Source organism: Yaniella halotolerans DSM 15476 (assembly GCF_000420805.1).
GTDB classification, from domain to species: domain Bacteria; phylum Actinomycetota; class Actinomycetes; order Actinomycetales; family Micrococcaceae; genus Yaniella; species Yaniella halotolerans.
This window is the reverse complement of sequence record NZ_ATVQ01000003.1, coordinates 226802-342144: the sequence shown is the minus strand read 5'-3', so window position 1 is coordinate 342144 and position 115343 is coordinate 226802. Positions and strand designations below refer to the sequence as shown.

At 55.1% G+C, this 115343-nt stretch carries 106 protein-coding genes, 1 tRNA gene and 1 other RNA gene (1 of these 108 cut by a window edge); 27 read left to right on the top strand and 81 right to left on the bottom strand.

The genetic code is table 11. The features are described from left to right. Positions 1–664, bottom strand: partial view of a hypothetical protein gene (locus tag G583_RS15790; protein WP_022871318.1) — the 5' portion only. 53 nt of this gene lie to the left of the window's left edge; the window shows 664 of its 717 coding nt (coding positions 1–664); it begins with the start codon at positions 662–664; its stop codon lies beyond the left edge, outside the window. Positions 665–995: 331 nt separating this feature from the next. On the opposite strand from G583_RS15790, the gene G583_RS0111430 reads away from it, so the two are divergent. After that, positions 996–2498, top strand: coding sequence for a catalase (locus G583_RS0111430; RefSeq protein WP_022871317.1), 1503 nt, complete (start codon positions 996–998; stop codon positions 2496–2498). On the opposite strand, the gene G583_RS0111425 is transcribed toward G583_RS0111430, so the two are convergent. Genes G583_RS0111425 through clpS form a run of 8 tightly spaced genes read right to left on the bottom strand, consistent with a single transcriptional unit; the run spans position 2495 to position 8389 of the window. Continuing rightward, the gene (locus tag G583_RS0111425) at positions 2495–3199 is read right to left on the bottom strand and encodes a hypothetical protein (RefSeq protein ID WP_156832106.1); all 705 of its coding nucleotides are present in this window, start codon (positions 3197–3199) and stop codon (positions 2495–2497) included. The two genes, G583_RS0111430 and G583_RS0111425, sit on opposite strands and share 4 nt — an antisense overlap. Before the next feature lie 45 nt (positions 3200–3244). Next, positions 3245–4285, bottom strand: a complete 1041-nt coding sequence (locus G583_RS0111420) for an exonuclease domain-containing protein (protein ID WP_022871315.1) — start codon at positions 4283–4285, stop codon at positions 3245–3247. Then, positions 4282–4896 carry an RdgB/HAM1 family non-canonical purine NTP pyrophosphatase gene (rdgB, locus tag G583_RS0111415; RefSeq protein WP_022871314.1) on the bottom strand — a complete coding sequence of 205 codons (615 nt, stop codon included), beginning with the start codon at positions 4894–4896 and terminating at the stop codon, positions 4282–4284. The genes G583_RS0111420 and rdgB overlap by 4 nt, the downstream gene beginning before the upstream one ends. Further along, positions 4896–5642, bottom strand: a complete 747-nt coding sequence (gene rph, locus G583_RS0111410) for a ribonuclease PH (RefSeq protein ID WP_022871313.1) — start codon at positions 5640–5642, stop codon at positions 4896–4898. Before rph ends, rdgB begins: the two co-directional genes overlap by 1 nt. 11 nt (positions 5643–5653) lie before the next feature. Then, the gene (locus G583_RS0111405; RefSeq protein WP_022871312.1) at positions 5654–6463 is read right to left on the bottom strand and encodes an MBL fold metallo-hydrolase; all 810 of its coding nucleotides are present in this window, start codon (positions 6461–6463) and stop codon (positions 5654–5656) included. Positions 6464–6506: 43 nt separating this feature from the next. Then, a complete protein-coding gene (gene murI / locus G583_RS0111400; protein ID WP_022871311.1) occupies positions 6507–7400 on the bottom strand; it encodes a glutamate racemase in 894 nt (297 codons plus the stop codon). Beyond that, positions 7400–8074 (bottom strand): DUF2017 family protein, encoded by a 675-nt coding sequence (locus G583_RS0111395; protein WP_022871310.1) that lies wholly within the window; start codon positions 8072–8074, stop codon positions 7400–7402. The genes murI and G583_RS0111395 overlap by 1 nt, the downstream gene beginning before the upstream one ends. An 18-nt stretch (positions 8075–8092) precedes the next feature. Beyond that, complete coding sequence (gene clpS / locus G583_RS0111390) at positions 8093–8389, bottom strand: ATP-dependent Clp protease adapter ClpS (protein WP_022871309.1); 297 nt, start codon at positions 8387–8389, stop codon at positions 8093–8095. A gap of 73 nt (positions 8390–8462) precedes the next feature. On the opposite strand from clpS, the gene G583_RS0111385 reads away from it, so the two are divergent. The 3 genes from G583_RS0111385 (at position 8463) to G583_RS0111375 (ending at position 13171) form a co-directional block, all read left to right on the top strand. Continuing rightward, a complete protein-coding gene (locus G583_RS0111385; protein ID WP_040895757.1) occupies positions 8463–9812 on the top strand; it encodes a nicotinate phosphoribosyltransferase in 1350 nt (449 codons plus the stop codon). 55 nt (positions 9813–9867) lie between these two features. Beyond that, on the top strand, positions 9868–10533 hold the full coding sequence (locus G583_RS0111380; protein WP_022871307.1) for an isochorismatase family protein: 666 nt from the start codon (positions 9868–9870) through the stop codon (positions 10531–10533). Positions 10534–11035: 502 nt separating this feature from the next. After that, the gene (locus G583_RS0111375; protein ID WP_022871306.1) at positions 11036–13171 is read left to right on the top strand and encodes an HNH endonuclease signature motif containing protein; all 2136 of its coding nucleotides are present in this window, start codon (positions 11036–11038) and stop codon (positions 13169–13171) included. A gap of 406 nt (positions 13172–13577) precedes the next feature. Here G583_RS0111375 and G583_RS0111370 read toward each other — a convergent pair whose 3' ends face one another. The 6 genes from G583_RS0111370 to G583_RS16450 all read right to left on the bottom strand — a co-directional run bounded on the left by G583_RS0111370 (position 13578) and on the right by G583_RS16450 (position 21279). After that, positions 13578–15350 carry a DEAD/DEAH box helicase gene (locus tag G583_RS0111370; protein WP_022871305.1) on the bottom strand — a complete coding sequence of 591 codons (1773 nt, stop codon included), beginning with the start codon at positions 15348–15350 and terminating at the stop codon, positions 13578–13580. Between the two features lie 93 nt (positions 15351–15443). Further along, positions 15444–15794 (bottom strand): DUF3039 domain-containing protein, encoded by a 351-nt coding sequence (locus G583_RS0111365; RefSeq protein WP_022871304.1) that lies wholly within the window; start codon positions 15792–15794, stop codon positions 15444–15446. Between the two features lie 54 nt (positions 15795–15848). Then, entirely contained in the window at positions 15849–17447 is a 1599-nt protein-coding gene (locus tag G583_RS0111360) for a hypothetical protein (protein ID WP_022871303.1), read from the bottom strand. Further along, complete coding sequence (locus tag G583_RS0111355; RefSeq protein ID WP_022871302.1) at positions 17432–18211, bottom strand: ABC transporter ATP-binding protein; 780 nt, start codon at positions 18209–18211, stop codon at positions 17432–17434. Before G583_RS0111355 ends, G583_RS0111360 begins: the two co-directional genes overlap by 16 nt. Before the next feature lie 92 nt (positions 18212–18303). Next, on the bottom strand, positions 18304–19218 hold the full coding sequence (locus G583_RS0111350) for a tetratricopeptide repeat protein (RefSeq protein WP_022871301.1): 915 nt from the start codon (positions 19216–19218) through the stop codon (positions 18304–18306). A 42-nt stretch (positions 19219–19260) separates the two neighbouring features. Further along, positions 19261–21279, bottom strand: a complete 2019-nt coding sequence (locus tag G583_RS16450) for a hypothetical protein (RefSeq protein ID WP_022871300.1) — start codon at positions 21277–21279, stop codon at positions 19261–19263. Between the two features lie 146 nt (positions 21280–21425). On the opposite strand from G583_RS16450, the gene G583_RS15780 reads away from it, so the two are divergent. Continuing rightward, complete coding sequence (locus G583_RS15780; RefSeq protein WP_022871299.1) at positions 21426–22664, top strand: AI-2E family transporter; 1239 nt, start codon at positions 21426–21428, stop codon at positions 22662–22664. On the opposite strand, the gene G583_RS0111335 is transcribed toward G583_RS15780, so the two are convergent. Then, the gene (locus G583_RS0111335; RefSeq protein ID WP_245540622.1) at positions 22661–22933 is read right to left on the bottom strand and encodes a hypothetical protein; all 273 of its coding nucleotides are present in this window, start codon (positions 22931–22933) and stop codon (positions 22661–22663) included. The two genes, G583_RS15780 and G583_RS0111335, sit on opposite strands and share 4 nt — an antisense overlap. A gap of 137 nt (positions 22934–23070) precedes the next feature. Between G583_RS0111335 and nucS the strand changes: the two genes are divergently transcribed. Both nucS and G583_RS15775 read left to right on the top strand, forming a co-directional pair. Further along, positions 23071–23766, top strand: a complete 696-nt coding sequence (nucS, locus tag G583_RS0111330) for an endonuclease NucS (RefSeq protein WP_022871297.1) — start codon at positions 23071–23073, stop codon at positions 23764–23766. Continuing rightward, positions 23744–24700, top strand: a complete 957-nt coding sequence (locus tag G583_RS15775) for an N-acetylglucosamine-6-phosphate deacetylase (RefSeq protein WP_022871296.1) — start codon at positions 23744–23746, stop codon at positions 24698–24700. Before nucS ends, G583_RS15775 begins: the two co-directional genes overlap by 23 nt. A gap of 72 nt (positions 24701–24772) precedes the next feature. Here the strand turns inward: G583_RS15775 and G583_RS0111320 are convergent, their stop codons facing one another. The 19 genes from G583_RS0111320 to argS all read right to left on the bottom strand — a co-directional run bounded on the left by G583_RS0111320 (position 24773) and on the right by argS (position 44840). Next, positions 24773–25225 (bottom strand): DUF2550 family protein, encoded by a 453-nt coding sequence (locus G583_RS0111320; RefSeq protein WP_022871295.1) that lies wholly within the window; start codon positions 25223–25225, stop codon positions 24773–24775. Beyond that, positions 25226–25495, bottom strand: coding sequence for a F0F1 ATP synthase subunit epsilon (locus G583_RS0111315; protein WP_022871294.1), 270 nt, complete (start codon positions 25493–25495; stop codon positions 25226–25228). Between the two features lie 3 nt (positions 25496–25498). Continuing rightward, the gene (atpD, locus tag G583_RS0111310; protein WP_022871293.1) at positions 25499–26953 is read right to left on the bottom strand and encodes a F0F1 ATP synthase subunit beta; all 1455 of its coding nucleotides are present in this window, start codon (positions 26951–26953) and stop codon (positions 25499–25501) included. Positions 26954–27019: 66 nt separating this feature from the next. Further along, on the bottom strand, positions 27020–27913 hold the full coding sequence (locus G583_RS0111305; RefSeq protein WP_022871292.1) for a F0F1 ATP synthase subunit gamma: 894 nt from the start codon (positions 27911–27913) through the stop codon (positions 27020–27022). A 64-nt stretch (positions 27914–27977) separates the two neighbouring features. Then, the gene (gene atpA, locus G583_RS0111300; protein WP_022871291.1) at positions 27978–29612 is read right to left on the bottom strand and encodes a F0F1 ATP synthase subunit alpha; all 1635 of its coding nucleotides are present in this window, start codon (positions 29610–29612) and stop codon (positions 27978–27980) included. A gap of 71 nt (positions 29613–29683) precedes the next feature. Next, positions 29684–30496, bottom strand: a complete 813-nt coding sequence (locus G583_RS0111295) for a F0F1 ATP synthase subunit delta (protein ID WP_022871290.1) — start codon at positions 30494–30496, stop codon at positions 29684–29686. Beyond that, positions 30496–31071, bottom strand: coding sequence for a F0F1 ATP synthase subunit B (locus G583_RS0111290; protein ID WP_022871289.1), 576 nt, complete (start codon positions 31069–31071; stop codon positions 30496–30498). Before G583_RS0111290 ends, G583_RS0111295 begins: the two co-directional genes overlap by 1 nt. 69 nt (positions 31072–31140) lie before the next feature. Beyond that, complete coding sequence (gene atpE / locus G583_RS0111285; protein ID WP_022871288.1) at positions 31141–31356, bottom strand: ATP synthase F0 subunit C; 216 nt, start codon at positions 31354–31356, stop codon at positions 31141–31143. Positions 31357–31526: 170 nt separating this feature from the next. Beyond that, positions 31527–32243: a F0F1 ATP synthase subunit A gene (gene atpB / locus G583_RS0111280; protein WP_169558793.1), complete on the bottom strand. Its 717-nt coding sequence runs from the start codon at positions 32241–32243 to the stop codon at positions 31527–31529. A gap of 423 nt (positions 32244–32666) precedes the next feature. Then, complete coding sequence (locus G583_RS0111275; RefSeq protein WP_022871286.1) at positions 32667–33074, bottom strand: hypothetical protein; 408 nt, start codon at positions 33072–33074, stop codon at positions 32667–32669. Beyond that, positions 33067–34239: an MraY family glycosyltransferase gene (locus G583_RS15770; RefSeq protein WP_022871285.1), complete on the bottom strand. Its 1173-nt coding sequence runs from the start codon at positions 34237–34239 to the stop codon at positions 33067–33069. Before G583_RS15770 ends, G583_RS0111275 begins: the two co-directional genes overlap by 8 nt. Further along, complete coding sequence (locus tag G583_RS0111265; RefSeq protein WP_029629522.1) at positions 34236–34952, bottom strand: L-threonylcarbamoyladenylate synthase; 717 nt, start codon at positions 34950–34952, stop codon at positions 34236–34238. The genes G583_RS15770 and G583_RS0111265 overlap by 4 nt, the downstream gene beginning before the upstream one ends. 11 nt (positions 34953–34963) lie before the next feature. After that, positions 34964–35884 carry a peptide chain release factor N(5)-glutamine methyltransferase gene (gene prmC / locus G583_RS0111260; RefSeq protein ID WP_022871283.1) on the bottom strand — a complete coding sequence of 307 codons (921 nt, stop codon included), beginning with the start codon at positions 35882–35884 and terminating at the stop codon, positions 34964–34966. After that, positions 35881–36969, bottom strand: a complete 1089-nt coding sequence (gene prfA / locus G583_RS0111255; RefSeq protein WP_022871282.1) for a peptide chain release factor 1 — start codon at positions 36967–36969, stop codon at positions 35881–35883. The genes prmC and prfA overlap by 4 nt, the downstream gene beginning before the upstream one ends. Positions 36970–37059: 90 nt before the next feature. After that, positions 37060–39117: a transcription termination factor Rho gene (rho, locus tag G583_RS0111245; protein ID WP_029629521.1), complete on the bottom strand. Its 2058-nt coding sequence runs from the start codon at positions 39115–39117 to the stop codon at positions 37060–37062. 270 nt (positions 39118–39387) lie between these two features. Next, entirely contained in the window at positions 39388–40362 is a 975-nt protein-coding gene (gene thrB / locus G583_RS0111240; RefSeq protein ID WP_022871279.1) for a homoserine kinase, read from the bottom strand. A 2-nt stretch (positions 40363–40364) separates the two neighbouring features. After that, a complete protein-coding gene (locus G583_RS0111235; RefSeq protein ID WP_022871278.1) occupies positions 40365–41681 on the bottom strand; it encodes a homoserine dehydrogenase in 1317 nt (438 codons plus the stop codon). A 76-nt stretch (positions 41682–41757) separates the two neighbouring features. Continuing rightward, a complete protein-coding gene (gene lysA / locus G583_RS0111230; protein WP_022871277.1) occupies positions 41758–43170 on the bottom strand; it encodes a diaminopimelate decarboxylase in 1413 nt (470 codons plus the stop codon). Continuing rightward, positions 43170–44840 (bottom strand): arginine--tRNA ligase, encoded by a 1671-nt coding sequence (argS, locus tag G583_RS0111225; RefSeq protein ID WP_022871276.1) that lies wholly within the window; start codon positions 44838–44840, stop codon positions 43170–43172. Before argS ends, lysA begins: the two co-directional genes overlap by 1 nt. Positions 44841–44996: 156 nt before the next feature. Between argS and G583_RS0111220 the strand changes: the two genes are divergently transcribed. Then, positions 44997–45072, top strand: a tRNA-Arg gene (locus G583_RS0111220). 227 nt (positions 45073–45299) lie between these two features. Beyond that, positions 45300–45716, top strand: coding sequence for a helix-turn-helix domain-containing protein (locus tag G583_RS0111215; RefSeq protein ID WP_022871275.1), 417 nt, complete (start codon positions 45300–45302; stop codon positions 45714–45716). Between the two features lie 76 nt (positions 45717–45792). On the opposite strand, the gene G583_RS0111210 is transcribed toward G583_RS0111215, so the two are convergent. The 7 genes from G583_RS0111210 to G583_RS0111180 all read right to left on the bottom strand — a co-directional run bounded on the left by G583_RS0111210 (position 45793) and on the right by G583_RS0111180 (position 53911). Further along, the gene (locus G583_RS0111210) at positions 45793–47004 is read right to left on the bottom strand and encodes a phenylacetate--CoA ligase family protein (RefSeq protein WP_022871274.1); all 1212 of its coding nucleotides are present in this window, start codon (positions 47002–47004) and stop codon (positions 45793–45795) included. 15 nt (positions 47005–47019) lie between these two features. Next, a complete protein-coding gene (locus G583_RS0111205; RefSeq protein WP_022871273.1) occupies positions 47020–47862 on the bottom strand; it encodes an ABC transporter ATP-binding protein in 843 nt (280 codons plus the stop codon). Beyond that, positions 47859–49046 carry an ABC transporter substrate-binding protein gene (locus G583_RS0111200; protein ID WP_022871272.1) on the bottom strand — a complete coding sequence of 396 codons (1188 nt, stop codon included), beginning with the start codon at positions 49044–49046 and terminating at the stop codon, positions 47859–47861. Before G583_RS0111200 ends, G583_RS0111205 begins: the two co-directional genes overlap by 4 nt. A 59-nt stretch (positions 49047–49105) precedes the next feature. After that, positions 49106–50065, bottom strand: a complete 960-nt coding sequence (locus G583_RS0111195; protein ID WP_245540621.1) for a branched-chain amino acid ABC transporter permease — start codon at positions 50063–50065, stop codon at positions 49106–49108. A gap of 107 nt (positions 50066–50172) precedes the next feature. Continuing rightward, on the bottom strand, positions 50173–51045 hold the full coding sequence (locus G583_RS0111190) for a branched-chain amino acid ABC transporter permease (RefSeq protein ID WP_022871270.1): 873 nt from the start codon (positions 51043–51045) through the stop codon (positions 50173–50175). Then, positions 51042–53081, bottom strand: a complete 2040-nt coding sequence (locus G583_RS15765) for an AMP-binding protein (protein WP_084677371.1) — start codon at positions 53079–53081, stop codon at positions 51042–51044. Before G583_RS15765 ends, G583_RS0111190 begins: the two co-directional genes overlap by 4 nt. A 2-nt stretch (positions 53082–53083) precedes the next feature. After that, the gene (locus G583_RS0111180) at positions 53084–53911 is read right to left on the bottom strand and encodes an ABC transporter ATP-binding protein (protein ID WP_029629514.1); all 828 of its coding nucleotides are present in this window, start codon (positions 53909–53911) and stop codon (positions 53084–53086) included. Between the two features lie 180 nt (positions 53912–54091). On the opposite strand from G583_RS0111180, the gene G583_RS16445 reads away from it, so the two are divergent. The 4 genes from G583_RS16445 (at position 54092) to hrpA (ending at position 62490) form a co-directional block, all read left to right on the top strand. Next, on the top strand, positions 54092–54841 hold the full coding sequence (locus G583_RS16445) for an IclR family transcriptional regulator (RefSeq protein WP_022871267.1): 750 nt from the start codon (positions 54092–54094) through the stop codon (positions 54839–54841). Then, on the top strand, positions 54834–56735 hold the full coding sequence (locus tag G583_RS0111170; RefSeq protein ID WP_022871266.1) for an AMP-binding protein: 1902 nt from the start codon (positions 54834–54836) through the stop codon (positions 56733–56735). Before G583_RS16445 ends, G583_RS0111170 begins: the two co-directional genes overlap by 8 nt. A 163-nt stretch (positions 56736–56898) precedes the next feature. Next, positions 56899–58284: an NAD-dependent succinate-semialdehyde dehydrogenase gene (locus tag G583_RS0111165; RefSeq protein WP_022871265.1), complete on the top strand. Its 1386-nt coding sequence runs from the start codon at positions 56899–56901 to the stop codon at positions 58282–58284. 126 nt (positions 58285–58410) lie between these two features. Then, a complete protein-coding gene (hrpA, locus tag G583_RS0111160; RefSeq protein ID WP_022871264.1) occupies positions 58411–62490 on the top strand; it encodes an ATP-dependent RNA helicase HrpA in 4080 nt (1359 codons plus the stop codon). Here the strand turns inward: hrpA and G583_RS0111155 are convergent. Together G583_RS0111155 and G583_RS0111150 are read right to left on the bottom strand one after the other, a co-directional pair. Then, complete coding sequence (locus tag G583_RS0111155) at positions 62487–62915, bottom strand: HIT family protein (protein WP_022871263.1); 429 nt, start codon at positions 62913–62915, stop codon at positions 62487–62489. The two genes, hrpA and G583_RS0111155, sit on opposite strands and share 4 nt — an antisense overlap. A gap of 80 nt (positions 62916–62995) precedes the next feature. Next, positions 62996–63982, bottom strand: a complete 987-nt coding sequence (locus G583_RS0111150; protein ID WP_022871262.1) for a sulfurtransferase — start codon at positions 63980–63982, stop codon at positions 62996–62998. A 216-nt stretch (positions 63983–64198) separates the two neighbouring features. Between G583_RS0111150 and G583_RS0111145 the strand changes: the two genes are divergently transcribed. Continuing rightward, entirely contained in the window at positions 64199–64609 is a 411-nt protein-coding gene (locus tag G583_RS0111145) for a Fur family transcriptional regulator (RefSeq protein ID WP_022871261.1), read from the top strand. On the opposite strand, the gene G583_RS15755 is transcribed toward G583_RS0111145, so the two are convergent. The 6 genes from G583_RS15755 to guaB1 all read right to left on the bottom strand — a co-directional run bounded on the left by G583_RS15755 (position 64603) and on the right by guaB1 (position 71481). Then, positions 64603–65445, bottom strand: coding sequence for a metal ABC transporter ATP-binding protein (locus tag G583_RS15755; protein WP_022871260.1), 843 nt, complete (start codon positions 65443–65445; stop codon positions 64603–64605). The genes G583_RS0111145 and G583_RS15755 overlap by 7 nt on opposite strands. After that, positions 65442–66314: a metal ABC transporter permease gene (locus tag G583_RS0111135; RefSeq protein ID WP_022871259.1), complete on the bottom strand. Its 873-nt coding sequence runs from the start codon at positions 66312–66314 to the stop codon at positions 65442–65444. Before G583_RS0111135 ends, G583_RS15755 begins: the two co-directional genes overlap by 4 nt. 36 nt (positions 66315–66350) lie before the next feature. Further along, a complete protein-coding gene (locus tag G583_RS0111130; RefSeq protein WP_022871258.1) occupies positions 66351–67316 on the bottom strand; it encodes a metal ABC transporter substrate-binding protein in 966 nt (321 codons plus the stop codon). A gap of 115 nt (positions 67317–67431) precedes the next feature. After that, complete coding sequence (locus G583_RS0111125; RefSeq protein WP_022871257.1) at positions 67432–68526, bottom strand: hemolysin family protein; 1095 nt, start codon at positions 68524–68526, stop codon at positions 67432–67434. Continuing rightward, positions 68523–69863, bottom strand: coding sequence for a hemolysin family protein (locus G583_RS0111120; protein ID WP_029629510.1), 1341 nt, complete (start codon positions 69861–69863; stop codon positions 68523–68525). The genes G583_RS0111125 and G583_RS0111120 overlap by 4 nt, the downstream gene beginning before the upstream one ends. 160 nt (positions 69864–70023) lie before the next feature. After that, positions 70024–71481 carry a GMP reductase gene (gene guaB1 / locus G583_RS0111115; RefSeq protein WP_022871255.1) on the bottom strand — a complete coding sequence of 486 codons (1458 nt, stop codon included), beginning with the start codon at positions 71479–71481 and terminating at the stop codon, positions 70024–70026. A 329-nt stretch (positions 71482–71810) separates the two neighbouring features. Between guaB1 and G583_RS0111110 the strand changes: the two genes are divergently transcribed. The 4 genes from G583_RS0111110 to G583_RS17120 all read left to right on the top strand — a co-directional run bounded on the left by G583_RS0111110 (position 71811) and on the right by G583_RS17120 (position 77112). After that, positions 71811–75578, top strand: a complete 3768-nt coding sequence (locus G583_RS0111110) for a multifunctional oxoglutarate decarboxylase/oxoglutarate dehydrogenase thiamine pyrophosphate-binding subunit/dihydrolipoyllysine-residue succinyltransferase subunit (RefSeq protein WP_022871254.1) — start codon at positions 71811–71813, stop codon at positions 75576–75578. A 111-nt stretch (positions 75579–75689) separates the two neighbouring features. Continuing rightward, entirely contained in the window at positions 75690–76322 is a 633-nt protein-coding gene (locus G583_RS0111105; protein WP_022871253.1) for a GDSL-type esterase/lipase family protein, read from the top strand. Positions 76323–76385: 63 nt separating this feature from the next. Further along, on the top strand, positions 76386–76958 hold the full coding sequence (locus tag G583_RS15750) for a DUF421 domain-containing protein (RefSeq protein ID WP_022871252.1): 573 nt from the start codon (positions 76386–76388) through the stop codon (positions 76956–76958). A 76-nt stretch (positions 76959–77034) separates the two neighbouring features. Continuing rightward, complete coding sequence (locus G583_RS17120) at positions 77035–77112, top strand: 50S ribosomal protein bL37 (RefSeq protein ID WP_407635169.1); 78 nt, start codon at positions 77035–77037, stop codon at positions 77110–77112. 79 nt (positions 77113–77191) lie between these two features. On the opposite strand, the gene rsrA is transcribed toward G583_RS17120, so the two are convergent. Both rsrA and G583_RS15745 read right to left on the bottom strand, forming a co-directional pair. Further along, positions 77192–77479, bottom strand: a complete 288-nt coding sequence (rsrA, locus tag G583_RS0111095; protein WP_022871251.1) for a mycothiol system anti-sigma-R factor — start codon at positions 77477–77479, stop codon at positions 77192–77194. Continuing rightward, on the bottom strand, positions 77469–78155 hold the full coding sequence (locus tag G583_RS15745) for a sigma-70 family RNA polymerase sigma factor (RefSeq protein ID WP_022871250.1): 687 nt from the start codon (positions 78153–78155) through the stop codon (positions 77469–77471). Before G583_RS15745 ends, rsrA begins: the two co-directional genes overlap by 11 nt. Positions 78156–78379: 224 nt before the next feature. Between G583_RS15745 and aroA the strand changes: the two genes are divergently transcribed. The 5 genes from aroA to G583_RS0111060 are packed head-to-tail and all read left to right on the top strand — an operon-like array spanning position 78380 to position 82492. After that, the gene (gene aroA, locus G583_RS0111085; protein WP_022871249.1) at positions 78380–79765 is read left to right on the top strand and encodes a 3-phosphoshikimate 1-carboxyvinyltransferase; all 1386 of its coding nucleotides are present in this window, start codon (positions 78380–78382) and stop codon (positions 79763–79765) included. Beyond that, complete coding sequence (rsgA, locus tag G583_RS0111080; RefSeq protein WP_022871248.1) at positions 79762–80862, top strand: ribosome small subunit-dependent GTPase A; 1101 nt, start codon at positions 79762–79764, stop codon at positions 80860–80862. The genes aroA and rsgA overlap by 4 nt, the downstream gene beginning before the upstream one ends. Before the next feature lie 25 nt (positions 80863–80887). Further along, the gene (gene hisN, locus G583_RS0111075) at positions 80888–81712 is read left to right on the top strand and encodes a histidinol-phosphatase (protein WP_022871247.1); all 825 of its coding nucleotides are present in this window, start codon (positions 80888–80890) and stop codon (positions 81710–81712) included. Beyond that, a complete protein-coding gene (locus G583_RS15740; protein WP_022871246.1) occupies positions 81693–82151 on the top strand; it encodes a FluC/FEX family fluoride channel in 459 nt (152 codons plus the stop codon). The genes hisN and G583_RS15740 overlap by 20 nt, the downstream gene beginning before the upstream one ends. Continuing rightward, on the top strand, positions 82148–82492 hold the full coding sequence (locus tag G583_RS0111060; protein WP_022871245.1) for a fluoride efflux transporter FluC: 345 nt from the start codon (positions 82148–82150) through the stop codon (positions 82490–82492). The genes G583_RS15740 and G583_RS0111060 overlap by 4 nt, the downstream gene beginning before the upstream one ends. 68 nt (positions 82493–82560) lie before the next feature. Here G583_RS0111060 and ssrA read toward each other — a convergent pair. The 19 genes from ssrA to G583_RS0110970 all read right to left on the bottom strand — a co-directional run bounded on the left by ssrA (position 82561) and on the right by G583_RS0110970 (position 98046). Then, positions 82561–82928, bottom strand: a transfer-messenger RNA (tmRNA) gene (ssrA, locus tag G583_RS16645). 113 nt (positions 82929–83041) lie between these two features. After that, complete coding sequence (gene smpB, locus G583_RS0111055) at positions 83042–83551, bottom strand: SsrA-binding protein SmpB (RefSeq protein ID WP_022871244.1); 510 nt, start codon at positions 83549–83551, stop codon at positions 83042–83044. Between the two features lie 106 nt (positions 83552–83657). Then, a complete protein-coding gene (locus G583_RS15735) occupies positions 83658–85223 on the bottom strand; it encodes a M23 family metallopeptidase (RefSeq protein ID WP_022871243.1) in 1566 nt (521 codons plus the stop codon). 42 nt (positions 85224–85265) lie between these two features. Continuing rightward, a complete protein-coding gene (gene ftsX, locus G583_RS0111045) occupies positions 85266–86180 on the bottom strand; it encodes a permease-like cell division protein FtsX (RefSeq protein ID WP_022871242.1) in 915 nt (304 codons plus the stop codon). Beyond that, positions 86180–86914, bottom strand: a complete 735-nt coding sequence (gene ftsE / locus G583_RS15730) for a cell division ATP-binding protein FtsE (protein WP_022871241.1) — start codon at positions 86912–86914, stop codon at positions 86180–86182. Before ftsE ends, ftsX begins: the two co-directional genes overlap by 1 nt. A gap of 146 nt (positions 86915–87060) precedes the next feature. Beyond that, positions 87061–88251 carry an acetyl-CoA C-acetyltransferase gene (locus G583_RS0111035; RefSeq protein WP_022871240.1) on the bottom strand — a complete coding sequence of 397 codons (1191 nt, stop codon included), beginning with the start codon at positions 88249–88251 and terminating at the stop codon, positions 87061–87063. A gap of 77 nt (positions 88252–88328) precedes the next feature. Next, a complete protein-coding gene (locus tag G583_RS0111030; protein WP_029629505.1) occupies positions 88329–88772 on the bottom strand; it encodes an SRPBCC family protein in 444 nt (147 codons plus the stop codon). A 47-nt stretch (positions 88773–88819) separates the two neighbouring features. Further along, complete coding sequence (prfB, locus tag G583_RS0111025; RefSeq protein ID WP_022871238.1) at positions 88820–89929, bottom strand: peptide chain release factor 2; 1110 nt, start codon at positions 89927–89929, stop codon at positions 88820–88822. Between the two features lie 48 nt (positions 89930–89977). Further along, positions 89978–91666 (bottom strand): ABC-ATPase domain-containing protein, encoded by a 1689-nt coding sequence (locus tag G583_RS0111020; RefSeq protein ID WP_022871237.1) that lies wholly within the window; start codon positions 91664–91666, stop codon positions 89978–89980. Between the two features lie 26 nt (positions 91667–91692). Beyond that, entirely contained in the window at positions 91693–92070 is a 378-nt protein-coding gene (locus G583_RS0111015; RefSeq protein WP_022871236.1) for a DUF2267 domain-containing protein, read from the bottom strand. Positions 92071–92139: 69 nt separating this feature from the next. Next, positions 92140–92367: a DUF2795 domain-containing protein gene (locus G583_RS0111010; protein ID WP_022871235.1), complete on the bottom strand. Its 228-nt coding sequence runs from the start codon at positions 92365–92367 to the stop codon at positions 92140–92142. Positions 92368–92377: 10 nt separating this feature from the next. Then, positions 92378–93418: a baeRF2 domain-containing protein gene (locus G583_RS0111005; protein WP_022871234.1), complete on the bottom strand. Its 1041-nt coding sequence runs from the start codon at positions 93416–93418 to the stop codon at positions 92378–92380. Positions 93419–93620: 202 nt separating this feature from the next. Beyond that, entirely contained in the window at positions 93621–94061 is a 441-nt protein-coding gene (locus tag G583_RS0111000) for a Tad domain-containing protein (RefSeq protein ID WP_022871233.1), read from the bottom strand. Then, entirely contained in the window at positions 94058–94483 is a 426-nt protein-coding gene (locus tag G583_RS15725; RefSeq protein WP_022871232.1) for a hypothetical protein, read from the bottom strand. Before G583_RS15725 ends, G583_RS0111000 begins: the two co-directional genes overlap by 4 nt. Further along, a complete protein-coding gene (locus G583_RS0110990; protein WP_022871231.1) occupies positions 94467–94841 on the bottom strand; it encodes a TadE/TadG family type IV pilus assembly protein in 375 nt (124 codons plus the stop codon). The genes G583_RS15725 and G583_RS0110990 overlap by 17 nt, the downstream gene beginning before the upstream one ends. Then, positions 94842–95030 carry a hypothetical protein gene (locus G583_RS0110985; protein ID WP_022871230.1) on the bottom strand — a complete coding sequence of 63 codons (189 nt, stop codon included), beginning with the start codon at positions 95028–95030 and terminating at the stop codon, positions 94842–94844. It lies immediately after the preceding gene. A gap of 15 nt (positions 95031–95045) precedes the next feature. Then, complete coding sequence (locus G583_RS0110980; RefSeq protein ID WP_022871229.1) at positions 95046–95978, bottom strand: type II secretion system F family protein; 933 nt, start codon at positions 95976–95978, stop codon at positions 95046–95048. After that, on the bottom strand, positions 95975–96823 hold the full coding sequence (locus G583_RS0110975) for a type II secretion system F family protein (RefSeq protein WP_022871228.1): 849 nt from the start codon (positions 96821–96823) through the stop codon (positions 95975–95977). Before G583_RS0110975 ends, G583_RS0110980 begins: the two co-directional genes overlap by 4 nt. Further along, positions 96820–98046, bottom strand: a complete 1227-nt coding sequence (locus tag G583_RS0110970) for a CpaF family protein (RefSeq protein ID WP_022871227.1) — start codon at positions 98044–98046, stop codon at positions 96820–96822. Before G583_RS0110970 ends, G583_RS0110975 begins: the two co-directional genes overlap by 4 nt. A 205-nt stretch (positions 98047–98251) precedes the next feature. Here G583_RS0110970 and G583_RS0110965 point away from each other — a divergent pair, with 205 nt between their 5' ends. Continuing rightward, positions 98252–101254: an FtsK/SpoIIIE domain-containing protein gene (locus G583_RS0110965; RefSeq protein WP_022871226.1), complete on the top strand. Its 3003-nt coding sequence runs from the start codon at positions 98252–98254 to the stop codon at positions 101252–101254. Here G583_RS0110965 and G583_RS0110960 read toward each other — a convergent pair. The 4 genes from G583_RS0110960 to infC all read right to left on the bottom strand — a co-directional run bounded on the left by G583_RS0110960 (position 101215) and on the right by infC (position 103629). Further along, positions 101215–102087 carry a TrmH family RNA methyltransferase gene (locus tag G583_RS0110960; RefSeq protein ID WP_022871225.1) on the bottom strand — a complete coding sequence of 291 codons (873 nt, stop codon included), beginning with the start codon at positions 102085–102087 and terminating at the stop codon, positions 101215–101217. The two genes, G583_RS0110965 and G583_RS0110960, sit on opposite strands and share 40 nt — an antisense overlap. 22 nt (positions 102088–102109) lie before the next feature. Beyond that, a complete protein-coding gene (gene rplT / locus G583_RS0110955; protein WP_022871224.1) occupies positions 102110–102493 on the bottom strand; it encodes a 50S ribosomal protein L20 in 384 nt (127 codons plus the stop codon). Between the two features lie 72 nt (positions 102494–102565). Beyond that, positions 102566–102760, bottom strand: a complete 195-nt coding sequence (gene rpmI / locus G583_RS0110950; protein ID WP_029629501.1) for a 50S ribosomal protein L35 — start codon at positions 102758–102760, stop codon at positions 102566–102568. Positions 102761–102882: 122 nt separating this feature from the next. Beyond that, on the bottom strand, positions 102883–103629 hold the full coding sequence (infC, locus tag G583_RS15720) for a translation initiation factor IF-3 (protein WP_245540625.1): 747 nt from the start codon (positions 103627–103629) through the stop codon (positions 102883–102885). Positions 103630–103949: 320 nt separating this feature from the next. On the opposite strand from infC, the gene G583_RS0110940 reads away from it, so the two are divergent. After that, positions 103950–104336, top strand: a complete 387-nt coding sequence (locus G583_RS0110940) for a DUF1844 domain-containing protein (protein ID WP_022871223.1) — start codon at positions 103950–103952, stop codon at positions 104334–104336. On the opposite strand, the gene G583_RS0110935 is transcribed toward G583_RS0110940, so the two are convergent. Next, complete coding sequence (locus G583_RS0110935; RefSeq protein WP_022871222.1) at positions 104333–104743, bottom strand: hypothetical protein; 411 nt, start codon at positions 104741–104743, stop codon at positions 104333–104335. The genes G583_RS0110940 and G583_RS0110935 overlap by 4 nt on opposite strands. A 340-nt stretch (positions 104744–105083) precedes the next feature. On the opposite strand from G583_RS0110935, the gene G583_RS0110930 reads away from it, so the two are divergent. Continuing rightward, positions 105084–105332, top strand: a complete 249-nt coding sequence (locus tag G583_RS0110930) for a WhiB family transcriptional regulator (RefSeq protein WP_022871221.1) — start codon at positions 105084–105086, stop codon at positions 105330–105332. Between the two features lie 55 nt (positions 105333–105387). Here G583_RS0110930 and G583_RS15715 read toward each other — a convergent pair whose 3' ends face one another. The 4 genes from G583_RS15715 to G583_RS0110910 all read right to left on the bottom strand — a co-directional run bounded on the left by G583_RS15715 (position 105388) and on the right by G583_RS0110910 (position 114125). Beyond that, positions 105388–106866 carry a sensor histidine kinase gene (locus G583_RS15715; protein ID WP_022871220.1) on the bottom strand — a complete coding sequence of 493 codons (1479 nt, stop codon included), beginning with the start codon at positions 106864–106866 and terminating at the stop codon, positions 105388–105390. A 48-nt stretch (positions 106867–106914) separates the two neighbouring features. Beyond that, positions 106915–111774, bottom strand: a complete 4860-nt coding sequence (locus G583_RS0110920; protein WP_022871219.1) for an NAD-glutamate dehydrogenase — start codon at positions 111772–111774, stop codon at positions 106915–106917. Between the two features lie 122 nt (positions 111775–111896). Beyond that, positions 111897–113483: an AAA family ATPase gene (locus tag G583_RS15710; protein ID WP_022871218.1), complete on the bottom strand. Its 1587-nt coding sequence runs from the start codon at positions 113481–113483 to the stop codon at positions 111897–111899. A 6-nt stretch (positions 113484–113489) separates the two neighbouring features. Continuing rightward, on the bottom strand, positions 113490–114125 hold the full coding sequence (locus tag G583_RS0110910) for a hypothetical protein (protein WP_022871217.1): 636 nt from the start codon (positions 114123–114125) through the stop codon (positions 113490–113492). Positions 114126–114333: 208 nt separating this feature from the next. On the opposite strand from G583_RS0110910, the gene G583_RS0110905 reads away from it, so the two are divergent. Beyond that, entirely contained in the window at positions 114334–114561 is a 228-nt protein-coding gene (locus G583_RS0110905) for a helix-turn-helix domain-containing protein (protein ID WP_022871216.1), read from the top strand. A gap of 18 nt (positions 114562–114579) precedes the next feature. Here the strand turns inward: G583_RS0110905 and G583_RS0110900 are convergent, their stop codons facing one another. Next, on the bottom strand, positions 114580–115149 hold the full coding sequence (locus G583_RS0110900) for a hypothetical protein (RefSeq protein WP_022871215.1): 570 nt from the start codon (positions 115147–115149) through the stop codon (positions 114580–114582). Positions 115150–115343 lie beyond the last annotated feature (194 nt).

The window sequence follows — 115343 nt, the reverse complement described above, 5'->3', positions numbered from 1 at the left end:
GACGCAGAATTTCATTGTCTGGGTCTGACACCTCATAGTCGTGCCATTGTCCACCAAAACTGCGGGCGCTCCAGACGTGATCGTCAAAGATGACGTACTGGATGTCTAATTGCTCGGCGTGGGCCACCAACCAGTGCGCCAAATGCCAACCCTCGCGCCGGTGTTCTTCAGAGACCGGGCGAAAAAAGATATCAATAGCCCGACCGTCGTAGTGCGTCGAACCGTCTTGATGTCCATGATCGACGCCACCTGGTGCAAACCCACCCACGCCGAGGTCACCAAAAACCTCGGTCAGCTGCTCATGAACTTCCTGAGCCCGAGGCGTCAGCCCGGTATCGGTTGGTTCTTGTTGGATAAGATCGTCGGCAGCAGACACCCGACAGCTCAGACTCGGGCCGGCATCATCCTGGGGCCCGTCGGCTAACCGCTGCATCACAGTGTCGTCAATCTCGGAGGTATTCGGTGGGTCCTCGCCCCGGGCCGACAATGCCACAGCCGTCGTGGCCAGTTTGGCCTCATCAAGCGTCAGGCCAACTTCCCCGTCAGCAGTCTCGACGGTGCACTGCGGGCTCCAAGGAGTTCTGCCGCCCCATTCAAGCAGGTCGTTGAAAATGCGCGGCCCAAACACCACCACCGCTGCCACCAAGCCGATCAGACACAGCACCGTTGCGACGGGGGCGAGACAACTTCTCCGCTGTGATTTTCTATCGATAGTTCTAGGCTAGCGGATCTGATCCCGCGTTACTGGGCGTTGTCCGGTTCAACGCGATGGTTTCACCGAAGGCCTCCAGCTTGGCCTCATCAACATCGATCCTTGCGTACTCCTAGGGTGGGGTGCGTTCCGCGGGCGCAGAAATCCACCATTCGGCTCGCAGAGATAGATCTGCCTCAGGGTCTTGTTCTGACTCGCCAACACCAGGAGACTGGACACACGATCGAGTATTTCACGGTTCCTTTTGTCCACTCTACAAAGACGCAAGTTGAGGAGTAGCACAATGGTACAGAGCAAGACCCCGCACAACACTGGATCAACAACGCAGGCCGGAATCCCAGCTGTTAGCGACCGCAACTCGCTGACCGTTGGACCAGATGGTCCGATCGTTCTACACGATCACCACCTGGTCGAAACGCTGCAGCACTTCAACCGCATGAACGTCCCCGAGCGTCGCCCACACGCCAAAGGTTCGGGCGCATTCGGTACCTTCACGGTCACCGAAGACGTTTCCAAATACACCAAGGCGGCCGTTTTTCAGCCGGGCGCCGAAACTGAAATGCTGGCGCGTTTCTCGACGGTCGCCGGCGAACTAGGTTCGCCAGATACCTGGCGCGATCTCCGTGGTTTCGCACTGAAGTTCTACACCTCCGAAGGAAACTTCGATTTGGTTGGTAACCACACCCCGATTTTCTTCGTGCGCGATTCCATGAAGTTCCCACACTTCATTCGCTCCCAAAAGCGGCTGCCAGAAAACGGGTTACGTGACAACACCATGCAGTGGGACTTTTGGACTCAAAACCCTGAATCGGCTCATCAGGTTGCCTATTTGATGGGTCAGCGTGGGCTCCCCAAGACTTGGCGCAACATGAACGGCTACGGTTCCCATACCTACATGTGGGTCAACGAGGCCGGTGAAAAATTCTGGGTCAAATACCACTTCCTCACTAACCAGGGTATGGAGTTCCTTTCCAATGAGGAAGCCGAGCGTTTGGCCGGCGTGGATGCGGACTACCATCGTCGTGATCTCTATGAAGCAATCGAACGCGGCGACAATCCGTCGTGGGATCTGTGGGTCCAGGTCATGCCATACGAAGATGCCAAAACTTACCGCATCAATCCATTCGACCTGACGAAAATCTGGCCCAAGGCTGACTATCCACGTATCAAGGTTGGCACCATGGAGCTCAACCGCAACCCCGCCAACTTCTTCGCAGAGATTGAACAGGCTGCCTTCTCGCCCGGTAACATGGTCCCGGGTGTTGGCATGTCACCAGACAAGATGCTGCTTGGCCGTAACTTCGCCTACGCGGACGCACAGCGCTACCGCATCGGCACCAACTTCCAGCAGCTACCGGTCAACCGCCCGATCAACGAAGTTCACACCTACAACTTCGAAGGCAACATGTGGTTCGAACACACCGACCACCGTCGACCATACGTACCAAACTCGTTTGGTGACTCCTGGTCCGACGAAGAAGGCACCGTGGATGTGTCTTGGGAGAACGACGGCGAACTGGTACGTCAGGCCTATACGCTGCGACAAGGCGACGGCGACTTCAACCAAGCTGGAGTCCTCGTCCGGAAGGTCATGGATGACGCGCAGCGCGACGAACTCGTTGAAACCGTGGCAGGTTCGCTAGAAACTGTGATGGAACCGGTCTTATCAAATGCGTTTCAATACTGGAAGAACATCGACGCGGACATCGGTCAACGAATTGAGCAAGCCGTCCGTTCTGTAACCGCCCAAACGGATCAACAGCCAGGGGGCGATCCCCAGTACTAATGGCGACTGGGCACATGGAGGTTCGGCAGTTGCGTGGGATTATCCGCAGCGTGACCTGATAGGGTGCGCGGCGGCGCCATCGCAGTGGCGTTTGCGAGTTCAATACATCCTGCCGCACCTGCTGCCCGTGCAATATCCGCCGTTGCGGCTTCGGCAGCAGCGCGCGTGCCGATGAGCCATGGCGATCCAATTCGGCCAGGTTGATCAGGGCCGAGCCCGTGTCTGAGCCGTGCTCGAGCTTCTGCTGGCGTTGGACCAGCCATGGACACGCCGCGTCGTGACCACCACGCCGTTCGGATACTCGACGTGAACGGTGCTATTCCAGTTTGTTTGTGGTAGCGACGCAGACCACCGCTGATGGGCACAACACTGCCAACAATCAGCTGTTCATAAGCTATCGCATAGGGTCGTAAAAACGGAGCAAAGCTCCCCAAGAGGATGCCGCGCTGGCATACGACCAGTCGTTCCCCGGCCATCATGATGTAGATAACCAGCCAGAGCAGGAAGAATAAAGCCGTTGGAGCAACTGCCAACAGGAGTGTTTCCCCGGGTGCGAGCCATGTCAGCGCGCTCATGAGAATCCAAGCTCCGATGAAGGCCAGAACCGTTCGAGGTCCAGGTCGATCATGGTGGATAGCTACTATCTCACCAAGATTCGCGCTAGCAGCTGCACGACGATATTTTGCTGGTGTTTCTATCACGAAGTCAGAGACTAGCACAGCAGTCTCAAAACTTCACCGAGGTGCTTACATAGCGGTCGCGTGAGGCCAATTTTCGTTGAGCATGCCTAAAAATTCAGGCTCCGTCACCAAGACGATGTTTTGTCCCTGTTCACGGCGTCGAACGACTTCTTGCATTTTTCGCTGCTGCAAACGTGGATGCTGTTCAAAGTTGGCGAGCTCTTCCGGACGAATTCCGTCACCAACAATCACCATGGTGGTGGTGCCACCGATACGCGACTGTGTTTGCGCACCGTAGGCGGCCGCCTTGTTCTTTGCATCTTGACGGGAAAGTCCGAGCAATCCGGTGAATGCTACGTGATGTCCAAATAACGGATGCTTGCTATCGGCGAACTCATTGGTCGGCGGGTTTGTGCCCTCATTGGGCCAACGAATCAGATCGGGTAAGGCTTCTGCCGCAACCGCGTGATTTGCGGCGTCAAACATGCCGGGCATGGTCAGTGCATGACGTGTCGGACGTGACAGCGTGTCCCCGACGTCGCGCGCTGCCAGCGTTCTGCGCTGCATACCGGAGACTTCCAACGTGGCGTCCAGCGACTCGGCGGCCAGTCGTCGGGCAACATCCACCACGATGGCTGCGGAGGCTTTGGCATCTTCGAGGGCGTTGTGGTGATTTTCCAACACAAATCCGGCTTCAGCTGCAGCGGAAGGCAACGCGTGAGAAGCCAGTTTGTAGTTTTTCCGGGATAACGTCAGCGAGCAGGCGAACTCGAACCGGGGAATCGGCAGCTCGCATACTTCCAGTCCTGATTCGATGACACCAATATCGAAGCCGACGTTATGGGCAACAACAACGTCGTCGTGCACAAACTCATGCAGCGTTGCAAAATGCTCTGCGAACGTGGGCGCGGTGGCGACGTCGTCGGGGGTGATCCCGTGGATCGCCATATTGCGCGGGTCGAAACGATCGTAGCCGACCGGCGGCTGCAATAACGAGTAGTGGGTTTCAGCGATAACGCCGTCGCGGATTTTGACCGCTCCTACCGCGCATGCTGAGCCTCGAAAACCATTGGCCGTTTCAAAATCAAGGGCGGTGAAGTTGATCACTGACCGAGCACACCTGCCAAGTGTAGTGCTAGGGCGCGGAACGCTTGGCCGCGGTGTGAAATTTCGTTTTTGGTTTCCGCATCGAGTTCGGCCACGGTCTTACCGTACTGGGCTAGTTCAACGATCGGGTCATAGCCGAAGCCGTAGTCGCCCCGTGGCTCGAAGGTGAGATCGCCGGCCAGTTTGCCAAATTCCACGTGCGTTTTTTCATCCGGTGTGGCAAAGGCAGCAGCGCATACGAATGCGGCACCGCGGTGTGGGTGGTCGATATCTGCCAGTTGAGCCAGTAACAGTTCCATATTGGCTTGATCATCACCGTGTTTGCCGGCCCAGCGCGCCGAGAAAATCCCGGGCGCTCTGCGCAGGACGTCCACGGTGAGACCCGAATCGTCGGCCACGGCAATCAGACCGGTGGCCTGGGCTGTCAACGTGGCTTTCTTTAGGGCGTTGGCCTCGAAGGTCAGCCCGTCTTCAATCACGTCCGGAGCATTGACCGTGGCAGCGTCGACGATTTGTTCGGGTGCAAGTGAGTCGATGGCCTCGGTCAGAATGGCTCGAAGCTCGGCGAGTTTGCCTGCGTTATGCGATGCTAAAACGACAACTGGTTCCATCAGGCATCCTGTTCCGAGACTGCAGCAAGCGCTTGCTGCTGGATTTGGGTGAGCTGCGCGGTCCCAGCAACGGCCAGGTCCAGCATGGCATCCAGTTGGGCGCGGTTGAAAGGCTGTTCTTCAGCGGTGCCCTGAATTTCAATGAAGTCGCCGTCACCGGTGGTGACCACATTCATGTCGGTTTCGGCACGCACGTCTTCTTCATACGGCAGGTCCAGCACGGCGACGTCGTCGACCATGCCAACGGAGACCGCTGCAACTGAACCGGTCAGGGGTTTGGCTGTTGAACGGATGATGCGCTGCTCGCGTGCCCATTCGATGGCCTGTGCCAGTGCAACCCAGGCTCCGGTGATTGCGGCGGTGCGGGTCCCGCCGTCGGCCTGGATGACGTCACAGTCAACCACAATGGTGTTCTCGCCCAGTGCCTTGGTATCGACCACGGCCCGCAGGCTTCGACCGATAAGCCGTGAGATTTCCTGGGTACGGCCCGAAACTTTGCCGCGCACCGATTCTCGAGCATTGCGATCCGTGGTGGCCCGGGGCAGCATCGCGTACTCTGCGGTGACCCAGCCCCGATTTTTGCCCTTGAGCCAGCGTGGCACCCCTTCGGTAAAGCTGGCGGTGCACAAGACCTTGGTGTCCCCAAACGACACGATGGCTGAGCCTTCAGCGTGGGCGGACCAGCCGGTTTCGATGGTGGCTTCCCTAAGCTGGGATACGGTGCGATCATCGGCACGAGTGGACAAACAAAACTCCTCTATACGGTGTAAGTAACGCCGGAAACGGCTACGGCCAATTGACCGTCAAAAGTGGTGCGGGCTTCCTGCGAGGTCACCAACGGGTCATTCCACACCGGAATGTGGGTCAACAGCAACCGGCCAACATCAGCGGCGGTAGCCATTTCGCCGGCGCGTTTGCCGGTCAGATGCACACCGTCGATGGCGTCATCGCGGCCTTCGTGAAATGCGGCCTCACATAAAAACAGGTGGGCGCCCTGGGCAGCTTCAACCAGCCCGGGCGCGGTATCGGTGTCGCCCGAGTAGGTCAGCACGGAAGTGAGTTCACCGTCTGGTGTTGGCTCGGTGGCCTCGACTCGTAACGCATAGGACTCATCGATCGGATGGCGCACCAAATACGGTGTGACCTTGAAGGGCCCGATCTCCACGGCCTGACGTTCTTGCCAGTCGATAAAGTCAAAGTCTGGGTGCATACCGGGATCCGGGTCCATGCCGTAGGCGATCGCTGTGCGATCCGCGGTACCGGCTGGACCATAAACCGGAATCCGTCCGGCATCCCAACCATAGGGATTCCAACGGACGACGACGTGCAACCCGCACAAGTCCATGAAGTGGTCTGGGTGTAGGTGGGACAACAAGATCGCGTCAATGTCCTCGAGAGCTACATAGCGCTGCAGCGTCCCCAATGCTCCGTTACCAAGGTCCAGCAGAATGCGCCACGTTTTTGGGTTACCGTCTGCATCGACCCCATTAGCCGAGACCAGATAACATGACGCAGGCGATCCCGGACCGGGAAATGAGCCAGACGCGCCAATAATGGTGAGCTGCATGTCCTCGATTCCTTCGACCTAAAATTCCAGAAATTCTAACGGTCTAGTTGCCGTGTGCGTTGATTACCGACAGTGTACCGGTCGGGAACTGTTCGGCGACCGTGCGAATTTGAGTTACGCCACCGACTTCTGGCCCCAAAAAGCGGGTAGCCAGTTGTGCGAAATTCCCCGGATCCCCGGTCGACATGAACTTGTGGCGCGAGGTAGCAGGCGGAATCTCGCCTGCCGCACCTGCCGGATTCTCTAATCCGTGACGCACGAGTTCACGGTACACCGCACGGGCCGTTGACTCTGACGAGGTGACCAAATTCACGTTCTCCCCCATCACGTAGCTGATCACACCGGCCAGCAGCGGGTAGTGCGTGCAGCCAAGGATCAAGGTATCAACATCCGCCTGTTTGAAGGGCGCCAAATACCGTTCTGCCAGGGCAATCAGCTCGGGCCCCGTTGTGATCCCGCGCTCCACGTATTCCACAAACCGCGGTGCGGCCGACGACGTGATGTGCAACTGTGGTGCCGCGGCAAACATATCCTCGTAAGCGCCTGATGAAATGGTGGCTTCGGTGCCGATGACGCCGACCCGCCCATTTTGCGTCGAGGTGACCGCCCGCTGCACAGCCGGCTGAATGACCTCGACCACCGGGATACCATACGCCTTGGTGTAGCGTTCGCGCGCGTCGCGCAGCACCGCCGCGGTGGCGGAGTTACAGGCAATCACCAGCAGCTTGACGCCGGCGTCTACGAGTTCGTCCATGATCGTCAAGGCCAGGCGACGCACTTCGGCAATCGGCTTGGGGCCGTACGGCGTATTCTCGGTATCACCGACATAAACAATGTCCTCGTCAGGCAGCTGGTCGATCACCGCGCGAGCGACCGTCAGGCCGCCAACTCCCGAGTCAAAGATACCGATCGGCGCTGTCGGAGTAGGGGTTATCATCAGAGGTCTCCAATCAACGCCTGCATAAGGGTTTCCTGCAGCCACGATACAAAGTTGTACAACAACGCCATGTAGCGCTCGACATCGGTCGCTTGATCAACCGAATCAATCTCATGAATCCGTTCGGCGTCATCCTCGTGCTCAATTTCAAGCCTGGACGACAACACCAAGCGCACCTGATTCAGGGCCCGACCAAACGCCTCTGCTTCCTTCTGCGACAGCATCAACGACGGCGTCTGCACCAGCGCATAGGCCCGCTGCAGATCCGCAATCTTCTTTTGACGGATATCCTCCTGGGCCAGGTCTCGGAACTGTGCTGAGCCTTCTTCGGCGCCTTCACCGGAACGAGCGTCAGGTAAGAGCCGTTGCACCGCCGGGTCGCTGAGATCCACCTGGACATCGTCGTCGGTCAGTGAACCTACCAGGTCCCAAAATGCTGCGTCCGTTGGCGAATCGTTTTCCGTAGCGGGAGCCTCGGGCAACTGCGCCGCATCCTGCCGGGAACGGAACCGGTCAAAAAATTTCGGCTTATCCTCTTCCAACGGGTCGTCGGCCGGGCTCACCCCATCCAACAATGTGAGGACATCAGAGAATAGCGACCGGAGAATTTGACGCTCGGGTTTCTCCAGATAGGCGGAGTAACCGCGCAGAGTTGATTTGAACGCTAAAGCCATAGGGGATGTGTCGTATCCTTAATCATTCTGTTCGTAGGTTGCCCACAGGCCGAACCCGTGCATCGCAGCCACGTGCCGTTCGGCTTCCTCTTTGGACCCGTTGGCTACCACTGCCTTGCCTTCGTGGTGTACCTGCAACATCAATTTATGCGCAACCGAAGCGGTAAACCCGAAATACGACCGGAACACGTAGGTGACATAGCTCATCAGGTTCACCGGATCATTCCAGACAAGCACCTTCCAAGGGTGGCCGAGATGCGTCGTCTCTTCAACGACAATCTCCGGATCAACATCAACTGCACTCGTAATGGACATGCCCCACATTCTAAGCAAGAACTGAACCCCGTGTGCACCAATCCTGACAGCGTAGGCCAAAATGTGTCACAGACTGTCCCAAAGCGCTAGGGTGGGACCCGTGAGTAACACACCTCGTGGCGTAGGCCCAACCTCGTTTTTTACTGACCACTATGAGTTGACCATGGTCGACGCGGCTCGCAAAGCTGGCACCGCCGACCATAAAGCGGTTTTCGAACTCTTCGCAAGACGCATGCCTGCTGGACGACGATACGGTGTCAGTGCAGGACAGGGTCGCTTTTTGGAAGGGCTTTCAGAGTTTCGCTTCGACGACGAACACCTCGGATTCCTCTCCGACCACAACGTCGTATCCGAAGACACCATTAACTGGTTGGCTCATTACACGTTCAGCGGCGATATTTATGCCTATGCCGAAGGTGAACCGTACTTTCCGAACTCCCCCATCATGCAGGTCGAAGCAACCTTCGCTGAGGCCGTGATCTTGGAAACCTACCTGTTGTCGGTGCACAACTACGACACCGCCGTTGCATCAGCAGGTTCACGCATGACCATGGCCGCCGGGGGTCGCGCCTGCATCGAAATGGGGTCCCGCCGAGCCCACGAGGAAGCCGCCGTCGCTGCCGCACGCGCCGCCGCCATTACCGGATTCACCTCGACATCCAATCTCGCTGCCGGACTCCGCTACGACATTAACACCGCCGGAACCTCCGCGCACTCCTTTACCCTGCTGCACGACGACGAAAAAACCGCGTTCCAAGCACAGGTTGAAACCATGGGGCGCGACACCACCCTGCTCATCGACACATTCGACATTGAAGCCGGCGTCCGAAACGCTGTCGACGTCGCCGGATCCGAACTCGCGTATGTACGCATTGATTCAGGTGACCTGCTCGAAGAGGCGCACAATGTGCGACGGCTGTTGGATGATCTTGGTAACACCAACACTGGTATAGTTGTCACCTCGGATTTGGACGAGTACGCTATTGCAGCCCTACGATCTGCACCGGTCGATGCGTACGGTGTGGGGACCCAGCTGGTTACCGGCTCGGGTGCACCCACGGCGTCGCTGGTTTATAAGCTAACCACCCGGCAGGATCACAATGGCAAGTGGATAGACGTACAAAAACAAGCCGAAGGCAAGACCAGCCGCGGCGGACGAAAATTCGCCGCACGCCGTATGGATAACGGGGTTGCCACCGCCGAAGTGGTCATCGCAGGCCAGGAACCGCAGTGGGATGCCAACCATCGACCACTCCAGGTAAAAGTGGTCGACGGCGGAGAAGTGCAAACTCAATACACCGGTTCAACTGCCGTACAACGGGCCGCAGCACACCATAAACAAACGGTCTCCGAGCTCCCGCGAGTTGCTCGCCGACTACAAGATGGAGAACCCGCCATTCCTACGGTATTTGAGCTACACTAAGCTGTCCGGTCACCCATACCGAAAACTACATTTCAACACCAAAGGATTAGACACCATGCACGCGCTGATCATCGTGGATATCCAACAGGACTTTTGCGAAGGCGGAACGCTAGCCGTTAACGACGGAGCGCAGACTGCTGCATTGATCACCGAATACATGAACCAGTGTGGTCAGAAATTCGATGTCATTGCCACCACTCGCGACTGGCATATTGATCCAGGTCCGCATTTCTCGGACGAACCAGACTTTGAAAACACGTGGCCGGTCCACTGTGTCGCAGGCACTCCAGGTGCTGAGCTCCATGAGAATTTGGACACCGAGTTTATCGACGCGGAGTTCTTGAAGGGCCAGTACAACGATGGCTATTCGGGCTTCGACGGAATTCTCGGCGAACCAGATCTCATTCGCAACCAAGACGGCATGGCTGGCCCATACGGCGCCACCGCTGCCGCAGCCGCCGCCACCGATTCAAGTTCCATCACCATGGACGAGTGGCTGCGAGAGCACGACGTCGAGCGAGTCACCATAGTCGGCATTGCTACTGACCACTGTGTCCGTGCAACCGCGATGGACGCATCCGATGCCGGCTACGAAGTCCGCGTCATCACCAACCTCACCGCCGGTGTGTCGGATAAAAACATCGATGACGCCACCGATGAGATGGAAGATTGCGGCGTCATGCTCTCTGAATGGCCTGGAGCCAAGACCTTCATCGGCTAAATCTTAAACACTCAAGACAAAGTGCAGGTGGAATACTCTTCCACCTGCACTTTTTTGTGTGCCCACTATGAGGCGGTCGCGCTACGCTCGGCAGTAGATCTTGAATGCAGGGCTCATTATCGACGCACCGCTCGGCCATCGCCTACTGTGCTAGATCGCTACCCAGCCAGAATTGAACTGTGCCCAAATACAGCAATGCTGCCTCACCTGCAACCGTGTCTTTTAGTGGTGTGGAGAACTTTGGCCGGTTTGGCGAGTTATCCACAAAACACGCAACACACCAACACCAAATCTTGACCTCATGATAATGGCACTACATATGCAATAGAGCATTACATAAACATATGAAAAGATGCGCGAAAGCCTTGTGAAAGTCAGGCGAGGTCGGTAGAATAGTGGTACACAAACGCTCCCATTTCTTCTCCTATGCATTGCCACGTATTTGTTTCTCTGAGGTTCCTGTTGTTCTGAGTCCATGATTGTTTGGTTGAAGGAGGCCACTATGGAGCTCCCATCGTTGTTGCCCAATATTGGGATTCCAGTGCCCACAGACCTGCTGAACATGGACAAACTGGCAGACGCCTCGCTGGGTGAGCTCGTCCACGCTGGCACACAACTGCTCAATGTCATCGTGGCCACCATGCAGGACCCCACGACCTACACCACGATCCCCACATTTAGCACCGAGCCTGGCGGCGACTGGAATGGCTTCCGCCCCCGGGCCACACCCGCTGCCACCACCTCAGACTCGACCGATGTGCCGGCAGAACACGACGAGCAAACTCGTGGTGCAACCGCACCGGTGGCCCCCGACAATTACTACGACACCTTGCAAGCACTGGGTTTGATGTTTGGCCGAATGGAACACCTCACCGAAGCCGCCAACACGTTATATGCCAGTTACGTCACCGCCTCGATGAGCGAGCAACAACGCTACTTCGGTACTCCCTACGATGCCTCAGCCTTCCGCGACGATCGGCACTACCTGTGCCAAACCCGCCACTGGTCCGCGGCCAAAACCAAAAAACATTTGCAGCGTGGCCCGCTGGTTACGCACCGGCCTGGTGGCGACCCTGAGGTGTTGTCCTCGCATCCCACCTATCCGGTAATAGCCGAGTCCTTTGTCAACGGGCGCCTCAGCGCTGAAAACCTGGACCGGCTCCTGGCCATGCACACCGAACTCCACGACTACGCCGGTGCCTGCGACGTCCCACCCGGACTCGTCGACCAAATCATGGCTGCCTTTGAACCCGTGCTGGCAGAAGCCGGTGAGCATGTCACACCAGAAGAACTCTCAGCAGCTAAAAAAGGGTGGATGGACCAGATCGCCCACGAACTCAACGCGGATGGGCCCTCACCGTCTCAAGCCTTACGCAAACCACCGGATAATGCGATCAAGACCAAAAGCTTCCCCGAAGGCGGCGGCCGCATCTGGCTCAACGCCACCCCAGACGTGTACAACCAGTTCAAAAACTTCGTCCTGCACATGCTCAAAGCCGATGGCACCCCACCCGATATCCCATTCGATGTTCGCAACCTGATCCACCCGGCCGGTACTACTGGCGCCAACACCGCGACCACCGGTCAGGAAAACGGCGAGAACACCAGTCATCCAGCCGGCAACGACAACACCGGGCAACAACACCGTACCGATGCTGGTGATCAGACCTCCGGTCACGGCCCAACCACCTCAGAGGAAGCCTTCCCGAACTGTGATGATGTCCCGTTCGGAGAGGTCCCTGATAATATTGACGACCTCCCCCTTGACGACACCGGCCAGACGGTGGGTGAGGACGCCCAGGGCAACACCTACACCACCGATAACCTCAACGCGATTGATCCGATGAGCTCAGGCCAGCAGATCGCTGCCCTGCTGATCGGGATGTTTCGCATCGTGTTACGGATGCATCCCACAGAGCTGGGGATCAAGCAAAGCCACGGCGCCTCAGCACAACTGGTCATCACCCAAGACCTCCAAACCGCCTACCACACCCTGGGCGTCCCACCGTTACCACCAGATCTCAGACGCCCAGCCGGTCCTGCCGGGCTGATCCCGCCCACGATCCGACACCCCAACCCCGATGCATCGGAGCAGGCTGCCCACCATCACGGACCCCTGGATCCAGGAGACGCTTGTCCATGCAGGCTCCATGATCCTGGTGCACCAGCCATCGAAGGCCGGTACACGCGGTTCATCAACCAATTCCCCTGGACCCCCTACCGATCCGAAGCACTCAACCATGGGTCGATGCATCCGGCTGATGCTGAAATCCTGTCCTGTGATAGTGAACTGGTCGCCCAACTCTGGGACGGCCCCGATACCGTGTTACAGCAAAAACGCACCAAACGGTTGTTTACTACCGCGCAACGCAGGGCGATCTTAGCTAGAGATCGTGGCTGCCAAGCACCAGGGTGTACCACCCCGGCCGTGTTCTGCGATATCCACCACATCAAAGACTGGCTGGCCGGTGGCAACACCAGCGTCAACAACGCCATCACCCTCTGCAGCCACCACCACGCCGCCGTCCACATTGGTAAATGGCGCATCCGCAAACACAACGGCCACACCTGGTTCCAACCCGCCATCTGGTTAGACCCCTACCAACCACTGCTCCGCAACCTCCACTGGAACACCTAAACCAAACCCCGACGACAGAATCTCAATCGCCGGGGTCGGTTTAGGTGCCAATGGCTTCGCATAAGAGGTAGCGCCAATCAGGTACATCCTCTTGTTTTCAGCAGGCGCCGCCATCTACAGTGTCGGCACATATGTAGACTATTCGTATGGGAACCGAGCCAAGGAAACGCACACCTCGTACTGCAGCCTGGTTAATCACTGTTGCCATGGCCTTGACGATTACCTCTCAAGTAATTTCGTTAAGCACCCAAACAAGTGTCTCTTCAACGACATCCTGGATAATTATCATCCTGAGCGCTCTCATTCTCGCATACGCACTCTACTTGCTCATCAAGAAAGACCCGACCGTTCGTAATCAGCAGTAGCGCCAGGTGGAGCAAGTGCTCCCCGGCCGCCACCCGCCTGTTTATTTGCGGCCGACGAACCAGCCTTGCAGTGTTTTGAGGCGCACTTCGATCTGTTCCTTCGTCGCTTGCGCTACTGAGGGACCACCAGAGACTTCACGCAACCTATTATGGATTACTCCGTGTGGGGTCCCAGAACGAACTGACCATGCAGCAACCGATGAAGAAAGCTTCTTGCGCAGCTCCTTCATCTGGCGGTGGTCAACAACGTTAGAGTCTTCTTTCGGTGCAGATCGCGGCTGACGTTTTAGTTGATCCGACTGACGCTGCTTCAACAGAGTAGAAACCTGATCAGCATCGAGTAACCCTGGAATACCGAGGAAATCGAGCTCTTCAGCTGAGCCGATTGCTCCCCCAGTCCCGAACTCGCCGCCGTCGTACAGAACCTTGTCAAAAGACGCTTGTGATTCCAACGCCTGGAATTTAGCACCCGTGAGCTCAGAAGAAGCAGACTCTTCCTGATTGGCCTCACGCAGGAGATCTTCTTCGGGAGCATCCTCGAGGTCCTCAACCGATACACCGTTATCAATCTCTAGCGCGTGATCACGTTCCTCTTCCATCTCGTTGGCCAAATCCGTCAGCTTAGGGACAGACGGCAGAAAAACGGAAGCCGTTTCGCCACGTTTACGAGAACGCACAAAACGTCCAACGGCCTGCGCGAAGAACATTGGTGTCGACGTCGACGTTGCGTAAACACCAACACATAGACGAGGTACGTCAACACCCTCCGAAACCATGCGAACAGCGACCATCCAGCGCTGGTCGCCCTCAGAAAATGCCTCAATTTTCGATGACGCCGTGGGGTCGTCAGAGAGCACGGTCGTCACCTTTTCTCCCGAGAGTTTCTCCAGGATGTCAGCGTAAGCACGAGCGTCTTCATGGTCGGTTGCAATAACCAATCCACCGGCATCCGGCACGTTGCGACGAACTTCAGTCAGACGATGATCGGCGGCCTTAAGCACCGAGGGAATCCATTCACCTTTAGGATTCAGTGCTGTGCGCCAAGCACTAGCGGTCATATCCTTGGTAGCCGCCTCACCGAGTTGGGCTTCCATGACCTCGCCGGAAGACGTTTGCCAACGCATGTGTCCTGAATACGCCATGAAAATCACTGGGCGGACCACATAGTCACGCAGCGCAGGTCCGTAACCGTATGTGTAGTCAGCACGCGAACGCAGCACACCGGTGCCATCATCTTCATAGTCAACGAATGGGATCTGGGCATCGTCAGACCGGAACGGAGTACCGGTTAGCGACAGCCGACGTTCCGCCGGTTCGAAGGCCTCGCGAATCGCTTCACCCCAAGACAGGGCGTCACCGCCGTGGTGGATTTCGTCAAGAATCACCAGCGTTTTGCCGGCTTCTGTGCGGTTGCGGTGCAAAATGGGTTTTGACGCGACCTGTGCATAAGTTAGAGCGACACCCATATATTCGGAACCATGGCGACCGTCAGCGTTCTTAAAGTTCGGGTCGATGGCCAGACCAATACGGGCTGCCGAATCAGCCCACTGGCTTTTGAGGTGTTCGGTTGGTGCCACAACGGTGACGCGCGAGATCGCCCCGGATTCATACAGCATCTTGGCCACGCGTAACGCGAAGGTCGTTTTACCAGCGCCGGGGGTCGCGACAGTCATGAAGTCTCTGCGAGGCTTCGCAAAGTAGAGCTCAAGGGCTTCTTGCTGCCATTGGCGAAGCTTCTGGGCAGTCCCCCATGCGGCCCGTTCAGGTAGAGCCGGTGGGAGATCTTCTCCGATCTGAAACAGCGCATCACTCATGCGTGATTACACAGCCTCCTTCATGACCAAGTATTTTAGACAAACAAATGTTGACCACCGAGATCAGTGGCCAACATTTATTTAAAGAATCACTTATTTTTTGCGACCGAAACCGAAGAAGCCGCCGCCTTTACCAGAGTCTCCGGAATCATCATTTGATTCTAACCCGTCCCAAATTTCTTGGCAGCTGGGGCACATCGGAAAGCGCTCTGGATCGCGCGATGGAATCCAAACTTTTCCGCACAGCGCAACGACCGGGGTGCCGTTGATGATCGCTTCGGTGAGTTTGTCTTTCGGCACGAAGTGTTTAAACCGTTCGTGGTCTCCGGGTTCAGTCGACTGACGCTGTTCTTCGCGGTCAAGGACACCGGTGGAGCCTCCATTAGTGTCCTCATGCGGATCGTAATCGGTGGACGAGGCGTGCACAAAGTTCATCGGATTCATGCCTCCAGTATAGTCGGATGCGCGAACTTGTCAGGTTCACGACGAGCTGTCAGCTTAGTATAACGCCGAGACCTTCACAATTGCCTGATAGGTTTCTGGCAATGCCCGGTCGTACCATTTGCCACCGATTTTTACACCCGCCCACAACAGCCCGGCACCGTAGAGGACACCGACCATCAGAGTCACAATCCCCCACACGGGGCTGCCCGTGATCAGCGCGATGACGGCCGGAACGATCACCGGCAGGGCTGCGATCATCTGCGCGAGCATACCCAGCGTTTGAACGATCATGGTCCGTCCCATACCGCCTTCGGGCTGGGCCATCGGGCTAGCACCTGGCGGTGGCGCAGGATAAATGTAGCGGGCTGAAGAAACCGATGAAACCGCCAAACCGGTGAGGAGTACACCAATTCCAAGACCCAGCCAGGTCGGCAGCTCGTCCAGCGTATTTGTACCGTAGAGCATCCCGACGATCAGCACCAGGAGCACAGGGAGCCCCCAGGTGAGCAACGCAAAGACGCGACCCAGACGATCATCAATTCCGCGTACCCCGGTGGTCACGTGTAACGAAAATCCAGTGGAATCGTAGGAAAGGTCTGCCGAGATCGAAAAGCCAAGCAAGTAAGCAACAGCTATCGGAATAATCTTGGCGATGAAACTCATTTCGTCGTTATCCATGACGACGAGCTGCACGATACCGATTCCAATGAGTACAACAATAATCAGCAATGAGGCACTGTAGCGGGGGTCCTTGATCCAAAACATCAATGAACGCGCCCAGATAGCCTTCATCGGCGTATCCGCGCGGCCAATCAAACCAGTACCCGTAACTTCACGCTGGCGTTCCTTGACAGTGCCGGCTGCTTCAGTCGTCCGGTTGACTATCGCGTTATAGGCCACCAGCAGCGCAATAACATAGGCCAGCATCACCACCAGGTGCACCGCAGCCATACCCCATTGCCCCTGGGCCACCATGACCGGTAATGCGAGAAACCCTGCGGGAGTGTAGGCAACCCAGGCCGCGATGTCGGGCAGTATTCCCCAAAATTCTTGGATGGTTTCGATGGCTCCGAAGAAGATGAATCCAGAGAGCATCAGTGGAACCAGCAACACGATTTGGATGGTGTCGCGGACGGCGCGGCGGGATACAACATTCGTCAACAAGCCAACGATCACTTGCATTAACAAAACACAGATGACCGTGCCCAATACGGCAGCAATGATCCCGGCGAGAATTGCCGCGGGGTTCCACCCCCATAATACGGCGCCCGTCAGCAGCAGGGTGAAGGTACCAATACCGGTGGGAGCGATGAGCCCACCGATGACGACGCCTGGTACCAGTTGTTTATTTGGAATACCGAAGGTCAGAAAGTTCTTGGCATCGGTGAATGGACTCGTGGAGGAAAACACGATGGGTCCGACAACCCAGCCGATGACAAACACGGCGCCGAGCAGGACGAACGGTGCTCCGCGCTGGGCATAAGAAATGTTCTCGGGTGAGAGCATCACGATCCCAATGGCCGCAAAGTACGCCATAGCGATCAGATACAGATACCCCAACGTCGAGAAGATTGCACCGATTATCGCACCGGTGGAACGTCGAAAACCATTCCACATGAGGCGATAGCGCAGCCGTATTAGGTGTGAAACCATGACAGGCCCTCCCCGCTCTCGTCGCTGGATACCATGCCTACGAAGCGATCTTCTAGAGATTGGGCACCGGTGACATCGGCCATGGGGCCTGAGGCGAGTACTTCACCTTTATCAATCACCGCCACGTGGTCACACATGCGCTCCACCAGGTCCATCACGTGGGAGGAAATCATAACTGTTCCGCCCGATTGGACGTAGTCATTGAGGATGTTGCGAATTCGTGCTGAGGATACTGGATCAACGGCTTCAAAGGGCTCGTCCAGGATCAGCACTTTGGGTGAATGAATCATGGCCGCCGCGAGGCTGACTTTCTTCGTCATACCCGCCGAATAGTCCGCGACCATCTTATTCGCGGACTCTTCGAGGTCCATAACTCGCATCAAGTCTGGAACACGTTCGGCGACGACGTCGGCGTCCATGCCCCGCAACAGCCCCGAGTAGGTGACCAGCTGGGCACCAGTGAGTCGTGGAAACGCGACCGCGCCGTCCACGAGGACTCCCAGAATGCCTTTGGCTTCAATTGGAGTTTCCCACATGTTCAGTCCGTGGACCCACACCTGCCCGTGATCAGGGCGCAGCAGCCCGGTCATCATGGACATAGCTGTGGTTTTACCGGCACCGTTAGGACCGACGACGCCGTAAAATGAGCCGGCCGGGATGGTGAGGTTGATGCCATTGACGGCAACTTTCTCACCGAATTGTTTACCCAGGGATCGAATGACCACTGCATGGTCGGGATCTGGCAGAGACGCGTTATCTAACATAGTGACCAGTGTAAAAAATCTGGTGGCAAAACAAATCCCCCGCCCGGTTGATCTTCAACTCAGGCGGGGGACGGAAACAATGCTGACGAGGTTTAGAACAGTGCAGCCGCTAGCTTACGGCGGGAGATCGCGACGCGTTCATCCTGGTCCCCCACAACGCTGTAGAGCTCCAGGAGATGGAGCCGGGCAGTGTCCTTGTCTTCGCCGGAGCTGCGACCGATATATTTGACCAACCGGTCGAAGGCGTCTTTGACGTGGCCACCCAGCAGATCGAGGTCTGCAACGGCAACCTGCGCTGCAACATCGTCGGGCCGGTCTGCGGCATTTGCACGGACCTGCTGCACGTCAGCGTCATGGGTACGCTGCATCAGACCCACACGAGCTTTACCTCGCTGTGCTTCGTCATCCTGCGGGTTTTCGGCAAGCGCCTTGTCGTAGGCCGCGATGGCCTCGTCGTAATTTTCGGCTTGTAGTGCGGCTTCAGCTTCCTGATGTAGGGGCGGCAACATGACGTCGCCGTCATCATTGGTGGCTTCCACCAGCGGCGGGACGGTTCCGGCCATCCCCGCTTGCACCGCAGACGAGTTGATTTCGTCCAGAAGTTGTTCCAGCTGTTCAGCTTCTACAGCTTCGTTGAACAGAGGGACAGCCTGCTGACCCATGAGTGCCACGACCATGGGGCCTGCGGGTACACCGAACATTTGCAACAGCTCTGGGTGGGCCTCGGTATCGATGCGGCCCATCACCATGCGTCCTGCACGGGCATCAATGGCTGGTTGAAGCACGGCATCAATCTGGGCGGAAGCCGGATTCGATGGCGTGGCCAGGTGAATGATGACCGGGACGGTTGCGGCGTTTTGTAGTAGTCCCTCGAGGCCTGGCTGATCGATATTCTGCAGTACCCAGGAGCGCTGTGTACCGTCGGTTTGGCCAGACTGCGCCTGGATGTTGGTCAGGTCGATGGCGTCACGGGAGTGTGATGGTGTGGAATTAGGTTGTTGAGTCATAATCCTCTTCTGACAGATTTTTACTCGAGATCATCTAACAGTCTAGTTGTCTGGAGAATCTACGGTCGACTGGACCGTCTCGTACCCGACCAGCGAAACTTCACCTTCGGCTGGGATCAACAGTGCAAATTGCTCGCGATATCGGATCCGAACCTGATTTTCTTGTTCTGCCGACGCGAAGTCACCAAGCTCTTGGGTCAAGGTATTGACCGTCACGGTGGTATCTTCCGACGGGGTCAGTGATTCCATGGAATTCATAGAACCAAAGACCAATGCGGAGCCATCTGGCAAGCGCACCGAATCGACCGAGTCGTCGAATACCGTACGCGAAATGGATGCGTCAGTTTCCTGTTCCTCGTGCGTTTCGATCAGCTCTGCCTGGTGTTCGTGAATCGAATCGATCCAGTCGTTGGAGGCCATATCTTCCGCAGCATCAGCTTCGGGATCGGTTAGATAGTCAGTGAGTGCTTCAACTGCAGCATCCGGTGACATGGCCAAGTCAGTGGAATCATCGTTGGCGATTTTTTCGACGTCGGCATTGCTGAGGTCGCCCGAGGGCAGTTCGGCACCCGGTGCAAACGGCACATTATGCACCAACTTGTATTGCGAGCGCGCATTCTCTTGCTTCAGCGCGAGCAGTTGCGTGGAACCACCTTCGGCGTCGGCGGTTACCGCATAGATGGTACGGGGGAAGTCTTCATTGCGGTCCATCCAGGTGGCCAAAACGTCATCTGAGGCGACTTTGGTACCGAGACCGTAGTCTTCGTCGATGGTGTTATTGCGGTAGAACTCGTCACGGAAACGTTTGGCTTGTCCGGCAACGCGGTCATCAAGCACATCTGCATCCATCTCGCTGTCCGCGGCATCCAGGGTCGATACGACGGATTCCAAAATACGTTCGAACTGTGGATCAACGACCAGCGGGAACGTATCGGGTTCCTCCGGATCGACTTCTTCTTCAACCGGTTCTTCTTCTACCTGCTCAGTGAGATCCTCTTCGGAGGTTTCCTGCGGGCTTTCACTGGCAGCATGTGCTGGACCTATGCCCATACCGATGGCAAGTCCGAATGCTGTCACAGCGGTGACTGTGCGGCGAAGAAAACCCTTGTCATCATCGGGTTCATCAGTGTGCGGCAGGGTCTGGGTGGTGTCTGTCGGCGTCGAACCGTTATCCGAGTCATCGGAATCTTCGGCGTCGTCGGCATCATCCATATCATCAGAATCCCCAGACTCGTCCTCGCGTTCGCCCTCGGAGGCATCGACTGCGGAAACTACGGTGGTGGGTTCATCCTCCGCCACGTGTTCCACAGGTTCGCCGGCTTCGACTTCTTGGACGGTCATAGTTTGTGTCGCGGTATCGGTATCCGCCATAACGTCAGCCGCGGTGAGACCGGTGTAGTCACCTCGAACAGCAGCACGACGACCCGAGGTTCGTTTGGCGCGACGACGGAAGTCCACGAAGCGCCACAGCAGCAGGCCGATGCCCACCAGGATCAAGACGATGCCACCGATCATCAGCGGCGTGATAAAGGGGGAATCCGGTTCGACGTTGACCCAGGATACGCTGAAGTCCGCAGGCGCAGGTTCAGTACCATCAGCGGCAATCAACAGTCCCCACTCGCCGGCATCATGCTGCGCCCAACGCTGCGTTACCTCATCGGAGACTTCTTGGGTGGCCAGCCACAGATCTGAGTCAGCCGGGTTGGGCACTTCTGCGTCACCATCGACGTAGGTCATATCCACGGTTGGATCTTCACCGCGTTCAACCTCGGTATTGACCCCGTCAATCCGGTTGTGAGCGGCGTCGCCAACCCAGGCTTCGATATCACGCAGTTGCCCATACATGAGGGTGAACTCTCCCTCACCCGATACCGTGTACTCGATGGCTTCATCTGGGTCGACGTCGATGCCTTCGGTCACGACCGTCAACGGCGCTTCTTGCGCGTCCTGTGTCGAAGCGTTGAACTCGGCGGGGGGTGCCCAAATTGTTTGCAACCCCACGGATACCAAGATCGCCACGACACCCAAGATGATTGAGCCGATGCCGCCCAAAGTTTTCAAAACTTGCCACCTTTTCGGTCGAATTATCGTATTTGGCGCACCCCTTAGGTGCCACCCGGCTAGCCTTCCATCATAGTAGCAATCCGAATGCCACCGCGCCGTTCGGATATGCCAACTTGTCAGCCTCCTGTCGTAATGTGGGGTGCGTGGCCGAGAAATCAACGACACGCAAGCTTTTCACCAAGCTGCTGCAGGACACCAAACGGCGCATCACCGGCGCCCGACACCAACTGGCCGATACACGTGCCCAGCAACAGTTCACGGTGCCTGAACCAGGTGAATACCCTCCAACGCCCATTACCGCCGCCGAGGATTTCTCCACTCCCGCAGCTGACGGCACTGCATTCGAATTCGTCTCCCGTCCGATCAAAACTGGTTTTATGCTCACCGTCGGTGTTGGACTGGCCCTGGGGCTGTACGTAATTGTCTCGTCCAATGTGCAACTGCTCGTGTGGATCCTGGCCGCCTTATTTATCACGCTGGGTCTGGATCCGATCGTTACCAAGATTCAGTCCTGGGGCGCTCCGCGCGGGGTTGGTGTGCTGGCTGCTGTCGTGTTGCTGATCGGTATTGTCACCATATTTATTTCTGCCCTGGTACCGGTGATCATCGAGCAGACCACTGAGTTCGCACAGATGCTGCCCACTGTGGTGAACGACATCATCGAGTCTGATGCTTTCCAGGCGGTGGATGAAGAATTCGACGTCGCCTCGGTGGCCACCACCGAGGTCAACAGATTCGTGTCCGATAGCTCCAATATCACCAATCTGCTCGGCGGCATCCTCGGTGTAGGCAGTGCGATTTTTAACGTCGGCTTCTCGGTTCTGATCGTCGTCGTGCTCACACTGTATTTTCTTGCGACGTTGCCAAGCATCAAAAAATGGCTCTACCGGCTGGCTCCACGGTCTCGCCGCGAACGCATCGAGTATCTTTCAGAGAAGATCTCAGGTTCCGTTGGGCACTATGTCGTAGGCCAGACCGTCGTTGCTACCCTCAATGGGATTGTCGCCTATATAGCCGCCAACTTTGCCGAGTTAGAGTACGCCGCACTGTTGGCAATCTTCGCTGCATTCATGGCCTTCATCCCGCTGGTTGGGGCAGTAACGGGTGGCATAGTCATCACGCTGCTGGCACTGCTAGCCGGCTGGCAGGCCGCGTTGATTTTCGCAGCGATCTACTTCATTTACCTGCAGGTCGAGGCATACCTTATCTCGCCTAAAATCATGCAGCGTGCCGTGGCTATCCCCGGTGCGCTGGCCGTCATCGGCGTCATCGCCGGTGGTTCCCTACTCGGAGTCCTGGGAGCGTTGATGGCGATCCCAACGGTTGCTGGCATCTTGGTGCTGGTGCGAGAAGTCTATGTTCCGTATCAGGACTCGCGCTAACCCAGATCCTGACGACGGTTGCGCCAGCAAGCGCTGTGCCAATGTCGACGCATGCTACCGGCGTCTTCGTCACCCATAATCCAATCGGAGCGCCAGGCCACAACATGTGCCTGACCCTGCAGAATCACCCCAACGCAGCCCGGGCACGTGTAGTTTTTCACGGCGCGCCACGCCGGTATCTGCCGTACGTGCCAACCGCCGTCAAAAGCCGTTTCGTGAGAATAGTTTGTATCAAACGCTGTGGCGGTCAGATCACGGGGAGGCGACACTTGTCGTCTCCTGCCACGTTTGGGGTTCTGACCGCGACGGGGTCTGTTCTTCCGAGCCATAAATCCATTGTCACATACTTGTCGGTTGGCCACCTTGACCACCAACGTCGTCCACAACCATTAGACTATGTGCCGATATGCGACTAGTCATTGCCGAATGCTCCGTAACCTATGCCGGCCGCCTCAACGCGTTTTTACCCCCGGCCAAACGCCTCATCATGATCAAAGCTGATGGCGGCGTCTTAGTACACTCCGACGGCGGTTCTTATAAACCGCTCAACTGGATGACCCCGCCCAATAGACTTCATGTCATTGAACCATCCGAAAGCCAACGCGACGAGGGCATCGCTGAACTGTGGAAGGTGCAATCGCAGAAAGTCGACGACCACCTGATCATCAGCATTTACTCGATCGAACATGACTCGAGCCACGAGCTTGGCCAAGATCCGGGGCTCGTGAAGGACGGCGTCGAGGCCGACCTGCAGCGGCTGCTCTCAGAACAGATACACCTACTGGGAACGGATTATAAGCTCATCCGGCGTGAATACATGACCGCTATCGGGCCGGTCGATATCTTGGCAAAGAACAGTACCGGAGATACCGTGGCCGTAGAACTCAAGCGGCGCGGTGACATCGACGGCGTTGAACAGCTCTCGCGCTACGTAGAACTCCTCAACCGCGACCCACTTTTGGCTCCGGTCCATGGTGTTTTTGCTGCCCAGCAGATCAAACCGCAGGCACGGGTACTCGCCGAAGATCGCGGTTTTGAAACCCTAGTGCTCGACTACGATGCCATGCGAGGCGTCGACGATGCCGACTCCCGACTCTTCTGATTCCTGTGCGCACGCGTTCGCCGACCACCATATTCATGGTCTGGCCGGCGTAGATTTCGCGACATCTAGCACCGCAGAAGTCCGTTCTGCTCTAGCCTTGCTCAAATCCCGTCGCACCACAGAGGTGACTGCATCAATTCCCACGGTGCAGCGAGGTCACGTCCAAGCGATGCTTGATCGTTTAGCCCCGGTGTTCGATGACGGTTTACTCACCGGTGTGCACTTCGAAGGACCTTTTATCGCCCCAGAATTTGCGGGCGCACACCCGCACCAGGCAATCCTCTCCCCCACCGAGCCCGCAGGGCAGGCATTTTTAGGGACCCTTTTGGCACAACACAGGGCAAAACCGCTGGTCACGATGATGACCGTCGCGCCGGAATTAGAGGGCTTCGCAACACTCGTTGAGCTGTTGGTTTCCCACGGGATTGATCCAGCGCTTGGTCATACGAACGCCACCTACGAGCAAATGCGAGACGGGATCGAGGTCGTGTATCAGCTCACCGGTCGACCCGTCACCATCACACATCTGTATAACGCGATGCGTGGATTTCATCATCGGGAGCCGGGGCCGCTTTTAGCCGTCTTCGAGGCAGTCGAACACAAGACTGTCAAGGTCGAGCTCATTGCTGATGGGTACCACGTCCATCCAAGCGTCATATCGTGGTGGTTCGAGAAGTATCCGGAATCTATCAGGCTCGTCTCAGATGCTTCGGCGGCAACCCTGCCGTCCGGGTGCAAACCACTCTCCGTAGCCTTGCCAATGCTTGGTATGGCCCCGCTGCAGTATCCAAAGACGGCCGGCCCGATGCTAGCCGATGGGTGCACGATGGCTTCTGGAGCACGTGATCTCTTAGCGGTGCATGACGCACTGGTCGCAGGTGGGCTGGACCACGAAACGGTCTGTGCTGCCATGCGTGCTCGTCATACCGCATAGTTTTTCTGTGTAAAACACGAATTCGGTCGATTGGGCCATCCACGTACCCAATCGACCGAATGTCGTATCTCGTTAGAAATAGCGGCGTCGTTGACGACGGCGCGGTGCTTCTCGCCAGTATCCGATCCCTACTGCCGGACCGGACTCGTACCAGGTGGTTAACTCTGACACGTGTTCATGCGCGGCGCTGAGATCGAATCGAGCCCGGGTATCGGTGTCGTCGAGACGCAGCCATGATCGGATGCGTGTGCGACGCGGATATCTGGAGACTTCGAGAACATGTCGCGGCACGGAAACGCGAGGTCGTGGCCAAATTGAATACACTGCGAAAATTTCTACAGAGTATTCGTTATAGGACACGACCACGGGTTTCCCGGGGCGAGGTGCATCGTCTTTGCTGACCAGGCGAGCTTTGAAGGAGCCGGGTGTTCGTAGCAGGATCATCAATCGCCAGGCGATGATCACAACCGTAAGGCACGCTACGAGGGCGACTACCGTAAGCGTCCAGGCCAGCCACGATGGCATCTAGGCTGACAGCTCCGCTTGGGAGGCGGCAATGGTTACTCGGTCTGAGTCGACCGAGAAGAATCCGCCTTGTGCCTGTGCAGTGATGGCTTCCCCGTCTGCAGCTTCGACCACGACTTCGCCGTCACCCAGGACCGCAAGCATCGGTAGGTGACCCGGAAGGATCCCGATCTCGCCGTCGATGGTCCTGGCTGACACCGAGCGGGCTTGCCCGGACCACACGAAGTGATCCTCGGCAACGATTTCGACGTCCAGAAGGTTATCGTCCATAGGTTAGCCTTCCTTCTGGATGTTCGCCCATTCGCGTTCAACATCCTCGAGGCCACCGACGTTGTAGAAGGCCTGTTCTGACACGTGGTCCAGGTCGCCATCTGCGATGGCCTTGAAGCCCTCGATGGTGTCCTTGATCGGAACGGTTGAGCCTTCGACACCGGTGAACTGCTTGGCAGTGTAGGTGTTCTGGGACAGAAACTGCTCCATCTTGCGAGCACGACCAACGGTCACGCGGTCTTCTTCAGACAGTTCGTCAACACCGAGAATGGCGATGATGTCTTGCAGTTCCTTGTTCTTCTGCAGAATCTGCTTGACGCGTGTGGCCACTTCGTAGTGGTCCTGGCCAACGTACTGTGGGTCCAGAATACGGGAGGTGGATGCCAGCGGATCAACGGCTGGATATAGACCACGGGATGCCAGATCACGAGTCAAGTTGGTGGTGGCGTCCAGGTGGGCGAACACGTTGGCTGGAGCCGGGTCAGTGTAGTCGTCCGCTGGAACGTAAACAGCCTGCATCGAGGTAATGGAGTGACCGCGAGTCGAGGTAATGCGTTCCTGCAGCACACCCATTTCGTCGGCCAAGTTTGGCTGGTAACCAACGGCGGAAGGCATACGGCCCAAGAGCGTGGAGACTTCCATACCGGCCTGAGAGAAACGGAAAATGTTGTCAATGAACAACAAGACGTCTTGCTTCTGCACGTCACGGAAGTACTCGGCCATGGTCAGACCGGTCAGCGCAACACGCAGACGGGTGCCTGGTGGCTCATCCATCTGACCGAAGACCAACGCGGTGTCCTTCAGCACGTCGGCTTCGTCCATTTCTACCCAAAGGTCGTTACCTTCACGGGTACGCTCGCCAACACCGGCGAATACCGAAGTACCACCGAAGTTGCGAGCAACACGGGTAATCATTTCCTGGATCAAAACGGTTTTACCAACACCGGCACCACCGAACAGACCAATCTTTCCACCCGAAATGTAGGGGGTCAGAAGGTCGATGACCTTAATTCCGGTCTCCAACATTTCAGTGGAGCCTTCAAGGTCAGCAAAGTGTGGAGCTGGGCGGTGGATCGGCCAGCGATCCTGAACGTCCAGTTCGGAAATATCAACGTCGAGGGAGTCACCGAGAGCGTTGAAGATGTGACCTTTGACGACGTCACCGACCGGTACAGAAATTGCGGCACCAGTGTCATGTACTTCTTGACCACGTACGAGACCGTCGGTGGACTGCATCGCGATAGCGCGAACCATGTTCTCACCGAGGTGTTGAGCGGTTTCGAAGGTAATGGTGGACTTCTTGCCGCTGAGTTCTACTTCTACGGTCAAAGCATTGTAGATCTCCGGCATGGCATCCGCTGGGAATTCAGCGTCAATTACCGGACCGGTAACGCGGGCAATGCGACCCACGGCGCCGCCTGTGGCGCTGCTTCCGGATTCGTTAAGAGTGGCAGTCATGAAACTCACTTCTATGTGGATGTTGAATATTGGTCAGTGAGGCTGTGTTACCAGCCCGTTGCTCGACTACTCTGCCAGTGCGTCGGCACCAGCGATCAGCTCGGTGAGCTCCTGAGTAATGGAAGCTTGACGGGCGTTGTTCATCAGCAAGGTGTAGTCACGAATGAGGTCATCGGCGTTATCGCCTGCTGCACTCATCGCGCGTTGACGGTTGGCCAATTCGGACGCTGCGGCCTGCAACATTGCTGAGAAGATTCTCGACTCAATGTATTTAGGAAGCAAAGCATCCAAGACATCTTCAGGAGCTGGTTCGTACTCGTAGAGCGGGAACAGTTCCGATTCATCGGTGACTTCCTGCTCCACTACTTCCAATGGGAGTAGTCGAACAACGGTTGGCTCTTGGACAATCATGGATTTGAACTGGGTGTACACGATATGAATTTCGTCTACCCCACCATCCTCGTAGTCGGTCAAGAACGCGTTGACGAGCGTTTCGCCAACCTCTTTCGCGACCTCGAAGTCTGGACTGTCGGTGGAGCCGCTCCAGAAACCTTCGTAGGAACGGTTACGGAAGTCGAAATACGCCTGAGCTTTACGTCCGATCAGGTATAGATCTGACGATTTGCCCGCCTCAGAGAGACGTTCAACCAAGCTCTCTGCGTGACGCAGGATGTTTGCAGAATACGCTCCGGCCAAACCGCGGTCACTAGACATGATGAGCACGGCTGCACGACGTGGATTTTCTGGTTCCGACGTCAGTACGTGTTCAATGTCTTGCTGTGATGACACCGCAGAAACGGCCCGAGTAATGGCATTCGCATAGGGCATCGAAGCTGCAACACGCTGGCGTGCCTTACCGATTCGCGATGTAGCGATCAGTTCCATCGCGTTGAAGATCTTTTTCATCGACGTCGTCGAATCGATCTTCTGGCGAAAGACCCGAATATCGGCTGCTGACATGCTTTTCCTTTCTGTGACCTATAGCCGGTGCCGGGATCGCCCCGGCACCATGAGCTAGGGTCGATCAGCGTTTCTGGCGGACGATCTGTTCTTGTTCGACAGCGTCTTCGTCAATGGCATCGTGCTCTTCGTGACCTGGCTGGATGCCGTCTTTGCCATCGGCAAGGAACGACTTCTTGAAGTTGGTCACTTCGCGAACAAGTGCTTCTTCGACTTCGTCGTGGATCACACCGGCTTCGAGGATATCTTGCAACGCGATGTTGTTCAGCCGTAGGTGTTGCAGGAACTCTTCTTCAAAGCGCAGTACGTCGGCTACCGGGACATCGTCCAGGTGGCCGCGCGAGCCTGACCAGATGGAAACAACTTGTTCCTCAACTGGCATTGGTGAATACTGCGGCTGCTTGAGGAGTTCCATCAGACGAGCACCACGGTCCAGCTGGCGACGTGTAGAAGCATCGAGGTCTGAAGCAAACATCGAGAATGCTTGCTGGTCACGGTACTGTGCGAGGTCAATACGCAACGTACCGGAGACCTTCTTCATGGCCTTGATCTGGGCGTCACCACCAACGCGAGATACCGAAACACCAACGTCAACAGCTGGGCGCTGGTTGGCGTTGAAGAGGTCAGACTGCAAGAAGATCTGGCCGTCAGTAATGGAGATGACGTTGGTTGGAATGTACGCAGAAACGTCGTTTGCTTTGGTCTCTACGATAGGCAGACCGGTCATCGAGCCAGCACCCAGTTCGTCGGAGAGTTTTGCACAACGCTCCAGCAGACGGGAGTGCAAGTAGAACACGTCACCTGGGTATGCTTCACGGCCCGGTGGGCGACGCAGCAGAAGAGACACTGCACGGTATGCTTCAGCCTGTTTGGAGAGGTCATCAAAGATGATGAGCACGTGCTTGCCGCCGTACATCCAATGCTGTCCAATAGCCGAACCCGCGTATGGCGCCAGGTATTTTAGACCGGCTGGGTCGGATGCTGGTGCAGCAACGATCGTGGTGTAATCAAGCGCGCCTTCTTTTTCCAGAGTGGAGCGAACCGACGCAATGGTCGATGCTTTCTGGCCAACGGCGACGTAGATACAACGTACCTGTTTATTCGGATCCCCCGATTCCCAGTTGGCCTTCTGGTTGAGAATCGCATCGACACCGATAGCGGTCTTACCGGTCTGACGGTCACCAATGATGAGCTGACGCTGTCCACGACCAATCGGGATCATGGCGTCAATGGCTTTCATACCGGTCTGGAGTGGTTCGTGAACCGACTTACGTTCGGTTACACCTGGTGCTTGAAGTTCCAACGCACGACGTCCCTCGTCCTCAATTGGACCGAGGTTATCAATTGGCTCGCCAACTGGGTTGACGACACGACCCATGAAGCCGTCGCCGACTGGTACCGACAGTACCTCGCCGGTGCGGTAGACCTTCATGCCTTCTTGAATTTCTTGGAAGTCACCCAGGACAACGACACCAAGTTCACGTGGGTCGAGGTTCTGGGCAAGTCCGGTGGTGCCGTTTTCAAAACGCAGCAATTCGTTTGCCATGGCAGAAGGAAGTCCTTCTACAGTGGCAATACCGTCGGCTGCACTGTTGACGTAGCCGACCTCGACACGTTCGGTGTCGGCCGGTTCGTACGACTCCGCAAACTCATGTAGGGCATCACGGACGTCGTCAGCGTTGATGGTCAAATCGGCCATCTGCAGTCCCTGCTCTCTTGTTTGCCACATCATTGTGATGGGCCTAGTTGTGAATGTTTCGAGTGCCGGTTTCAGCCGGCCAGTTTAGTGTTCAGATCGTTTAGTCGAGTTGCAACGGAGGAATCGATTACCTCGTCACCAACCTGGATCCGTATTCCGCCGACCAGCTGAGAGTCCGTCTCGATGTTCAGCGTCAGTTCTCGCCCGAATGCGGTCGAGAGTGACTTGGCAAGACGATCTACCTGAGCTTGCTGGAGTGGACGGGCCACCGTCACATCGGCGATCCACTGACGTTGTTGCTGTGCGCTCAGATCAGCGAAACGACGAACAAGATCTACAGGCTTCAGTCCACGAGGAAGTTCGACGGCCTGACGTACCAGGACCTTGGTTGTTTCCATTGCGGCATCTGACAGCAATGATAGTGCCAGACCTACTCGGGACGATAGTGGCGCTTGCATATCGGTCAATGCCCGTTGCAGTTCATGGCTGGATTCAACGGCGTGGTTGAATTCCAGCAACTGCTGGGTGAGGGCTTTGAGTCCGGCAAGGCCGTCCTGTTCGGTGCTGTGAACAACAGCGTGTGCTGCCATCTGTTCTACTGCATCGCCGAACTCACGTTCGGTCGACCAGCGAGCAGCAGCAACGCTTTGCAGTACACTCACGGCATTGGCCGAGATTTTTGCCGCAAAGACCTTGCGAATAAGTTCTTGTCGTCGGTTGGCTTCAACCGTTGGGTCGGCAATTGCGCGACGCAAAGCGCCGTTATCGTCAATTACCTTCAAAGCAGCAAACAGTTCTGCGCCGAGTTCGACTCCGCCGGCCGAAAGGGTTGCTTTCAGCTCGGTGTGCAGTTGTGCCAATGAATCACGCGATGCTTGTGACATTACTCAGTTGCACCTGCACTCGTGGTCGAGGCCTGTTCTTGCTCAAGATCGGCCAAGAAGCGATCGACTACGCGCTGTGAGCGTGCGTCGTCGTTCAATGCTTCGCCAACGATCTTGGAGGCTAACGAAGTTGCAAGAGTACCGACCTCAGTACGCAACGCCGAAACGGCCTGCTGGCGCTCGGCAGCAATCTGAACAGATGCCTGCTCAGAAATGCGTGATGCTTCAGCTGAAGCATTTTGGCGGGCTTCTGCAACGATCTGTGCGGCTTCTATACGAGCCTGCTCGCGAATCTGGCTGGCCTCTGTACGGGCTTCTTGCAGGAGCTGCTCGTAGTTGTTTTTCAACTGCGCAGCTTCTGCTTGTGCAGCCTGGGCACGCTCAAGTCCACCTTCGATCGCATCACGACGTTCGACGTAGGATTTCTCCATTGCCGGAACGATGAATTTGATGACGATGAACATGAGGACAAGGAACCCGACCGAAGTAACCACAATTTCCCAAATATTTGGGATAAGCGGGTTAGCCTGTTCCTCTGCCTCGGCGGCCGCCATGATCATCATGCTATTGATCATTTCAAACCATCCTTTAAGTGTTCATTCCTGACTTACGTAGTCGGATCTACCCCGACCGTGGATGGCGCCCTAAGCTCCGATAACGAATGCGAAGACCAAGCCAAGAATAGCGAGAGCTTCAGCCAGCGCGAAACCAAGCAGTGCAATTGGCTGTAGCTGCGACTGGGATTCTGGCTGGCGTGCCACACCGTTGATGTATGCGGCGAAAATCAGACCCACACCAATGGCGGAGCCAATCGCGGCTAGACCGTATCCGATCATGTTCAATGAACCATGCAGTTCCATTGTGTTCCTTTCAAGATGCCTATCAGGCAGGTTGTGGAGGGTTCCCGGCGGGGATCCGATGGGTACCGGTACCAGGAAGTTCGTTCACGGTGTGTCTCGCACCGTTCCGACTCAATGGTTTGAGTCGGTAAATTTCAATATTGTGTTGTGGTTTGCTCTATCGACGAAAATTAATCGTTCGCCGCTATCGCGCCCTGGATGTACAGCGAGGTCAGCAGCGTAAACACGAACGCTTGGAGAACCATAATGAGCAATTCCAGGAAGTAGAGGGCTACGGAGCCAATAATCACCATGATGCCAAGACCAGCATTGAAGATGCTATCCGTTTGCGTGATGAGGTAATCAGCACCTGAACCTGCCAACATGATGATCATGTGACCGGCCAGCATGGTTGCCATCAGACGCAGTGAGTGCGTCAGCGGACGAACAATAAAGTTCGAAATGATTTCCAATGGCACGAGCAACGGCAGAATCCAGCCCGGCACGCCCTTTGGCACAACGGCAAGCTTGAAGTACTTGATGCCGTGATGACGAAGGCCAACACCGATCCAGATGATGTACATGATGATCGCTAGCGCATACGCCGCACCGGAGTGCGAGAACGACGGAAGCTGCAGAACAGGTATTGCACCGAAAAGGTTGTTGAGCAACACAAAGAAGAATGTTGCAAAGAGCAATGGCACCCATTGGCGGAAGTTCTTTTCACCAATGATGTCTCGGCCGATGCCATTACGAACGAATGCATAGCCTGATTCAGCGACCCACTGGACGCGACCAGGCACCAGGGAAGGTTTGCGCATTGCAATGCCGAAAAATGCCCAGATAAGGATGATCGACAGTACGATCATCACCATCTGCTTACCAAAGCCGGTGCCGTACTCAGCCATCCACGGGATGATGTCTGGCGGGTGCGCATCGTCGATCGTGGGCGGCACGTAACCCCCTTGCGCGGGGAGATAACTTAGCACGAGTGGAAGCACGCAAATCCTCTCTCAATAATCCCACGCGAAAGGGCAGGCCTTTGAACTCCTGCTTCGGGGATGTTGCCGAAATGTTGTAGGCAGTTGCGGTTTTCTTCGCGATTTTGCCCTTGGACAGTCTAGCAAAAAGCCTAACCCGTGTCGCATTGAGTCAGCTGTCGACCGCATCCTTGAAGGCTCAATCTATCAAATGAACTGAGAGGTTCGTCACAACAGTCAATGAAAACCACTGGAGTTTAGATCATACTTCCAAGTCAGAACGACTTTTTTCGGTTCCAGGCAAGAAAATTTCGCCAATTTTTGTCGGTTTCGTCACATTCAACTAAAAAACTACGAATAGATTAATCGACGCGTATTAATGAAGGCAACTACCTCGGCAACTTGCCACACAATGATCGCGACCAGCGCGCCGATAGCGGCTCCAGTCGTGTGAAGCCATTCTGGTGGCGGAACGACCGTGAGCAAGAAACCTAAGATCACCATTTTGGCGACAAATGCGCCCATTGCCACGGGTATAGCAAGATTGCGATGGTTCTTCCAAATGACTGCGATCAATACGACACTGACCGCTGAGAGCACCCATACAGCGATGCCCGCAGTAAGCGCGGAGAGACCGGCTTCGCTTGAGCGCACCAGGTGAAAGATCAGACCGATCAGACCGGTGGCAAGCAAGGTGGGCCACGAAGCATGCAGGAGAATGCCCCACCAGCCCTTTTTGTTCACGTATCTTTTAGCCACGTCGTTCACCGGGTTCTGAAGACTGTCTTGTTGATCGCTGTGCCGCTCTTGCAGCACGCATGGAATTGAGTTTGCGGTAGTACGCGCGCCGAATAATCCACGGCCGCAGTGTCAGCAACACCAACAAGGTCATCGCGATACCAACCACCGTGAAGACAATTTCTGCCGCGAAATACGTCAGTGACACCGCGCCAAAGCCAACGACGAACGTCCAGAGATACAGCAGCAGTACGGCTTGTCGGTGGGTATATCCCCCATCGACCAATTTATGATGAATGTGCCCGCGATCTGCGGTAAAGGGCGAGCTGCGTCGTGCCGTTCTGCGGAGCACAGCCATAAAGAGATCTAACAATGGCAACAACATCACGGCCAGTGGAAGCAGAATCGGCATATACGCGGGAACATTTCTAAACCGGAATCCCTCAAGCGCGCCAAGATCCGCAGTCACCGCAACCGCTGCTGTAGCCATTAATAGACCAATGAGTTGCGCTCCGACCTCACCCATGAAGATCTTGGCCGGATGGAAATTAAAGGGCAAGAATCCTATACAGGCGCCGATAAGTAAGGCAGTCAGAAGGGTCGAAAGATTGGAATAGTCGTACGCGTTGATAGTGCGCGTCAGCACATAACTGTATAAGAAGAAGGCAGACCCACCGATGACCGCGACGCCCGCGGCTAAGCCGTCGAGACCATCGACGAAGTTGAACGCGTTAATGGTCAAGACAATCACAAAGATTGTGATGAGAATCTGCGCAATCTCATTATCGACATGGAACCAGCCCACAGGCATGGCCTCTACGCGGATGCCCGCTGCAGCGATAATACCGGCGGCTAGAATTTGTCCCGCGAATTTCACGATCCAGTGGAGGTCCCAAAGGTCGTCAGCTACCCCCATGATCAAAATGATCAGAATTGCGACCAGGATGCCACGCATGGGCGATTGATAGATACCCGAAAGAAATGGCACCAAGGAAGCCAGCCCCATCGAGATAACGACAGCGATCGCCATCGCCGCTCCCCCAAGTTTAGGAATTGGTTCACGGTGCATATCGCGTTTACGCGTCGGAGTGTACACCCGTCCGCGTACTCCCAGCAGCCGCGCCATCGGCGTCAGTACAAAACTGAGCAGCGCAGTGAGAGCGACGACAGCAAGATAAACCTTCATAAGGACTCGGTGTCCTCCGAGTCGCCGGTGGCTTCTTCCGCGTCTGAGGATTCTGGGTCGGTAAGATCTAAAATCTCTGGGACGACACCACGCAACGCCTCGATCGTGATGGCGCCTGAACGCAACACCCGGTGCGGAGTAACAGTGCAGTCAACGATCGTAGACGCTTGCTGTTGGCCGCGTTCGCCGTCGTTGATATATACGGCTACGGATTCACCCAGTGCGGATTGTGCATCTGCAATCGTGGTGGCAGCCGGTTGACCGTGTCGGTTGGCGGAGGAAACGGCCATGGGTCCGGTTTCACGCAGGATGTTCCGTGCGAGTTCATCATCAGGTTGACGCAACGCGACAGTCCCCCTTGTTTCACCAAGATCCCAGGACAATGATGGTTGGGCGTGGCAAACCAGCGTGAGAGCTCCCGGCCAGAATGTGTGTGCGAGTTGCCGTGCGGTTTCTGCAACTTCCACCGCCAGCGCGTCTAAAACATGTATATCGCCAATGAGTACCGGCGGCGGGGATTGCCGAGACCTGCCCTTGGCGGCCAACAAGACTGCGACGGCTTGCGGACTAAACGCATCGGCGCCAACTCCGTAGACCGTATCTGTTGGCAAAACGATGAGTTCTCGCTGGCCAATGGCTTCGACCGCCGCTGCGATGGCGGCGGTTCGCTGCTGGGAGTCTTGTGCGTCAAAAGGGTGTGTCACGTTAGTCATTGTGCCAGGCTTCAGGTTGTTTTCGGTGTTGGTTGCAGCGCATCGGTTCGAATCGCTGTGACGAAACGATTTGTCTGTGTAAGGTCTTGGACGGTGGCCACGTTTCGCCAACCGTCATGCGATTCCAAGGCTGCTGCCAGTTCACCAGCGTGCGTGTGGTCATGTTCCATGATGAAAAAACCACCCGGTGCAAGCCACCGTAGGGCCTGGTCGGCAATGGCACGAGGAATTCCGGTGCCATCGGTGGACCCGCCGTACAGTGCACGTTGCGGGTCGAAACCAGCCTCCGGCTGTGTCACCGGGGTCTCCGTTGGAATATAGGGCGGATTGGTCACGACGGCATCAAAAGCACCAAGCAGTGTTTCCAATTCTGGAGCGGCCGCCAATACCGAATCGCTCTCGGTCGCATCGGCGCACAATACTGTGACCTTGTACGGTGCGGTGTTTCGACGAGCAAGATCGACTGCTGCCGCGTCCACATCTACGGCCCACAAGGCTACAGGGACGTCGCGCTGCTGAAGCTGATCTGCCAGGGCTGCTGCGATCGCTCCGGTGCCTGTGCAGAGGTCAAGGACGCGGAGCGGCCCCACAGCGTTGTCGAAATGTTGCAGGGTCGTCTCTACAAGAATTTCAGTCTCGACTCTTGGAATGAAAACTCCGGGTTCTACCTGGACGTCGAGCCCGTAGAATCCTGCTGTACCAGTCAGATACTGCAAAGGCGTTCGTGCTGCCCGTCCCTCAACAAGCTCGGTCACTCTGCTCTCACTCTGCGAGGAGAGGTCCTTCCCTAGAGCCTGCAGAATGCCAAGCTTGCCGCGACCAATCTCCAACACGTGCGCAACAATGATGTCGGCTTCCGCTTTCGCGGAATCGATGCCGGCATCAAGCAGTTGACGCCGCGCGTGCTGAATGACCTGATTGACGTCCGTCATTTGGCTTCGTTGGTTTCCCCAAGGGCCGCCAGCCGTTCAGCTTCGTCCATTTCAATGAGCGATGCGATAACAGCGTTCATATCGCCTTCAAGCACTCGATCGAGGTTATTGGCTTTATACCCCGTCCGGTGATCGGCGATCCGGTTTTCTGGGAAGTTGTACGTACGAATCCGCTCGGAACGGTCCATGGTTCGAACCTGTGAAGCACGTGTTTCGGCTGCTTCAGCATCGAGTTGCTCTTGCTGCCACGCTAGGAGCCGCGAGCGGAGCACGCGCATGGCAGCTTCACGGTTCTGAATCTGTGACTTCTCGTTCTGCATAGCCACCACGATGCCGGTTGGCAAGTGGGTGATACGCACGGCGGAGTCAGTCGTGTTGACGTGCTGTCCACCGGGTCCCGACGAACGATAAACATCAATTTTCAGGTCTGCCTGATTGATGGCGATTTCTTCGGGTTCATCAACCTCTGGAAAGACGAGGACACCTGCTGCTGAGGTGTGGATGCGACCTTGTGACTCGGTAACGGGTACACGCTGCACGCGGTGAACCCCACCTTCATATTTGAGGTGCGCGAAGACGCCTTCTGCAGGGTCGTTCGAATTTCCGGTCACACCGATGTGCACATCTTTGTACCCGCCAAGATCGGATTCGGTTGCCGAGATGAGTTCCGTTTTCCAACCTTTGTTTTCGGCGTAGCGGATGTACATGCGAGCGAGATCAGCAGCAAACAGTGCGGCTTCTTCGCCTCCTTCGCCACCTTTGACTTCCAGAATAACGTTTCGAGCATCGTCGGGGTCGCGTGGGATGAGCAACCGGTGAAGCGTTTCGTTGGCTTCTTCATACTGTGCTTCGAGTTCCGGGATTTCGGCGGCGAAATCTTCGTCTTCTTCGGCAAGCTCTCGGGTGTCTTCAAGGTCTTGGGCAAGCTGTTGCCAGTGCTTATGCGCTTTAACGATGCGTTCGAGTTCGGCAAAGCGTCGGCCGACTTTACGTGCTAGGGCCTGGTCGGCGTGGACTGCCGGGTCGCCCATTTTTTCAGTCAGTTCAGCGTGTTCAGCAAGCAGGTTATCTATGGAGTCAAACATGGTTTTCTACCTCGTCGTTGAAATCTTAGTTGAGAATCAAAAAACCATCGCGCAACCGGCAAGGTCGCGCGATGGTTTTCTGGGAGGTTGCTAAGACTCTGTTTGAGCTCGCAGTGTCGTCTTGGAGACCAACATCAAAAATTCCGCATTGGTTTCGGTTTCTTTGAGCTTGGAGGTCAACAGTTCCAGACCCTGTTGAGTCTTGAGTTCAGACAGCACGCGGCGTAGTCGCCACATAATGCGGATTTCTTCGGTCGTCAGCAGATTCTCTTCGCGTCGGGTACCCGAAGCGTTGATATCGATTGCTGGGAAAATGCGACGCTCGGACAGTTCACGAGACAGACGCAGTTCCATGTTGCCGGTTCCCTTGAATTCTTCGAAGATCACTTCGTCCATGCGTGATCCTGTTTCAACCAGTGCGGTTGCAAGGATGGTCAGCGAACCGCCGCCTTCAATATTACGGGCGGCACCGAAGAACTTCTTGGGTGGGTACAGTGCGGCTGAGTCCACACCACCGGACAGGATTCGTCCGGAAGCTGGTGAGGTCAGGTTATAAGCACGACCCAAACGTGTCATCGAGTCCAAGAGGACGACGACGTCGTGGCCCAGTTCGACCATGCGCTTGGCGCGTTCAATGGTGAGCTCGGCAACGGTGGTGTGGTCTTCTGCCGGACGGTCGAAGGTAGAAGCAATGACTTCGCCACGTACCGAGCGTCGCATGTCTGTGACTTCTTCTGGGCGCTCATCCACCAGTACCATCATGAGTTTAACCTCTGGGTTATTGGTGGTGATGGCGTTGGCGATCGACTGCAGCATCATTGTCTTACCGGCCTTTGGCGGCGAGACGATGAGGCCACGCTGGCCTTTACCAATCGGAGCAACCAGATCGACCAGGCGAGGGCCCATATCTTTCGGGCTGTTGTTGTTTTCCAGGCGCAGACGTTCTTGCGGGTACAGCGGGGTTAGCTTGTTGAATTCAACGCGCTTTGGATTCTCAACTGGTTCTTGACCGTTGATCAAGTTTAGGTTGACCAGCGCATTGAATTTCTGACGGTTGCCGCCGCCTCCGCCACCACGGCGATTGCGTCCACCGCGACCACCACGGCCGCCGCGTCCACCGCCGCCCTGGTTATTGTTCTGCTGGTTGTCATCGTCGTCTTGCGGTGCACGGACTTGACCGCGAATAGCGTCACCCTTGCGCAGGCCAAACCGTTTGACCATGGCCATAGAGACGTAGACGTCATTGGGGCCCGGCAAATAGCCGGAGGTGCGAACAAACGCATAATTATCTAGGACATCGAGGATGCCTGATACTGGCAGCAGAGTATCGTCATCGGATGCGTCCTGCTGATCGTCTTGGTCCTGGTCCTGATCACGACGGCGATCGCGATTGCGATTCCGGTCGCGTTGACGCTGACGACGCTGATTGCGCTGGTCGTCATCGCGACGGCGACGATTGCCATCACGGTTGTCGTCATCGCTGGAATCGTCGGAGCTTTCCTGTTGCTGATCGCGCTTATCGTGCTGATCTTGTTGGTCTTTGTCTTTACGGTTACGGGCCTGGTCGCGACGCTGTTGATTGCGTGTGCGCTGGCCGCGGCCGCCCTGGTTATTGTCAGCGTCATCGGCGTCTTGTTGCTTCGACTGCTGATCATCGCGCGGGCTATCCTGCTGCGATTTCTTATCGTCCTGCGAAGCCTGTTGCTGATCGCGTGACGATTTGTTGTCGTGTGATCCGTTTTCACGGGAAGATTTCTTATCGCGGGACTGCTGATTGCGGTTCTTGGAAGCTTTATCCTTGCCCTGCTGGTCCTGCGATTGTTGCTGAACGTTCTTGCTGTCAGCGGCAGCTTCTTCGGTGTCAGCCTGTTCTACTGGCTGCTCGGCGTCTTTCGCTTTTGCTGCGTTACCGCGGGGCTTCCGCTCTTTTGCTGCGGATGCCTTTGCCTCTTCCACCGCTTGGCGAGCAGTCTCACTGCCACCGCGCTGGTGATCGGCGATGACTTCCACGAGCTGCGCCTTGCGCATACGTGAAGTACCGGTAATGCCAAGCTGAGACGCCAGGGTCTGTAGTTGGGCTATTTTGAGGCCGCCCAGACCAGCAGACCCGTTATCGGTTGGGGTCTGTAATGTGTCTTGTTCAGTCACGAAGGTTCCTTCCCCCTCGTCGGTACGGGCATAGATACCCGCAAATTTGATAACAACCTCGACTGCGACTGTCAGAATGACGAGTTGTTGAGTGATTTGCAATATAAATAACACCGTTTGCTGCACACGGATGTGTCAGCAGTGATGTTCGTACTGTGAGATAACCTGACATCTAGGATGATGGGCTACCAAATGCTCTCCGCAGAATTGCGGTAAAGACCAGGCCGAATACGAGAGAAACATATCTTCCGATACACTCAATCGTTCTCGTTAGGGCCGGAATATCTCTATCGTAGCACCTTCAGTGTCAACTGGCAGAATCCTGACATCCCAGTGTTGCAAAGATTTCGCTGCGCGCTGTTCGAGCTGCTGTACGACGCTTTGGGTTTCGTCTGAGCCTGCTGCGAATACACACAACGTTGGCCCTGCACCAGACACCACAGCTGCATGTCCATGCGCGCGAAGCGCGGTAATATGCTCTAGCGTTTCGGGCATCGATGGTTGGCGGTACCGCTGATGCAACCAGTCTTCCGTGGCGGCGAACAACAACTTGGGATCGCCTGTCATTGCCGGCGCCAGCAGCGCTGCTCGGGCGGCATTTGCCACGGCCTCCGTATATGGCACCGTAGCCGGTAACAGCGTACGGGCTGCTGCAGTGGATAATGGCTTGGCAGGAATTGCTACCACCGGCGTGATGTCGGGGTGCGGGTCCATGCGGATAGCCTGGTAGCTTTCTTCGGACGCCTCGTCCTGTTTCCAAGAGAATGTCAGGCCGCCGTAGACGGCTGGGGCAACGTTATCTGGATGTCCTTCTGCTTCCGAAGCCCATTGCAACAGGTCGTTATTGGAGATCTCAGCATCCGGTGGCAAAAGTGCTTTGACGGCCATTGCTGCCGCCATGTGCGCGGCTGCTGATGATCCCAGACCACGAGAGTGCGGGATCCGGTTGATGGCTTTGAGTTTCAGCCCCGGCAGGTGCCAGCCCAAATTGTCTAGCCGCATCCGAATCTGCGCGATGATTAAATGCCGGGCATCGGTGGGCAGATAGTTCTGACCTTCACCTTCGATTTCAGCGGTGAACCCGGCTTCTGTAGTGCAGATTTCGAGCTCGTCGTACAGACCGAATGCTATACCTGCTGAGTCGAACCCTGGACCAAGGTTTGCCGAGGTTGCTGGCACCTTAATCTTGGCGACGATGCCTGCTGGAACTCGGTTGGCGGGAGGTGTCGTGGCGGGTGATGCCAAAATTACTTACCTTCTACCCGCATGACGGACAGCACTTCACGTACTTCTTCCAGTGCTTCTGTGGCTTTGAGCGTCTGGGCCAGTTGTGATTCTTTTGCCCGGTGCGTGATGAAGGCCAACAGGGCTGTCTTGTCTTCTTCGGTCGAGGCTTCATCAAGGGTCTGGTTCATGGATTTGATGGAGACCTGGTGTTCAGCGAATGTCCCCGCTACCTTAGCGAGCACACCGGATGCATCAGCCGCACGGATAACGACCATGTAGCGTGTGATGGATTCGCCAATTTCGAGTGCTTGTAGATCACGGCGTGCGGTATGGGTACGCCCGGGGCCGCCACGCAATTTACGCTTGGCGATGGACATGACATCACCCATGACAGCCGATGCGGTAGGTGGTCCACCGGCTCCTGGACCATAAAACATGAGTTCTTGAGCATTTTCTGCTTCGACGAACACGGCGTTATAGGCTCCGCGGACGCTCGCTAGCGGGTGGTCACGTGGTAACAACGTCGGATGTACACGCAGGACGACGCCGTTGGGATCGTCGAGTTCTTCAGCAATGGCTAACAACTTGATGACGTAGCCGGCCGTCGCAGCAGCTGTGTGGTCCATCTCGGAGACTTCGCCGATACCCTGCGTGTATACCTCGTCCAATGAGAACGGTGCGTGAAATGCCAGGTGCGCGAGAATCGCAATCTTCGCTGCTGCGTCGTCGCCATCGACATCGGCGCTGGGGTCTGCTTCTGCAAAACCGAGACGCTGTGCTTCAGCCAGGGCATCGTTGAAATAGGCCCCGGTGGTATCCATCTGGTCAAGGATGTAGTTGGTGGTTCCGTTAACAATCCCCATGATCCGCGTGACTTTATCGCCGGACAACGAATCACGTAGCGGGCGGAGAATCGGAATGCCCCCGGCTACGGACGCCTCAAACGACAACTGCACGCCAGCATCTGCGGCGGCTTCATAGAGTTCATTGCCGTGAGTGGCAAGCAGCGCCTTATTGCCGGTCACGACGTTGGAGCCTTGCTCAATGGACTGCAGCACAAGTTCTCGGGTACGTTCGACACCGCCCATGAGCTCGACGACGATGTCTGCGCCCTCTAGCACTTCATCAGCGTCGTCACTGTAATACTCATCGGGTAACTGGTAGTCGCGTGTTGCCTGCGGATTGCGGACGAGGATGCGTGTGAGCTGGAGTTCTGCACCGAGTCGCTCGGTGAGTGATTCAGCGTCTTCAATAAGAATTCGAGCGACCTGTGATCCAACAGTCCCACCGCCCAACAGCGCGATCTTCAGTGCTGGGGTATCAGATACAGTCGTCATGGTCCTCCGAGTAGAACGTTGAAAGTTAGAACTTAGGTCGCCGTGTGGTTATTGTAGTCGAGTCCGCGTGACAGCGTTACAAATCAACCTCGCGCGCAAATAAATCTTCATAGGTCTCTCGCCGAATGATTTCTCGAGCAACCCCATCTTTCACCGCAACGATGGCGGGGCGGGTCAGCAAGTTGTAGTTGGAGCTCATCGCGTGGCCATACGCTCCGGTGGCCGGCACGACAACGAGGTCACCGTGTTCGGTATCTTCGGGCAAGTACACCGTATTGACGACGATATCGCCGGATTCACAGTGCTTGCCAACCACCCGAGAAAAGACAGGCTCAGCGTCGCTGACGCGGTTTGCCAGCACCGCGGTGTAGTCGGCGTCGTAGAGCACCGGGCGGGGATTATCGGACATGCCACCGTCCACAGCGACATAGCGTCGCGGATAGTGCTGACCGTTGTGTTCAACCCACACTGTTTTGGTGGTGCCAACGGTATATACCGTCATCCCGGCTGGGCCAGCAATGGACCGACCGGGTTCAATAGAAATACGTGGGCACTCCACGCCTAGTCGGGTTGTTTCTGAGGCAATATGTTGGGCAAGGTTCGTGGCAATGACTTCAGGACCGACGGGATCATCGGCTTCGGTATAAGCGATGCCGTACCCGCCACCAATGTCGAGCTCGGCCACGGGGATGCCCTCGGCATCAATGGTTGCGATGAATTCCAGCATCCGGGTGGCGGCTGTTTCGAAACCTTGGGAATCAAAGATCTGGCTACCAATATGTGAGTGCAGACCAACCAGATCAATGTGCTGTGCTGCTGCGGCAAAATGCACGGCTTGATACGCGACTGAAGCCTCTTGGCCCGGTGCCGACGACATCGACAGCCCGAATTTCTGATCCTCGTGTGCCGTAGCAATGTGTTCGTGTGTCGAAGCATCGACCCCGGGAGTCAACCGAAGCATCACATTTGCACGTGCTTGGAGTTGTTCAGCAAGAAGTTCCACACGGCGCAGCTCAGACAATGAGTCGACGACGATCCGGCCAATGCCTTTGGTGATGGCAGTCTGCAGCTCGGCATCAGATTTATTGTTACCGTGCAGTCCAATCTTTGCAGGGTCTGTACCGGCGCGCAGAGCGACGGCGAGTTCGCCACCCGAGGCCGTGTCCATAAATAGGCCTTCTTCTTTGACCCACTGGGCAACTTGCACGGTCAGCAGCGCTTTCGATGCGTAGAAGACATCCACTCCCCCACAGAGTGGTGCAAATGCCGTGTTGAAAGCCTCAACGTACTGTCGTGCTCGGAAGCGGAAATCATTTTCGTCCATAACCCACAGTGGACTACCGAATTGTTCGACGAGTTTGCTGACACCGAGGCCCTGGACGGTCACTTCGCCAGCCTTGCGGTCCACGCCGGTGGAAAAGATCTTGGGATCAAGGGCAGCAGTGTCTTGTGGGTGAGATAGCCATGCTGGTGCGAGAGGTGATTCCATTACATTTTCTCCGGTGCTGATACTCCCAAAAGTCCCAGACCATTTGCGAGGACCTGAGTCGTGGCGTCGTTGAGCCAGCGGCGGGAGTAGTTGACAGTTTGCGGTTCAGGTTTGGTGCCATCTTGGTTTGGCGCCGGCACGATGCGGGCGGCAGCGTACCAGGCGTGGTAGGCGGCAGCGATAGATTCCAGATGCCGTGCCAACCGGTGTGGTTGACGCAATTTTGCGGCACTACCAACTATCGACGGGAACTGGGCCAATTTTGAGAGGAGTTCTTCTTCGGTTGGATGGTTTAATGCTGCAGCGTCAAACGTGACTGGGTCACGCCGCACACCCTGAGCTTCAGCTGTGCGAGCTGCTGAGCAAGAGCGAGCATGAGCATACTGAACATAGAACACCGGATTGTCGTTCGTTTGGGCGCGCAATAATTCCGGATCAATTTCTATCGGTGAATCATTCGGGTAACGGGCCAACGAGTAGCGCAGCGCATCAACACCCAGCCATTCAATGAGGTCTTTGAGCTCGATGATATTGCCGGCGCGCTTGGACAATTTCGCACCGTCGACTGAAATCAACTGTCCAATCAGGATTTCGATGTTGGCGTCCATGTCGTCACCTGCGCATGCAGCCAATGCCCGCAGTCGATTCACATATCCGTGGTGGTCAGCTCCAAGGAGATAGATCTTTTGGTCGAATCCGCGATCTTTCTTCGACAGGTAGTAGGCTGCATCGCCAGCAAAATATGTGGGTTTGCCGTCGGCTTTAATCAAGACTCTGTCTTTATCGTCACCGAAATCGGTGGTGCGCAGCCAGAACGCACCTTCCTGTTCGAACGTGTGACCTTGTGCCTTGAGACGCTCGAGAGCTTCTTCAACGGACCCGCTAGCGTGGAGTTCTGCCTCCGAGAACCAGACATCAAAGTTAACTTGGAACGCGTCCAAAGTCTGTTGAATTTCCGCGAGTTGGAGCTCGTAGGCACGAGTCCGTAATCGAGGTAGAACGTCCTCAAAAGGCTGATCTTTGATCTCAGGGTCCTCAGCAAGGATGGTTTCGGCGATGTCGAAAATGTACTGACCTGGGTAGCCGCCCTCTGGCACGTCCTCACCATGCATCCGAGACCATACGGAAGATGCAAAGACGTCGAGCTGCGCTCCAAAGTCATTGATGTAGTACTCGTTGGTGACTTTTGCACCAGAAGCACGTAGCAGCCGGCCGATTGCATCGCCCAGGGCGGCCCACCGGGTGTGACCGATGTGCAGCGGGCCGGTTGGATTAGCCGAGACGAACTCGACATTCACGACGTCGCCTGCTGCCTGGTCATTGTGGCCGAATGTGTCCCCGGACTCGACAATGGTACGAGCCAACTCTCCTGCTGCCGCAGCGTCAAGGACGATGTTAATGAAACCCGGCCCCGCAATATCGACTTGTGCAACGCCGTCCAAGGCCTGGAGTTTGGGCGCCAGAATTTCAGCAAACTGCCGGGGATTCATGCCGGCACGTTTGCCGAGCTGCATGGCGATATTCGTGGCCCAGTCGCCGTGCTCGCGTGACTTTGGTCGTTCGACCCTTGGGACTTCGGGGACCGCCTCGGCCGGCAACTCGATTTCACCGGCTTCTATTGCGGTATGCAGCGTTTGGGCAATAGCTTCAGAAAGTTTTTCGGGATTCACGTGACCAAGTTTAGCTATCGTGTTCTAGCTCGGCACCTTTAATGCGGTGTTTCCTGTTATTGGTGACCCAGCAAGACCTCATATTTCGTCATGGCCGAGATTTGCGGTAGGGTGTTCAGGGTCCGCTTGAACTGCACAAGCAGCTGTCGGACCCCCGCCTCCGTAGCTCAGGGGATAGAGCGTCTGCCTCCGGAGCAGAAGGCCACAGGTTCGATTCCTGTCGGGGGCACCACTTCTTCGCGCAGTCCCTATCTGCCCACTCCCGCCATTATTGACAAAATATTGCCTCGACCCTTCGCTGGTCTCGCGGTGTTGATCAACGTTTACCGAAGCGAAACAGCATTTTGGCTTTGACAAGCTGTTTTTGTGTCACTTCAAGCCTTGTGACAGATAATTTCCTCCTGCATACTTGAAGTATCAACTCATGCACTCATTAACATCTTTGGACGGCACAACCGAATGCGCAGGAAAACGCACCCACGTGAAGGGCAGGCACAGTTAAATCCAGACGACGAACTGTCGATCGGATTAGACATCATGCGACGCAGAGAAGCTGCAAATCTTCCCCGAACCGATCTAGCACATAAGCTCGGCATTTCTGAACGGACGCTCTTTCGCTGGGAAATGGAAGGCACGGTGATGAAAAATCGCGATCGGACTGTGGATGCCTTAGCTTCAATGGTCTATACCCCTGGTGGAAAACCAGCTTCACTGACCATGACGCGTAAAGAATTGCGGCGAGCTTCATCGGTAGACCTTGCATCAGAACTGCAGGATCGGGCACGCATTATGGATAACTACACTCGCCTGGTCGAAGATCTCAAGAACAGACTTCGTGAAGACGGTCTGGAACACTACATCCCTCCGGGCCTCTGACTCAAGACATGCTAAATTCTCAAATCAAAAGGCAGACTGGAGGGATGTTCCCAAGTGTCTTTGCTCGTAGGCCAAGTTAGGTGTCCCAGGTGCGCTCATCTGTGAGGACAGGCGATTCCGCAGGTACTGCTTGAACTTGTTGCACTTCTGCGTTGAAACGCAACGCATTTCGAATACGCTCGTTGAGCACATCGCCGAGGTCTTCACCAGTCTCACTTACATACTCACAGCGAACCTCGTCACGATGATTGCTGCGAGTAATGACAAAACGAAACGCCGCCAACCCGGCGATGCCCTCCAACGCACTGGCAGCCTGCCGTGGATGCAAGAACATACCCCGAACTTTGATCGCCTCACCGGTACGTCCTAAGACCCCAGCCAGGCGTCTTCGTCCGTGCTCATCACGGACTTGCTGTCCTTGATCGTCGGTCAGCCAGGCAGACAGGTCGCCCGTGCCGAACCGAATCAGCGGTGCCTCCTTCCTCGCCAGCGTCACCACTACTTCTCCTTCACCGTGACTAACCGGGGTACCTGTAGCGATATCGCAAACCTGAACGTCGATCCCTGTTCCTTCGACCATTCCCGCTGCAGCGCCGTTCTCATAGGCAATGAGTCCGGCCTCGGCCGAACCGTAGGCCATACGTACGGTTGGTACCCACTCTTGAATGGTCTGGCGCAAATCGTCAGGCAGCGGCTCGGCAGTCACCAACGCATAGCGAATAGGAAACTCTTCCGGTGTGTGCCCTTCTTCTGCGGCGACGTCAATCAAGGCCTTCAAATAACTAGGCAACCCCACGTAGCCCCGAGTACCAAGATCCATAATCGCTCGCACTTGCAGCTGCTGGCTACCGATGCCTGCCGGCAAGACCGTTGCCCCGGCAGCGATGATCGATGTATCGAACATCGCGCCGGCTGGTGACAGATGATAACCAAAGCAGTTGATGACTACATCGTCGGGCTGTAGTCCAGCGCTGTGCAATGCCTCGGCCCATCGCCAGGGATCTTCTCCAGGAGGCTGTACTTCATAAATAGGTCCCGGTGATTGAAAAATCCGCTGGGCTGTCCAATTTCGTTGTCCGGCTTGTCGCGCGGCGACCAGTTCGTCCTTCGCCTGAATCGGTACGACATCGAGCTGTCGTACGTCGTCGATTTCAGCCGGACTGAGTCCCGCAGTTTCTAACCGAGCGGCAAGCGACTCATCAGCGTGCGCGATATGCTGCATGACATTTGAAAGACCATCACTGGCTTCGTCCTCAGTTGCAGCCGACCCACGGAATGCATTTCCCATGGTCTCCACCTTCTTTCAGAGCCAGCGTTTGCGGCGTTTATAGTGTTTAACATCGCGGTAGCTTTTCTTCCCTTCGCCACTGGTTGAAACACCCAGGTAAAACTCTTTGACATCGGGGTTCTCAGCTAAAGCTGCTGCAGAATCCTCCAGCATGATTTTGCCTTGTTCCATGAGGTACCCGTGGTGGGCTACCCCCAGGGCGACCGTGGCGTTCTGTTCCACCACCAGCACGGTGAGGCCCGTCTCCGCGTTCAGCCTCGCGATGGTTTCGAATGTCTCTTCGACCAGTTTTGGTGCTAGACCGAGTGAGGGCTCATCGAGCATCAGCAGCTTGGGTCGAGCCATCAAAGCTCTACCGATCGCTAGCATTTGTTGCTCACCACCGGATAAGAATCCGGCAACACGATTTCGCATCTCGGCCAGACGGGGAAAGAAGTCATACACAAAGTCGAACAGCTCTCCCGTATGCCGTTGGGTGTAGGCACCGGCTTGCAAATTCTCTGCGATCGTCAGATGGGGAAAGACGTGACGCCCTTCCATACTGAGACTCAGCCCTCGCTTCACTCGCTCTGCTGCGTCCATCTTGGTGATATCTTCACCGCCAAAAATGATGGAACCGGATGAGACTTCGCCTTGTTCACTGGGTAGCAGCCCGGAGGCTGCCTTCAGCGTCGTTGATTTTCCGGCACCGTTAGAACCCAGCAGCGCGACAATCTTCCCTTCGGGAACATGTAGTGACAGGCCACGCAATACGAGAATCACGTCGTCATAGATGACTTCGATGTTGTTTATTGCCAGCAGACTATCCGATTCGGGCGCGCCAGCATGTCGGGGTTGTGCTAACGACTCGGCGATCATGGTTCAACTCCCGCTTCAACTTCAACGATCTCTCCGTCTTCGACGACGTAAATACCGGAGAATACTGTGCCTCGGTGCGACTCTGGATCAAATTCGACCGTGCCGTCACCAATGACTTCGCCCGTGTCGATGGGGCCCATGGTTTCGAGAGATTCGCGGATGTTTGCGCCAGTGAGGTCCTGCTCTTGATCCAGGGTATGACGAATACCCTCGGCCATAATGTGCATGGCATACCAGCCCTGGACATAGCTGACGACTTGCTCGGTGTCGCCCCCATTTTCTTCGAGGTACTCGACAATCTGCTCGTGGCCTGGTTTTTCAGCAGACAGGGGCGCTACCGGTTGAATCATCATGTGACCTTCGGCCGCATCGCCTGCTGAGGTCACCAGCAATTCACTGGAACACCAGTTCAGACAAACAATTGTCTGATCGCTCCCCTGACTTTCGATATCCCGGGCAAGCTGGGAAGCAGGCGCAGCAACGTCTTGGACAATGATGTAATCTGCATCGCTGACCTGATTTAACAAGCCCGTGAAGTTGGTGGTGCCAGACGGGATGGGGTGAGACGAGTAGTCAATTTCCAGTCCCTGGTCTTCAATCCAGTCCGAACCGTCGCCAACCGGGGAGGTACCAAACGGCGAGTCATTGTGCAGCACCGCTACTCGTGCCTCACCATCAGATTCTTGATCAATGTGATTGAGCGCAACCCGAATCTGGTCCGAGTACGTTGGCGCGATCAGAAAGTTATACGGCGATTCTTCAACATCGGTGAGTTCTTCAGAGAAGGAACCGGAAATGAACGGTAACTCGTCGTTGGCGACTCTGGTGCGCAGGGCTTCGGTATCTCCGGTTCCCCAACCCATCACTGCGACAACCCCATCATTGACATATCTGCGATAAAGGTCTTCTGCCTGAGGGATCTCGTACGCGTAGTCGTTGACGTCGGCATCGATCGTACGACCATTGATTCCGCCATTGTCATTCAGGTTGTCTATATAGGCGACCATACCTTCACTGTATGGGGCCCCGACGTCGCCGGTGGCGCCAGACTGGTCCATGATGCCACCGATACGGATTGGTTCATCAGAGTCAGCGGCAGTGCCGTCGTCCCCGCCACAAGCGGTCAACATCAGCGCTGCGGCGGTGAGTGCACCAAAGAGTTTTACGTTGCGTCTGTTATTCATTGTTTTATCCTTCAGGGTAGAGATGAGAGAGATTCATCGTTGCAATGCAGTTGGACGTTTTAGTATCTAAATGGCCAGTACCTGAAATATTCTTTAATGCGCTCCCATATTCTGTTGAGTCCCTTGGGTTCGAGGATCAAGAACACGATGATGGTCAGACCAAAGATCGCATGTTCGAACGCGGGGAGCTGCTGTCGAAGTGTCGGGGCAACGCCACCAAGTTCGTCAGCCAGCATGCGTGTTAGAACCGGTAGAAAGGTAATAAAAGCTGCCCCGTAGATCGAGCCGGCAACTGAGCCCAGGCCGCCGACGATAATCATGGCCAAATACTGAATCGATACGTCGAGTGTGAATCGCTCCCAGGAGATAATCTCCGTGTAGTGAGCCATGAGCGCACCGGCAAGTCCCACGAAACCGTTAGAGACACCAAAGGCGGTGATCTTCGCACGGGTGAGATTGACCCCGATGGCCGATGCTGCGATGTCTTGGTCACGGACCGCCATAAATGACCGGCCCACTCCAGTGCGGAAGATATTGGTGGCGACAAATGCTGCAATGATCGTGATGACCAGCAAAATCATGTACCACTGTTGTTCAAAGTTCGCACGCTCAATGCTGAATCCAAAGACTTCCAGTCGCATGACATCGACGAAGCCCTGTCCTTCAGTGAGAAAATCCCAGCGTCGGACTATGAAAATAATGACCATTTGAGATGCCAGCGTGGCAATGGCCAGATATAGTCCTTTGAGCCTCAGCGCAGGTAGTCCAAAGATCATCCCCACTGCGGCAGTGAGCAAGACCGCCCCAATGATTGAAAAGAATACGGGCACGCCCATCCGGTCGGTGAGTATCGCGGACGTAAATGCACCAACCGCCAGGAACCCACCTTGTCCAAGGGATATCTGTCCGGTGAAACCAACCAGAATGTTGAGTCCGATGGCCCCGATTGAGGCGATGAGTGCGGTGTTGACCAGCGCCATCCAATAGTTGTCAAACACCAGCGGTATCAGAACGAGCACTATCGCTAGTATGACCATCCGGGTAATCTGCGGTGTAGTATTCCAGAGCCGGAACTCTGAATTATATGAGCGGTGGTATCGCCCTGTTTGTACAGCTGCCATAACCCTCAAACCCTTTCGATTCGTTTCTCACCGAAGATGCCGTATGGCCGAACCAACAAGATGAGTACCAGAACTATGTAAGGCACAATTTCGGCAAGTCCAGGGTCGAAGTACCCGGAAGTGAACTGTGTGATCAGGCCGATGGTCAGTCCACCGACGATGGTGCCTGGAACAGAGTCCAGCCCACCTAAGATCACGACAGGAAAAACCATGAGACCGAAGTTGACGATGCCCATTTCTACCGTGGTCAGGTCCGCAAGTAACACACCAGCGACGAGCGCACTGACCGCTGCTAATCCCCATGACATGGTGAAAATGCGACGGACAGAAATACCGACGGTCATAGCTGCCTGTTCGTCATCGGCCACCGAACGCATTGCGATACCGTGCTTGGATTTTTGGAAAAACAGGGTCAATAGTGTCAACACCACTGCTGCTACAGCAAGTACCCAGAGCCGGTTCGCCGGTACAGCACCTTCGAGGACAGGAACAGATGCCGTTGGGAACACGTTTGGCATCGACCGTGGTTGCGTTCCGAAGAACATCTGCACGATTGAGCTGAGCACAGCGGCCAACCCGATCGTGACCATGATGATGGAAATATGACTTTGTCCGACCATCGGCCGAAGGATCAGTCGTTCCACTAGCATACCGACGATAACGGCCACCACTACACCGATGAGCAAGGCGACCACGACCGGTAGCTGGAAGATCACAAATGCCGTGTAGAAGGTATACGCCCCAATAAGTAGGAACTCACCTTGGGCAAAGTTGATGACGCCGGTGGCTTTGTAAATCAAGACAAAGCCAAGAGCAGCTAACGCTAAGATTGCGCCTTCTGAGAGCCCATAGATGAGAAGCACAAGAAATTGTGTCATGGTCGTCCACTCCAGACTTTGCGTTGTTTTGTCCCGGTTGGAATCTGGAACGTGCTCAGGTCGAATATCTCCAACGGGATGGGACGTTCGACAACGGATCCGTCTTGATACGTCACTGTCGAAGTGAGCGTGACTTGATCAGCGTCGGATTCAAGGGCCTCGATGACCGGCGCGTATCGCTGTTCGATAACATTGCGCCGTACCTTTCGGGTACGCGTAATCTCGTCATCGTCAGGATCAAATTGCTTGTGGAGCAGGACGAATCTTCCGATCCGAATACCTTCGTTGAGGTCTTCGTTCGCTCGAGCAATTTCCATGGCGATGAGGTTATACACTTCTGATTTGGCTGCAAGATCCGCGTACGTAGAGTAAGAGAGCCGTTCATGTTCAGCCCAGGCGCCAACCGTCGTGGGGTCGATCGTAATGATGACGTTCAGCCGCGGGGATTTTTCGCCCGGCTGGGCTAGGGGCCCATCTTCGTTGACGAGAACGACAGCTTCTTCGACATAGGGCGAGAACTTGAGTTTATTCTCGATATAGGCGTTGGAGTACAGACTGCCATCCGGTGCAGTTCTCACGTCCTTGAGCCTGTCGATGACTACGAGTTGACCGTCGTCGTCGAGATACCCGGCGTCCCCGGTGTACAGCCATCCGTCGTCCGTGATGGTTTCTTCGGTTGCTTCAGCGTTCTGGTAGTACCCTTTGAAAACCGAAGACGAACGCAACATGATCTCGGACTGCTCACCGAATGCGATTTCGGTTTCCTCGATCGGCACCCCGACGGTGTCAAACTTCACTGCATTATCGCGGTGTACTACCGCGATACCCGTAATTTCGGTTTGACCATAGATCTGTTTGAGGTTCACGCCGATGGCATGGAAAAACCGAAAAACATCCGGCCCTAGCGGGGCCCCTCCGGTGTAGCACCGTTTCAGACGAGTCAGTCCAAGTTGTTCGCGGACCGATCGCGTCGCTACGGCATTAGCGACGACGTTTAACATCTTGAGCCAAGCTCCGGGTTCTTCGCCTTGCATCCGCTTCGTTGCCACACGATCCGAGACCTCGTAACCCCACCCAAAGAATGCGCGCTTGATTGGACCAGATTCATCAATTCTCACCTGTACTTCAGTAAGCATTGACTCCCAGATGCGTGGGGGCGCAAACATCAAGTCCGGCCCGATCTCCCGCATATCCGCTTTTTGTGTCGAGGCGTCTTCAGGGAATGACACGGTGAGCCCATGCGCCAGCCCACAAGCCACAGCCAGCATTTGCTCGCCGATCCAGGCGAACGGCAGCAACGAAACATAGCGATCTTTGGACGTAATCGGATCCGCTGTTGCCAAATGCTCTGCCATGGACAGCAGATTTCGATGCGACAGCTCCGCCAACTTCGGTTTAGAGGTGGTGCCAGATGTCGTACAAATGACGGCTGTATCGGTGGCAGCACCTGCACTGATCTGCTCCTCTAACCACCCGGGGTGGTTCTCACCCCACGTCCGTCCGGTATCTTCAATGTCGGTAAATTCCACCAATAACTCATCGGTGTATTGTTCTAACCCGTGGGGGTCGTAGTAGATTACCCGTTCAATCCCCAGCGAGGGGTCACCCTCGGCAAGTAGGAGCAACTTATCAACTTGCTCCTGATCCTCCGCCACGACAATCCTGCTATTTGCTGAAGCAATAATATGGTGAAGTTCGTCCCCGATTGAGGTCGGATATATCCCCACCACTGACGCCCCAAGAGATTGAGCAGCCAATTCCGAAATCAGCCATTCCGGTCGGTTATCCCCCAGCACAGCAAGAATTTCGCCACGCTGCACGCCCAGCGAAGCTAAACCGTGAGCAAAATCGCTGACCCGTTCGTGATACTCTTTCCAACTGGTCGGTTGCCAGATGCCGTAGCGCTTTTCTTGCATTGCCACACTGTCGGGACGACTCCGAGCCAGGTCTTGCAGCAGCTGCGGCATGGTCATATCTGCCTTAGGGGTGCCACCCTCCTGCATCTGCGCGACTGGAGTATGCGTTGTCTGATTCATTCCTACTCCCCCGCTCCCAAATACGCTTCGATCACTTTTGGATTCGCCATAACTTCTTCCGGCGTTCCATCTCCGATGACTTTTCCAAAGTCCAGTACCGTCACGCGGTTCGAAATGTCCATCACAACGCTCATATCGTGCTCAATTAACACCACAGTGAGACCCGCCAGCTCGTGAATGTCGAGGATATAGCGGGCCATGTCTTCTTTTTCTTCGACGTTCATGCCGGCCATCGGCTCGTCAAGCAACAGCAAGGACGGTTGCATAGCCAACGCTCTACCCAGTTCGACACGTTTTTGGATACCGTAGGCAAGTGCACCGACGGGCTGGTTTCGGTACTGCTGCAGTTTGAGTAAGTGAATAACTTCTTCGACCAGCTCGCGCTGACGGATTTCCTGTCGTTTCGCCGGCCCAAACCAAAACATGGCCATAAACGGGTCTTTTTTGATATGGATATGCCGGCCAAGCATGATGTTGTCCAAGACCGACAGCTGATCGAATAATTCAATGTTCTGAAAGCTTCGAGCCACGCCCAGGCGCGCAACCTTGTGCGGGGGCAGTTTCGCAAGATCTTTTGTCCCGGATGTCTGCAGCAGGATTTGCCCGGCGGTTGCCTTATATAGGCCCGAGACGCAATTGAGCAGTGATGACTTGCCCGCCCCGTTCGGCCCGATAATAGAGTGAATCGTTCCCGTTTCGACGGTAAGGTTCACATCGGTCAAGGCCTTTACACCGCCGAAGCGCAGAGATAGATCAGAGATTTCAAGTAAGGGTTCCCCTGGCGGGAGGGTGCTCCCACTGAGCGAATGCTGATATGCGCGTGTTCGCACTAGTTTCTCCTCATAGTCGGCCACGGCCACAGTCCAAACGTCATTGCCTGGCGTTTTCATGTAGCGAAGCAAGAATCACAAAATGTGGCTTAGATCACTATGGAATAGACAATAGACTTTCACTATGTAAAAATCAACAGCAGCTATAGAAAAAGGTTGTCATTACATTGGAGGCGGGAGATGCCTGAACGCAACGCGAGCCCCAGGGGCGGCTTGGGCACGATTCGTAATGCCACAAAGCTCTTGTCCCTCCTAGCTGAGGGGCCTGCCTTGCAGCATCTGACAGATCTTGCCGAACGATCCGGAATGTCTGTACCTACTGTGCACCGACTGTTGCGATCCCTGGTTATTGCAGATTTTGCAATACAAGATCCAACCACCTTGCGGTATGGGTTGGGCCCAGAGATTAGTCGCCTCTCAACCCACTACCTCAGCAAACATCCTGTGTTGAACGCTGTCTCGCCCTTTGTTGTGGCCCTTCGTGATCAGCTACAGGCGACTATCAGCACTTCCATCTTGGTGGGTCACGAACTTGTCTGCCTTGACCAAGTGGATGCCGGAGATCAAGGCCCCTTCCGCTCTCCACCTACCTCAACGCCCGCACTAGCATCGGCCCCTGGGCGGCTGCTTGCCTCGAGAACCGACGATGAACACTGGCAGTTCATCTTGAGTCAGGCATCTGCAGATCTGGCAGCTACCGCGGAACAAAATCGGCAAGAGTGGGCTAATGCAGAGGACCTCTTTATGGGGCCAACCGATGTGCTTCGACCCGCAGAAGTTGCGGTTCTGATAAAAGATGCTGATGACGATGTGGTAGCGGCCCTCAGCGCAGCCGTAGCGCCCAATACCTCTTCTGTGGATCTCAGCAAAGTCGTTGATATCCTGACTCGCACCGCCGTCTCCTGCAAAGGAAATCTCCGTAATGGCTAAAGCTACACACTCGAATTTGCCCGAGGATATGCAGAGGATTTGGAAACCGATTGTCGACACCCTGGACTGGCACCAACCCCCGGAGGTCTACTGGAAACGACACCGCGATGACCGGCTGGATGGCGAATGGTTCCCAGGTGCCACGATAGATCCCCTGTGGAATCTTCTCGGCCGCCACCAACAAAATGCCGCGGGCCGCATCGCCTTCTACTGGGAAGGCGAACCCGGCGATCGCCGCACCATGACATATAGCGAGCTTGAACGAGAAGTCTCGTTGATGACCGGTGCGCTACGTGATTTAGGAGTCGGGGCTGGGGACTCGGTAGCCCTCTACACCGGGTGGCTGCCAGAAACCGTCGTCACGTTGCTAGCGTGCATCGGGCTCGGTGCCCAGTGGAGTATTGTGCCCATCTCCGTGCACAGTGAAGCCTTGGCCGAGCGGCTCGCCTTGATCGCACCCAAAGTATTTGTAACCCAGGACGGTGCATGGCGGCATGGAACGGTACTCCCGTTAAAAAACCGCGCTGACGATGCGCTGGGCGCTGCCGACAGCGTAGAGCACACGATCGTGGTCCAACGCACCGGTATCAATGTTCCGTGGTTTAGCGGCGACCACTGGTACCACACACTCATGTCTGGACGAGGCACGACCTCGCCCAATTATGCGCAGCAGACGGGTTCTGATCACCAAACGATCAGTTCGATCAGAAATGCCGAGAGTATTCTATGCAGCATGCAGGTGGCCACATCCGATACGATTCCTGTTTTGACCAAGCACCCGGTGGCCGGAGTCCTCGTCCGAGCTGCTTCATTCCAACAAGCCGTCGCGACTAGTGGTCCCCTATGGTGTGCCGGCAATATTGCCTGGGTGGTTTCCAGTTGGAATGGATTACTTGGTCCGCTGCTGGCCGGGCAGGAAGCCGTACTGTATGAAGGCACCCTCGACGTCCCAAGCACAAAACGTGGTTGGGAAATTATGCACCGATACGGAGTTGAAACTCTGGTCACCCCACCTTCGGTGATGCGGACTATTCGATCCTGGATACCGGATACTCCACCGCTGACCCACGATCTCTCGCTGACTCGGGTGGTCACCGCCGGTGAAGCAGTCGAGCCCGAGCTTCGGACGTGGATGGAAACAACATTCGGCACACTCGGCGCCGAAGTCCTGGACGCCTGGGGCCAGGTCCTGATCGGCGGTATAGCGCATGTACAGGGTGGCACAACACAATTGCCAGCAATCAGTCCTCGAGTCATCGATGACGCCGGACAAGAATGCCACAGTGCAGGAACCGGCGAATTAGTCCTGACTTATCCTGTGCCCGGCATGGTTTCAACCACAATCGATATTGATGGCGTCGAATCGTATCTTCCGAACTACGACCGTCACGGACCGAATACCTTTTCAACTTCTGACATGGTGACCGTCAAAGAGACCTCGCTTTTGCACCATGGCAGATCCGATTCGCTTGCCTCCATGGCGGGACAACTGATCTCACTCGATGCAGTGCGACGGGTCATGCTAGATCATCCCTTTGTCGTCCGCGCTGAAGCGACCGTTCTTCTCAACTCAGCCCTCAAAAAGAACATCATCGCAGCAGTAGAACTCCAACCCTTTGATGGGGCTTCCGCGGCCACCAATGAGCTACCGCAACGCTCGGTCTCCGGTACCCCCACCTTTACCTCAAGAATGTTTGAGGTCGCGGACGAACTCATCGACTCCGTCCAAAACGTGCTCGGTGGATTAGCTGCACCCAGAACCATCATCTTTGTAGATCGGCTAGCCAAAAATGCTCGGACAGTTCTTGGCAACCTCACGGCAGACCAGCTTCCATCCAGCACACATGCAGCCTTTCTCCCCTGGCAAGAAATCACGGAGCGAGCCGAACAGTAGCAAAGCACATTGCGCTACCTGGTCCGCGCTCACCCCTCATACTGATTTTGCATTGCCTTTGGTACAACTTCGCATTGCGATTACGACGGGGAACCCATGATTTCTTGACTCAGTTCGTTTAGATTGAAATGCGAATAAACCACCGTGATGTTTAAGGACCCAGATGACCACGACGTATCGTATTCAGAACCCTGCCACTGGCGAACTGCTGCAGGAGTTTCCCTTCGCCACCGACGAAGGGATTCAGCAGGCTCTGTCCGATTCCGCAGCGGCATATACAACTTGGTCCGCAATGCCTATGACAGACCGCGGCAAGATTTTAGAGAAACTTGCCGACCTCTTCGAAGAAAACGCCGTGGAATTAGCTGCCCAGGCCACTTTGGAGATGGGCAAAAACTCACGCGAGGCCATCGGCGAGGTCAAATACTGCGCTCGGATCATCAGGTACTACGCCACAGAAGGCGAACGACTCACTGCCGATCAGGCACTAAAAAACATTGATGGTCAGACGGCTATCTTGCGGCGGAAGCCCTTGGGACCACTCCTGGGTATTATGCCGTGGAATTTCCCGTTCTACCAGGTCATCCGTTTCGCGGCCCCGAACCTCATGCTGGGCAACACCGTCCTGCTCAAACATGCAGAAATCTGTGCTGGAACAGCGCTAAAAATCCAAGAATACATGCACAAAGCTGGCGTGACCGAGGGAGCATACATCAATGTTTTTGCCACCCATGAGCAAGCATCGACGATCATTGCTGACCCACGCATCCATGGAGTATCGCTCACGGGTTCAGAACGTGCAGGCTCGGCCGTTGGTGAGCAGGCCGGTCGTCATCTCAAGAAAGCCGTGTTGGAGCTCGGCGGATCAGACCCCTACATCGTATTGGATTCAGCTGATGTCGCAACGTCAGCTCGACGGGCGCTGTTCTCTCGTCTAGCGAACTCTGGTCAAACATGTACTTCGAATAAACGCATGATCATCATGGACGATATCTACGACGAGTTCGTGGCTGAATTAACCAAGCTTGCCGCAGAACTCACCCCGGGTGATCCGGCTGAAGCCAATCGCAATGAGTATGCGCCGTTGTCCTCAGAAGCCGCAGCAAACGGCCTCATGCAACAAATTGATGAGGCCCGGTCTGCAGGTGCCAATGTCCTGGTCGGCGGCGAGCGCCCAGACCTGCCAGGCTATTATGTTGCCCCCACCGTGCTAACGGACATCCCTGCCTCCTCGAAGGCATTCTCACAAGAGCTCTTTGGACCGGTTGTCATGGTCTACCGTGTTGCTACCGAAGATGAAGCCATCGAACTCGCCAACTCCTCTGTTTATGGGTTGGGCGGCGCAGTCTTCTCCGCGGATGAAGAACGAGCCCAGCAGGTCGCTGATCAGCTCGATGTCGGAATGGTCCACGTCAACGCGTTCAACGTTGGTGGCGAAGATCTTCCCTTTGGTGGTGTCAAACGTTCAGGTTTTGGGCGCGAGCTCGGCCCGTTAGGCATGGACGAGTTCGTCAATAAACAGCTGTTGACGCTCAACACCCCACGCTAGGACATGCAGGTATTGGTCTCCGGATGGTCGCTGACGGGCATCCGGAGACTCCGGTCTGCCGGAAGTTTTGGCCGCCAGCTTCCCGAATGCACAAAGCAACACGGACTACCGTAGAATTTTGGCATCATGTCCAACACATCGTCTGTCGACCTATCTGCCATATCCTTTCCCGATGATCTACCGGTTTCTCTACACCGGGATCAGATCATGGAACAGCTGGCCAATCACCAAGTGGTCATCATCGCCGGCGAAACCGGTTCGGGCAAGACCACGCAGCTCCCAAAAATGTGTTTGGCCATGGGCCTTGCTGAGACCGGGATGATCGGTCATACTCAGCCACGCCGTATCGCGGCACGGTCGGTGGCCGAACGCGTTGCCGATGAGCTGGGCCAGAATATTGGGAGCACCGTCGGCTACCAGGTACGGTTCACCTCGGAAACCTCGTCAGACACCCGGCTGAAAGTCATGACCGATGGTATCTTGCTGGCCGAAATACAACACGATCCAACGCTGTCACAGTATTCGGTCATCATCATCGATGAGGCCCACGAGCGCAGTCTCAATATCGACTTCCTGCTGGGCTATCTGAAGCGTCTGTTGCGCAAACGCGAAGACCTCAAAGTTATCATCACTTCAGCAACCATCGACCCGGAATCTTTTGCCGAGCATTTTGCTGATGTCAATGACAACCCGGCACCCATCGTTGAAGTCTCGGGACGCACCTACCCGGTTGAGATTCGGTATCGCCCGCTGGCGCAAGAACAGCCCGAAGACGATCCCGATGACGACGCTGACGATATGGAAGACGCACGCGACCCGTTAGACGCTATCGCCGATGCCGTTGAGGAACTGGGCGTTGAAGAGCCCGGCGACATACTGATCTTTTTCCCCGGCGAACGTGAAATCCGGGATGCCGCGGAGGTACTCGGGGCACGTCTGGCCAAACACCCGCGCCTGTCCAAGGCGGACATCCTGCCGTTATTTGGCCGACTCTCCCTACAGGACCAGCAACGCGTCTTCCGCCCCGGAAACACGCGAAGAATCGTGTTAGCTACCAACGTTGCTGAAACCTCTTTGACCGTCCCCGGTATCAAGTATGTGATTGATACCGGTACAGCTCGCATCTCACGGTACTCCCAGCGTACGAAGGTCCAGCGCCTGCCTATCGAACGTATCTCGCAGGCTTCTGCCCAACAACGTGCTGGCCGTGCTGGTCGTACCAGCCCGGGTATTGCCATGCGGTTGTACTCGGAAGAAGATTTTGAGGCGCGCCCCGAATTTACCGATCCCGAAATCTTACGCACATCACTGGCCTCGGTCATTTTACACATGGCCTCCGCAAATATCATCATGACTGCAGCAGAGCTGGAAGACTTCCCGTTCCTGCAGCCGCCTGAGCATAAGCAAATCACCGACGGGGTGACCCTCTTGACCGAGCTGGGCGCGCTGAACACCGGCAACCCTACGCGTGTCCGGGGACGTGGTGGCAAATGGGTCACGCGCACGTTCAAAGCCGGCACCATCACACCGGTGGGTCGACGTCTTGCCAGACTCCCGGTGGCGCCACGACTGGCCCGCATGATTTTGGCATCCGAGCAGCACGATGTCGTGCCAGAACTGTTGGTCCTGGCCGCCGGCCTAACTATTCAAGATCCCCGGGAACGTCCAGAAGAGCATCGTGGTGCCGCAGATGAACTCCATGCCCGCTTCACCGATGACAAGTCCGACTTTTCCGCTCTGTTGAACTTGTGGAACTACCTGCATGAACAACAGCGTGAGCTCTCGGGGAACCAGTTCCGCAAACTGTGCCGCCGAGAATTCATCAACTATCTTCGAGTCCGCGAATGGCAGGACCTTGTACGCCAACTCCGCCAAATTGCACGAGAAGTCGGTATCAAGCTGTCACCCAACGCTACGATTGACGCGGTCAAACACCACGATGGCGTGCATAAAGCGCTACTCACCGGCATGTTGTCGCACATCGGGTCCTGGGATGAACGTCGCAAGCATTATCACGGGGCACGAGGATCGCGCTTTGCGGTGTTCCCGGGTTCTGGTTTATTCAAGAAACGCCACGATTTTGTCATGGCATCTGAGCTCGTGGAAACTTCCAGATTATGGGCTCGTCAGGTTGCGGCTGTGGAGCCGGAGTGGATTGAAGACGCTGCCGGCTCTATCGCAAAGGTCAATACATCTGACCCGTACTGGTCACGTCGCAACGGTACCGCTATGGCCCGGCAGCAGGTCACCGTCTACGGAGTATCCGTCGTCACCGATCGGCCAGTCCGGTACTACAATGTGGATCGCAGCCTTGCTCGAGAACTCTTCATTCGCCACGCACTGATCGAGGGCGAATGGAACACCCGCCACCACTTCTTCAAGCGCAACCTGGACCGGGTAGCCGAGATCCGTGAGTTAGAAACCCGAATGCGTCGTCGTGACCTCTTGGTATCTGAGGATGTGCTGTTCGCATTTTACGACGCACGGATCCCGGAACATGCGGTCTCGCAACGACATTTTGATGCTTGGTGGCGAAAGGCACGGCATCAGGACCCAGAACTTCTGGACTTGGACCCATCGCAGCTGCTAGCCAGCTCGGGCCAGGACGTCGACGTACACCAGTTCCCCGACGTTTTCATACACCCCACTGCCACCGGTGACGTGCAGCTCCCCCTGCACTATGAATTTACTCCGGTTGCAGCCATTGGGGCCGATGCTTCTGGTAATGGGCAGCCGGTCGGGCCTCGCACCGACGGCGTGACGGTCACCATTCCGGTTGCCCTATTGCATCAGGTGGACCAGGCGCGATTCGAATGGCTGATCCCAGGTCTGCGCACGGAGCTTGTCACCGCACTCATTCGTGGGCTGCCGAAACCTATTCGCAAGCACCTGGTGCCAGCTCCGGATACCGCCCAGGCGGCCGTAGACGCGCTCGAGGCAACAGCGGATCCTGCAACCGATGATTTCTACACCGCACTGGGAACGTTCCTACGCCAGACGAAGCATCAGTACATCAAACCCGAAGATTGGGCCATCGAAAAACTGCCGCCCCATTTACGTTTTACCTACCAGGTGGTCGATGATCGCGGCGCCATTATCGGCACCGATAACAACCTGGGACGTTTACAACGGGAGCTTGCTGGGCAAAATCAGACGGCACTGGCGGCATCGCTTACCGACGCCGCCAACGCTCAGGGTGTGACATTGCCGGGGCACCAAGAGCAGTCTGCCCAACAACCACGCCAACGCAAACAGCACAAACCGTCGCCCAAACGCCCGATGACCGCCCCGGAGTCGTCCTCCTTCACTCCACAAACCGGGCTAACACGCTGGAGTATCGGCGATATTCCAGGCACTGTGCAAACGGCGATCTGGACTGGATCAGCACATCAGAACGTGACCGGGTATCCCGCATTGCAAGCCGAAAACGGCAAGTCACCGTCGGCAGCGCTGGTGGTTATGCGCACTGAAGGTGAACAGCAGGCTGTGCACCGTGATGGAGTCATCGCGTTACTGCAGGCCGAACTCCCGGATCCACAACGCTATATATTGGATCATCTGTCGTCCGAGGAAAAATTGGCGTTCGCCCAGTCCCCTTACCCAAATAGTGCCGCACTGGTCGCGGATTGCACACGCACGGCCATCGACGTCTTGCTACCGGATGAACTGCCCATGACACAGCAGGCGTATCGCCGCTTGGCTCAAACGGTACAACAAGAACTGATCGATACCACGTTCAAGGTCACCACTGTTGTGGCCAAAATCCTCAACCTCTCACGCGATGTGGATCGTCGGATTCGTAAGATTCGTTCCCTAGCGTTGGCTGCGGCAGCCTCAGATTTACGCGCCCACCACGATCAATTAGTCGGTAAGGATTTTGTGTCGAAAACCGGGTGGGACCATTTGCGCCATGTGCCGAGATATTTGGAAGGCATCAGCCTGCGCATGGATAAGTTGGATGCCGGTGGCGCACTACAGCGCGATGGGCTCAACATGCAGGTCGTACAAACACTGGCACAAGAATATGAGGACCTGAAGCGTCAGGCACCGACGGGTGTCCCGACGCCGGGTGCTATCAGCGAGATATTCTGGCAGCTCCAGGAACTCCGGATCTCACTGTTTGCTCAAGAATTAGGCACAGCAACGAGCGTGAGTGAGAAGCGGCTGCGCCAGGCCCTCAAGTCCGCCGCAGCAGCGCTGGGCTAGTCTTTGGGGACGTAGGCCCCATGACCGGCTTCGCGTAGGGCAGCACGGATCTTGGCTGCCGCGGCTTTCATTTTTTCATCGTCTGGGTTCTCAATCAGATTGCCCAGATCGAAGTCCGCCTGCGAGTTCGTTGGGAACACGTGCAGGTGCATATGCGGTATCTCATAGCCCTGGATGATCAAACCAGCACGAGCAGCCCCCAGGGAGGCCACCTGAGCGGCGCCGATGCGGGATGCCACGGTGTACACATGTGCGTTCAGCTCTTCTGGAGCATCAGTCCACATGTCGATCTCTTGGCGTGACACCACAAGCGTGTGTCCATACGATAATGGGCTGATATCGAGGAAGGCCGCGCATTTGTCGTCCTCCCAGATAAACCGGCCGGGGAGTTCGCCGTTCAGAATTTTGGTGAAGATAGTTGCCATGGGTCCTCCTGAAGAGTCGCTGATCTGCCTTTGCAGGATCAGTCTAGTGACAGAGCCGTCAAAAGTGTCGGGTTGAACCTCTAGAGGTCCTGGGGCATCGTGCCGGGGGTCTGTCCGGTAGCTACTGGTCGGTCACGCGAAGACGACCATGCTGACCATGAACCTGGATACAGGACGCCTTCTACCCCGGCCAGTGCGAGCGCCAAAACAGTTTTTGCCGCGGTCACACCGGAGCCACAGTAGGCAGCTACACCGGTCGTCTGGGTAGCGCCGAGCTGCGCGAAGTGTTCACGCAGCTGGGCGGCAGAACGGAATTTCCCGTCGGCATCAGTCACGTCGCTGCCCGGCGCAGAAATGGCTGATGGGATATGACCAGCTACCGAGTCAATAGGTTCGGACTCCCCGCTGTAGCGTTCGGGCGCTCTTGCATCAAACAACAGTCCACCTGCACGGAGAAATTCTGGGACCTCGGCTGTATCGACAACCGGCATTTTGCCCCATGAAAGGTAGACGGATCCAATACGGGGTAATACCTCCCCGGCCTGTAGCGGCAGGTCCGCGGCGCGCCAGGCGTCGAGACCGCCATCAAGAACATACACGTTGGTCATGCCTGCATAGCGCAGCAACCACCAGGCGCGTGCGGCTGCAGCTGAACCGACAGCGTCATAGATGACGACGGTATCGCCATCATTGATGCCCAGCATGCGCACCGATGCTGTAAAGTCGCGGGGTTCTGGCAGTGGATGACGTCCTAGGGCTGGTGAACCGTGACCGGCCAGGTGACTGGTCATGGAAACATAGACTGCGCCCGGGATATGGCCCTGACGGTAGGCCTCGTGATTTTGCGTGGAATCGGTAGCTGACCACCGAACGTCCCAGATGACCAACTTTCCGGGTTCTGGTGCTGGTGTCGCCGATACGAAGCCTTCGGGCTGGTCTGGCAACTGATCCGAGAGCATTCTTGTACGAACATGGACCGTATCGCTGTTCGGCAGAGAATTATCCGTCGGATCAACACCCATCCATGCAGCCAGCACATCGGTACTCAGAAGTACAGGTTGACTCATTGGTTGATCCCTCCAGCAAGATAGGCACCGTCGAATTGTTCTTGTCGGTAGACACGGATCGTGCCGAGCTGTCTCAGGATTTTCACATCTTCAACTGTAACCCTGTGACATAAGAATTGCACAGTCAGCGCCTTCCAAAATTATCCTGCAGGTTAATGCGTAGCCCTTGTTACAATGAAGGCCGAATTCATCACGTCAGAAGGGTGACCATTCACAATGTCGACAGGTTCATCGTCACGGCCGCGCACACGCAACACATGGCAAAAGCAGGCCATCGATGAGATTCTGGATCGCAACACTGACTTTCAGTCGGCTCAGCAGGTCCATCAATCCGTGGCTGAAAGCGGCCGTTCAGTCTCGCTTGCCACAGTATATAGAGTTCTACAAGCTCAAGTTGAAGACGGCTTGGTGGACATTTTGGCACTCGACGACGGCCAGACACTATTTCGCAAGTGCGCCGCAACCGGGCACCACCACCATTTAGTATGCCGCAACTGTCGAGCCACCGTCGAGATTGATGCACCGAAAATTGAACATTGGGCCGACCACGTTGGCGACGACTTTGGCTACACGGATATCAATCACACGCTCGAGATTTATGGGCTCTGCCCCCAGTGCACTCAGTAGGCTTCGTAGCGTCTAAAGCGCTCCCCATAGCCCACAGACTGTTCTTCTGCAACGTTCGCGTCACCCTCGCTTGTGCATTCCGGCAGTTCCACGACGGTCGTGCCATTAACATCAGCGGGTTCGTGCAGCGTCCCCAGACCGTACGCTTTTTCTAGGTTTTGACGTGTTAATACTTCTTCGGGCGTCCCGGAGGCAATCACTTTGCCGTCCATAAGGATGACGTGGTCAGCCGCCGCAGCTTCATCAAGATCATGCGTGGTCAAAATGACGGAATGACCGTGCTCTTCTACTTCAGCGTGAATGACGTCGTCAATAATACGCATGGATTTCAGGTCAAGACCGGTCATGGGCTCGTCTAACACCAGAATTTCGTGGCCCTGTGCAATCCCCTGCGCGACATAAACACGTTGCCGCTGCCCGCCAGATAGCTCTTCGAGATGACGGTGCTTCAGGTCGGTGATATTCATGGTTTCCATCGCATAGTTGATGGCGGCCCGGTCCTGGGGACGAAAGATACCGAACCAACCGCGCTGGGCATATCGCCCCATACAGACCACATCTTTGACGGTTATCGGCGTACCAGTTGGAAAAACTACCGACTGCATGACAAATGAGATGTCTTGTTTCACATCTTTGACAGCCTGTCCAAGAACCGTGAGGCGTCCTGCACTGGGAGTCAGAATGCCGGCCATCGATTGTAATAACGTCGTCTTACCGGAGCCGTTTGGCCCGATGACCGCGGTAATCTTGCCGTGCGGAATCGTAAATGACGATGCGGAAACGGCCAGATGGGAACCACGGTACAACACGATATCGTGGGCTTCAACGAGAGTCATGAGGCTCCTTGCTCAACTAATGTCGTGCTGCGTTTACGCCGGACAATCGCAGCCACTGTTTCTCGAATCGTCAGGATGAGGAAGAAACCAAGAATGGCAACCAACGCCATCGATGCTCCGGCAGCTGTACCTAAATGGTAACTGAAAATCAATCCCACAGTAACAGAGATCATACCGAGAATAAGTGACGTCAAGATCATGCGCGGTACCGTTCGCGTGATCAGTGCGGCGGCTGCAGCAGGGCCAATCAATAGACCAAGGACCAACAGGGTACCAACAGCCTGGAATGAACCTATCACGGCTGCTGCAATCATCAGCAGCAATAACCAGTGCGTGAGCTGCGGGCGCATTCCGAGAGCCTGGGATTTATCCGGGGAGAATGACAAAGACATCAACGGACGGTACAACATCAGTGACATCAAGCCGACACCGATGACGAAGAGGAGTTGCATCTGCACGTCAGCCCAACTCACACCTAGCGCATCACCAAACAGGATCGCGGTGAGTGAGCCTTGGAAACTATCAGACCGAGAGATCAGCACGACACCAAGCGCCATCATCCCCACGAACAGGAGGCCTATGGCGCTGTCTTCTTTCAGGCTCGTGGTGCGGTGGATCAGCTCAAGCAAGCTGACCATAACCAAGGCGGCAAGTGCAGCCCCGAGGAACGGCGAGAACTCAAAAAGTACTGCTGCGGCGATACCTGGGACCACTCCGTGAACGAAGGCATCACCAAAGAAACTCATGCCGCGCAGCACGAGCCAAACGCCAACAAAGCTCGACATCACCGCGGCCAAGAGCCCCCCGAGCAGCGCTCGAATTTGAAAACCCGTCTGGAATGGCTCAACCATCCAGTTATAGAGTTCCACTACGTGGTCACCTCTCACCTGCGTTGCAATGCATGGTTAGTTTATGGCGTCGGCCAGAGCTTTCGCGTTGTACAACATGGCGTCCTGATACGTTTCAGCATCAGAACCGGCTTCCCCAACGCCATTTTCGTACAGCTCAACGACCGGCACAGCACCGTTCGCTTCGTCCGCCAATGCGGTTACTAAACGATTGGTGTTAGCCTTCGATGTGACCAAAGCATCTGCTCCCTGATCATTGAGAAGTTGTGACAGCTGGGCAAGATCCTGCGAAGAAGGTTCAGCGTCAGTCGAACCACCGGGAACGACGACACCACTAATGTCAACACCATATCGATCGGCAAAGTAGTTATATGCCGCATGGTCCGTGACCAATCGTGGTGTTCCCAGCTCCTCAATTGTCTCCGCTATTTCTGCATCGACATCTCGCAGCTCCTCCGCGACTTCTGTGCCACACGAAACATATGATTCGTCACCGGTCGCGGCCGCAATTTCTTCGCCTAACAATGCTGCGCCGTCTGCCATTCTGGCAACGTCCATCCACACGTGAGCATCATGAACACCGTGTTCATGGCTGTGATCGTGGCCCGCTTCACCGTGGTCGTGCTCTTCATCAGCAGAAAACGGCAGGGGATCTAGCTGAGGCCCTAACTCGAGGACTTCAGCTCCGTCAGCAGAGGCATTATCTATCGACCCCTGCATTGCGGATTCAAGACCCAGACCGTTGGCCACCACGAGATCAGCTTGAACCATATCGACCATTTGCGCACTCGAAGCGTCAAACTGATGTGGATCATCGCTTGGGCTCATAAGAACCTGCGTGACTCCGCCGGCACAGTCAGTAATCTGTTCGGATAGCGATCCCATTTGCGTTGTAGTGGCGACCACCGTGACCGTCGCATCCTCGCTCGAAGCCCCGCTGTCAGTCGTACACGAGGTCAGCAGAAGACCAAGCAGCGCAGCAGGTGCGGCAAGGCGTAGAACACGCTTACGGGATGTTTGCATCAGGGTCCTTTACGGAATCGTCTGTCGTGGGCAGCTGGCACCCACTATTCACCTGATCAGACTAATGCAAACAGTTCGCATTAGCAATAATGCTTACCGTCAACACGGTGCGCCGTTAGATCGACGCTGTGCCGCCGGCCCCGCCCATCCGCTGACGGACAGTCACCGTCTGTGACTGAGTGACATCACGGATTTCTCCGACCAGTACTTCGATGACGTCTTCCAGAAACAACACACCGACAGTCTCACCAGCATGGTCCTGCACGCGAGCCATATGGACACCGATCCGTTGCATCACCGCAAGAGCATCTTCAATAGGTTTGTCCATCGTGATGTTCACCATCGAGCGCACACGGTTCACCGGGATGGGTGCGGTGTATCGGTCATCCGGAATGGACATGAGATCTTTGATGTGTAGATATCCAATTACGGTGTTGTCAGATGCATCATCAACCACAAGGCGCGATAGGCCAGTTTTACGGACGGCCTGATCAAACTCTTCAGGTGTACCTGTCGAGGAGATGGATACAATCTGATCGATCGGCACCATTACCCGTTCAGCAGGGACGTCAGAGAAGCTTAACGCGCCAGAAAGGATGCCGGATTGATCATCGACCAATCCTGTCCGCTGAGATTCTTGGACGATGGACTGAACCTCTTCAAGGGTGTAGGTAGAAGTGACTTCCTGTTGAGGTTCGACACGGAAAAGACGCAAGAAAACATTTGCACACCAGTTCAAGACCAAAATGATTGGGCGCAGGATCTTATCAAGCAGTACCAACGGTGGTGCTAAGAGCATGACTGCACGATCAGCTACGGACACGGCAGCATTTTTGGGCACCATTTCTCCAAGGGTCACATGCAAGAAGGTGACAACCACGAGGGCAATGACAAACGCCACCGTCGCAGCAAAGTCTGGATCGATGCCCATTGCCTTGAGTGGTACCCCAAGAAGGTAGGCGATCGCCGGCTCAGACACATTGAGGATCAACAGCGAACAGGCTGTAATACCTAGCTGGCAGATCGCCAAGATATGGGTGACATGCTCCATGGCAAACATGGCGTATTTGGCGAGTTTAGAACCGTCTTCAAGGCGTGGTTCGATCTGCGAACGGCGCGCCCCCATGACGGCAAACTCACCGGCGACGAAAAACGCGTTTCCTACCAACAAGACAACCAGCCACAGCAGACCAGGAATATGCTCGCTCATGCATCCTCCTTTTTGGCGGCCTGCGACCGCTGTGCTTGTAGGCTCTCGGGTGTATATTTGACGCGCTCTACGCGGTGGCCATCGATGCGCCGGACTTCGAGGGTCCCGTGCTCAACGGTCACGACGTCGCCGACGTTGGCCACCCGGCCCAGCTCGGCCATGATGAATCCGCCGACGGTTTCATAGGCCTCATTTTCTTCAATTGTTAGGCCCGGTATGTGCGTCATAACCTCATCGGGACGCAGCATTGCAGGAAAGAACCAAGCGCCTTCAGCACTCTGTAAGACTCCCGGTGTGATCCGGTCGTGCTCGTCCGCCACTTCGCCAACAATTTCTTCAACCAGGTCTTCTAACGTGACGACACCTGCGGTACCACCGTATTCATCAACCACAAGAGCCATTTGAAACGGAGCTTCGCGCAGATCGGCAATCAGCGTATCAAGGTTCACGGATTCTGGGACCCGCATCATGTCGCTGGCAATGGTTGCTGCCGTAAGCTGACTCCGTTTCTCTTTTGGCACCGCAATGGCCTTCTTGATATGCAATACTCCACGAATCTCATCAGCGTGGCCCTCGGTGACTGGGAAGCGCGAAAAACCAGTCGACCGTGCATACGCCAGAACCGCATTCAGGTTCTGATCTGCCGCGACAGATTCCATGTCCATGCGTGGCGTCATAACATCTGCTGCGGTACGAGCGGAAAAGTTCAGAGTCCGGTCCACAAAGGCTGCCGTCCTGCCGTCAAGGGTGCCCATCTCTGCTGAGCGGCGCACTAGCGAGGAGAGCTCTTCGGGTGTCCGGGCACCCGACAACTCTTCTTGGGTTGCCATCCCGAACAGCCCCAAAATCCAGTTAGAGAAGCCGTTCAAGCCAGCAATAATGGGCCGAAAGATCGCGGTGAAGAGCAGTTGGGGACGGGATAGCACACGCGCCACGGGCATGGCACGAGCCAAGGACAGGTTTTTCGGGATGAGTTCCCCAATGAGCATCGACAGTGCCGTCCCGATAATCATCGCGATGGTCAGCGATACAGAATAGACGACTGCCTCGTTGGCGCCTAAGAGCGGTTCAAGCGGGGTGACCAACAGTCGGCCCAGCGACGGCTCCAGAAAAAATCCGGTAAGCAGCGCCGTCAATGTAATACCCAGCTGGCACGAGGACAACTGGGTCGACAGCGATTTCAGGGCCTTGAGCACGGGCTGTGCGCCCTTGTCACCGTCGTCGACCATCCGCTGTACGGTTGGCACGTCAAGGGAGATCAGAGAAAACTCAACGGCAACGAAAAAACCATTGCCGAGAATCAAAAGAAAACTTACGCCAAGTAGGAGCCATTCCAGTGTCACGCCGCATCACTCACCCGGGCAGTCTCAGCGCCATAACGTTCAGCGCAACTCGGAGGCTCCAGTTCATTCGCCGGAGCACAGCGATTTGTTTTGAGCTTCGTGCGTCGAGCACATCTTTCAGATTCCATGATGCAACTTATTATAGAGCCTTTCGTTACCACGACGTAGCAACGGGTCGTCCTTCGTCATAGCCGGCCGCAGATTGGATTCCAACGACAGCGCGTTCGTGAAATTCCCGGAGGTTGTGAGCGCCCGCATACGTCATGGACGACCGAAGACCGGCGGTGATGTCATCGAGCAGATCTTCAACGGAGGGATTGACTGGATCAACGTACATTTTAGACCCGGAAACACCTTCTTCAAAGAAGGCCTTCCGTGCCCGGGCAAAAGCATCGTCCTGGCGGGTCCGCGCAGACACCGCACGAGCCGAGGCCATGCCAAAGTTTTCCTTGTATTTGCGACCGTCCCGATCAACAAACATGTCCCCCGGTGACTCCATGACCCCGGCGAACCATGAGCCAATCATGACTTGTGACGCACCCGCGGCAAGCGCCAAGGCAACGTCGCGAGGGTATTTGATTCCGCCATCTGCCCAGACGTGTTTGCCATGGCTTGCGGCAGCTTGTGCACATTCATGCACGGCGGAAAATTGTGGACGACCAACTGCCGTCATCATACGAGTGGTGCACATGGCTCCGGGACCGACACCGACCTTAAGAATATCGGCGCCTGCTTCGAGTAGATCATGCGCACCATCTCCAGAGACGATATTTCCTGCAACGATCGGAACAGGAAGGTCGGCCAGACTACGCAGAGCAGAAAGCATTTTTTCTTGGTGACCGTGCGCAGTATCAACCACAATCACGTCGACCCCACGCTCCACCAAGGCTTCAGCGTGCTGAGCAACATCAGCGTTGACTCCTACCGCTGCACCAACCCGCAATCGACCGTTCGCGTCCGTCGCCGGGGCGAAAATCGTTGAGCGGAGCACGCCATTCTGTGTCAACGCACCGACGAGCTTTGTCCCCTCAACCACTGGAACGAAGTTCACCTGGGCTTCATGCATTTTCATGTAGAAATCGCGCAGCGCTTTATCCCGCGCATCCAGCGGCAGGTCTTTCAGCTCAGATGCAGCAACCGTCAACAGCGGCTCACGGAGCAGCGACTGGACTGACGCGAACTGGTCAATACCTTCGGTGTCAGCCACGTGCACAACCCCTAAAAGCGCCCGATCGTTATCGACGACGCACACTGCTGGATGGTTACGTTTCTCCGCGAGGTGGCGCACATCCAAAACGCGGTCATCTAAGCCGACATACAGTGGGGTCTCAAATAACGTGTCACGCGACTTCACCCAATCTATAGACTCCTGGATCAGATGCAGTGGTGTGTCTTGCGGAAAGATACCCAGCCCACCCCGACGGGCCATGGTTTCCACCATGCGGCGCCCGGTAACACCGTTCATATTTGACGACACAATCGGAATCGATGTCCCTGTGCCGTCTGTTGAGGAAATATCTACATCCATACGCGAGCTGATCTGCGAAAAGGAGGGGACGAGAAAAACATCTGAGTAGGTCAGGTCAGTCGTTACTGGGTTAAGAAAACGCATAGTTCCATCATGACAGCTTTTCTGTTTTCTGACAGCTATTCTTCTCCCCACCACCCCGCACTCATGAGACATCCATCACTTCTTCTGAGGTGTTTTTTGCGGGTAGCCAATCTGTGCGCAATCAAATGTATTTTGTAGCTATTTACCCAGCAGTATCATTATGATGGACCCAGTTGCCTATGACGGGGCGCCTTGAGTGAACCCAGACTCACCCAAGGCCAGTACCGGGACACCGTCATCGGCCCCAACGGCGAGAATCGTCGTGCCCGGCAGCGAGCCTCGCCACGTGTACGCACAACAACAAAGAACTTACGGAAGAGGCCTTCACCGTGCCAGAACTTACGTCCGCCCAGCTCTCCGAGGAATTCCCCGGCAATGAATGGCTTGTTGCGGATATCTACGAAAAGTACAAGGCGGATAAGTCTTCTGTGGATGAGAAATGGGCAGAGATCTTCGCCCGTTTAGAAGCTGCCAACACTGCTGAAACACCGCAGAAGTCAGCTCCAACCCAGACCGCTGCTCCAGCTAAACCAGCTCAACAAAAAACTGGTCAGTCCGCAGCTCCTGCGGCAAAGAAACCAGCGAAAGCTGAGCAGAAAGCTAGCGCGAGCAAGGATGCGGCAGAGCCTCCGAAACCAAAAGTTCGACGTGCTGAAACTTCTTTGGATGCCATCACTTCTGAACCGTCAAAAGCCGCTCACGAAGAACGCGTCGCAGCGGCCGAAGATGCAGACGAAGAAAAGGAAGATGAGTGGATCCGTTTACGCGGCATGCCAGGAGCTATTGCCGCGAATATGGACGCGTCGCTTTCCATGCCAACGGCCACCACTGTTCGCGACATGCCGGTCAAGGCACTAGTTGATAACCGCACGGTCATCAACAACCACCTGGAGCGCACCCGTGGTGGACGTGTTTCCTTTACCCACCTCATCGGATATGCGGTCATACGTGCACTGGTAAAGCACCCTGAAATGAACGCTATTTACCATGAAGAAGACGGTAAGAAGTTCAAGATCAACCCGGCGAACATTAACTTTGGGCTGGCCATCGATATCCCTGGTTCCAAGGGCGAACGTGCCCTCGTACAGCCCTCGATTAAAGCCGTTGAGACCATGAACTTCCGCGAGTTCTGGGAAGCCTACGACGATCTCGTCCAGCGCGCACTCAACAATAAGCTGTCCATGGACGACCACTCGGGCACCACGGTTTCCCTCACCAACCCCGGTGGTATCGGTACCGTACACTCCGTCCCACGCTTGTCAGAAGGTCAAGCTGCAATTATCGGTGTGGGCGCCCTTACCTACCCGGCAGAATTTGAAGGTACATCGAAGAAGGTACTTTCCGATCTAGCCGTGTCGAAAACCATGACCGTTACGTCCACCTACGACCACCGTGTCATCCAGGGTGCCGGTTCCGGTGAATTCCTTCGCACCGTGCACAATCTGCTACTTGGTGAAGACAACTTCTACGACGAAATCTACGTCAACCTGCGTATCCCCACCACCCCAATCCGGTGGGCGCCAGATGTGCAGGTCAACCCAGATGACGAAGTAGGCAAAGCCGCTCGCATTCAGCAGCTCATCCATTCCTACCGGGTCCGTGGTCATCTGATCGCCGATACCGATCCGCTGGAATACCGGATGCGTACGCACCCAGACCTGGACCTCGATTCGCATGGTCTCACACTGTGGGATCTCGACCGTGTCTGGCCCACCGGTGGCATTGGCGGAAAATCGCACATGCTGTTGCGCGACCTGCTGGGCGTCCTCCGAGATGCCTACACTCGCAAGTCGGGCTACGAATATATGCACATCGATGAACCAGAACAGCGTGCATGGTTCCAGGAAAAACTTGAACACCCGTTCGTCAAGCCAACACGTGAAGAACAGCTTCGCATCCTGGGGCGCCTCAACGCAGCCGAGGCCTTCGAGACCTTCCTTCAAACGAAATTCGTTGGACAAAAACGTTTCTCACTTGAAGGTTCTGAATCACTCATCGCACTGCTGGATGCCGTTTTGTCAGGTGCCGCAGATGAGGGTCTTGATGAGGTCGCAATCGGTATGGCACACCGTGGTCGACTCAACGTTCTGACGAACATTGCTGGCAAAACTTTCACCCAAGTGTTCCGCGAATTCGTTGGCGATGCAGACTCCAGCGTCGCGCAGGGCTCGGGTGACGTGAAATACCACCTCGGTACCGCAGGAACCTTCACGTCCTACAACAACAACACCACCAACGTGTCCGTTGCCGCTAACCCTTCACACCTCGAGGCAGTCAACCCGGTTCTTGAGGGCATCGTGCGGGCCAAACAGGATCGTTACGACCACGGAACCGACTCACCGAAGTCCTATTCGGTCTTGCCGATCCAAGTCCACGGCGACGCGTCGTTCGCGGGTCAAGGTGTCGTCTTTGAGACGATGCAAATGTCCCAGCTGCGCGGTTACCGCACCGGTGGCACCGTCCACGTGGTCATCAACAACCAGGTTGGGTTCACTACTCCACCGTCGCAGTCGCGGTCATCGACCTATGCCACAGATGTCGCCCGGTCAATTCAGGCTCCAGTCTTCCACGTAAATGGTGACGACCCTGAGGCCGTTGTACAAGCTGCTCAGTTGGCCTACGAATACCGTCAGCGCTTCCACCGTGATGTTGTCATTGATCTGATCACCTATCGCCGTCGTGGTCACAACGAAGGTGACGATCCGTCGATGACACAGCCTGGCATGTACAGCCTGATCTCCAATAAGACCTCGACGCGCCGTTTGTACGTGGATGCGTTGGTCGGACGTGGCGATATCACGCAAGAAGAAGCAGACCAGGCCGCAGCAGACTACAAGAATCGCCTCGAGGCTGCATTCGCAGAGATTGGTGAAGCCGAAACCTCGCCGATCCCGATCCTCGGTTCGGCACACGGAATTGAAGAGTCGACGCAGGCCTACAAGCCGGAATCCACAGCGATTTCAGATGAAATGCTTCGTCGCATCGGCGAAGTACACGCTGAGATTCCCGAAAAGTTCAACGTTCATCCGAAACTGCTGTCCTTGCTCGAGCGCCGCAATAAGATGGCTATCGATGGCAACATCGACTGGGGCTTTGCAGAACTTGCAGCATTCGGTTCATTGATGATGGAAGGCGTCCCGGTTCGTTTGGCCGGACAGGACTCCCGCCGCGGTACCTTCGTCCAGCGTCACGCAGTCTTCTATGACCGTGAAAACAACGACGAATGGACACCACTTTCCTCGCTGTCCCACGATCAAGCGAAATTCTGGATTTACAACTCGTTGCTCAGCGAATACGCCGCACTCGGTTTCGAATACGGCTACTCAGTAGAGCGTCCAGAAGCACTGGTGCTGTGGGAAGCTCAGTTCGGTGACTTCGTCAACGGCGCTCAGACCGTCATTGATGAGTTCATCTCATCGTCTGCACAGAAGTGGAACCAACACTCCTCCATCGTCCTGCTGCTGCCACATGGCTATGAGGGCCAAGGACCGGACCACTCGTCAGCTCGCATTGAGCGCTTCTTGCAGATGTCTGCAGAAGACAACATGCGTGTTGTGCAGCCGTCCTACGGTGCAAACCACTTCCACCTACTGCGGGAACACGCGTATTCGACCCCGCGTCAACCACTGATCGTGTTCAGCCCGAAACAGCTGCTGCGCCTGCGCGCCGCGGCATCCAAGGTAGAGGCATTCACCCAGGGACGCTTCATGCCGGTGGTACCAGACGACACCGCTACCAACTCCGCCAAGCAGGTGCTGTTGGTATCAGGCCGGTTGTACTACGACCTGGTGGACCGCCGTCAGAAGCTGGGTATGGAGTCAGATGTCGCTATTGTGCGCGTCGAACAGCTCTACCCGCTACCAGCCGAGGAAATCCGGGCAGAGCTGTCCAAATACAGCAATGCCAAGGTCTCCTGGGTTCAAGACGAGCCTGCCAACCAGGGTCCATGGCCGTTCATGCTGCAGCACTTGCTCCCTGAGCTTGACCGCGAAGTAGAACTGCTGAGCCGTCTGAAAGCAGCCTCACCGTCGGTTGGAAACAAACCACGCCACGACGAGGAGCACGAAGCATTGCTCCAGGACATTTTCGGGGCTTAGTCGACAAAATCGAACATGCCTGCTGTTGCGGTCCAAATTTTTTGGGCCGCAACAGGCATTTAAACAGCCAATCTGGCGCAAGAGGGCTACAGTGGAACAAAAGGACGCTAGTTGAAAGAGGCAAACTTCGTGCACACTCGAAACATCCGGTTGTTCTCCATCGGAGCCCAAACACTCACCGGAGTTGGCGACGCGCGCGGCTTAGGTTGGTTGGGCCGGGTACTTGCAAAAACTCACGTCCCAGACTTACAGATGGAGTCCTACCCGTTAGTATTCCCCAACGAAACCACCGAAGAAATGTCAGAGCGCTGGGAACGGGAGGTCATTCCACGTCTCTCTCGTGATGAAAACGTGGAAAACCGTCTGCTGATCGCCGTTCCACAGGATCCCATCAGTATGGCGGGATCCTCTGCCCGTGCACGGCTACACCTCGCGAATATTCTCGATCGGGCCAAACAACACAGCATTGCTACATTCGTTGTCGGGCCAACACCTGCGCAGGATCACGAGACCAACCAGCATCTGGCTCAGCTCAACGAAGCATATCAAGGTGTGGCAGAGCGCCGTGATGTCCTTTACGTTGATGCGTTTACTGATCTGGTAAACCACCAGAATTTCAATCAAGATGTCATGGTTAATGAGGGACTTCCAGGACAAGCCGCGTATGGCCTCATTGCCTGGTTGGTATTAAACCGCGGCTGGTTCGACTGGCTCGGCATCACGGACCCAAGCATGCATTCCTAAACGCCTGACGCTTCCGTCCTGCCACGCTAGCGGGCGCCGTGCCATCCTATGGGAGGAAAACCAATGCAGCCGCCAGAGGGTTGGGCAGCATACCTGATCGAGACTCTTGGAATTGAGTGGTATCGAATACCCATCGTGGTCATCTCCGCGGTTATTATCTACCTGGTCTTTATGTTCCTGGTGCGGCTCTTCGGAGCTCGAGTGCTCACGGTCACCAGCGGTTTCGATGTGCTGGTCTTTATGACCATTGGCGCCGTCGCCGGACGAGCTGTTCTTGGCCATCCACCAACCGTGGCAGCCGGAGTGATAGCGCTGTGCACCCTCATGATCCTCGAAGCGATATTTGGTGCCGTTGAACGTGCTTGGAAATCAAAACGTCTGCTCAGCCTCAGTCCGGTACTCGTATTCGCACACGGGCGGCCCATTGAGCAAGCCTGTCGGAAAACACATACGTCATCGACAGATCTGCATGCAGCGATGCGTAAAGCCGGTATCGCACATCCTGATGAAGCTCAATGCATCATCCTGGAACCATATGGAAGCTACTCTGTCATCCGTGCGGGACAGCCACTTGATCCTCAACTTTTTTCGCATGTTGAGGGAGCGAACGCATATCTCTTTACACATCATCGCTGAACGGGAGCGCTTGAACAGCTGCATAGACGGTGATGGTAATATTTTGGAGAACCCATTCAACGAAAGGAGCATCACGATGAGTAAACGTGGTCGCAAACGCAAGGATCGTCGTAAGTCTCGCGCCAACTCTGGCAAGCGTCCAAACGCAGGCTGACGTCGCACCAATTTGAACAATACAAGAGGTCTGAACCAAAAATGGTTCAGACCTCTTGTATCTTTAAGATGATGACCAGCTAGCTGGTTTTGAGCTCGTCGATGCGATCCATAATCTTGTTCTTCAGAGTCTGAGGTGCTTTTTCATCGCAAGAACGACGCACCACGTCACGAATAATAATTTCCAGATCATGTTCTGACTGGCACTCCGTACAGTCTTCAATGTGGCCGCGCACCTCATCCAGGTCCTGCGAATCTAGTGCACCGTCAAGGTACTTATAGATACTGTCCATCCTAGTTTCTGTGCAGCCACCGTTCTCGGCGCAATCTTCGGATTCGGTCCGAATGTCTGGTGATTCATTTGTCATTTTGGCCCTCCTCCGATGCATTGGCCTGTTTTTTCTGCTGCAGTTCGATTGCGCCCTTAATGCCCCGGTCGGCCGCATAATCCGTCAGCAATTCTCGTAGGCTACGACGACCCCGGTGTAGCCGAGACATTACGGTACCAATGGGCACGTCTAGGATGTCGGCAATCTCTTTATAAGCAAAACCCTCGACATCGGCGAGGTATACGGGGATGCGAAAGTCTTCAGAAATCTCTGCCAACGCGTTCTTCACGTCACTATCAGCAAGGTAATCTAGGGCTTCAGTCTCAGCAGACTGCAAACCCGTTGAAGAATGTTCAGCGGCCCTGGCCATCTGCCAATCTTCCACTCCGTCACCATCTGCCTCGAGTGGACGACGCTGACGTTTGCGATAGATATTGATATAAGTATTCGTGAGAATTCGAAACAGCCATGCACGTAAATTTGTGCCGGGCTTGTACTGGTGGAATGAAGAATATGCCCGAGCATATGCTTCTTGCACGAGGTCTTCGGCATCTTCTGGGTTACGGGTCATACGCAGCGCACCCGAATACAGCTGATCGATGTACTGCATCGCGTCTCGTTCAAAACGAGCGCGACGCTGGAACTCGGTCTCAGCTTTCGGATCGATTCGAGAGCCGTCGTCGGCAGCGGGAATGTCAGAAGGCAAATGAGTCATCCCTGCCCAGTCTAATCTCATTTGACCCACATGAGAGGTTTCTATCGGCGCACTCATGGTCAGCACGGTGCCAATCACCTTCCCTCGCTCTGCAACGCAATACATTTCTCAGCACATATAGCCGGTAATCTGTCGAAATTATTCCCTTCAACACCGGTCCATCGACAACGCTGGCAGCGATAACAGGGTATCTTGGAGGGTGTATCCACAGTGTTGAACAGCTAATGAAAGAGGTCCTGTTGGCCACGATGACTCCCGCCCCCGGTGAAGCCTGGAGCGCTCCATTCACCACTACACCGGTAGCCGCGACCGTAGCGCTGCCTGGTTCGAAGTCATTAACTAACCGACATCTCATTCTGGCTGCCCTGTCGACTAGCCCGTCTCGGTTGACCGGTGTACTGGTCTCTCGCGATACCGATCTCATGATTAAAGCGCTCAGCGCACTTGGTGCAACATTTGAACCTGTCAACAACGATCCCACGGTCTTGGATGTCACCCCAATCAACCTGGCAGCAACCACGGGTCAGATCACCGTGGATTGTGGACTTGCTGGCACCGTCATGCGCTTTATGCCAGGAGTAGCTGCCGGGACCAACGCTACCGTGGTGGTCGACGGTGATACCCAATCCTATGCTCGTCCGATGGGGCCGGTTATTGACGCTTTGGTGCAGGCCGGCGCACACATTAGCGCCGAAGACCAAGACCCTGTCTCGCATTTACCATTGACCGTACATGGCAGTGGTGAGGTAGCCGGCGGCAGGGTCTCGCTTGACGCGGGAGGGTCATCCCAATTTGTTTCGGCCCTACTGTTGGTTGGAGCAACCTTTCGCGATGGCTTAGATATTGTCCATACCGGCGATCAGACGCCGAGCCCCGAGCACATTGCCATGACCATCAAGGTGCTTGCCGAAGCCGGCGTCACCGTGGATACACCAGAACCCCATCGCTGGATTGTCACACCCGGTGAGATTCATGCCGTCGATACCGCCGTAGAACCAGATTTATCGAATGCCGGCCCCTACTTGGCTGCAGCGGTAGTAACCGGCGGAACCGTTACCGTCCCCTACTGGCCAACAGAAACTACCCAGATTGGGGACCGCTGGCGGACAGTACTGCCTGAGTTCGGAGCAGAGGTCACATTCACTCCGATGGAAGGTACCAACTACGGAGATCTCACGGTGACCGGCTCACTCGACGCCCAAGGCCGACCCGTGATCACCGGCGCTGGCGAACTGTCAGATCTCGCTGAGCTGACGCCGACCACCGCTGCGATGGCTATGCTTGCCGACGGTCCAACACAGCTAACCAACATAGGACATCTTCGTGGTCATGAGACCGATCGTCTCATCGCTTTGAACGCCGAGGCAAAAAAACTTGGGGCAACCATCGAGGAAGGCGAAACCTTCCTGCGCTTCACCGGAGGATACGCTCTGCAGCCGGCTGTCCTGGAATCATATGCCGATCATCGTATGGCCACCTACGGAGCGATTATCGGCCTGGCGGTCGAGGGCGTCGTCGTCACAGACATCGCAACTACCGCCAAGACCATGCCAAACTTCCCCTCCGCTTGGACCGAGCTTGCCTCGGCAGAACGACAGATCCGCGCATGAGCCGCTACCGCATCGATTACCAACGTTATGACGAAAACTCGGCGCCGAAACGCCCGTCGAAACGCGGGTCTCGTCCGCGGACTAAAGACCGCCCTGCCCATGAAGACGCCATTACCTGCCGCGTCACAACGGTAGATCGCGGTCGATACACGCTCTACCTGGCGCCGAAACGCAAAACGAAACGTACCAAGAACAATAAGGCTCGTTATATTACCGCAATGCGCGCCAGGGAAATGCGCAATACGGCCATTGTCAGTGGCGACCTCGTCGACGTCGTTGGTGATACATCGGGCGAAGAAGGAACTCTTGCTCGGATCGTGCGGCTCGTTGACCGCAAGACTGTCTTGCGCCGCTCGGCCGATGACACCGATGCGTACGAACGCGTCGTGGTGGCCAACGCTGATACCTTGGTGATCGTCGTTGCTGCGGCCAATCCCGAACCCCGCACCGGGTTCATTGACCGTGCCATGGTGGCAGCATTCGACGCCGGTATTACGCCGATACTGTGTATCACAAAGACGGATCTCGCTGATCCCACAGGTTTGCTTGAGCACTACGCACACCTAGATTTGGAGATCTTCACCGTGGGCCCGTCAAATCCAGAAGATGAAGACACCCATATTGCTCCCCTTTTGCAGCCGGTCGACCTCGACAGATTGCAAGACCGGCTCGCGGGCCACATCACCGCGCTGATCGGACCATCTGGTGTTGGGAAATCCACCCTGTTGAACGCACTCACCGGAACCGACCGCGCCGTGGGGCATGTAAATGTCGTCACGGGCCGAGGCCGACACACCTCGTCGTCCACACTGGCTATTCCGTTGAACCAATCCGGTACATCCTTACTGATCGACACACCTGGTATTCGTTCCTTTGGGATGGGCCTGGTCGACCCAGATACCGTAGTAACAGCGTTTGAAGATCTCGCACCAGCAATTGTCGATTGTCCACGCGGATGTGACCACACTGGGGACTCCCCCGGGTGTGCTCTGGATGCTTGGGTTACCACCGGTCATGCCGGTGATGCCGGACCACAACGGCTCGCCTCGTTACGCAGGCTGTTGGAGAACCGGTTAGAGACCGATGACTTTGACTAAACCACTAGAAGGAAAGGCCGCCAACATGCAGCTCTCCCCACCCCGTCAGGGATACCGTGAAGACCTCAATCTCGCATTGGTGATCGCCGACGCCGTCGATGGTCTCACCATGGACCGTTTTCAATCGGTGGATTTGGAGGTCACCACCAAACCGGATCTCTCCCCTGTCTCAGATGCTGATCGTGCCGCCGAAGAACTCATTCGCCAACAACTCAAGCGGGCTCGCCCTCGCGATGCGGTCACCGGTGAAGAATTTGGCACCGATGGCGCATCGAAACGGCGTTGGATCATCGACCCTATTGATGGAACGAAGAACTTCGTGCGGGGTGTGCCTGTATGGGCGACGCTGATCGCTCTGGTCGAAGACGATCGGCCAGTCGTCGGCGTGGTTTCTGCTCCTGCTCTGTCACGTCGGTGGTGGGCGTACGAGGACGGCGGAGCCTATACTGGCAAGTCGTTATCCAATGCCAAACGCATCCATACTTCAGACGTCACACAACTCGAAGACGCTTCGATGTCCTTCTCCTCATTGGAAGGGTGGCGCGACCGCGGCAATATCAGCGAGTTCCTCCAACTGACTTCTGATATCTGGCGGGTTCGCGCCTTCGGGGATTTCTGGTCGTACATGCTGGTGGCAGAAGGCTCCGTAGACATTGCTTGCGAACCAGAACTCGAACTGTACGATATGGCTGCGCTCGTACCGATCGTCACCGAAGCCGGTGGTACCTTCACGTCCCTGGATGGGGAGCCAGGACCATGGGGTGGCCACGGACTAGCAACCAATACTCATCTGCATGCCGACGTGCTAGAGCGTCTTAACCCGGAGCTTCGTGGCCAATCGCGCGCCTAAGCCCCGCCTGGCCACCATCCTTGCCGTCGCAATCGGTGGTGCGTTGGGAGCAACGGCCAGGGTATTTTTGCCCTGGCCAACCGTCCTTGATGAGTCCTTGACGACTTTTGACCCACTCCCCCTTGCGATCATCAATCTGTGCGGGGCAGCGCTCCTGGGGCTAGTAACCGGCTACAGCTCACGCCGCCGATGGCCCGAGCCATTGGTCAAAGGTGTAACCACCGGCTTTTTCGGTGCGTTTACAACAATGTCTGCACTCGCGGTTGCCTACACCGGTCTAACATGGGGTCAGGCCGCGTACGCTGCCTCATCGGTGTTCCAAGGCATCCTCTTTGCGGGAGGAATCCTAGCGGCGTTCGTGATGTTTGTATTCGTCACGACGGTCGTCACGCTCTGGACGCTCAGAGTCGGTGTTCGCCTAGGTGGTGAGGCACCATGATCATCTTCATCATAGCGGCCATGATTGGAGCGGTGGCAAGGTATCTTGTAGATCTTTATCTGCCCAAGCACGGTATATTGCTCATCAATATACTGGGCTCATGTGCAGCGGGTAGCTTGCTGGTTTTTACAGTGGTGTTTCAATTCGACGAACATATTGCAAAGGCCTTGGTGGGTGGCTTTGCTGGTTCGTTAACCACCTATTCGACCGTCGCAGTCGTCGCTGCACAACACCACCACAACGGCACTGGCAGTGCATGGAAAACCTGGTCCGTGCAAGTAGGTGCATCGGTTGCTGCCTGTCTCAGCGGCATCGGCATAGCGTTGCTACTTATTGCATGAGTTCACACTCGTGCGAAAATTGTAGAGGTTAACGAAATAGCCCGGATTCACAAGGAATCCGGGCTATTTAGTGGAGATGCCGGGAATTGAACCCGGGTCCGATGTGGCATTCGTAAGGCTTCTCCGTGCGCAGTCTGCTCGGAGTTTTATCGACCACAGTTGATCACAGACTAGCAACTGTTCGGTCTAGTCGGCTTCAGGTCTCTGTCGCTTCCCCCGACAGGGGCGACAGACAGTGGCTATCTAAGCGACGCCAGGATCCAGGACGATAGCAATGCCTGGACTGACGGACTCGTTCGCTAGTTAGGCAGCGAGAGCGAAGTCAGTGCGTTTAGAATCGGCACTTGATTGTTTGCAAAGGGCGTTTACGAGGTGACTTTGCGTCCTCGGCACGCTGACCTGACGGCAACTCACATCGTCGAAACCGATCATCCCCATATTCTGTTTTCTAACAGCACCTGGCTGTTGCCAGGACCTTCCACTCTAACGTAGAGGTTCACTTGGTACAACCCAGACAGGTAGTTTCTTATTCCCAGCCTTATCGATGTCCTACAGGATTGATTTCCCCTGGCGATTTGCTTCACGCATCGCCCGCTGGGCTTCACGTTTATCCTGTGCCTCACGCAGTGCATGCCTCTTATCGAAATCACGTTTACCTTCGGCAAGTGCGATTTCTACTTTAGCTTTGCCATCCCGGAAGTACATCGACAAGGGCACAATAGTTACTCCAGAGGCATCCACCTCACGATGGAGTTTATTGAGCTCGCGGCGATGCAGCAATAGCTTCCGTCGACGCCGCGCTGAGTGGTTCGTCCAGGTACCGTAACCGTATTCGGGGATGAACACGTTCTCGAGCCAAAGTTCATCGCCGGTAAACATGGCGAAGCCTTCAACAATCGATGCGTGGCCGTCACGAAGCGATTTCACTTCGGTACCCATCAATGCGATGCCAGCCTCGTATGTATCTTTAATATTGTAGTTGTGACGCGCCTTGCGGTTGGTAGCGATAACAACCCGATCTGAGCGTGCAGGTTTGCTGCGACCAGATTTCTTGGACATCTTCACTCCTTCCGCCTGACGTTTTCGTCCAACCTGCAAGTATACAGGTTCTGTCAAAGCAATGCCCCCACCCATTGGGGTGAGGGCATTCTTTTGAACTGTCGTCTTACAGGTAATTCGCTGGGTTACGAGGTTCCCCGTTGATGAGGGTTTCAAAGTGGAGGTGGCAGCCGGTCGAGTTACCGGTGGTACCTGTGTATCCGATGACCTGACCCTGTGAGACCTGCTGTCCAGGGCTCACCACATATCTCGTCATATGATGGTATTTGGTCGCCAACAGACTGCCATTAACCGACCCGTGGTCAATCACCACACGGCGTCCTGAAGTCGAAACTGCCCAGTCAGCGTTGATCACTTTTCCAGAGCGTGCAGCCTTAATTGGCAGACCGCAGCCGCCACCATAGTCGATACCGGTGTGAACATATCCACCACGACCACCGTAGTCATATGTGCCTGCGGGGGTTGGACGCCACCCAAAACCTGAAGTCTGGTAACTATTGATCGGTACGATCAGTCCCCAGGAACTACCGGTGTTTGCCACGACCTGGCTCACGCGCTCTTTTTGTTCTTCATATTCTTTGTCAGCGGTCTTGGCGTCATTGCGAGCCTTTGTAGCGCTTTCCTTTTGTCTCTGAGTAGCTTCCTCGCGTGCTGCACGTTCCTCGGCTTCGCGGGCTTTTCGTTCGGCTTCTTCAGCGGCTTTCCGCTTAGCTTCAGCTTCTGCTACGGCTTCTTCATGTTCTTTTTCAAGACTAGAGATCTCAGAGGATTGTTGGCTGACCTTTTCTTGCTGTGCAAGAATTTCTTCATTGACGTTATCAGCTGCTGCACGATTTTCCTCGATGGCTGACTCAATTTTCGGACGTTCTTTTTCCAGCTCAGCAGTTAATCGTTCGTTGGTATCGATCATGCCGTCAAGTTCTTCTTTTGCTGCATTCGCCTCATCACGAGCCGTCTGTTCAGCCTCTAGAGCATCTTCTGCCTGTGACTTCAATTCACGAATCTCAGCCTCAACAGCTTCCATGCGTGCTTTGGAATTGACGTCCTGTGCATTCTGCTGTGAGACATCAGCAATCTGATTGTCTTGGATGCGCAGTGCCTGCTGGGCCATGCCCATTGCCTCGGGAAGGGATGAATCAGAGACGCCCAACAGGAACGAGAGGTCATTGGTGCCACCGGTCTTATACGCTTCGGCAGCGATTTGACCGACTTCTTCTTCAGCCATTTCTAGCTCTTGTTCAGATGATTCAATTTCAGCCTGAATCTCCGCGAGGCGTCCTTCAGCCTCAGCGACCCTGTTGTTCAGTGAGTTCACTTCTTCTTGCGCAGCTGTAACGCGAGCTTCGGCGTCCTCTACTGCCTGTTGAGCACCCGGCAAATCGTCTTGAAGGGCACGAAGCTCAGTCACCTTCTTCGTGATGTCTTCGTCCAGGCCTTCCAACGAGGCATTCAGATCGCCGCGGTCGGAATCCAGACTGTCCTTTTTATCACCGAGCTCAGTCAGTGATTCGCCGAGTCGTTCACGCTCGTCCTTGGAATCATTCAGTTCACGTTCAAGTCGGTCGATTCGGTCCTGCCCGAACGCTGGAACTATGGAAGTGACGCCGAGGACGGCTACGATGCCTGCAGCAGCAACAGCATTTGATAACCGTCGTTGAATCATATTGGTCATGTCTCCTTCAGACACATGCATCGGTCAAGAAAATTTAGAAAACTACACTTTGAGGTAGCGCCGCAGCGTCAACATTGATGACACCGCAGCAAGGATTAGGGCAATAGCGAAGAGCAATGGCACAAGCCAAAGTGCCTCGGTGGAGGAAATAAAGCCGGTTTGTGGATACTCAGTTGCTAGCCAATCTGCAATGAAGAATTTTGCAATCGCCCACGTTGCCAGCGAAGCTAGTGCGGCCCCTAACATGGCGGCGACAACTCCTTCGGCCAAGAACGGCAGTTGGATCATTGTTTTCGATGCTCCAACGAGTCGCATGATTCCAGTTTCACGGCGTCGTGAGAACGCGGATAGACGAATCGTAGTGGCAATTAACAAGATGGCAGTAATGAGCATGATGACGGCTAGCGCAATCGCGATTACCGACGCTATATTCATCAGTGAGAAGAGCGACTCGAGGAGTTCTCGTTGATCTGAGACGACTTCCACTCCCGGCATGCCGGAGAACATCTCGTTGACGACTTCGTATTGCTCTGGGTTGACCAGAGAGACCCTGAAGGATTCGGGTAGCTGATCAGCAGTAACGCTTTCTGCCATGTCGAGGTTGGAATACTGGTCTTGGAACAGTTCGAGAGCTTGTTCTTGGGACTCATACTCGTAGCTTTCAACATAGGCAGATGCTTGCTGAGAATCGAGTTGGGCTTCGATAGCTTCGCGTTGACTGTCCGTGACAGCTCCCCCAGCACAGCTGGCCGCTGTTGAAGTGTCATTACAAAGGAAGATCGCAACTTCGACGCGATCGTACCAGTAGCCTTTCATCTGGTTGATCTGCATTTGCAGTAATCCTGCAGAACCAACAAATGTGAGTGATATGAAGGTCACCAATACAACCGAGATGACCATGGAAAGATTTCGGCGAATACCAGAAAGCGTTTCCGAAACGATAAACGCAAACCGCACTAGTTCACCTCCGTCTTCCTCAGCCGTGATTGCAGCTGAGCAGTGGCGTCGGCGGGCTGGTATCCAGCTTCTGCTTCATCCCGCATGACCTCGCCTTCGTGCAGTTCAACGACGCGACGACGCATCGTATTGACGATTTCGTGGTCATGCGTAGCCATAACGACGGTTGTGCCGTTTTGGTGAATCTTGTCGAGGACTTCCATAATTCCCCAGGAAGTTTCTGGGTCAAGGTTACCGGTGGGCTCGTCCGCTAGCAGAATGGCCGGACTGTTGACGACAGCGCGAGCAATCGCCACACGTTGTTGTTCGCCACCGGATAGTTCGTGGGGAAACCGTCGGGCCTTGTCCTGAAGGCCAACGGTTTTAAGCACCTCTGGAATGGCCTGATTGATAAGACCTCTGCGTTTTCCCAACACCTGCATTGCAAACGCAACATTTGCAAATACGTTTTTGTTCGGCAGGAGCCGGAAGTCTTGAAAGACGACACCAAGGTCGCGGCGCAGGTGAGGAACTCGCCATGAGGATAGCCGGGCAACGTCACGGCCTGAAACGTAAACTGTTCCGGACGAAGCCTTTTCTTCGCGTTGTACGAGACGAATAAATGTGGACTTACCTGACCCTGATGGACCAACTAAGAACACGAATTCGCCGCGCTCAATTTCAGTGGTCACACCGTCTAGAGCAGGACGCGAGGTCGTATCATAAACCTTCGTGACATCTTCGAATCGGATCATGTTTTTTCCCTGACCGAATCGGCATGCGACTCACCGGTGCCCGGTCATGTTGGGGAAGTAAAAGCACCAGCCCTTCAAGACTAATCACGATTCGGTAACAACAGTGGGATGTTGGGCTGGTGCTAGTGGTGTGTTGAAAAATAAATTTAAAGTTGAAGCAGGACGCTTTCGCCCTGGCCACCGCCGCCACACAGTGCGATAGCAGCTTTACCGCTACCACGGCGCGCGAGCTCTTTGGCAGCAGTTAAGACAAGACGTGCGCCTGAGGCACCGACCGGATGGCCCAACGCTACAGCTCCGCCATAGATGTTCGTCTTTTCCAGCGGATAATCCAGGTCTTGTAGTGACTGAACAACCACAGCCCCAAAGGCCTCGTTGATCTCAAGGAAGTCCAGTTCGCTGGTTGTCCAACCGGCACGCTTGGTAGCAGCCTGAATAGCTCTAGATGGCTGAGAATGTAGCTGGGAGTCGTGCGGACCGGCAACCTGCCCGTATCCTGCAACAGTTGCCAGAATGTCATGCCCATGATCTTCAGCATATTGTCGCGAGACGACCACCAGCGCTGCCGCCCCGTCGGACAGCTGCGATGAATTGCCAGCGGTGACCGTACCGTCTGACGCAAATGCTGGACGAAGCTTGCCTAAAGTTTCTGCGGTTGTATTTTCCCTAACCCCTTCATCGGTATCGAAGATGACGGGTTCGCCGCGACGTTGTGGAATCTCAATCGGGGAAATTTCTTCAGCCCGCTTCTGCGCACCGTCTATCGCCCGCTTATGCGAAAGGGCTGCGACGTGGTCCTGACTTTCACGATCAAGGCCAAACGAACCGTTACCTTGTTCCGTTAGGACACCCATGGACACGGCGCTGTCTTGATCGGTCAAAGCATCATGATCGGTAGCATCCAACATCGTGACCGGCCCATACTTATGTCCGGAACGCGAACCCGGAAGGAGATGCGGAGCGTTCGTCATGGATTCTTGGCCACCGGCAATGACCACGTCTGCATCACCGAGAGCAATCATGCGCGCGGCATCAATAATCGCTGTGGCACCCGATAGGCAGACTTTGTTGATCGTGATTCCGTGAACATCGCGACCGATTCCGGCGTGTAAAGCAGCTTGGCGCCCAGGATTCTGGCCGGCTCCGGCCTGAATGACGTGGCCCATAATGACGGTCTCCACGGCTTCGGCTGCAATACCAGCATCGGCCATTGCCCCCTGAATGGCATGGGCTCCCAGATCAATAGCAGAGTGGCCCGCGAGTGAACCAAGTAAGCGTCCGAACGGGGTGCGAGACCCACCGATAATCACTGCATCACGAGGTGAAGAGCTAGACAAAGTGACTCCTATGTTTGTGGCGTGGTGTCCAACACATTGTAGCGCAAAACACCCACAAACTAGTCACCTGTATAACCTTAGTGCTCCACTCTCAGTGAAAGACGATTAACTGAATTCAACAGTGCTTCTTTGGTATACGAGCGGGCCCGTTCAAAGCGGGTCTCGTCGACGAGTTGGGTCCAATCGTAGGTGTGAGTGACCTCGGTAGCAGTATCGCTCAACGGGCGCAGTTCCCAGCGGAAAAGGTGACCGCGAGGAGTTTCTCCGGTTGGCGCTGGATTCCAAGCGATGAGACGACCTTCACTAAATTCCACCACGTAGTTCGTTCTGGATTGGCCGTTGGTCAGATGCATGGTGAATTCCTGGTCCACATCAGTGATGCGTTGACCCTCGGGTGCTTCGGCAAGATTGTCATTGCCGTCCCATTCAGGCTGGCGCGCCGGATCTGCAATGAGTTCAAAGATATCCGCTGCAGCAGCGTTGATGGTTTGGGTGGCCTGTACGATGCGTTGCTCAGTCATGACCACCAGTTTGTCACCAACACATGGGGCTTGACTAGGTTTAGCGGTTATTCGTGACGGCCCTCGGCACGCCAACGAATACCGGCGTCGATAAAGTCGTTGATTTCACCGTCGAAGACTTTGTCTGGGTTGCCTTCTTCGTGATGCGTCCGCAAATCCTTAACCATCTGATAAGGGTTGAGCACGTAGGAACGCATTTGGTCGCCCCACGAGGCTTTTACGTCCCCGGCAAGTTCTTTCTTCTTTGCTTCCTCTTCTTCTTTTCGAATCAGCAAAAGTCGGGATTGCAACACGCGCAAGGCTGCAGCACGGTTTTGAATCTGCGATTTTTCATTTTGCATGGACACCACGATGCCCGTGGGGATATGCGTCATCCGCACGGCAGAGTCCGTGGTGTTGACGTGCTGGCCACCTGGACCGGAGGACCGGAAAACATCAATTTTGAGTTCAGTCTCAGGGATTTCGATGGAATCATCGGACTCGATAAGCGGGACAACTTCTACGGCAGCAAACGAAGTATGTCGACGTCCCTGATTATCAAATGGGGATATCCGCACGAGCCGGTGCGTACCTGCTTCGACCGATAGGGTGCCGAAGGCGTAGGGGGCGTTAATTTCGAAAGTCGCAGATTTCAGACCGGCTTCTTCCGCGTACGACGTGTCCATGACTTTCGCGGGATAACCGTTATGCTCTGCCCAACGCAGGTACATACGCATTAACATCAGGGTGAAATCTGAGGCGTCTACTCCCCCGGCGCCTGCCCGAATGGTGACGACGGCTTCCCGCTCGTCGTATTCACCGCTGAGGAGAGTTACTGTTTCAAGCTGACTTAAAGACTTTTTGATGCTTTGGAGTTCTTCCACGGCTTCGGCGTGAAGGTCAGCGTCATCGGCTTCTTGAGCGAGTTCGACTGTTACGTCGAGGTCATCGATCCTTGCATAGAGCGAGGTGAGCCGTCCTAGCTCTGTCTCCTTTCGGGAGAGTGCCGATGTGACTTGTTGGCCCTTAGCAGGGTCATCCCAAAGGTCGGGCGCGCTGGCTTCTTTCGAAAGCTCGGCGACGTCGGCGCGGATCTGTTCAATATCAGATACGGCCTCGATGGATTCGTAGGTATGTCGCAACGCAGCGATTTCTGCGGAAAAGTCTATATCAGCCATGGGCTTTCAAGGATACGCGATCTGGCGTAAAGGTCATAAATGTGTGTCTCAAGTATGCAGCCTCAGGTGTCGGTAACGATTGACTGCACTGTGGATCTCTTGTCTTCGTGGTAGGGCAAGGTGTCCCGGGTGGCCTCGGTGTGGGGACAGTACTTCTAAACCTTCGCTTTCAACCTTGTCCAGCAACAAGGTAATTGCCTCCGCTATGCTGAGCCGTCCGTCTAACTCGTCGGCCAGCCGGTCCATGGCAAAAGCAATAGCAGCGGTTTGGGCAGGGTCGATAAGCTGAGCTACAGCACTCAGCTCAACTCGCTCGCGACCAAATTGGATGACTGACCGGCCGCGCGCAGTGGCGGGTTTCTTCTTTGCCTGCGCTACCAATCCGTCAGCTCGTGGAATGCGTTCTGCCGCTTCCTGTTCGAAAACCGAAGCCTGGGTTTGGGCATTATCCGTTGCGGGAGATGTCCCAGCAATATCGTGCGCGCGGTTGGTCACATCAACTGCAACATATTCGTCCAGTGCGATGACGTGATCCGCGACGTCGAAGAATGCTCCGGACCCACCGGCCACCAGCACTGTGGATACACCGCAGTCAGTGAGCAAAGGCCGCACCCTGTCGACAAATGGCGTGATGGGTTCCCTATCGGCAGCAATCAATTCTTTCATGCGCTCGTCACGAATCATAAAGTTCGTGGCTGACGTATCTTCATCAATCAGCAGTGCCGTAGATCCTGATTCCAAGGCTTCAACCAAATTTGCTGCTTGAGAGGTAGAGCCCGAGGCATTCGTGGTCGAAAACTGGGTCGTGTCGGCACCGGATGGCAGTCCAGAGATAAACGGGGATATATCTACTCCTGTGACGGATCGACCGTCTTCGGCACGAATACTGACGGCGTCTGCCTTCGTGATCACCCATTCGCGTCCGTCACCAGATATATGCGGGTAGACGCCACGGGAGAGGGCACTCAGCAGTGTTGACTTTCCGTGATAGCCACCTCCGACAATCACCGTGACTCCCTCGTAAATACCCATGCCTGTGACAGTTCGACCACTTGGTAGTTGGAAGCTGACGCGCATGGTTTCTGGAGTAGAAAACGGCACGGCACCCTCGGTCAGCGGGGTATCTGTATCCCCGGACCGTCGTGGCAGAATCGATCCGTCTCCCACGAAACCAACGAGTCCGTTTGAGGCTAAAACACTGCGGACATACTGTTGATCCCGGTAGAGGCTCACATGATCTGCGAGCGCTTGGGCGTCTAAATGCTGGTGTTTCAGCGAGCGCTCTACAATCTGTGGGACTTCTTCGGTCAGGATTTTTGCCGCCTGACGGCCTCGAATCTTGCGACCTGAGGCTGGTAAGTCCACGGCGATCCGCGCTTCGATGGAGTTTTCACCAATGACGATACTGCTACGTTGAAGCACCTGTTGTCCGGGGCTTCCGATGCTGACAGCACTACCTGTGTTGGTCCGGCTGCTCTCCCGAATAGCTTGCGCGAAGCGCCTTGTGAGAAAATCACTGGTGGCTACCCTGCCAGCGGCGTCGTCGACCAATTCGTTCGGCAGATCGACAACACCGCTCGGCAGAATGACACGCATCAAAGATGCTGGAGCATACGGATCCACCTGCACCTTGTCTATTGAGAGCTGAAACTCACCAACTTGGTGGGTCCCGCGTATCTGACGGTAGGTTCCATACCCTTTACCATCGATCTGGTGCAGTGAATCACGTAAATTCATAACGCTCCGTTCTGCATTGCAATTATTTACCTCCAGCGTGCATAACCGGACAGGTCATTGGGTAGAGCATTCATAAATGAGATCTGCTCGCCTTCTGAAACCGCGTCGGTCACGGAGGATAGGACTGCGTGCGTTGCCAACTGGGCGTCCTGCTCGCTAGAGTCCAATTGTTTTTGGACCCTTGCCAGAAATTCCTCCGCATCGAACTCTTCGGGCTTGGCTTCTGGAGCCTTCAGGTGCTCTCCAATGCCGCTGGGTAGCTGGGCCCCCAGTTTTGCTGCTTCACCATCCGTATGCCGAGCTGCGAGCACGGTCAGGACCGCTTCCATGACGCCTCGGGCGGATTCTGCAGAATCGTACTCGCCACGTTGGCGAATCAGGTCAGTCAATTCGTCGGTGTTCATACTTTGTCTCCTATTCTCAGTGCCTAAGCGCACAATCACGTTGTACTTTCGTTTCTGGGTCTTCCGTAGCTACCGTTGCGTACCGCCGGGGACGTCGTCACCTTCTGGTTCCTGTGGGACGGCGTCGATGACTTCGTCCATATTTCCGAATTCCTTTTCGGGCAAAGTGCGCAGCGCCTGGAGTGACTTCTGGTCAGCCCCACGAGACTCTGCGTATTCAATCAGATTGTCCTTTGTTGCGGGGAAATCCATCCCCTGTAACGCTTTGGAGGCTCTCAAATCATCACGTGTGGTCATCTACGCTCCTTTACTTCTTCAGTTCGTCTGGTGCTTCAAACCGCAACACTGCGGCGACAGCATCTTCAACCTGGGTGTTGAGAAGCCCTATCTGGGCATCCACTTTGACACTGGCGCCCAAGACTTTCGCTTCATCGGCGGCCGAGCGATTGTGTTCCAACAACAGCGTCTCAACCGCGCCCATTTCAGCTGCACGAGCCACCTTGTCGGCGCCTTCTACTGCCTGGTCGTGAGCTGCGGCATATTCATAACGTTCAGTCAGTTCTTGTGAGCGGGCATTTGCAACGTCGCTGGCGATCGAGCGCAATTCTTCAGCGAGAGTCTCTTCGGCAGCGGCATCATCGGTACCGCCGCTTTCAGCTTCTCTGGCGATGTCGCGCAATGCTTCAGAGAGTTCACCAAGGAGTTCTTTGCGTCCCTGTACTTCACCGGCAAGGACCACGACATCCGGATGCCACTTCGTGGCGGTCTCGTCCAAATATTTAGCAACTTCTCGAAGGTTGTGTTTGGTTGCTTCGTCTGCCCGACGTTGAATCTGTTTGTGCGACAGTGCGCCTTCACGCGGTTTGTGAACCGAGGCGTTGGCCGCATCTGTCACGTTACGCTCTACTTGTTCGTCCAGCTCGTGTTCTTCTGCAGCGACAACTTGGCGTATCGTGGCGCCGGTCTGATCAGCAATGGCCACAAGCATACGAACCGACCGAGCCCGCTCACGTGCAAATGCACCAAGTTCTGGCTCTTGTGCAAAATGTGCAGCGTCTCCAGCACCGAGCGCTGCATCCCAATCAGCATTGAGCAATACGCCCGATGCATTCGCCACCAGAACCCTGCCGTTGCTCTGCACTTCGGCAATATCATCAACGATAACGGCATCTTCTAGTGCCATAACCGTTTCATCTGGGGCTCCGGCTTGCTCTAAGCGCGTTCTCAGATCGTCCCAGCGCAGTCTGACTTGGTGTTCCGCATCTGAGGCTGGTGCACGCCCTTCAAGGTAGATAGTTGCGAAGGGTCCGTCTTGGTCATAAATATTTCGAACTTCTGCTAATTGCACGGTTGCTCCTCAAAAGATTCGCACGGTGCCATAAGTTATGGCACGATGTTGATCGATAGGGTCGGGGCCATGTTCGAGTTCGCGATATTAGATGATATAGATTTTTCGCTTGAATATTGCCATTAGTTCGACCCTAACGACCGCCTGCCCTTTGTGACAACCCGCGAATCGCCGACACTCTTCTGCGCCACCTATAGCTGCATTACTGTTCAGAATCATTGAGCTGAGTACGTGCTGTACCTTCTGCAACCACCGTCACCCCGTCGGGGATAACCCAATTGACAATTGGCGGATGCGCGGTGGCACGAAGCCGAACTTGCACCGTCGTCTCACCGATAACCCGAACAGATTGCACAGCGATATTCGGGAAATGTTGCTCAGCGTCCAAAGCCCGAAGGTGCTCGTTGACTTGTTGCGATGCTGATGCGTCTGTAATGGTGACTGAGAATTCGTTTGGATCCACAATCGTAAAGGCTGTGGCCGCACTTTGAGCTGCAGAATCAGCCAACGACAAGAGTTTTCGGTGTTGTAAGTTGACAGACATTATGGCTGTAATCGTTAGTGCAAATAGCAAGATGACCACGGTGACACCGATGACGAAAACCGACGTTTGACCCTCGTCGTTTTCTCTATGTCTGATCATTCGAATTCTCCAATAACGTGGTAACCCGTGGCATCCATGGTAGCTATACGTGTTTGGTTCCCTAAGAACGTCGGAATCAGTGGTAACGGCACGTCAATGGAAACGTTGACCGTGATCTGTGTTCCAGGAGTGGTGCATGGAGCGTTGGTGCAATGAATAGTCGTGTTAGTGGTCGAAGGATCGAGCTGATAGTTTTCTGCGGTCAGGTGCACAGTCTGCACCGCTCTGCTCTGTGCATGTGAATCATTGTCGGTGTAGGCAATGGTTTTCGCTGCTTGATCTGACGCTGCAACGGCAGCGTAGCCTGCAGCTTGTAGCTGCGAAATCGTTACCAACAGATAGATTGCCGGGATAAGAAGGATGACAGACAAGGCAATAAATTCAACTGTGGCTGATCCGTGATCGTTACGGTGTGAGATCATATGCTTGAGCGGTGGCAGACAGTGGCACGGGTCCCGTCATGAAACCGAATATAGGGAGTTGATGATCAATTGTGACCGTGATGAGCTCGCCACTGGCATCACGATTGATCGCTACATTGGCTGTTTCAGCGTGTGGTATCGAATTCGTCAGTAAGTGGACAGCCCGGTCCTCGCCGTCGGCCATGCTCCGGTCGGCAAGTGCAGCATGCCTCGCACCCGCCGATGCAGCATCCATCATCGTATTCCTGGTATGTATGATGACGCCGAGCTGCAAAATAGTTGCACAGAGAACGGTGATGAGGGCGATGATCATCGCGGATTCCGCGATGATTGATCCCGACTCGCTCGTCGAAGCCATTTAGGAACCGGATACTCGAGCTATAGCTTCTTCGAAGAGACCGTTCAGCGCTGGACCAGCTATCGCTAAGAGGCCAGCCACAAGTATGGCGGTCATTAAAGTGATCATGACCCAGCCGGGTACATCTCCTCGATCATCTGTCAGGCTGTCATGCGTCAGACGCGTGAAGATTAAGTGCAATATCTGCATGGGTTCCTTTCAAGGTTATAGTCCGATGTTGAGTAATGAGAGTCCTGGAAATACTGCGAATACAACGGTTAAGGGCAAAACGCCGAATATCAACGGCACTAGCATCCCGATTTCCTTTTTGCCGGCCACTTCCAACAATTCGCGCTTGGTGAGTTCCCGGACATCGGTGGCTTGCGCATGAAGCACCGTTGCGAGGGGTGTGCCACGCTCATGGGCGACGGTAAATCCTGTGATGAAACGTTCAACGGAGTTCAGTTTTAACCGATCCGAGCATGATTGCAATGCTTTCACTAGGCTGTCACCCGAATGTGTGTCAGTTAGCACCAGATTGAACTCATATGCCAGTTCGCCCTTGGCCGTATGGGCGACGCGTTCCAACGCACCGTGAGCCGAATCCCCGGCGGCAACAGATAGTGCAAGAAGTTCAGCGATGGTCGGGAATTCCGCCAGGATCTTGGTACGCCGCTTATTGATCTGACCAGTTAGGAGATTATCGCGGGCAAAGAACGCGACGGTGGTCGCTGTAACCACCACTATGAACCCTATGACTGGGTGCAGGGAGTGATTAATCGCTGCCCAGATACAGCCGATCGTAGCTAAAGCAGCTGCAACCACCGCCATGATTAGCTGCTGCGCCCGATAATCTGCAACATTGAGGCGAGAACCGGCTTGCGCAAGCCTCGAGGCGAGCTGAGTATTGCCGAGGTTGAACTTGTTGAGTTGGTTCACTCCCGCCTGAATGATCGGTGCAGTAATGGTGGACAGCGTGCCCAAAGTCGTCAACGTTTGCTGTTCGGTAGCGCGAGTTATGGCATGTCCACGCATTTGCGGCGCAACCCGTTCCGCAAGAGTTGGTCGATTCAGCTTAGTCGCCACCGTAGTGAGGAATAGAAGACCAAGGCCACCAGTAATGGCGAACCCTATCGCTAACCAAATTGTTGGTGTCATAACACTCTCCGTTCGGCTGGGAGAGAGCCAATGTGAAGCATGAGACGATAGCAAATAACCGAAACGGCCATGCCTCCTAAGAGCACAAATAATCCCGCAACCGATTGATAGGCAGCTGCAGCATCGGGCTGTGTGGAAAGCAACAGCAGGATGACCCACGGGGCAACGACAGCAAGTCGTGCTCCGTTAACCGTCCAGGATTGGCGGGCTTCTAATTCTGAACGAGTACGGGCATCATCTCGCAGAAAATCGGAAAGGGTCTGCAATAATCGGCCAATGTCTGCACCGCCCACTTCACGAGTAACCTGAAGTGCAGCAATTAACCGGTCTGCTGTAGGGTCGGCCAGAGTATTTTTCAGGCGGTAAAGTGCATCGTCAAAACGTGCACCGGAACGATAATCTCTGGCAAAACCATCAAAAGCACCCCGTAATTCTTCTGGTCCTCGATCGCCCAGTTGCGCCAATGCCTCTGGAAGTGTGAGTCCTGCCCGAACTGCCGAACGTAGGTTATCGATGGCATCCGGCCATATCTCACGGAGGGCTGTTTGTCGGCGACTAGCCTGCCAAGACAATGCCGCCCATGGAACAGCCGCGGCAAATAAACCAAAACAAATACCAATTGGTGCCGCGCCCGTCAGCGCCGTCAAACTGATAAACACCACGAAGGCCAACACCAGGGACAAGGTCAGAACACCGGATACGGTGATACGCGCGATGCCACTACGAGCGATCAATTGTTGTGCTTTTGAGGGGGTGGGGTCTGAAGGTTTAAGTTTCCGTGGCCAGAAGGACCACCAAATCAAAAGCAAGCCAGCGCCGAGAGCCAGACCAAGAATCACGCTCACGCGGCGCCACCAACGAGATCACGAATGTCGATGCCAGCGGCTGTAAATTTAGGATGTTCCATAAGTCCTGTTGGATTCAGCGTTAGTTGGTCATCGACCATCCGAAAAACCGGCGCAGATTCAATGACGCCACCTTCCACGCGCTGTCCTACTGAGAGGATTTCAGTAACTTGCCGCTGGCCATCACTACTCCGAGTGCAGTGGACTACCAGGTCGAAACAACTTGCTACTGTAGGCGTCACAAAGTCCCTGCTAATATTTTCCCCTGCCAACAGTGGCAATGTACAGATCTTGCTCAACGCATCGTGAGCAGAATTGGCATGGACACTACACATGCCTGCAAGGCCAGCGTTCAAAGCTACAAGCATATCAAGCGCTTCTGCTTCCCGAACTTCTCCGACAATGATGCGATCGGGCCGCATCCGTAGTGCTTCTTTCACCAGCCGTCGAAGGGAAATTTCACCCACTCCTTCGAGATTTGGCTGGCGGCACTGCATATTTACCACATCACGTTGCGGGATCTTCAGCTCAAAAATCTCCTCCACAGTAATGACTCGTTCGCGCGCCCCAATTGATGCTGCTAAGCAATTGAGCATCGTTGTCTTTCCGGCTTGGGTAGCTCCGGAAACCAACACGTTGAGCCCAGCACCAACCGCAGCATCGAGAAATGCCGCTGCTTGTGAGGTCAGACTCCCCTTACGTACTAAGTCCGCTAACTTATGGGCACGAACCACAAATTTTCGAATGTTCACGGCCCAATGCTTCGCAGTTATATCTGGAATGACTACGTGGAGCCGTGAACCATCAGCTAGTGCCGCGTCGACGAACGGGGTAGATAAGTCGAGACGACGTCCACTGCTTTTCAGCATTTTCTCCACGAGATCAGCGACTTGCTGAGTTGACAGTGAGATATTCGTCAGCTCGGTGACACCGTTACGTGCACAAAAGACCTGCGCTGGACTGTTGATCCAGATTTCCTCAATCTCCGGGTCATCGAGGAGCGGTTGGAGAGGGCCGAAGCCTGCCACCGCATCAAAAACTGCCTGCTGGGTAGATACGACATCGTCCAACATTGGCAGTGCCGCATGCATACTACGAGCGTCATAATCCGAAGTTGCGGTCGCAACGAGCTCCCGTACCGTCTCGGGCTGGCCGGTAGGATCGAGTCCGCGAGAACGGATAAGTTCGCGAACTTCTAGCTCCAGCAATTGTTGCGCTTCCATTATGCTCCAAAATCAAGTGCACACAGTGAGGTTTCTGTGACTGTGTTCACTTTAATATTTTTTAGGGCCATTGCAATATCTGATCAGCTCATTGTGGATAAATTGCACCACGAAAGTTGTTTTCCACAACGGCGTTGGTACCCCTCACGCCCCGTGGAGCGTGAGGCATGATTGGGGTATTCATTCGAGCTGGAAAGGTGAGGTTATGTTGTTGAGAATTTTTGGTTTGCTCGATGAGCCGACTTGGTGGCACCTCAACCGCATCCCGGCAGGTGGTGGTGTGGAGCTCGCCCAAGTTCTGGCAGGAAAAGTACCTCATGCTCGTGACATGGAGTTTTTCCTCGACGACAAAGGCCTCATCTCTTTCGATTCCGAGGACCTGAAACAACGGTGGGCTCAGGGATCTGGCGAGCTCATTGCAAAACCAGCCGGGTCTTCTCCCCGCTACGAGCCGGCGCCACAGTTATCTTTGACGACTGTTGCTGGACCTGATGCCGGCCGCACCTTTCCTTTAACCCGTCGGGGGCTATCGGTCGGCCGCAACGAGGCACGTGCACGGGTTCGGGATCCGTGGCTATCAGCCCGAGAATTCGATATCCACCTCTCGTCCAATGGCACAGTTGTCACACCAATGAATAAACCAGAATTTTTATGGGAAACCGGCGAGCCTTACGCGGTTGGTTCCAGCCAATTTGCCGTGCGGCGCGGGCCCGGTCAAACCCTGGCTACTCCCAAAGCCCCCGATGAATTTGAAATCGATCCGGGCCAACCACCTTCACCACCGAATGTCTTACTCCAGGTTATCGGAGCAGCTGCCCCCTTGGTGATCGGCATCGTGCTGATGATGGTAACAGGCATGTGGTATTTTCTCTTATTCTCCGGCATATCGGTCATTATTGCTGCAGTCATGGTCACGCAGTACCGCAGAGCACGCCAACGATTCCTTCGAAAAATCCGCCACGCTTTAGACTCCGCGACGCGTCAGATGCGTAAGTGTGTCTATGGTCCGGAGCAAATCGCTCGTGCACTAGGTGCCCAAACTGCGGATCCTCTAAGCCTCAAAGGACCGCAGCCAAAGCACCCCGTGCTTTACCTTGGGTCCGGTATTCGCAAAGCAGGCCTTTCCCAAGCGCAACAGGACCAACGTTGGGAAGGTCATCTCACGACTACAGTGCCTATCGTGATAACGCTCGAGCCTGAACATCGAATGATCATCACTGGTGATCCGGCAAGATTGCGACCGATCAAGAATTGGTGCCTCGCTCAATTGCTTCGACATACTCAAGCTACTGCCGGTGGATTGCTGATTGAGCAGCGACAATATGCAGGACCACCACAAGTGCGAATCGATAGCCAAGTTGCTGCCGAAAGCTCATTACCCCAGCTCATCTTCACCACCAAGACTCATATTCTGCCTGACGAATATACAACCGTCGTCGACCTAGCTGAAAACACGATCGACGGTGCTCTGAAGGCCTCCAAAATAGTGCCTCTTGGTATTAGCACTTCTACGTTGCAGAAGATTAGATTTGGGCTTGCCGCTGATCAACCGGAGGACCCATTAGACTCGCAAAGCCTCGTCCTCTCCCCCAGCACCATGCAGGGGTACGCTGCCGAGGAGCTAGCCACAACTATCGCAACAGGAAAGCTCGGATTGGCTGTGGATCTCGTAAACGATGGCCCACACCTGTTAATTACCGGCACTACCGGATCTGGTAAATCAGAGCTACTACTTACCGTATTGACGGGGATCATAGAACGCTACCCACCAACCGAAGTCAGCATGATCCTTATGGATTTCAAAGGTGGGGCTTCATTCAACGTTTTGGACCCTTTACCGCAGGTGATGAGCGTCGAAACCAATCACGTAGCACAAACGTCATTTCGTTCGTTGGATGCAATCACGGCTGAATTGCTTCGTCGAGAACGATTATTTGCCGAGCACGAAGTTCCCGATTATGTCGCATTCCGACATTCTTTTCCCGATGTAGTGTTGCCACGGCTAATCGTAGCCATCGACGAGCTGCGGGTGCTCGTCGACAATAACAGTGACGCCGCGACCTCATTAGCACGTTTGGCCGCCACCGGTAGATCACTAGGGTTTCATCTGATCCTTGCCACCCAGCGGCTTCAAGGCGCGGTGAACACAGATATGAGAGCAAATATCGGCGCGGTCATGAGCTTGCGCACTGCTACCGAGCACGACTCCTGGGAAACACTTGGTACGGGCGACGCCTACCGAATCTCGCCCACAACTCCAGGCCGGGCCTACTACAAAACCGGCGGTGGACAGCCACAGCTATTCCAGACTTCCCGTTACTTGCTAGATGATGAGCCAGTGGAGTTGGTAGTAGCCGACCCGCAGGGCCGGGAGTATCTCAGCAAAACAACAGACTGGAACAGCCTGACCCAGGAGCTGTGTAACCGTGCCAAACATTTCCCGGTCGCCGACCCCGTGATTTTGCCGGTTCTCCCATCAGAAGTATCAAGCACCAATCTTGCAGCGCAACATCGAATTTCCCCGCCTTATGAGGTCATTGGACTTGTTGATGACCCAGCAAACTGTAACCAATATCCGTTGACGCTTGGACCACGGGCCGAGGGAACCGACACAACTGGCCTGACCAGCTCAGTTGCCTGGGTTGGTACGGCTGACAGCGGTATTGCAACCGCTATGAGGACAGTCTGTCATCATGTGCTTCGGCGTGGTGAACATAAAGTTTTTCTGGACGGGGGCCAAAACAGGTCTAACCGCCACGGTTGGGACATATATCTTCATGCATCTGATGCTTCACCAGACGCTCTGCATGATCTGACGCAACAATTAACCCGTCTCCTAGCTCAGGAAGAACTAACCACGATAGTGATCACAGATTGGGGTAGCTGGGCTACACGAACAGTCACTGGACATTTCCAGGGCTTCGAAGATTATTTGATCCAATTGCTGCGACAGAATTCCGCTACACTAACGCTCTATATTTTTGGCGCCAGGGAACTAGCTGGTGGTCGGATGATCGGCATGATCCCGGAGCGGTTATATCTCCCGTTGAACTCATCCACCGAGCATCGGATGATATGGCCCAAGTTAGTCTCCGTTCCTTCTATTGCTGCTCGGGCAGTCTTGGTCACTGCTGAACAAGAAACGAATGGCCTTGCGGTACAACTAAGTTATGTTGATCCGCCGCGCTGTGCCATGGCGGAAGAGTAGAGGCAAATAGTGGCCGCAGTAGATACATTCAACGACTCAGCCAGCCCGTAGAGTGGCACGGCAACACGGTGGTCGGCGTAGGTGAGTTCTTGCGCATTCAGGCCGCGCGCTTCATTGCCAAAAAGCCATACTGTTGGCTGTGCAAGGAAAGCGGCCGTAGCTTGATCAAGGCGTACGTCGCCGTAACCATCTGCAGCAAAAATCTGGCCTTGAAAATCATGAGTGTAGCCCTCAAGATCAACACCGATATATACGGGCAAATGGAAGAGTGACCCCGCCGTGGAGCGGACTGTTTTGGGGTTGTAGATATCAACCGTCTGGGGTGTAGCAATGACGCAGTCTGCTCCGGCCGCGTCTGCTGTTCGAATAATCGTACCCGCATTTCCTGGGTCTTGGATTCGTACGAGCGCACCCACGAGCTTGTCTTGAGTACTCGGCCCGGCCTGCACTACAGGCAGGTGCACGACCGCAATAATGTTCTGATGTACTACGGCATCAGACATTGCCTGAAGTACAGCCTCAGATGTTTTAGCGACAAAAACATCGGTGGACAAATCCTCGATAAGCTGTGCTGCTTCAGGATTCGAGGCGGTCAGCTGTTCAGTGTAATACACTTCAGCGACGGTATGTCCTGCCGGCCAAAATTCTGCAGCTAATTCGGAGAGTTCCAGAAGGCCTAGGTGAGCTCGAATGGCTTCAGTCGCTGATTGCGGGCCTTCTGCTAAGAATTGCTTACGTCGATTTCGGACAGCAGAACGCCCCGCCAATTGGGCTACCCTTTTGACGCGTTCTGCGTTTGGGTTGTCCATCCAATTGACGGGGCGATGATGCATATATCTGCTCTGTCGCTAGATATTATTTAGCCACTGGAGCGTTAACATCAGCTGGCAGGGCTGCCTTTGCCATCTTGACCAGCGCGGAGAATGTAGCTGCGTCAGAGACTGCAATTTCAGCAAGCATACGGCGATCCAATTCGATTTCAGCCAGTTTCAGACCCTGGATGAAACGGTTGTAGGTCATGCCGTTGGCACGTGCGGCAGCGTTAATACGGGTGATCCACAGGCGGCGGAAATCGCCTTTACGCTTGCGGCGGTGCTGATAGTTGTATACGTACGAGTGCAGAAGCTGCTCGTGTGCTTTACGGTACAGACGTGACCGCTGACCACGGTAACCCTTGGCGCGCTCCATGATTGTGCGGCGCTTCTTCTTTGCGTTAATCGAACGTTTGACACGTGCCATGCGTTCTACTCCTTAGTGTGTTCTCCCAAACGGGGAGGAAAGCTGTTGGTTTATTACCTGAATAACGGTGAACTAGATGCCGAGCATGCGGCGAATACGAGCCACATCGCTCTTCGCCAGAGGTACATCTGGTTTGAGGCGACGCTTATAGCTCGATGGCTTGTGCTCGAGGTAGTGACGGCGATTCGCACGTTCGCGCATCAGCTTTCCCGACCCGGTGACGCGGAAGCGCTTACGGGCACCATTATGAGTTTTCATTTTCGGCATTGTGGCCGCTCCTTCTTTTCGTTCGCTGGCTTCCGCTTGAAACCAGTTTCAGCCTTATACATAAGACCCTGTATCCCAACACCGGCCTCGGTGCTGGTAAATCTGTCGACCGGTCGAACGGTCTAGGCTACTGCACCTGGCTTTGGACCATCATCAGATGGCTTGGCTGCCTGTTGTTTCAGTTCCTCTGGCATCGCATCCGCAATCGAATTTTTCGGCTCGGCTTGATCCGCCTGCTGTTCACGTTCGCGACGTGCTGCAGCTGCCGCACGGTCACGACGGGATCCGCCACCTTGACGTGGCTTATGCGCTCCGCCTTTGCCCTTCGGAGTCTGAGCTCCCCTGTGCGGGCCAACGACCATGACCATATTTCGGCCATCTTGACGTGGCCTGGATTCTACTTCGCCAAATTCAGCCACATCTTCCGCGAAGTCCTCGAGTAGATGCACACCAAATTCCGGGCGCTGCTGTTCACGGCCGCGGAATTGGATCATGGCTTTGACTTTGTCACCAGCCTTCAAGAATTTTTGGGCTTGCCCAACTTTGGTCTGGTAGTCGTGATCTTCAATCTTCAAACGGAAGCGTACTTCCTTCAGCTGTGTAGTTGCTTGGTTTCGGCGGGACTGACGGGCCTTAACTGCAGCCTCATACTTCCACTTACCGAAGTCCATCAATTTGGCAACAGGTGGTTTCGCTTTCGGGGCTACTTCCACCAGGTCTAATTCAGCTTCAACGGCCAGCCGTAACGCATCTTCGATGCGCACGATTCCGACCTGTTCGCCCTCAGGGCCAACTAACCGGACCTCGGGCACGCGAATGCGTTCGTTTACTCTTGGCTGCTCGCTAATGAGATATCTCCTTGCATTGATGGGTGACGGTAGTCGCCAACTCCCAATGGCAGACTGCCACGGCAAGGCATAAAAAATGCCTCCCCGTGAAGACAGTGGAGGCTCAAAGTTCACCAGACGTGTTTGCTGAACTTCCTCAAATGCGCCTAAGGGCGTACATTTGGCTTACCCGATAACTAGATTGAGAATCCGTCGGCAGGTGGGAGGCGCCCTCCACTTGTCATACTTCTGACCAGTTTAGCAGCGTCCCCCAGTGAAAACAATTCGCGCTGGAGTACTCTCAGCACGAAAAATACGCAGATCTGCAATTTGTGACCTGAACATATGCCAAGCTTGGACCTATGACTGAACCACATAATCACGCACAAGAAGGCGTACACGAATTTGGCCTCAACGACGTTGAGAGCCAAGTTCGAGAAATTCACGAGGTTCCTGCAGCTGAGGTCATCTCCACCACTGCTGTTCACCTCATGACTGCCGCGGCCATTAAAGTTGGTCTGGGTGATATGCCCAATGCTCGCGAACATATTGACCTCGATGAAGCACGCAAACTCATTACCGCCCTAGCCGGCCTGATTGTTGCCGGCGCCCCAGATATGGGATCAGCACACGCAGCACCACTTCGCGATGGGTTGCGGTCGCTCCAGCTGGCGTTCCGCGAAGAGTCGATCGTGCCAGATCCACCCGGGCAAGGCCCCGGCGAAAAATACACTGGTGCCGTCAACTAAAGACTATTTCGACTCCGGCGTTGAACAAGATGTGTGTTCAGCGCCGGAGTAAACAGTGTCACCAGCACGGCACCCCCTGAGATCAACAGCGCTAAGGCAGCCAGCACGTCACCGATCTGAAAGTACGTGAAAGACACGATAACCGCGAGTACTTCCGCCACTACCAGCGCCCCTCGCGGCCACGCTCTTCCCTGGTATACGCCTCTTGCAGCCGCCAGCAGCCAAACTGCCCCCAAGACAAACAAAAAGATCAAAAAGATCATTGCCGAGGGCGGTAGTTCTTGCGAAGCGGGGTCTACAATCGTCAATATGGCGTTGACGATCAAAGCGATGGCTTGACCAACCACCACCGCGACGACAAACAACACGACCCGTGATGGACGTGTGCTTTGCGGGGTTTTTTGCATGAAGTTACTCCGTGATAAAAACTGGAATGTCCAACGATTGAACGTATGGTCTAAGCGTAGTCGCCCATACGCTTCAGAGTGTGATCGTGGCATCACCCAAAGGCGACAGTGACGTCAATGTGATTAACGACTCGCGGATTTGCCAATATTTCTTTAAAAAACTCTTGAACAGGTGCACACTCCGTGAAAAGCTGGTTCATAACACATTAACGAAGATCAGTACTCACTTTGTCATGGGTGCATAAAGCGTCGATGCGATAGGGCCGAACGTTTTCGAGTTACTGATGAGTACACACTTTTTATTGACGCTGACACAGCGTTTTCTTAGGGAGCGATCAGTATGGATTGGCGCAGTCGCGCAGCCTGCCTTGAAAAGGACCCGGAACTCTTCTTTCCGGTAGGTAACACCGGACCTGCATTACTGCAGATCGAAGAAGCCAAGGCAATTTGCCGTACCTGTCCAGTGCAAGAAGTTTGTTTGCAGTGGGCTATCGATACAGGCCAGGATTCAGGAGTCTGGGGCGGCATGAGCGAAGACGAACGTCGTGCATTGAAACGCCGTAAAGCTCGTGCACGTCGCGCCTCCTAGCAAAACTCTTCAACCGACTGATGGTGTTGCACAAGCTGTGCGACACCATCAGTGTTTAATGGTCCAGTGGGATCAGCACCGTGGCACGAGTCCCCGCAACCCCAGCGGCATTGCGGCGCTCGCGCTGCCACGATATTGTGCCGCGAAGGTCTGATTCGACCAGTGTTCGAATAATCTGCGTGCCGAGGCCGCTACCAATGGAATACATGGCTTCCGGCGCGCCATTGATTCCCTCGTCGACTACTTCTACTTTGAGGTACGGGTGAGCTTGTCCTAATGGTTGATACCGTTTCACCAACAGTTGGATATTGCCCCCCGCGACATCAGTGCCGTGTTCAACAGCATTGGTCGCCAATTCATTAACCACTAGCGCCAGCGGTGTTGCTAGCTGTCCTGGCAGTTCCCCGAAACTGCCGTCGATGGTTGTGGTCAATGGCCTGGACTCGGCAGCGATATCAACGGCCATCGTGAATTGCTTGTTTAGGAGATCGTCCATGTCCACGGTGGAATCCATAGTTTGAGAGAGCGTCTCGTGGACCAGTGCGATAGCATCCACACGTGACATCGCTTGGAGCAATGCATGCCGGGCACCATCAGACTGCATTCGGCGTGATTGCATCCGCAATAGCGAACCGACAGTTTGCAGGTTGTTTTTGACCCGGTGGTGGATTTCGCGAATCGTCGCGTCTTTACTTATCAACTGTTCATCACGACGACGAATTTCTGTGATGTCGCGTAGCAGTACCAATGCAGCGAAGCGTGTTCCGTCCTGGTCGATCAGTGGAATCGACCGAGCTGATAGGACAATTTTTCGAGTTTCGATATCGACCCGCGCAGATTGCCTTCCGAATAACACCGACGGCATTGCCTCATTAATCGGCATGCCTTGATCCAGTTCATTTGTGACCAAACGCGATAGCTGCCGTCCGTCCATCGATTCACGAATGCCAAGTTTCCGAAACGCTGAGGTTGCATTCGGAGACGCATAAATAACCAGGCCGTATGCATCGATGCGCACAAGCCCGTCACCTACCCGTGGGTTTCCGTGACTTGTCGATGAAGCTTTGGAATCTTCCGCAGGCCAAACACCATTTGCCATCATCACAAAAAGGTCATTTGCCGACTTGCGGTAAATTTCTTCCAGTCGCGAGGCATGCCGCTGAGAGACCAGATTTTGATGCACTGTGACCACCGCGATGGTTTCGTCTTGCCACACTACAGGCCAGGCAGCGATGCCCGGTGGCCCATAAGGATACTCGTCACTGGCGAGCACAGGTTGCCCGTGGGTATACACGTGTTTTAGCAGCGGCTGTAGATTCGCCGGTGGTCCGGAACCTGTCATATCCTGTGGCAGGCTGGTCTGCGCTGTCACCGGGCGAGCCTGGGCATGGGCAAGATAGGAATCGTTGCTGGGGTACCACAGGACAATATCGCAGAATGACAGATCGGCCGCGATCTGCCATTCAGAGATGATGAGTTCCAGCCGTGGCCGGTACCGTTCAGCGATCAAAGACCCGGGAGACGAGGTGTACATATATGTAGCGTAACCTCGTCGCCCGGGTCTGACCACGGTATGTCGTACTTACAGGATCAGCGTGCGCAGCCGACGGAGAACGACGGTCAGCATCGACAGGTCGGTATCTCCTTTACTGTGAGCTTGCTCTTGGAGTTGTTCTTCGACCCCATTCAGGAAGGTCCGGACGCGAGCTACACGCCGTGCGTGATCTGCTTCCCAGTGCTTGATAGCTTCCTGTGCGTCCATCTCTTCGTTGCCCTCGGTCAGGACAACAGCGCCTGTGAGTTCAGTCAACCAGCTGTAGAGATCTTCACGCATCGAGACACGAGATAGCGAATCCCACCGTGTGTGACGTGACAGGCCCGTGATGAGTTCAAGGAGGTTACTGACGCCGAACTCCTCGTGCAGCGCGAAGAATACACCGGCCACGCGTGGGGCGTTGACGTCAATAGACTCAGACAACTCGACAATATCCAACAGCGAATATGCCTCAAAGATTCTGGCGCTTCTGGCGGCCAGGTCTTGGGAGAATCCGGCTGTAATGAGCCGGTCGCGATCATATTCGAAACGCTTCTTCGTTTCACCGATAAACATGTTCGTCAAGGTAGGCAGCAGTGCTTGCACCGGATCTTGATACGCTGCAATTCGCTGTTCCATGGGAAGATCTGCGCGCTGGTGGTGAATGATCCACCGGGTAAGACGGTCGCTCAGACGCCGTAGTCCATAGCCGGCTTCCCAGCGCACATCAGCGTCCAAGGAGTTTGGAAGCGCTTCCAGCTCGCGACGATACTCGTTGATCAGATAAATCTCTTGAGCCGCCAAGAACGACTCAACCACTGTTCGAACATCGGCTCCCGTTTCTTCCTGGGCACGGAACACTGCGGTAATACCGCCGGTATCGATCACGTGATTAGCTACCAGCATGGCAATAATCTCATGTGCCAGAGGGTGACGAAGTATCGTGTCACCGGCTCGCTGCCGGAGTGTTTCGGGGAAATAGGCGTACAACCAGTCGTTGAACCACGCATCTTCAACCAGAGGAGAATCCAGCAGGTCCTGCATCAACTGAATCTTGGTGTAGGACGCGAGGACCGCCAGTTCGGGAGTGACGAACCCTTGGCCCTCATTGAGCCGCTTTCGAAGTTCTTCTTCACTCGGGATGGCCTCTTGCTCACGGACCAGTCCAGCATGTTCCTCAAGCCAAGCGGTGTGGCGAATCAGCGTTGGAGTCCAGTCGTCTTCGAGCCCTTCCTCCAACCGGAGAAGCGCATTTTGCGCGACGTTAGTGGCTAATACGAGATCCGCAACCTCACTGGTCATAGACAGCAGAAGGTCAGCACGCTCATCATAGCTAATGACGCCTTCAGCCAGCATGGTATCAATGAGAATTTTTATATTGACTTCATGATCGGAGGCATCCACACCACCGGAGTTGTCGATAGCGTCCATATTGATAAGCACGCCATGACGGGCCGCTTCGACTCGTCCTGCCTGAGTGGCACCGAGGTTGCCTCCCTCGCCGACGACTTTGGCTTGAATCTGGGCGCCGTCGATGCGAATCGCGTCGTTAGCGCGGTCCCCTACGTCGTCGTGGGTTTCGTCCGATGCTTTGATGTACGTCCCGATACCACCGTTGTAGATCAGGTCCACGGGTGCTTGCAGTACCGCCTTGAGCAGTTCATTAGGAGTCATTTCTTTGACGTCGCCACGGATACCAAAGACCTGTTGCATTTGCTCAGTGATTGGCACGGATCGAGCTGTGCGGTCAAAGACCCCTCCCCCGTCCGAGATGAGGTCGGGGTCGTAATCCCGCCAGGTTGAACGCGACTTGAAGTAGAGCCGTTCGCGCTCTTCAAAAGCGACTTCGGGGTCGGGGTTTGGGTCGATGAAGATGTGTAGATGGTTGAACGCGGCAACAAGTTTGGTATGCCGTGAACGGCGCATACCGTTACCGAAGACATCACCGGACATATCGCCAATACCAACTACTGTGAAGGGTTCGCTCTCCACGTCTACGCCCATCGTGCCGAAGTGTGACTTCACGGATTCGAATGCACCACGAGCGGTAATCCCCATTTCTTTATGGTCATATCCCACAGAACCGCCGGAAGCATACGCATCGCCCAACCAGTGATCGTATTCGGCCGCGATCTCATTCGCCGTATCTGAAAATCCTGCGGTGCCTTTGTCCGCAGCCACGACCAGGTAGGTGTCAATATCGTCGTACCGGATGATGTTGTCCCGGGTATACACGATGCGTTCGCCATCAACAGTTTTTTGGTTATCGGTGATGTCGAGCATGCCCCGCATGAAGGTCCGATAGGCTTCGCGCCCCGCTTCCATCCAAGCGTTACGGTCGACGGCTGGATCAGGCAATTGGTGAGCGTAGAAACCGCCTTTGGCACCCTGGGGCACAATGACGGCGTTTTTCGTTTGCTGTGTTTGTACGAGCGAGAGCACTTCGGTGCGGAAGTCTTCGCGTCGATCGGACCAACGCAGTCCACCTCGTGCAATAGCACCAAAGCGGAAGTGGACGCCAGATATCTCTGGTGAGTGGACCCAGATCTCATGAAGGGGCTGAGGGTGTGGTGCAAACGGAATACGCTGCGGCGCCAATTTGAAGCTGTGCCAACCGTGTCCGGTATATACGTTGGTGCGGTCGGTGGCTTGCATGACAGTCAAGAACTGGCGGAGCAGCCGATCGGCGTCGAGTGTGGCGACTTGATCGATTCGTTCCTGGAGCGAGTCAACGATTGTGTCGAGTTTTTCAAGACGCTCTGCTGAGGCCTGTCCTTCAGGTTCTGTTCCAAGCCCGTCGATCTTTGGATCGAATCGGGTCTCGAAGTATTCGACCAACCCTGCGGTAACCGCTGGGTTGGCTAACAGAACTTCTGCCATGAACTGCAGGGAGTTCGGCACTTGGAGTTGCCGCAGATACTGACCGTAAGCGCGTAGGACAGCTACAAGATTGGGAGCAAGGCCCTGGTGCAAGACCAGTTTATTGAAAGAATCTGCCGCAATATCTCCCACGAGGGCGGCTGCTACAGTGTCTTCAAGCAGTTTGCCCACGCTACTGATATTCACGTCATCGCCGGCTAATAGTCCAACGTCATAGAGATGATAGGTATCTCGATTTCGCGGAGTAATACGGAATGGGTACTCGTCAGTTACATCAACCCCGAGTTCCCCAAGAATCGGCATCAACGTGGTCAGGGTGATCGACTCGGTAGAATAGATTTTCATCCGAACGCCGGATTTACCCGGCACGAGGTAAATTGCTGGCCGCTGGCCTTCTAACGCGGTAAAACGTGAAATATCTTCCATCGCGTCGTCAATACCGAAACGAACCCGATAGTTGGGTGGGAAGGCTTCATCCCACACCTGTGCTGCTTCAATTCCCGAATTCTCGCCAAAAACTGTAACCGCTTGAATGTCTACGCCCTCTTTCCAAGAGCGCACGGCCATCACCAGTTCCTCTTCAATGGCGCTGCGGTCGACCGTATCGTAGCCTTGCCAATCTTGTGGTAACTGAATGCGGTAGAACACCCGTGCCAGTACTGATTCATCGAGGTGCACGCTATAGTCCAAAGATTCTGCATTGAGGTGCTGGACCAGAACCTCTTGAATCCGCAGTCGGACCGACGTGTTGTACCGATCACGGGGCAAAAATACCATGGCGGTCATGAAGCGACCGTAAATATCGGGACGTAGAAAGAGCCTGGTTTTGCGGCGCTGCCCGAGCCCAAGGATGCCCAACATGGTGTCCAAGATTTCCCTGGGTTCCATTTGCAGCATCTCATCGAGTGGGTAACGGTCCAATTCGTGATCTAATGCTGCGGCCGAGTGCGAGTCAAAAGCGAAGCCAGCTTCTTCACGTACCTGCGACGCCAAATCTCTCGCGTAGGGCACCTGATCGATCGGAAGCGCTTCAAGCGTGGGGCGCCACAGGCCGATGAAACGTCGTTCCCCAACCACGGTGCCGTGCTCGTCGTATTTTTTCGCTGCAATGAAATCCATGTAGGCATTGCGATAGACCCGAGACCGCGAGTTCGTCTTCGTGATGATCAGCGGATTGGGGTTATCGATCTGTTGTTGCCCCAGCTCTGTGAGGGGGCGTGCAGTAGAAGTCTGTTCTCGAAGCACCCCCAGTCCGGTCTCACGGTTGGCATCCAGGTATTGCTTGCCATCACCGTTTGTCGCCAGATCGTATTCGCGGTAGCCAAGAAATACGAAATTGTCGGCGTGCATCCATTCCAACAATTCGGCTGCGGGTTCTACTTGCCTAGCTGTATTCGGGGCCTCGGCGCGAAGAGCTTCAGCTGTTTGGGTAGCGGCTTTTTTGAGCAACACGAAGTCTTCGTTGGCCCAACGCACATCTGCTAACGCTGCTTTAACTGCCGTTTCCAGGTTGGCAGCCTGGTCTGCGTCTAACGGAACACCTGTCTGAATCGATATCCAGGACTGCAGCTCAGAATGATATCCCTCAGGAGCAGCCGGGATGTGTTCCAGCGGCATGACGGCATCACCTGACAGTCTTGGCTGATGCGCTGGCAATTCAAAGATTGCTGATAGCCGCTGATCCTTTTGAGTGTGTTGCGCAACCACAATTGGGTGAACAATCACTGACATCGGCACGTCAAGCTTATTGAGCTCCGCGGATACAGAGTCCACGAGAAACCGAATATCTGGATGCACGACTTGCACCACTGCATGCCGTGGTTGTCTCACGATGCCTATTGTGGGCTCGCCACGAGCTTCAACCGCCAGCTCCAAGTGCGATTGAACCATGGCTTTGCGCCCCTCTTCACCCAGCTGACGTTGGTCCTCCGGGGAAGTGTGCCGGAAATAGACTTCCATGAGTTCGTCGGTGGCTTGGAGCTGATTGTCTGCGGACGGCGCTGTCCACAACGGATCATTTGCGGGCATTATGCATCTTTCTGTTGGACGAAAAAATACGTACGGGCGGCGCCATTGCCGCCACACCACACATTAGCTCCTCGAGCTGATCAGACAACAGGGTTGAACAACACGAGGCACTTCTCGAAGGATCACCGACTCCGTACGAGGCGCTCTTTGAAAGTAGAAACAGCACGACGTAAGCGTGCAGTTTTCACCTTTTCGCCCGGTTGGTTGGTGGAAGACAACGGAGTAACCGCAGGGGCGCAGGCCCGCATAAGCTTTCGAATCCCATTGCGCAGTTCGGATTTCGGAGCAGATTCGGCCAGCGTTCTACCCGTCAACAAGGCAGCAGCTACAACTTCTGGCGCCCAAGGAATAAAATGGTCTAACGCATCGGAAGGTCCAAAACGTTCCCAGACCCCGGTAAGCTGATGTTTTGGCCCAACTCCTGTTGTCATCGCGGTGACTTTATTCATGACGGGCACGATCTGCGTTTGCGCGGTTTCTCTGAGAAGTTCTAAACCTTTCATGAAGCGTGCAAAACCTACGGGATCTCCAGTGCCCACGGCTATAACTGTGTCGGCAGTGCGCACAGCTGTCACCGTTGTAGCGTTTCGCTGCGGAGCGGGGATATCGAAACTGAGCTCTTCGTCTTCTTCTAGTCCAAAACCACAGTCGATGATCACTTGGTCCCAGCCCGCACGTGCCGCCTGTAACATTTCTGTCCATGCCGCTGCACGCAACTGTGGCCAACGTTCAGCTCGAGTCAGCCCCGTGATGACATCGACATGGGTACCGCCAACTGTGACATGTTGCGCAAACTTGGCCAGCGAAGATGCGTCGATACCATGGTGTTCCGCTGCACGACATGCTTGCGCAATAGCCGCTGTGTCATCCAGTAACCCAAGATGGACTGCAACCGCAGCACCGTACGTATCAGCATCGATAAGCAACGTTTTGTGGCCGGCTAAAGCTGATTCCACGGCAAGGTTTACAGCGATGGTGGTGACCCCTGGAGCACCTATCGGCCCCCACACCGCCGTCACATTACCCAAGGGTGCCCGCTGAGATTCAACCACAGCCTCTTCTACCGGCAGTGGATGATCATTGGGGACTTCGTCCTGCTGCTCGCTTCCCGGGTCCATAGGAAGGACGGGTGCATCGTCGGCTGCTGTTTGACCAGAGTCATCAGTACGTTGGTTCGGCAGCGAGGCTGCCTGGAGATCTAGTGCAGGATCATAGGGTGCAGCTCTGCGCCCCCTGCGCCCGGTCGTATGAGATTGTTTAATATCTTCGGGAACACTTTGTGCATCCAGACTCACGTCCTCAAGGAAGCGTAAGTCATCTGAGCTGAGCTCTGCCGATGGCTCTACCGCCCCAACTGACCTATGAACTTCTTGGATCCATTGCACAAGTTCGGTGCCAGGCAAATCCGGAGAGGTCACGGGAATCCCTAAAGCGCTGAGACGTTGCCTGTCTTCGGGGATATCGCTAATCGCGGCTACTTTAGGGCCGTAACCGTCTCCGTCTGCCAATTGCTGCAAGGTCTCCAAACTGACCATTTCAAGGTCATTTGCAACCAACACAACATCTACTAGTCCGGACCGAGCTACCGCCATAAGCTCTGCGATCACGTGGCAACGGTTACTAATGGTTACCGCTGAACGGGTTGCTTCGATCGGCGTAACATGGTCAAATCGCGGATTGATAGTTGTCGCAACATTCAGTGTTTGCATAAGGCGCTACTTACCGGTCGTTGGGACAAGCGAGATCTGGGCCCCATTAGCTTGCGCATCAAGCACAGTCGGCAAAGCTTCCTCCGAAAGCATCAGATAAACCGTAGTCGTTTCTGCCGCTGCAAAGGCCGATGAGTTATCGTTGATGCCGACCACTTCGGCATTACTAATGAGTTTCGTTGGTTCCTCAAAGCCCCGCCCATCAGCGCTCGCCAGTGCGACCCATGCGTCGGCTCGCGCACCAATTGAAACTGCTGAAGGCATATCTTTTGAAACCCTGACACCAACTTGTTGACGTCCGTCTGGGTCAGCCTCCGCAACATCTTGGACAGGCAACATTTCACCCTGCCTGATCGTAGATGAAACTAGAAATTTTGAAGGTAGTTGTTGATCTGCTACCCAATAGCGATCTGATGACTCAGACATACTGGCTTGCACGATATGAAAGTCTTCAGCACTAACTTCAGCCCCAGGGACGATATCCACGGAAGCGGCCCAGTAACCCTGCCGGGAGTCCATAGTTTGGATGAGTGCAACGACGCCCGTGACAGAAAGCAATACAAGAATAATGCCGATGATGAGTCTCGGATCCCGCCAGCCAGGAGTCCGAATACGCGACGCTTCTACTGGTTTTTCGTTCATGTGTTATTCCTCGGTGTGAGTTTCCAGGATCCACTGTGGCGTATTGCACGCAAGAACGAAAGGCTTCATTTACCCAGTCACACTAAACATTCCAAAAAACCGCGAGATCACCATGGTTATGCATCTGGACTCACTTGTGAACAATATCTATCTAGAGTATTCTAAGGACAGTAAAATTCATCAAGTTTCTAGATAAACAGGAGCTGCAATGCCACGTTTCCTAACCCTTACGGATGTTGCAGAAGAACTCCAGATTTCGACTGCTGCCGTTCGCACCATGGTGCTCAAAGGCGAACTCGAAGCCTTTCAGATCGGCGGGAGAGGCCAATGGCGCGTTGACACTCAAAAATTCGAAGATTTTATCGAGCACCTGCACAAAGAGCAGCGCCAGCGAGTCGTCGAGACAGACCATCAGCGCGACAACCAGCAGCAGTAATTCGAACCCACCGGCAGCTCATAATTCATTGAGGCCCATGGGCGACGCGCGAACTAGCAAGACAGCCTCAAACGGTATAACCCGCATGCCCCGCACAGAAGTAGCACGCCTAAATTCATCACGCGCATGCATCGCTACATCAAAATGATCCTTACCCACCCGGTCGATCGTGCCCTCTGCAACGATTTCGCCATGTCTCCCCAAGACTTGCAGAACTTCACGGCGACGACCGAGTGCCCGATAGATTGATGCCAAGCTCGGCCCTGCCTGCAATGGTCGCGACGGCACAGTGGCGCGTTGAAGAGGACCCTCAACTCCCAAAATAGCGTCACGACTAAAAAGCACTGCGCCTGACTCTGCAATGCCCCCAACCCACGTGGGACCGACGGAACGCAACACAAGCGACTGCACGCGACCATCCAGCAACACAACGCGGATCTGTTGCCCCAGTGCGCCTCGCAATCTATCCATTAGAGATAGTTCGGCCCACATCCCCCTGGTCATCTCCGCAGCATCTTGTTCCACTGCTTCCCATTGCCCGAACTCTAACTGGGCTTCCAAATCGGCAAAGAGGTCATTCCAACGCATGGCACCACAATAAAGCCACCGGAGCAGTATTACAGTATTTGAGCACCTCTCAGGCCTAGCCTCGTGAGCATCATCGAAACCCGCATCGAAAAAGACCGAATCGAAGCTTGCATCATCAAAGATACGTAAACGAATTCAAAATTAGTCATTGACATTCAAATAATGTGTGTGCAAAGCTACATCTATCGTTTGTA

Coding starts and splice junctions, on each gene's coding strand:
- G583_RS0111430 (WP_022871317.1), top strand. CDS start 996: ATGGTACAGAGCAAGACCCCGCACAACACTGGATCAACAACGCAGGCC.
- rdgB (WP_022871314.1), bottom strand. CDS start 4,896: ATGGAACCAGTTGTCGTTTTAGCATCGCATAACGCAGGCAAACTCGCC.
- G583_RS0111405 (WP_022871312.1), bottom strand. CDS start 6,463: ATGCAGCTCACCATTATTGGCGCGTCTGGCTCATTTCCCGGTCCGGGA.
- murI (WP_022871311.1), bottom strand. CDS start 7,400: ATGATAACCCCTACTCCGACAGCGCCGATCGGTATCTTTGACTCGGGA.
- G583_RS0111395 (WP_022871310.1), bottom strand. CDS start 8,074: ATGGCTTTAGCGTTCAAATCAACTCTGCGCGGTTACTCCGCCTATCTG.
- clpS (WP_022871309.1), bottom strand. CDS start 8,389: ATGTCCATTACGAGTGCAGTTGATGTTGATCCGGAGATTGTCGTTGAA.
- G583_RS0111380 (WP_022871307.1), top strand. CDS start 9,868: ATGCACGCGCTGATCATCGTGGATATCCAACAGGACTTTTGCGAAGGC.
- G583_RS0111375 (WP_022871306.1), top strand. CDS start 11,036: ATGGAGCTCCCATCGTTGTTGCCCAATATTGGGATTCCAGTGCCCACA.
- G583_RS0111370 (WP_022871305.1), bottom strand. CDS start 15,350: ATGAGTGATGCGCTGTTTCAGATCGGAGAAGATCTCCCACCGGCTCTA.
- G583_RS0111365 (WP_022871304.1), bottom strand. CDS start 15,794: ATGAATCCGATGAACTTTGTGCACGCCTCGTCCACCGATTACGATCCG.
- G583_RS0111360 (WP_022871303.1), bottom strand. CDS start 17,447: ATGGTTTCACACCTAATACGGCTGCGCTATCGCCTCATGTGGAATGGT.
- G583_RS0111355 (WP_022871302.1), bottom strand. CDS start 18,211: ATGTTAGATAACGCGTCTCTGCCAGATCCCGACCATGCAGTGGTCATT.
- G583_RS0111350 (WP_022871301.1), bottom strand. CDS start 19,218: ATGACTCAACAACCTAATTCCACACCATCACACTCCCGTGACGCCATC.
- nucS (WP_022871297.1), top strand. CDS start 23,071: ATGCGACTAGTCATTGCCGAATGCTCCGTAACCTATGCCGGCCGCCTC.
- G583_RS15775 (WP_022871296.1), top strand. CDS start 23,744: ATGCCGACTCCCGACTCTTCTGATTCCTGTGCGCACGCGTTCGCCGAC.
- G583_RS0111320 (WP_022871295.1), bottom strand. CDS start 25,225: ATGCCATCGTGGCTGGCCTGGACGCTTACGGTAGTCGCCCTCGTAGCG.
- G583_RS0111315 (WP_022871294.1), bottom strand. CDS start 25,495: ATGGACGATAACCTTCTGGACGTCGAAATCGTTGCCGAGGATCACTTC.
- atpD (WP_022871293.1), bottom strand. CDS start 26,953: ATGACTGCCACTCTTAACGAATCCGGAAGCAGCGCCACAGGCGGCGCC.
- G583_RS0111305 (WP_022871292.1), bottom strand. CDS start 27,913: ATGTCAGCAGCCGATATTCGGGTCTTTCGCCAGAAGATCGATTCGACG.
- atpA (WP_022871291.1), bottom strand. CDS start 29,612: ATGGCCGATTTGACCATCAACGCTGACGACGTCCGTGATGCCCTACAT.
- G583_RS0111295 (WP_022871290.1), bottom strand. CDS start 30,496: ATGTCACAAGCATCGCGTGATTCATTGGCACAACTGCACACCGAGCTG.
- G583_RS0111290 (WP_022871289.1), bottom strand. CDS start 31,071: ATGATCAATAGCATGATGATCATGGCGGCCGCCGAGGCAGAGGAACAG.
- atpE (WP_022871288.1), bottom strand. CDS start 31,356: ATGGAACTGCATGGTTCATTGAACATGATCGGATACGGTCTAGCCGCG.
- atpB (WP_169558793.1), bottom strand. CDS start 32,243: ATGGCTGAGTACGGCACCGGCTTTGGTAAGCAGATGGTGATGATCGTA.
- G583_RS15770 (WP_022871285.1), bottom strand. CDS start 34,239: ATGAAGGTTTATCTTGCTGTCGTCGCTCTCACTGCGCTGCTCAGTTTT.
- G583_RS0111265 (WP_029629522.1), bottom strand. CDS start 34,952: ATGACTAACGTGACACACCCTTTTGACGCACAAGACTCCCAGCAGCGA.
- prmC (WP_022871283.1), bottom strand. CDS start 35,884: ATGACGGACGTCAATCAGGTCATTCAGCACGCGCGGCGTCAACTGCTT.
- prfA (WP_022871282.1), bottom strand. CDS start 36,969: ATGTTTGACTCCATAGATAACCTGCTTGCTGAACACGCTGAACTGACT.
- G583_RS0111235 (WP_022871278.1), bottom strand. CDS start 41,681: ATGACGACTGTATCTGATACCCCAGCACTGAAGATCGCGCTGTTGGGC.
- lysA (WP_022871277.1), bottom strand. CDS start 43,170: ATGGAATCACCTCTCGCACCAGCATGGCTATCTCACCCACAAGACACT.
- G583_RS0111215 (WP_022871275.1), top strand. CDS start 45,300: ATGCGCAGGAAAACGCACCCACGTGAAGGGCAGGCACAGTTAAATCCA.
- G583_RS0111210 (WP_022871274.1), bottom strand. CDS start 47,004: ATGGGAAATGCATTCCGTGGGTCGGCTGCAACTGAGGACGAAGCCAGT.
- G583_RS0111205 (WP_022871273.1), bottom strand. CDS start 47,862: ATGATCGCCGAGTCGTTAGCACAACCCCGACATGCTGGCGCGCCCGAA.
- G583_RS0111200 (WP_022871272.1), bottom strand. CDS start 49,046: ATGAATAACAGACGCAACGTAAAACTCTTTGGTGCACTCACCGCCGCA.
- G583_RS0111190 (WP_022871270.1), bottom strand. CDS start 51,045: ATGACACAATTTCTTGTGCTTCTCATCTATGGGCTCTCAGAAGGCGCA.
- G583_RS15765 (WP_084677371.1), bottom strand. CDS start 53,081: ATGAATCAGACAACGCATACTCCAGTCGCGCAGATGCAGGAGGGTGGC.
- G583_RS16445 (WP_022871267.1), top strand. CDS start 54,092: ATGCCTGAACGCAACGCGAGCCCCAGGGGCGGCTTGGGCACGATTCGT.
- G583_RS0111170 (WP_022871266.1), top strand. CDS start 54,834: ATGGCTAAAGCTACACACTCGAATTTGCCCGAGGATATGCAGAGGATT.
- G583_RS0111165 (WP_022871265.1), top strand. CDS start 56,899: ATGACCACGACGTATCGTATTCAGAACCCTGCCACTGGCGAACTGCTG.
- hrpA (WP_022871264.1), top strand. CDS start 58,411: ATGTCCAACACATCGTCTGTCGACCTATCTGCCATATCCTTTCCCGAT.
- G583_RS0111155 (WP_022871263.1), bottom strand. CDS start 62,915: ATGGCAACTATCTTCACCAAAATTCTGAACGGCGAACTCCCCGGCCGG.
- G583_RS0111150 (WP_022871262.1), bottom strand. CDS start 63,982: ATGAGTCAACCTGTACTTCTGAGTACCGATGTGCTGGCTGCATGGATG.
- G583_RS0111145 (WP_022871261.1), top strand. CDS start 64,199: ATGTCGACAGGTTCATCGTCACGGCCGCGCACACGCAACACATGGCAA.
- G583_RS15755 (WP_022871260.1), bottom strand. CDS start 65,445: ATGACTCTCGTTGAAGCCCACGATATCGTGTTGTACCGTGGTTCCCAT.
- G583_RS0111130 (WP_022871258.1), bottom strand. CDS start 67,316: ATGCAAACATCCCGTAAGCGTGTTCTACGCCTTGCCGCACCTGCTGCG.
- G583_RS0111125 (WP_022871257.1), bottom strand. CDS start 68,526: ATGAGCGAGCATATTCCTGGTCTGCTGTGGCTGGTTGTCTTGTTGGTA.
- guaB1 (WP_022871255.1), bottom strand. CDS start 71,481: ATGCGTTTTCTTAACCCAGTAACGACTGACCTGACCTACTCAGATGTT.
- G583_RS15750 (WP_022871252.1), top strand. CDS start 76,386: ATGCAGCCGCCAGAGGGTTGGGCAGCATACCTGATCGAGACTCTTGGA.
- G583_RS17120 (WP_407635169.1), top strand. CDS start 77,035: ATGAGTAAACGTGGTCGCAAACGCAAGGATCGTCGTAAGTCTCGCGCC.
- rsrA (WP_022871251.1), bottom strand. CDS start 77,479: ATGACAAATGAATCACCAGACATTCGGACCGAATCCGAAGATTGCGCC.
- G583_RS15745 (WP_022871250.1), bottom strand. CDS start 78,155: ATGACTCATTTGCCTTCTGACATTCCCGCTGCCGACGACGGCTCTCGA.
- aroA (WP_022871249.1), top strand. CDS start 78,380: ATGAAAGAGGTCCTGTTGGCCACGATGACTCCCGCCCCCGGTGAAGCC.
- rsgA (WP_022871248.1), top strand. CDS start 79,762: ATGAGCCGCTACCGCATCGATTACCAACGTTATGACGAAAACTCGGCG.
- hisN (WP_022871247.1), top strand. CDS start 80,888: ATGCAGCTCTCCCCACCCCGTCAGGGATACCGTGAAGACCTCAATCTC.
- G583_RS0111060 (WP_022871245.1), top strand. CDS start 82,148: ATGATCATCTTCATCATAGCGGCCATGATTGGAGCGGTGGCAAGGTAT.
- smpB (WP_022871244.1), bottom strand. CDS start 83,551: ATGTCCAAGAAATCTGGTCGCAGCAAACCTGCACGCTCAGATCGGGTT.
- G583_RS15735 (WP_022871243.1), bottom strand. CDS start 85,223: ATGACCAATATGATTCAACGACGGTTATCAAATGCTGTTGCTGCTGCA.
- ftsE (WP_022871241.1), bottom strand. CDS start 86,914: ATGATCCGATTCGAAGATGTCACGAAGGTTTATGATACGACCTCGCGT.
- G583_RS0111030 (WP_029629505.1), bottom strand. CDS start 88,772: ATGACTGAGCAACGCATCGTACAGGCCACCCAAACCATCAACGCTGCT.
- prfB (WP_022871238.1), bottom strand. CDS start 89,929: ATGGCTGATATAGACTTTTCCGCAGAAATCGCTGCGTTGCGACATACC.
- G583_RS0111020 (WP_022871237.1), bottom strand. CDS start 91,666: ATGAATTTACGTGATTCACTGCACCAGATCGATGGTAAAGGGTATGGA.
- G583_RS0111015 (WP_022871236.1), bottom strand. CDS start 92,070: ATGAACACCGACGAATTGACTGACCTGATTCGCCAACGTGGCGAGTAC.
- G583_RS0111010 (WP_022871235.1), bottom strand. CDS start 92,367: ATGACCACACGTGATGATTTGAGAGCCTCCAAAGCGTTACAGGGGATG.
- G583_RS0111000 (WP_022871233.1), bottom strand. CDS start 94,061: ATGATCAGACATAGAGAAAACGACGAGGGTCAAACGTCGGTTTTCGTC.
- G583_RS15725 (WP_022871232.1), bottom strand. CDS start 94,483: ATGATCTCACACCGTAACGATCACGGATCAGCCACAGTTGAATTTATT.
- G583_RS0110990 (WP_022871231.1), bottom strand. CDS start 94,841: ATGGCTTCGACGAGCGAGTCGGGATCAATCATCGCGGAATCCGCGATG.
- G583_RS0110985 (WP_022871230.1), bottom strand. CDS start 95,030: ATGCAGATATTGCACTTAATCTTCACGCGTCTGACGCATGACAGCCTG.
- G583_RS0110980 (WP_022871229.1), bottom strand. CDS start 95,978: ATGACACCAACAATTTGGTTAGCGATAGGGTTCGCCATTACTGGTGGC.
- G583_RS0110970 (WP_022871227.1), bottom strand. CDS start 98,046: ATGGAAGCGCAACAATTGCTGGAGCTAGAAGTTCGCGAACTTATCCGT.
- G583_RS0110965 (WP_022871226.1), top strand. CDS start 98,252: ATGTTGTTGAGAATTTTTGGTTTGCTCGATGAGCCGACTTGGTGGCAC.
- G583_RS0110960 (WP_022871225.1), bottom strand. CDS start 102,087: ATGCATCATCGCCCCGTCAATTGGATGGACAACCCAAACGCAGAACGC.
- rplT (WP_022871224.1), bottom strand. CDS start 102,493: ATGGCACGTGTCAAACGTTCGATTAACGCAAAGAAGAAGCGCCGCACA.
- rpmI (WP_029629501.1), bottom strand. CDS start 102,760: ATGCCGAAAATGAAAACTCATAATGGTGCCCGTAAGCGCTTCCGCGTC.
- G583_RS0110940 (WP_022871223.1), top strand. CDS start 103,950: ATGACTGAACCACATAATCACGCACAAGAAGGCGTACACGAATTTGGC.
- G583_RS0110935 (WP_022871222.1), bottom strand. CDS start 104,743: ATGCAAAAAACCCCGCAAAGCACACGTCCATCACGGGTCGTGTTGTTT.
- G583_RS0110930 (WP_022871221.1), top strand. CDS start 105,084: ATGGATTGGCGCAGTCGCGCAGCCTGCCTTGAAAAGGACCCGGAACTC.
- G583_RS15715 (WP_022871220.1), bottom strand. CDS start 106,866: ATGTACACCTCGTCTCCCGGGTCTTTGATCGCTGAACGGTACCGGCCA.
- G583_RS0110920 (WP_022871219.1), bottom strand. CDS start 111,774: ATGCCCGCAAATGATCCGTTGTGGACAGCGCCGTCCGCAGACAATCAG.
- G583_RS15710 (WP_022871218.1), bottom strand. CDS start 113,483: ATGCAAACACTGAATGTTGCGACAACTATCAATCCGCGATTTGACCAT.
- G583_RS0110910 (WP_022871217.1), bottom strand. CDS start 114,125: ATGAACGAAAAACCAGTAGAAGCGTCGCGTATTCGGACTCCTGGCTGG.
- G583_RS0110905 (WP_022871216.1), top strand. CDS start 114,334: ATGCCACGTTTCCTAACCCTTACGGATGTTGCAGAAGAACTCCAGATT.
- G583_RS0110900 (WP_022871215.1), bottom strand. CDS start 115,149: ATGCGTTGGAATGACCTCTTTGCCGATTTGGAAGCCCAGTTAGAGTTC.